This is a genomic window from Parageobacillus sp. VR-IP (genome assembly GCF_013357975.1).
GTDB lineage: Bacteria > Bacillota > Bacilli > Bacillales > Anoxybacillaceae > Saccharococcus > Saccharococcus caldoxylosilyticus.
The window spans coordinates 113641-228983 of record NZ_JABVYQ010000005.1 but is presented as its reverse complement, the minus strand read 5'-3'; the positions used below and the strand labels follow the sequence as shown (position 1 = coordinate 228983).

Annotated in this window: 125 protein-coding genes, 1 pseudogene and 2 riboswitches (2 of these 128 only partly in view); of the genes and pseudogenes, 16 read left to right on the top strand and 110 right to left on the bottom strand. The window is 46.6% G+C overall.

What is annotated here, in order from left to right:
• The 20 genes from cbiB to HT574_RS14120 all read right to left on the bottom strand — a co-directional run.
• Positions 1–802, bottom strand: partial view of an adenosylcobinamide-phosphate synthase CbiB gene (gene cbiB, locus HT574_RS14215; RefSeq protein WP_175245094.1) — the 5' portion only. Its footprint begins 170 nt before the window's first position; the window shows 802 of its 972 coding nt (coding positions 1–802); its start codon is at positions 800–802; its stop codon lies beyond the left edge, outside the window.
• Positions 799–2283, bottom strand: a complete 1485-nt coding sequence (locus HT574_RS14210) for an adenosylcobinamide amidohydrolase (protein WP_175245180.1) — start codon at positions 2281–2283, stop codon at positions 799–801. The genes cbiB and HT574_RS14210 overlap by 4 nt, the downstream gene beginning before the upstream one ends.
• A complete protein-coding gene (locus HT574_RS14205; protein WP_175245093.1) occupies positions 2283–3338 on the bottom strand; it encodes a FecCD family ABC transporter permease in 1056 nt (351 codons plus the stop codon). The genes HT574_RS14210 and HT574_RS14205 overlap by 1 nt, the downstream gene beginning before the upstream one ends.
• Positions 3304–4266 (bottom strand): ABC transporter substrate-binding protein, encoded by a 963-nt coding sequence (locus tag HT574_RS14200; RefSeq protein WP_175245092.1) that lies wholly within the window; start codon positions 4264–4266, stop codon positions 3304–3306. The genes HT574_RS14205 and HT574_RS14200 overlap by 35 nt, the downstream gene beginning before the upstream one ends.
• Positions 4267–4393: 127 nt before the next feature.
• Positions 4394–4607: riboswitch (cobalamin riboswitch) on the bottom strand.
• Between the two features lie 126 nt (positions 4608–4733).
• Positions 4734–5348 carry a PH domain-containing protein gene (locus HT574_RS14195; RefSeq protein WP_042410975.1) on the bottom strand — a complete coding sequence of 205 codons (615 nt, stop codon included), beginning with the start codon at positions 5346–5348 and terminating at the stop codon, positions 4734–4736.
• A 296-nt stretch (positions 5349–5644) separates the two neighbouring features.
• Positions 5645–6562 (bottom strand): DUF7916 family protein, encoded by a 918-nt coding sequence (locus HT574_RS14190; protein ID WP_175245091.1) that lies wholly within the window; start codon positions 6560–6562, stop codon positions 5645–5647.
• Between the two features lie 93 nt (positions 6563–6655).
• The gene (gene nagE, locus HT574_RS14185) at positions 6656–8017 is read right to left on the bottom strand and encodes an N-acetylglucosamine-specific PTS transporter subunit IIBC (protein WP_175245090.1); all 1362 of its coding nucleotides are present in this window, start codon (positions 8015–8017) and stop codon (positions 6656–6658) included.
• 17 nt (positions 8018–8034) lie between these two features.
• A complete protein-coding gene (locus HT574_RS14180; RefSeq protein ID WP_175245089.1) occupies positions 8035–8763 on the bottom strand; it encodes a GntR family transcriptional regulator in 729 nt (242 codons plus the stop codon).
• The gene (gene nagB, locus HT574_RS14175; protein ID WP_175245179.1) at positions 8760–9515 is read right to left on the bottom strand and encodes a glucosamine-6-phosphate deaminase; all 756 of its coding nucleotides are present in this window, start codon (positions 9513–9515) and stop codon (positions 8760–8762) included. Before nagB ends, HT574_RS14180 begins: the two co-directional genes overlap by 4 nt.
• Positions 9516–9532: 17 nt before the next feature.
• Positions 9533–10705 carry an N-acetylglucosamine-6-phosphate deacetylase gene (gene nagA, locus HT574_RS14170; protein WP_175245088.1) on the bottom strand — a complete coding sequence of 391 codons (1173 nt, stop codon included), beginning with the start codon at positions 10703–10705 and terminating at the stop codon, positions 9533–9535.
• 388 nt (positions 10706–11093) lie between these two features.
• On the bottom strand, positions 11094–12899 hold the full coding sequence (locus HT574_RS14165; protein WP_175245087.1) for an ATP-binding protein: 1806 nt from the start codon (positions 12897–12899) through the stop codon (positions 11094–11096).
• The gene (locus HT574_RS14160; RefSeq protein WP_017435312.1) at positions 12899–13615 is read right to left on the bottom strand and encodes a response regulator transcription factor; all 717 of its coding nucleotides are present in this window, start codon (positions 13613–13615) and stop codon (positions 12899–12901) included. The genes HT574_RS14165 and HT574_RS14160 overlap by 1 nt, the downstream gene beginning before the upstream one ends.
• 117 nt (positions 13616–13732) lie before the next feature.
• On the bottom strand, positions 13733–14920 hold the full coding sequence (gene ccsB / locus HT574_RS14155) for a c-type cytochrome biogenesis protein CcsB (RefSeq protein WP_175245086.1): 1188 nt from the start codon (positions 14918–14920) through the stop codon (positions 13733–13735).
• Entirely contained in the window at positions 14904–16571 is a 1668-nt protein-coding gene (resB, locus tag HT574_RS14150; protein WP_175245085.1) for a cytochrome c biogenesis protein ResB, read from the bottom strand. The genes ccsB and resB overlap by 17 nt, the downstream gene beginning before the upstream one ends.
• Positions 16572–16584: 13 nt before the next feature.
• The gene (gene resA / locus HT574_RS14145) at positions 16585–17109 is read right to left on the bottom strand and encodes a thiol-disulfide oxidoreductase ResA (protein WP_175245084.1); all 525 of its coding nucleotides are present in this window, start codon (positions 17107–17109) and stop codon (positions 16585–16587) included.
• Positions 17110–17206: 97 nt separating this feature from the next.
• Entirely contained in the window at positions 17207–17938 is a 732-nt protein-coding gene (gene rluB, locus HT574_RS14140) for a 23S rRNA pseudouridine(2605) synthase RluB (RefSeq protein ID WP_175245083.1), read from the bottom strand.
• 157 nt (positions 17939–18095) lie between these two features.
• Positions 18096–18629: a spore maturation protein gene (locus tag HT574_RS14135; protein WP_042408399.1), complete on the bottom strand. Its 534-nt coding sequence runs from the start codon at positions 18627–18629 to the stop codon at positions 18096–18098.
• Positions 18629–19225, bottom strand: coding sequence for a nucleoside recognition domain-containing protein (locus tag HT574_RS14130; RefSeq protein WP_017435306.1), 597 nt, complete (start codon positions 19223–19225; stop codon positions 18629–18631). Before HT574_RS14130 ends, HT574_RS14135 begins: the two co-directional genes overlap by 1 nt.
• Positions 19218–20381, bottom strand: a complete 1164-nt coding sequence (locus tag HT574_RS14125; RefSeq protein ID WP_175245082.1) for a D-alanyl-D-alanine carboxypeptidase family protein — start codon at positions 20379–20381, stop codon at positions 19218–19220. Before HT574_RS14125 ends, HT574_RS14130 begins: the two co-directional genes overlap by 8 nt.
• A 180-nt stretch (positions 20382–20561) precedes the next feature.
• Complete coding sequence (locus HT574_RS14120; RefSeq protein ID WP_175245081.1) at positions 20562–21650, bottom strand: superoxide dismutase; 1089 nt, start codon at positions 21648–21650, stop codon at positions 20562–20564.
• 117 nt (positions 21651–21767) lie between these two features.
• On the opposite strand from HT574_RS14120, the gene HT574_RS14115 reads away from it, so the two are divergent.
• The gene (locus tag HT574_RS14115) at positions 21768–22574 is read left to right on the top strand and encodes a DUF2935 domain-containing protein (RefSeq protein WP_175245080.1); all 807 of its coding nucleotides are present in this window, start codon (positions 21768–21770) and stop codon (positions 22572–22574) included.
• Positions 22575–22611: 37 nt separating this feature from the next.
• Here the strand turns inward: HT574_RS14115 and HT574_RS14110 are convergent, their stop codons facing one another.
• From HT574_RS14110 to HT574_RS14095, 4 genes are all read right to left on the bottom strand, one after another.
• Positions 22612–23103 (bottom strand): YpuI family protein, encoded by a 492-nt coding sequence (locus HT574_RS14110; protein ID WP_175245079.1) that lies wholly within the window; start codon positions 23101–23103, stop codon positions 22612–22614.
• A 24-nt stretch (positions 23104–23127) separates the two neighbouring features.
• Entirely contained in the window at positions 23128–23547 is a 420-nt protein-coding gene (locus HT574_RS14105) for a hypothetical protein (protein WP_042408413.1), read from the bottom strand.
• Between the two features lie 61 nt (positions 23548–23608).
• Positions 23609–24199: an SMC-Scp complex subunit ScpB gene (gene scpB / locus HT574_RS14100; protein ID WP_017435301.1), complete on the bottom strand. Its 591-nt coding sequence runs from the start codon at positions 24197–24199 to the stop codon at positions 23609–23611.
• A gap of 1 nt (position 24200) precedes the next feature.
• Positions 24201–24956 (bottom strand): segregation/condensation protein A, encoded by a 756-nt coding sequence (locus tag HT574_RS14095; RefSeq protein WP_026078473.1) that lies wholly within the window; start codon positions 24954–24956, stop codon positions 24201–24203.
• Between the two features lie 93 nt (positions 24957–25049).
• On the opposite strand from HT574_RS14095, the gene HT574_RS14090 reads away from it, so the two are divergent.
• The gene (locus tag HT574_RS14090) at positions 25050–25598 is read left to right on the top strand and encodes a DUF309 domain-containing protein (protein ID WP_175245078.1); all 549 of its coding nucleotides are present in this window, start codon (positions 25050–25052) and stop codon (positions 25596–25598) included.
• A 23-nt stretch (positions 25599–25621) separates the two neighbouring features.
• Here the strand turns inward: HT574_RS14090 and HT574_RS14085 are convergent, their stop codons facing one another.
• The 6 genes from HT574_RS14085 to HT574_RS14060 all read right to left on the bottom strand — a co-directional run bounded on the left by HT574_RS14085 (position 25622) and on the right by HT574_RS14060 (position 31465).
• A complete protein-coding gene (locus tag HT574_RS14085) occupies positions 25622–25969 on the bottom strand; it encodes a GNAT family N-acetyltransferase (protein ID WP_175245077.1) in 348 nt (115 codons plus the stop codon).
• A 122-nt stretch (positions 25970–26091) separates the two neighbouring features.
• Positions 26092–26556 carry a 6,7-dimethyl-8-ribityllumazine synthase gene (gene ribH / locus HT574_RS14080; protein WP_042408421.1) on the bottom strand — a complete coding sequence of 155 codons (465 nt, stop codon included), beginning with the start codon at positions 26554–26556 and terminating at the stop codon, positions 26092–26094.
• 776 nt (positions 26557–27332) lie between these two features.
• Complete coding sequence (locus HT574_RS14075; RefSeq protein ID WP_175245076.1) at positions 27333–28526, bottom strand: bifunctional 3,4-dihydroxy-2-butanone-4-phosphate synthase/GTP cyclohydrolase II; 1194 nt, start codon at positions 28524–28526, stop codon at positions 27333–27335.
• Between the two features lie 23 nt (positions 28527–28549).
• On the bottom strand, positions 28550–29197 hold the full coding sequence (gene ribE, locus HT574_RS14070; RefSeq protein ID WP_175245075.1) for a riboflavin synthase: 648 nt from the start codon (positions 29195–29197) through the stop codon (positions 28550–28552).
• Positions 29198–29211: 14 nt separating this feature from the next.
• Positions 29212–30303: a bifunctional diaminohydroxyphosphoribosylaminopyrimidine deaminase/5-amino-6-(5-phosphoribosylamino)uracil reductase RibD gene (gene ribD, locus HT574_RS14065; protein ID WP_175245074.1), complete on the bottom strand. Its 1092-nt coding sequence runs from the start codon at positions 30301–30303 to the stop codon at positions 29212–29214.
• A 331-nt stretch (positions 30304–30634) separates the two neighbouring features.
• Positions 30635–30768, bottom strand: a riboswitch (FMN riboswitch).
• 256 nt (positions 30769–31024) lie between these two features.
• Positions 31025–31465 carry a peptidylprolyl isomerase gene (locus HT574_RS14060; protein ID WP_175245073.1) on the bottom strand — a complete coding sequence of 147 codons (441 nt, stop codon included), beginning with the start codon at positions 31463–31465 and terminating at the stop codon, positions 31025–31027.
• A 336-nt stretch (positions 31466–31801) separates the two neighbouring features.
• On the opposite strand from HT574_RS14060, the gene HT574_RS14055 reads away from it, so the two are divergent.
• On the top strand, positions 31802–32692 hold the full coding sequence (locus HT574_RS14055; RefSeq protein ID WP_017435290.1) for a DUF1002 domain-containing protein: 891 nt from the start codon (positions 31802–31804) through the stop codon (positions 32690–32692).
• Between the two features lie 42 nt (positions 32693–32734).
• Here the strand turns inward: HT574_RS14055 and lysA are convergent, their stop codons facing one another.
• The 21 genes from lysA to HT574_RS13950 form a co-directional block, all read right to left on the bottom strand.
• Positions 32735–34054, bottom strand: coding sequence for a diaminopimelate decarboxylase (lysA, locus tag HT574_RS14050; protein WP_175245072.1), 1320 nt, complete (start codon positions 34052–34054; stop codon positions 32735–32737).
• Between the two features lie 274 nt (positions 34055–34328).
• Positions 34329–35801 carry a spore germination protein gene (locus tag HT574_RS14045; RefSeq protein WP_017435288.1) on the bottom strand — a complete coding sequence of 491 codons (1473 nt, stop codon included), beginning with the start codon at positions 35799–35801 and terminating at the stop codon, positions 34329–34331.
• On the bottom strand, positions 35782–36360 hold the full coding sequence (spoVAEA, locus tag HT574_RS14040; protein WP_175245071.1) for a stage V sporulation protein SpoVABEA: 579 nt from the start codon (positions 36358–36360) through the stop codon (positions 35782–35784). Before spoVAEA ends, HT574_RS14045 begins: the two co-directional genes overlap by 20 nt.
• Before the next feature lie 5 nt (positions 36361–36365).
• A complete protein-coding gene (locus HT574_RS14035; protein WP_042408438.1) occupies positions 36366–36716 on the bottom strand; it encodes a SpoVA/SpoVAEb family sporulation membrane protein in 351 nt (116 codons plus the stop codon).
• A 3-nt stretch (positions 36717–36719) separates the two neighbouring features.
• Entirely contained in the window at positions 36720–37733 is a 1014-nt protein-coding gene (gene spoVAD / locus HT574_RS14030; protein ID WP_017435285.1) for a stage V sporulation protein AD, read from the bottom strand.
• A 19-nt stretch (positions 37734–37752) separates the two neighbouring features.
• Entirely contained in the window at positions 37753–38190 is a 438-nt protein-coding gene (locus HT574_RS14025) for a SpoVA/SpoVAEb family sporulation membrane protein (protein WP_042408442.1), read from the bottom strand.
• A gap of 14 nt (positions 38191–38204) precedes the next feature.
• Positions 38205–38633 carry a stage V sporulation protein AB gene (locus tag HT574_RS14020; protein WP_175245070.1) on the bottom strand — a complete coding sequence of 143 codons (429 nt, stop codon included), beginning with the start codon at positions 38631–38633 and terminating at the stop codon, positions 38205–38207.
• Entirely contained in the window at positions 38623–39246 is a 624-nt protein-coding gene (locus HT574_RS14015) for a stage V sporulation protein AA (protein WP_175245069.1), read from the bottom strand. Before HT574_RS14015 ends, HT574_RS14020 begins: the two co-directional genes overlap by 11 nt.
• A 141-nt stretch (positions 39247–39387) precedes the next feature.
• The gene (gene sigF / locus HT574_RS14010) at positions 39388–40140 is read right to left on the bottom strand and encodes an RNA polymerase sporulation sigma factor SigF (RefSeq protein ID WP_017435281.1); all 753 of its coding nucleotides are present in this window, start codon (positions 40138–40140) and stop codon (positions 39388–39390) included.
• Between the two features lie 13 nt (positions 40141–40153).
• A complete protein-coding gene (gene spoIIAB, locus HT574_RS14005) occupies positions 40154–40594 on the bottom strand; it encodes an anti-sigma F factor (RefSeq protein ID WP_015864379.1) in 441 nt (146 codons plus the stop codon).
• Positions 40595–40966, bottom strand: coding sequence for an anti-sigma F factor antagonist (gene spoIIAA, locus HT574_RS14000; protein WP_217499557.1), 372 nt, complete (start codon positions 40964–40966; stop codon positions 40595–40597).
• A gap of 107 nt (positions 40967–41073) precedes the next feature.
• Positions 41074–42255, bottom strand: coding sequence for a D-alanyl-D-alanine carboxypeptidase family protein (locus HT574_RS13995; RefSeq protein WP_175245067.1), 1182 nt, complete (start codon positions 42253–42255; stop codon positions 41074–41076).
• Positions 42256–42377: 122 nt separating this feature from the next.
• Positions 42378–43679: a pyrimidine-nucleoside phosphorylase gene (locus HT574_RS13990; RefSeq protein WP_026078470.1), complete on the bottom strand. Its 1302-nt coding sequence runs from the start codon at positions 43677–43679 to the stop codon at positions 42378–42380.
• A 31-nt stretch (positions 43680–43710) separates the two neighbouring features.
• A complete protein-coding gene (locus HT574_RS13985; RefSeq protein ID WP_175245066.1) occupies positions 43711–44535 on the bottom strand; it encodes a purine-nucleoside phosphorylase in 825 nt (274 codons plus the stop codon).
• A 12-nt stretch (positions 44536–44547) separates the two neighbouring features.
• Positions 44548–45729 carry a phosphopentomutase gene (gene deoB, locus HT574_RS13980; protein WP_175245065.1) on the bottom strand — a complete coding sequence of 394 codons (1182 nt, stop codon included), beginning with the start codon at positions 45727–45729 and terminating at the stop codon, positions 44548–44550.
• Positions 45730–45978: 249 nt separating this feature from the next.
• Entirely contained in the window at positions 45979–46875 is an 897-nt protein-coding gene (xerD, locus tag HT574_RS13975; protein WP_017435275.1) for a site-specific tyrosine recombinase XerD, read from the bottom strand.
• Between the two features lie 6 nt (positions 46876–46881).
• Positions 46882–47094 (bottom strand): YqzK family protein, encoded by a 213-nt coding sequence (locus HT574_RS13970; protein ID WP_017435274.1) that lies wholly within the window; start codon positions 47092–47094, stop codon positions 46882–46884.
• Between the two features lie 98 nt (positions 47095–47192).
• A complete protein-coding gene (gene fur / locus HT574_RS13965) occupies positions 47193–47657 on the bottom strand; it encodes a ferric iron uptake transcriptional regulator (protein ID WP_017435273.1) in 465 nt (154 codons plus the stop codon).
• Between the two features lie 114 nt (positions 47658–47771).
• Complete coding sequence (gene spoIIM / locus HT574_RS13960) at positions 47772–48416, bottom strand: stage II sporulation protein M (RefSeq protein ID WP_017435272.1); 645 nt, start codon at positions 48414–48416, stop codon at positions 47772–47774.
• 128 nt (positions 48417–48544) lie between these two features.
• Positions 48545–49708 carry an endonuclease Q family protein gene (locus HT574_RS13955; RefSeq protein ID WP_175245064.1) on the bottom strand — a complete coding sequence of 388 codons (1164 nt, stop codon included), beginning with the start codon at positions 49706–49708 and terminating at the stop codon, positions 48545–48547.
• Positions 49701–50261 (bottom strand): NUDIX domain-containing protein, encoded by a 561-nt coding sequence (locus tag HT574_RS13950; protein ID WP_175245063.1) that lies wholly within the window; start codon positions 50259–50261, stop codon positions 49701–49703. Before HT574_RS13950 ends, HT574_RS13955 begins: the two co-directional genes overlap by 8 nt.
• A 115-nt stretch (positions 50262–50376) precedes the next feature.
• Between HT574_RS13950 and HT574_RS13945 the strand changes: the two genes are divergently transcribed.
• Positions 50377–51297, top strand: coding sequence for an aldo/keto reductase (locus HT574_RS13945; RefSeq protein ID WP_175245062.1), 921 nt, complete (start codon positions 50377–50379; stop codon positions 51295–51297).
• Positions 51298–51346: 49 nt separating this feature from the next.
• On the opposite strand, the gene HT574_RS13940 is transcribed toward HT574_RS13945, so the two are convergent.
• The 4 genes from HT574_RS13940 to HT574_RS13925 form a co-directional block, all read right to left on the bottom strand.
• Positions 51347–52552 (bottom strand): CynX/NimT family MFS transporter, encoded by a 1206-nt coding sequence (locus HT574_RS13940; protein ID WP_254698681.1) that lies wholly within the window; start codon positions 52550–52552, stop codon positions 51347–51349.
• 26 nt (positions 52553–52578) lie between these two features.
• A complete protein-coding gene (locus tag HT574_RS13935) occupies positions 52579–52821 on the bottom strand; it encodes a DUF3886 domain-containing protein (protein ID WP_061579923.1) in 243 nt (80 codons plus the stop codon).
• A 373-nt stretch (positions 52822–53194) separates the two neighbouring features.
• Positions 53195–53434 (bottom strand): YqkC family protein, encoded by a 240-nt coding sequence (locus tag HT574_RS13930; RefSeq protein WP_017435265.1) that lies wholly within the window; start codon positions 53432–53434, stop codon positions 53195–53197.
• Positions 53424–53762 carry an iron-sulfur cluster biosynthesis family protein gene (locus tag HT574_RS13925; protein ID WP_017435264.1) on the bottom strand — a complete coding sequence of 113 codons (339 nt, stop codon included), beginning with the start codon at positions 53760–53762 and terminating at the stop codon, positions 53424–53426. The genes HT574_RS13930 and HT574_RS13925 overlap by 11 nt, the downstream gene beginning before the upstream one ends.
• Before the next feature lie 89 nt (positions 53763–53851).
• Between HT574_RS13925 and HT574_RS13920 the strand changes: the two genes are divergently transcribed.
• Complete coding sequence (locus tag HT574_RS13920; protein WP_017435263.1) at positions 53852–54070, top strand: CDGSH iron-sulfur domain-containing protein; 219 nt, start codon at positions 53852–53854, stop codon at positions 54068–54070.
• Between the two features lie 18 nt (positions 54071–54088).
• Positions 54089–54283: a YqzH family protein gene (locus tag HT574_RS13915; protein WP_017435262.1), complete on the top strand. Its 195-nt coding sequence runs from the start codon at positions 54089–54091 to the stop codon at positions 54281–54283.
• A 26-nt stretch (positions 54284–54309) separates the two neighbouring features.
• On the opposite strand, the gene HT574_RS13910 is transcribed toward HT574_RS13915, so the two are convergent.
• Both HT574_RS13910 and HT574_RS13905 read right to left on the bottom strand, forming a co-directional pair.
• Positions 54310–55098, bottom strand: a complete 789-nt coding sequence (locus HT574_RS13910; RefSeq protein WP_175245061.1) for an SDR family NAD(P)-dependent oxidoreductase — start codon at positions 55096–55098, stop codon at positions 54310–54312.
• Positions 55095–56060, bottom strand: coding sequence for an MBL fold metallo-hydrolase (locus HT574_RS13905; protein ID WP_175245060.1), 966 nt, complete (start codon positions 56058–56060; stop codon positions 55095–55097). Before HT574_RS13905 ends, HT574_RS13910 begins: the two co-directional genes overlap by 4 nt.
• Positions 56061–56525: 465 nt before the next feature.
• Between HT574_RS13905 and proI the strand changes: the two genes are divergently transcribed.
• Positions 56526–57368: a pyrroline-5-carboxylate reductase ProI gene (gene proI / locus HT574_RS13900; RefSeq protein ID WP_175245059.1), complete on the top strand. Its 843-nt coding sequence runs from the start codon at positions 56526–56528 to the stop codon at positions 57366–57368.
• A 90-nt stretch (positions 57369–57458) separates the two neighbouring features.
• Positions 57459–58481: an NADPH dehydrogenase NamA gene (gene namA / locus HT574_RS13895; protein WP_175245058.1), complete on the top strand. Its 1023-nt coding sequence runs from the start codon at positions 57459–57461 to the stop codon at positions 58479–58481.
• A gap of 21 nt (positions 58482–58502) precedes the next feature.
• Here namA and rnz read toward each other — a convergent pair whose 3' ends face one another.
• On the bottom strand, positions 58503–59429 hold the full coding sequence (rnz, locus tag HT574_RS13890; RefSeq protein ID WP_175245057.1) for a ribonuclease Z: 927 nt from the start codon (positions 59427–59429) through the stop codon (positions 58503–58505).
• 188 nt (positions 59430–59617) lie between these two features.
• Between rnz and zwf the strand changes: the two genes are divergently transcribed.
• Both zwf and HT574_RS13880 read left to right on the top strand, forming a co-directional pair.
• Entirely contained in the window at positions 59618–61096 is a 1479-nt protein-coding gene (gene zwf / locus HT574_RS13885; protein ID WP_217499556.1) for a glucose-6-phosphate dehydrogenase, read from the top strand.
• A gap of 20 nt (positions 61097–61116) precedes the next feature.
• A complete protein-coding gene (locus HT574_RS13880; protein ID WP_175245177.1) occupies positions 61117–61734 on the top strand; it encodes a cyclase family protein in 618 nt (205 codons plus the stop codon).
• A gap of 47 nt (positions 61735–61781) precedes the next feature.
• On the opposite strand, the gene HT574_RS13875 is transcribed toward HT574_RS13880, so the two are convergent.
• The 7 genes from HT574_RS13875 to mce form a co-directional block, all read right to left on the bottom strand.
• On the bottom strand, positions 61782–61892 hold the full coding sequence (locus HT574_RS13875; protein ID WP_254698680.1) for a family 1 glycosylhydrolase: 111 nt from the start codon (positions 61890–61892) through the stop codon (positions 61782–61784).
• Between the two features lie 142 nt (positions 61893–62034).
• Positions 62035–63447, bottom strand: coding sequence for an NADP-dependent phosphogluconate dehydrogenase (gene gndA, locus HT574_RS13870; RefSeq protein WP_017435253.1), 1413 nt, complete (start codon positions 63445–63447; stop codon positions 62035–62037).
• Positions 63448–63613: 166 nt separating this feature from the next.
• The gene (locus HT574_RS13865) at positions 63614–63793 is read right to left on the bottom strand and encodes a hypothetical protein (protein ID WP_175245055.1); all 180 of its coding nucleotides are present in this window, start codon (positions 63791–63793) and stop codon (positions 63614–63616) included.
• 296 nt (positions 63794–64089) lie between these two features.
• Positions 64090–64548: a chemotaxis protein CheW gene (locus HT574_RS13860; protein WP_175245054.1), complete on the bottom strand. Its 459-nt coding sequence runs from the start codon at positions 64546–64548 to the stop codon at positions 64090–64092.
• A 70-nt stretch (positions 64549–64618) separates the two neighbouring features.
• Positions 64619–65737, bottom strand: a complete 1119-nt coding sequence (locus HT574_RS13855) for a tripeptidase T (protein ID WP_175245176.1) — start codon at positions 65735–65737, stop codon at positions 64619–64621.
• Between the two features lie 141 nt (positions 65738–65878).
• A complete protein-coding gene (locus HT574_RS13850; RefSeq protein ID WP_175245053.1) occupies positions 65879–67429 on the bottom strand; it encodes an acyl-CoA carboxylase subunit beta in 1551 nt (516 codons plus the stop codon).
• Positions 67430–67432: 3 nt separating this feature from the next.
• A complete protein-coding gene (gene mce, locus HT574_RS13845) occupies positions 67433–67849 on the bottom strand; it encodes a methylmalonyl-CoA epimerase (RefSeq protein WP_175245052.1) in 417 nt (138 codons plus the stop codon).
• Between the two features lie 391 nt (positions 67850–68240).
• Here mce and prli42 point away from each other — a divergent pair, with 391 nt between their 5' ends.
• Positions 68241–68333: a stressosome-associated protein Prli42 gene (prli42, locus tag HT574_RS20245; RefSeq protein ID WP_017435246.1), complete on the top strand. Its 93-nt coding sequence runs from the start codon at positions 68241–68243 to the stop codon at positions 68331–68333.
• A 97-nt stretch (positions 68334–68430) separates the two neighbouring features.
• On the opposite strand, the gene HT574_RS13835 is transcribed toward prli42, so the two are convergent.
• The 17 genes from HT574_RS13835 to HT574_RS13755 all read right to left on the bottom strand — a co-directional run bounded on the left by HT574_RS13835 (position 68431) and on the right by HT574_RS13755 (position 88915).
• Complete coding sequence (locus tag HT574_RS13835) at positions 68431–68937, bottom strand: L,D-transpeptidase (RefSeq protein ID WP_175245051.1); 507 nt, start codon at positions 68935–68937, stop codon at positions 68431–68433.
• Between the two features lie 86 nt (positions 68938–69023).
• Complete coding sequence (locus tag HT574_RS13830; protein ID WP_175245050.1) at positions 69024–69983, bottom strand: aromatic acid exporter family protein; 960 nt, start codon at positions 69981–69983, stop codon at positions 69024–69026.
• A 64-nt stretch (positions 69984–70047) separates the two neighbouring features.
• Positions 70048–70770, bottom strand: coding sequence for an amino acid ABC transporter ATP-binding protein (locus HT574_RS13825; RefSeq protein WP_175245049.1), 723 nt, complete (start codon positions 70768–70770; stop codon positions 70048–70050).
• Positions 70763–71422, bottom strand: a complete 660-nt coding sequence (locus tag HT574_RS13820) for an amino acid ABC transporter permease (RefSeq protein WP_017435242.1) — start codon at positions 71420–71422, stop codon at positions 70763–70765. The genes HT574_RS13825 and HT574_RS13820 overlap by 8 nt, the downstream gene beginning before the upstream one ends.
• A 75-nt stretch (positions 71423–71497) precedes the next feature.
• Entirely contained in the window at positions 71498–72277 is a 780-nt protein-coding gene (locus tag HT574_RS13815) for a transporter substrate-binding domain-containing protein (RefSeq protein ID WP_175245048.1), read from the bottom strand.
• Between the two features lie 228 nt (positions 72278–72505).
• On the bottom strand, positions 72506–72937 hold the full coding sequence (locus HT574_RS13810) for a BrxA/BrxB family bacilliredoxin (RefSeq protein ID WP_175245047.1): 432 nt from the start codon (positions 72935–72937) through the stop codon (positions 72506–72508).
• A 39-nt stretch (positions 72938–72976) separates the two neighbouring features.
• Positions 72977–74077 (bottom strand): methylmalonyl Co-A mutase-associated GTPase MeaB, encoded by a 1101-nt coding sequence (gene meaB, locus HT574_RS13805; RefSeq protein WP_175245046.1) that lies wholly within the window; start codon positions 74075–74077, stop codon positions 72977–72979.
• Complete coding sequence (scpA, locus tag HT574_RS13800) at positions 74074–76269, bottom strand: methylmalonyl-CoA mutase (protein WP_175245045.1); 2196 nt, start codon at positions 76267–76269, stop codon at positions 74074–74076. Before scpA ends, meaB begins: the two co-directional genes overlap by 4 nt.
• Complete coding sequence (locus HT574_RS13795) at positions 76262–78307, bottom strand: methylmalonyl-CoA mutase family protein (protein ID WP_175245044.1); 2046 nt, start codon at positions 78305–78307, stop codon at positions 76262–76264. Before HT574_RS13795 ends, scpA begins: the two co-directional genes overlap by 8 nt.
• 369 nt (positions 78308–78676) lie before the next feature.
• Positions 78677–79984 carry a dihydrolipoamide acetyltransferase family protein gene (locus HT574_RS13790; protein WP_175245043.1) on the bottom strand — a complete coding sequence of 436 codons (1308 nt, stop codon included), beginning with the start codon at positions 79982–79984 and terminating at the stop codon, positions 78677–78679.
• Between the two features lie 58 nt (positions 79985–80042).
• Positions 80043–81026 (bottom strand): alpha-ketoacid dehydrogenase subunit beta, encoded by a 984-nt coding sequence (locus HT574_RS13785; RefSeq protein ID WP_017435234.1) that lies wholly within the window; start codon positions 81024–81026, stop codon positions 80043–80045.
• A 13-nt stretch (positions 81027–81039) separates the two neighbouring features.
• The gene (locus tag HT574_RS13780) at positions 81040–82035 is read right to left on the bottom strand and encodes a thiamine pyrophosphate-dependent dehydrogenase E1 component subunit alpha (protein WP_017435233.1); all 996 of its coding nucleotides are present in this window, start codon (positions 82033–82035) and stop codon (positions 81040–81042) included.
• Between the two features lie 23 nt (positions 82036–82058).
• Positions 82059–83480: a dihydrolipoyl dehydrogenase gene (gene lpdA / locus HT574_RS13775; protein WP_175245042.1), complete on the bottom strand. Its 1422-nt coding sequence runs from the start codon at positions 83478–83480 to the stop codon at positions 82059–82061.
• A 15-nt stretch (positions 83481–83495) separates the two neighbouring features.
• Complete coding sequence (gene buk, locus HT574_RS13770) at positions 83496–84608, bottom strand: butyrate kinase (protein ID WP_175245041.1); 1113 nt, start codon at positions 84606–84608, stop codon at positions 83496–83498.
• Between the two features lie 73 nt (positions 84609–84681).
• Positions 84682–85785, bottom strand: coding sequence for a leucine dehydrogenase (locus HT574_RS13765; RefSeq protein WP_175245040.1), 1104 nt, complete (start codon positions 85783–85785; stop codon positions 84682–84684).
• Positions 85786–85806: 21 nt separating this feature from the next.
• Positions 85807–86871 carry a phosphate butyryltransferase gene (gene yqiS / locus HT574_RS13760; protein ID WP_256411003.1) on the bottom strand — a complete coding sequence of 355 codons (1065 nt, stop codon included), beginning with the start codon at positions 86869–86871 and terminating at the stop codon, positions 85807–85809.
• Positions 86849–88915: a sigma-54 interaction domain-containing protein gene (locus tag HT574_RS13755; protein WP_175245039.1), complete on the bottom strand. Its 2067-nt coding sequence runs from the start codon at positions 88913–88915 to the stop codon at positions 86849–86851. Before HT574_RS13755 ends, yqiS begins: the two co-directional genes overlap by 23 nt.
• Before the next feature lie 138 nt (positions 88916–89053).
• Between HT574_RS13755 and HT574_RS13750 the strand changes: the two genes are divergently transcribed.
• The gene (locus tag HT574_RS13750) at positions 89054–89302 is read left to right on the top strand and encodes a DUF2627 domain-containing protein (RefSeq protein ID WP_175245174.1); all 249 of its coding nucleotides are present in this window, start codon (positions 89054–89056) and stop codon (positions 89300–89302) included.
• A 10-nt stretch (positions 89303–89312) separates the two neighbouring features.
• On the opposite strand, the gene HT574_RS13745 is transcribed toward HT574_RS13750, so the two are convergent.
• Positions 89313–90041 (bottom strand): glycerophosphodiester phosphodiesterase, encoded by a 729-nt coding sequence (locus tag HT574_RS13745; protein WP_175245038.1) that lies wholly within the window; start codon positions 90039–90041, stop codon positions 89313–89315.
• A 103-nt stretch (positions 90042–90144) separates the two neighbouring features.
• Here HT574_RS13745 and HT574_RS13740 point away from each other — a divergent pair, with 103 nt between their 5' ends.
• Positions 90145–90291 carry a YycC family protein gene (locus HT574_RS13740; protein WP_017435223.1) on the top strand — a complete coding sequence of 49 codons (147 nt, stop codon included), beginning with the start codon at positions 90145–90147 and terminating at the stop codon, positions 90289–90291.
• Positions 90292–91213: 922 nt separating this feature from the next.
• Here HT574_RS13740 and spo0A read toward each other — a convergent pair.
• The 23 genes from spo0A to HT574_RS13625 form a co-directional block, all read right to left on the bottom strand.
• Entirely contained in the window at positions 91214–91993 is a 780-nt protein-coding gene (gene spo0A, locus HT574_RS13735; protein WP_175245037.1) for a sporulation transcription factor Spo0A, read from the bottom strand.
• Positions 91994–92299: 306 nt separating this feature from the next.
• Positions 92300–93592 (bottom strand): SpoIVB peptidase, encoded by a 1293-nt coding sequence (gene spoIVB / locus HT574_RS13730; protein ID WP_175245036.1) that lies wholly within the window; start codon positions 93590–93592, stop codon positions 92300–92302.
• Positions 93593–93717: 125 nt separating this feature from the next.
• Complete coding sequence (gene recN / locus HT574_RS13725; RefSeq protein ID WP_175245035.1) at positions 93718–95439, bottom strand: DNA repair protein RecN; 1722 nt, start codon at positions 95437–95439, stop codon at positions 93718–93720.
• A 19-nt stretch (positions 95440–95458) separates the two neighbouring features.
• On the bottom strand, positions 95459–95908 hold the full coding sequence (ahrC, locus tag HT574_RS13720; protein WP_175245034.1) for a transcriptional regulator AhrC/ArgR: 450 nt from the start codon (positions 95906–95908) through the stop codon (positions 95459–95461).
• 67 nt (positions 95909–95975) lie between these two features.
• Positions 95976–96809 (bottom strand): TlyA family RNA methyltransferase, encoded by an 834-nt coding sequence (locus HT574_RS13715; protein ID WP_017435218.1) that lies wholly within the window; start codon positions 96807–96809, stop codon positions 95976–95978.
• A 3-nt stretch (positions 96810–96812) separates the two neighbouring features.
• The gene (gene dxs / locus HT574_RS13710) at positions 96813–98705 is read right to left on the bottom strand and encodes a 1-deoxy-D-xylulose-5-phosphate synthase (RefSeq protein ID WP_175245033.1); all 1893 of its coding nucleotides are present in this window, start codon (positions 98703–98705) and stop codon (positions 96813–96815) included.
• A 213-nt stretch (positions 98706–98918) separates the two neighbouring features.
• Positions 98919–99803, bottom strand: coding sequence for a polyprenyl synthetase family protein (locus HT574_RS13705; protein WP_174407481.1), 885 nt, complete (start codon positions 99801–99803; stop codon positions 98919–98921).
• A 12-nt stretch (positions 99804–99815) separates the two neighbouring features.
• A complete protein-coding gene (locus HT574_RS13700) occupies positions 99816–100049 on the bottom strand; it encodes an exodeoxyribonuclease VII small subunit (protein WP_017435215.1) in 234 nt (77 codons plus the stop codon).
• Complete coding sequence (xseA, locus tag HT574_RS13695; protein ID WP_175245032.1) at positions 100042–101397, bottom strand: exodeoxyribonuclease VII large subunit; 1356 nt, start codon at positions 101395–101397, stop codon at positions 100042–100044. Before xseA ends, HT574_RS13700 begins: the two co-directional genes overlap by 8 nt.
• Positions 101398–101426: 29 nt before the next feature.
• A complete protein-coding gene (gene folD, locus HT574_RS13690; protein ID WP_175245031.1) occupies positions 101427–102281 on the bottom strand; it encodes a bifunctional methylenetetrahydrofolate dehydrogenase/methenyltetrahydrofolate cyclohydrolase FolD in 855 nt (284 codons plus the stop codon).
• Between the two features lie 18 nt (positions 102282–102299).
• Positions 102300–102698 carry a transcription antitermination factor NusB gene (nusB, locus tag HT574_RS13685; protein WP_175245030.1) on the bottom strand — a complete coding sequence of 133 codons (399 nt, stop codon included), beginning with the start codon at positions 102696–102698 and terminating at the stop codon, positions 102300–102302.
• 244 nt (positions 102699–102942) lie between these two features.
• Complete coding sequence (locus HT574_RS13680) at positions 102943–103344, bottom strand: Asp23/Gls24 family envelope stress response protein (RefSeq protein WP_166910179.1); 402 nt, start codon at positions 103342–103344, stop codon at positions 102943–102945.
• A gap of 14 nt (positions 103345–103358) precedes the next feature.
• Positions 103359–104711 (bottom strand): acetyl-CoA carboxylase biotin carboxylase subunit, encoded by a 1353-nt coding sequence (gene accC / locus HT574_RS13675; RefSeq protein WP_042408522.1) that lies wholly within the window; start codon positions 104709–104711, stop codon positions 103359–103361.
• A 15-nt stretch (positions 104712–104726) separates the two neighbouring features.
• Complete coding sequence (accB, locus tag HT574_RS13670; protein WP_175245029.1) at positions 104727–105245, bottom strand: acetyl-CoA carboxylase biotin carboxyl carrier protein; 519 nt, start codon at positions 105243–105245, stop codon at positions 104727–104729.
• A gap of 150 nt (positions 105246–105395) precedes the next feature.
• A complete protein-coding gene (locus tag HT574_RS13665; protein ID WP_175245173.1) occupies positions 105396–105968 on the bottom strand; it encodes a SpoIIIAH-like family protein in 573 nt (190 codons plus the stop codon).
• Positions 105969–105993: 25 nt separating this feature from the next.
• Positions 105994–106626: a stage III sporulation protein AG gene (spoIIIAG, locus tag HT574_RS13660; protein WP_175245028.1), complete on the bottom strand. Its 633-nt coding sequence runs from the start codon at positions 106624–106626 to the stop codon at positions 105994–105996.
• On the bottom strand, positions 106610–107245 hold the full coding sequence (gene spoIIIAF, locus HT574_RS13655; protein ID WP_017435206.1) for a stage III sporulation protein AF: 636 nt from the start codon (positions 107243–107245) through the stop codon (positions 106610–106612). The genes spoIIIAG and spoIIIAF overlap by 17 nt, the downstream gene beginning before the upstream one ends.
• A gap of 10 nt (positions 107246–107255) precedes the next feature.
• Positions 107256–108422, bottom strand: a complete 1167-nt coding sequence (gene spoIIIAE, locus HT574_RS13650; protein WP_175245027.1) for a stage III sporulation protein AE — start codon at positions 108420–108422, stop codon at positions 107256–107258.
• Positions 108423–108443: 21 nt separating this feature from the next.
• On the bottom strand, positions 108444–108830 hold the full coding sequence (gene spoIIIAD / locus HT574_RS13645; protein WP_026078462.1) for a stage III sporulation protein AD: 387 nt from the start codon (positions 108828–108830) through the stop codon (positions 108444–108446).
• Positions 108831–108848: 18 nt separating this feature from the next.
• Positions 108849–109055 (bottom strand): stage III sporulation protein AC, encoded by a 207-nt coding sequence (spoIIIAC, locus tag HT574_RS13640; protein ID WP_017435203.1) that lies wholly within the window; start codon positions 109053–109055, stop codon positions 108849–108851.
• A gap of 17 nt (positions 109056–109072) precedes the next feature.
• Positions 109073–109585, bottom strand: a complete 513-nt coding sequence (gene spoIIIAB / locus HT574_RS13635; RefSeq protein WP_175245026.1) for a stage III sporulation protein SpoIIIAB — start codon at positions 109583–109585, stop codon at positions 109073–109075.
• A complete protein-coding gene (gene spoIIIAA / locus HT574_RS13630) occupies positions 109582–110508 on the bottom strand; it encodes a stage III sporulation protein AA (RefSeq protein WP_175245025.1) in 927 nt (308 codons plus the stop codon). The genes spoIIIAB and spoIIIAA overlap by 4 nt, the downstream gene beginning before the upstream one ends.
• A gap of 59 nt (positions 110509–110567) precedes the next feature.
• Positions 110568–110849, bottom strand: a complete 282-nt coding sequence (locus tag HT574_RS13625) for a YqhV family protein (protein ID WP_017435200.1) — start codon at positions 110847–110849, stop codon at positions 110568–110570.
• A gap of 169 nt (positions 110850–111018) precedes the next feature.
• Here HT574_RS13625 and HT574_RS13620 point away from each other — a divergent pair, with 169 nt between their 5' ends.
• Positions 111019–111216, top strand: a complete 198-nt coding sequence (locus HT574_RS13620; RefSeq protein ID WP_175245024.1) for a hypothetical protein — start codon at positions 111019–111021, stop codon at positions 111214–111216.
• A 61-nt stretch (positions 111217–111277) separates the two neighbouring features.
• Here HT574_RS13620 and efp read toward each other — a convergent pair whose 3' ends face one another.
• The 4 genes and pseudogenes from efp to HT574_RS13600 all read right to left on the bottom strand — a co-directional run bounded on the left by efp (position 111278) and on the right by HT574_RS13600 (position 113973).
• Entirely contained in the window at positions 111278–111835 is a 558-nt protein-coding gene (efp, locus tag HT574_RS13615; RefSeq protein WP_175245023.1) for an elongation factor P, read from the bottom strand.
• 27 nt (positions 111836–111862) lie between these two features.
• A complete protein-coding gene (locus HT574_RS13610) occupies positions 111863–112924 on the bottom strand; it encodes a M24 family metallopeptidase (RefSeq protein ID WP_175245022.1) in 1062 nt (353 codons plus the stop codon).
• Between the two features lie 78 nt (positions 112925–113002).
• Positions 113003–113371 (bottom strand): annotated as a pseudogene (locus HT574_RS13605) (type II 3-dehydroquinate dehydratase).
• Positions 113372–113445: 74 nt separating this feature from the next.
• Complete coding sequence (locus tag HT574_RS13600; protein ID WP_175245021.1) at positions 113446–113973, bottom strand: YqhR family membrane protein; 528 nt, start codon at positions 113971–113973, stop codon at positions 113446–113448.
• A 194-nt stretch (positions 113974–114167) separates the two neighbouring features.
• Here HT574_RS13600 and HT574_RS13595 point away from each other — a divergent pair, with 194 nt between their 5' ends.
• Complete coding sequence (locus tag HT574_RS13595) at positions 114168–115112, top strand: DUF1385 domain-containing protein (RefSeq protein ID WP_175245020.1); 945 nt, start codon at positions 114168–114170, stop codon at positions 115110–115112.
• Positions 115113–115132: 20 nt separating this feature from the next.
• Positions 115133–115343 carry the 5' portion of an SA1362 family protein gene (locus HT574_RS13590; RefSeq protein WP_017435193.1) on the top strand. Its footprint extends 155 nt past the window's final position, so the window shows 211 of its 366 coding nt (coding positions 1–211); it begins with the start codon at positions 115133–115135; the stop codon falls past the right edge of the window.

Sequence of the window (115343 nt, the reverse complement as noted above, 5' to 3'; positions counted from 1 at the left end):
AAACGACGCCGTGATACGTATTCGTTCCGCCAAGCCGCACGCCTAAAAGCGCCGCCATCGCCGCTTCCGGCCAGCCGCTGTTTGGGCTTGGATGCTTGCGGGCATCGCGAAGCAGCACGCGCCAGCAGTAGCGGAACCGCTTGCCGCTATGAGCGAACACCATGACGGCCGCTGTCAGACGCGCTGGTATATAATTCATGACATCATCCAGTCTTGCCGACGCCCAGCCGAACGCGCGGTATGTATCATTTTTATAGCCGAGCATCGAATCGCACGTATTGACAGCGCGATAAAAAAGCGCCAATGGTGCGCCGCCGATCCATGCGTAAAACAGCGGCGCGGTAATGCCGTCGCTTGTATTTTCCGCCACCGTTTCCACGCAGGCACGCACGATTTCCGGTTCATCCAAGTTTTCCGTATCGCGGCCGACAATCATGCTTAACTCGCGGCGCGCCTGCTCCATATCTCCCCGCTCGAGCGGCAGCAGCACATTCCATGCCGCCTCTTGTAGGCTTTTCGTTGCAATCGTGGTAAAAATCAGGATCGCTTCTACGACAACCCCAAAGAGCCAAGAAAGCGAATAACTAATTTTGACGGCAAGCAACGAAATGATATACACCGTTCCTGTTACTGCCGTTACCGTCACAATTCCTTTTACGCGCCGATATGCTCCTTTGTTTAATCGTCGGTCAAAAAAAGAGATAAGCGCTCCCATGCCCCGCACCGGATGCGGCAGCCAACGCGGATCACCGAGCCAAAAATCAAGCATCAATGCCAGTGCAATCGCCAGCAGATGGCTCATGAAAAATCCCTTCGCTTTCGATATCGACGCAGCGCTTCCTTTGTTGCTTCATAAACGACGCGTCCGATTGCTTGGCCAATCGGGGTGATCGTTCCCGCATACGAAAAAGCGGTGCCCGTCTGCGTCGCGGCAATGACGATGCAATCGGTCGAAGTACCCGTCGCATACGTGTTCGTCTCGGGATCAAGGACGTTTTCTTCATACAATGCCTTCACCTTTGCTTCCGTCGCTGTCATCACCGCTTGCACATAGGCAGCATCGGTTAACGTCCCATCGATAAAAATCATCATATTAATGGTTCCGATTTTTTGCTCGAATTGCGCCCGTTTCCACGCATGCGCGGCATCGACGGCATTTCCTACTCCCGCCGTCACCACCGCCCAGAGCGAAAACTCGTCTTGTTTTTCATATATGCAAACGGCATCATGTATGTCGACTGCCGTCATCATTCCAATCGTACTGGAAACAGGAAGCCCTCGTTTCCGTAAATATTGCTTCATCTCTAATTCCGCATCTTCACGGTTATAGTCTTTGGAAACTTGCCGGTTGACAAAATGGGTCGCCCATTGAAACCCAGAGCCAACAAGCGCGGAAGACAGCACTTTGAGCGGCTCCGCCGCAGTGATGGCGATGCAGTCGTCCATCGTTGTCCATGTAAGGAGTTCAGGCAGCCCCCGCTGTTCGATGGCCGACAATCCTCTTTCTGGCAAAAAGGCCAGCAGTGGCTTGGAAACGGTCGGATGTGCCTGTTTGTTTACCGGAGATTGAAACACGGAATGGAGAAGCGCCGGCTCCATCAGCTCTTCCGGCGTGCCAAGCGCAACCGCCTTCCCCTCTTTTAGCATTAAAAGCCTGTCGCAATATAAACTGGCGATATTCATATCATGAAAAATGGCAATCACGGTCAGTTTTTTCTCTTTTGCCGAACGAACAAGCTGATTTAATAGATGGAGCTGCTGGGTAATATCCATATGATTCGTCGGCTCATCGAGCAGCAGCAGTTCAGGATTTTGCGCCAGCGCCCGCGCTAAATAGGCGCGCTGGCGCTCTCCTCCGCTTAAGCGCTCGATGCTCTCTTCCGCTTTTTCGGCGAGGCCGACTTCATGAATCGCCGCATCGACCGCCTGCTCATCTTCCTCCGTCCACATCGGAAATAAACGATGCTGATGGGCGTACCGCCCGAGCTCCACCGTTTCTTTGACCGTATAGCCAAACGCCACATCGATCGTTTGCGGAAGCACCGCGGCAAAACGAGCCCACTCTTTATGCGAAAAAGAAGGGAGCGGCCGCCCGTTCACGGTGATACTGCCGCTTTGCACAGACAGCTCTTTGCTTAATAGCTTTAACAATGTCGTTTTCCCGCTGCCATTTGGCCCTAAAATGCCAAATATTTCCCCTTTTTCTACCGTAAAGGTGATATCATGAAGCACTTGTTTACGCTGATAGCGGTAAGACACGTTGTTTACTTCCAGCACATCGATCACATCTTTCTTTTCATTCTTCGGAAAAATAACAACGCAAACAGCGGAGCGCCAATCAAGGAAGTAATGACACCAATCGGCAATTCGCGCGGCGAAATGATCGTGCGCGCCAGCAAATCGGCAAGCACGAGAAATGCCCCGCCGTATAGCAAAGACAACGGCAACAACAAACGGTGGTTCGGACCACAGACAAGGCGGACCATATGGGGAACGACGAGCCCGACAAATCCGATCGTCCCCGACACCGATACAGCCGCCCCTGTCAATAACGAAGCCCCCGTTAAAATCATGATTTTGCGGCGCATCACGTTCACCCCGACATGGAGCGCCGCCGCTTCGCCAAAGGCAAACGCATTAAGCTCGCGCGCATTCAGAAGAAGCAAGACGACTCCGAGCAGAAAAAATGGAAGGAGAAGCACCGTATATTTCCAGCCCCGCATCGCGACGCTTCCCATCAGCCAGGCAATAATTTGCCGCAATTCTTCCCCGGTCAGCGCAATCATCAAAGAGATAAGGGCGCTGAAAAACGCTCCAAATATAATCCCGGCCAAAATGATCGTCTCCACCGACATTTGCCGTTCCACGGCCCTTGTAAATAAAAGCACAAGCGCGAGCGTCGCCAGACCAAATAAAATGCTGACGATCGGCAAAGTAAACGTACCAAAGAGCGGCAGTTGAATACCGAAAAAAATGACGAGCACCGCACCGACGGAAGCGCCGGATGACACGCCGAGCGTATACGGATCGGCAAGCGCATTTTTTAACAGCCCTTGAAACGCCGCGCCCGCGACCGCCAACGACGCACCAACGAGAAACGCGAGCACCACGCGCGGAAGGCGGATCATCATCACGATTTGCACAAGATCATCGGGAGCATCGCCGCCGGACAGCGGCAATCCAAGCCAGGCCGAAAAAAGAATCTTGATAATAGTAGAAAAGGGAATCGATAACGAACCTATCGATATCCCTAATAAAAGCGAGACCGCCGCAACCGTTACAGCAATGATATACATCGATACATTACTTAAAGATTTCCGGGTAAATGACTTTTGCAAGTTCCTCTACTCCTTCAACAAGACGCGGGCCCGGACGGCTGACTAAATCGGTATTGACATCATATACCCGCTTATTTTTCACCGCTGGAACATCTTTCCACGACGCGCGTTCTAACACCTGTTTCGCTCCGCCGTAGGTAGTAACAATCACATCCGGTTTGTATGCCACCACTTTTTCTTCCGTCACCATCGGCCATCCTTCCAGGCCGCCGGCAACGTTTTTCGCCGAAATGTCCTGAATCATCTCATCTATAAACGTTCCTTTTCCAGCCGTATAAATTTGCGGCGGCGGCGATACTTCCACCCATACTTTCATTTGCTCTTCCGGTTTAATTTGTTTTGCCTTTTCTTTTATTTCTTCCAGTTTCGTTTTCATATTGTTGATAATTTCTTGCGCTTTGCCGGCAGTTCCAGTTGCCTTGCCAATCAATTCGATCGAATGGTATACATCAGCAAACGATTTCGCATCATTGACTACTAGCACCGTAATGCCTGCATCTTTCAGCTGCTTGAGTCCGTCTTTTGAGTTGTGCGCGCCTGACGCATGAGCGAGAACTAAATCCGGTTTCAACGAAATAATTTTTTCAATGTTGAAATCCATGCCGCCGATTTTTTCTTTCTTTTTCACATCTTCCGGATAGTTGTCAAAATCGCTGACACCAACGATTTTGTCGCCTAATCCCAACGCATAGGCAATTTCCGTGTTGCTTGGAATTAAGGAAACGATTTTTTTCGGTTCTGACTTAATCGTCACTTCTTCCCCTAATCCATCTTTCACCGTTACCGGAAACGCGGCTTGTGATTGTTCCGTTTTTGTTGCTTCTTTGTTCGCAGGCGCTTTGCTTTCGTTCGCCCCGCTGCATCCGAACAATAGGCCGAATGTCAGGACGACGACAAGCAGCGCGATGTACTGTTTCCACTTTCTCATTGCTGTTCCCCCTTTTTACAGAAATAAAAAAACTCATTCCGAATGGGAATGAGCAAGAAACGGCAATATGTATGCATAAAGGCAGCCACCGTTGCCGTTTCCTACTCTCACCCCCCGAAGATTAGGAAACGCATAAGCAGGCAAGGCAGGTCTACTGACTCATGCTTCATCCTACTCTGAACCTTCCCATACGGCAAACGGCGCATGCCATCATACCGTACAGTGGCGATTTCATTTCGTCCGCATTTACAGTTGCGGGGACAGTTCTGGACTTTCACCAGATTCCCTATTAAGCCGTGCGGAGCGAATCGCTCCATTGGCACCTTGCTGCGAATGTATAAAATTGTCGAACAATTGACAGTTATAATATTAAAGGATAAGAAAAACTTTGGCAATAAAAAAATGAAAGTTTCATGGAATTCAAGGTATGTAAAAATCCCGCCGATGGCGGGGGACAAAGAAACCATTCAATGATTAATATACCGTTCAAACACAAAACCGAAGTCTTTTACCGTATATTTTGTCTTCGCGTCAACGAGCCATTGAAACGCGAGTTCATTCACTGCTTTGAAATCAGCCAGGAAATTATTTGTGTCACTTTTTACGCGCCCGAATACATTCGCGGTCAATTCCAAACTTTTGTGCGCGTACTCCAGCTTCGTTTCGTTTTCATGACAAAGCTCGGCGATGGCGAGCAGCGATTTATATAAATCTTTTAGTTCTTCTAAATACTTTTTATGAACGTCAATCGAATAGACATGGGCACCGATTTTAAATTTAATCTCCACGTCTAGATCAACGGTTCCCGCTGTTTCGAGCGACACGTCGGAAATCGGATGCTTGTAATAATCATAGCGGCGCAATACGCGTTTCTTGCTGGTTGCGCTCGTGCCATCCAAATGAATAAGCGCTTTATTCGTAAAACAATACTCATCTGATTTCGATTTAATTAAGAAATAAATCTTTTCCCCATCTTCATGCATTACGTAATCATCGGCATCAACTTTATCGTAGTTTTCCGGCTTAATGACCGAGCCGATATCACTTAATCCAAGCACATCAGCGGCGACTTTTCCAAACATAGCGCAACTCCTCTCGTTTTTTACGATTATTCTTTTTTATTTTTTGCGGGAAACATCCCTCGCAAATAATGGCCCCTTCTTGCTGAAGGAAAGCCTTAATTTCTATCATCCCTCTGTACGACGGGTAACCTCATGCGCACATAGATCGGTTCATTTTTCTCAATCGGCTTCCCACACACGGAACAAGTTGAGGGCTGGGAAAACATGTGATTCTCCCTTTTCTATCTCCTTCAGTTAAAATATACGTAACCACAGGACAGCAAGTTTCAATTTATGGCATAAAAATGTCGTTCATTTTACCGCAGCGGCGATCTCGCCATACGAATATATGTATGACGCTTGCCGCGGATGGCAATCGAATATGTCATAATGTTTTCCGGAATGGCGATACCGTGGTAGCCAGCGTCGCCGATATGGTACAGATCAGCGCCGGCCATTTTGCTTGCGAGCGCGATTTGACGGATTGTATCCTCGTCAGCCCCTTCCTGACTCGTGCCGATCGTCAGCATCGCCAGCGCCCCATGTTCATGGGCAGCGCGGACGAGGCTCGCTATTTTTTCGGGAGTTACACCAGGCACGGTGCCCGGCGCCGGCATAAGGACAACATCGGCCCCCGCTTGAACGAAGCGCAGCACCACGTCTTCCGATATAATGCCGCTTACTGTTTCGCCGGCCACGCCAGCTGCGTGCATTTTCCCGGCGATAATGAGACCGTCTTGGCCAAAAACAGCACGGGCTGTTTCGATCGCGCGGATAATTTCATTATTTGTCACGCCTGTTTTCGGATTTCCGGTTAGGCAGATAAAATCAAAACCTAGACGTTTTGCTTCTTGCAGTGATTCTTCTGTTGCCATCCTTCCTTTTGGAAGAGAAGCAAGACTCTCTAGCTGCCTCGCGTTCGGGTCAACAGGCTCCAAATTGACGCCAATTGGACGCCCCGTTAACTGCTTCAGACGCTTCACCATTTGATGCGGCTCCTTCGTATCCGACCCGTTTACCAGCGGCCGGAATACATCAAACATGTTCAATAGAATTAAATCCGCGCCAAACGCCGCGGCCAATTCCGCATTCGTCACCGCCGGATAAAGCGGGGCAACGGAGCCGATTACTTCCGCGACGATCGTTCTTCCTTCCGCTGCCTGAATCGATTGTTTCAGCTCTTTTCCGTTCATACGGCAAAAATCCGATGCGCTGCAGTCTAGCAACCGCTTCATTAGCAAACTCCTCCTTGATCTATATATATCTATAAAAATAGACATTCCAGCCCTCCTCCGCTAACGAAAAGAGCTGGAACGCTTTCCTCTCGGTTATAGCTTTTTCAGCTCGCTGGCGACAAACTCGACATCCGTGCCGACAACGACCTGCACATCTGTTTGATTGAGACGGATGACGCCTTTTGCTCCTAAACGTTTCAGTTCGTCCTCATTGACTTTCGACATGTCTTTTACTTTTAAGCGCAGGCGGGTCACACAGTTGTCGATCTGGATGAGGTTATCTTTACCGCCCAGCGCTTCCATATACTTCACCGCAACATCTTTGTAGCCGCCCCATGCCGCTGCGCCGCTTTCCGTGAATTCGCCTTCAATTTCCTCACGGCCAGGCGTTTTTAAATCTAATTTGACAATCAAGAAATAGAACACAACGAAATAAACAGCGGCATAGATAATTCCTTGCACGATTAATAGATACGGTTTTTGCGCAATTCCATAGTTTAAGAAAAAGTCAATCGCACCGGCAGAAAACGTAAATCCGTGGTGGACGCCCAGCATCGTCGCGATCGCCAACGAAAGACCTGTTAATACAGCGTGAACGACATAAAGCAATGGCGATAAAAACATAAACAAAAACTCAATCGGTTCGGTAATTCCCGTTAAAAAGGCAGTCAGCGCCACGCTGATGAGCGCACCGGATACTTCTTTGCGCCGCTCTTTTTTTGCTGCGGCAATCATTGCGAATGCTGCGGCTGGAAGACCAAACATCATAATCGGGAAAAATCCCGCCATGAAAATTCCGGCATCTGGATCCCCCGCGAAGAACCGCCATAAATCCCCTGTTTTTCCATTGTACTCGCCAAACACAAACCATACGAAGCTATTTAAGACGTGATGCAAGCCAACCGGAATGAGCAATCGGTTCAAGAAGCCGAAAACGCCTACCCCAAGCGCTCCGGCACCGACGATCCATTTGCCGATCGCGTTAATGCCGTCCTGAATTGGCGGCCATACATATCCAAAGATCAGTGCCAATATGAGCATGACAAACGAGGTCACAATTGGGACGAACCGCTTGCCCCCAAAAAATCCAAGCCAATCCGGTAACTTAATATTATGGTAGCGGTTATACAGCAATCCGGCAATCACACCGGAAATGATTCCGCCTAATACGGACATATTAATATCTTTGTCAATGGCAGTGGCCCCTTTTGTCAACACAAAGTAGCCGATCGCCCCGGCCAGCGCCGCCGCGCCGTTTCCGTCTCTGGCAAAGCCAACGGCAACCCCGATCGCAAAAATAAGAGGCAAGTTCGAAAAAACAGCATCCCCCGTCGCGGCGATAAACGGAATATCCAATAAATCCGGCTGTCCTAAACGAAGCAATAACCCCGCTGCCGGCAGGACGGCAACCGGAAGCATAAACGCTTTTCCAAGCCTCTGTAAAAATCCCAACATTGAAAATCCCCCTCTTTTTATTTTGAACGTTCCATCTCAATCGTCAATTTGTAGCGGTCACCGCGGTAAACCGATTTGACGACTTCTAGCGGCCGGCCGTTATTTAAATAACTTCTGCGCTGCATAAGAAGCACCGGCGCTCCTTCTTTCACTTGCAACAGCTCCGCCTCCATCTTGCGGGCGACAGAAGCCTCAATTACCTGCACGCCCGATTGAATGGTTAACCCCAATTCTTTTTCAATAAAATCATAAACGGAACCATTTACAATTTCGCGGGTTAAATGAGGAACGAGCGTACATGGAATATATAATGTTTCGAGCGCCATTGGCAGCTGATCAGCAAGACGGATGCGGCGAATTTCGTAAAGATCCGCTCCTTCGCGAACATCGAGCAGCTGCGCTAACGACGTGCTGGCAGGAACAATGTTGAAGGCCAACACGGTTGTTCCCGGTTCCATGCCGCGTGCGCGCATATCTTCGGAAAAGCTCGTCAATCCTTTCAGCGGCTGTTCGATTTTCATCGCGGCGACAAACGTTCCTTTGCCCCGTTTTCTGACTAAATATCCATCATTCACTAAGTTATTGATCGCTTGGCGGACGGTCATTCGGCTAATGTTGTAGGTTTCTGCCAGTTCGCGCTCGGATGGAATCATTTCCCCCGGCTTAAGCTGCCCTTTTTCGATCATTTCTTTAATTCCTTGTTCCAGCTGGTAATAGATCGGAAGTGGCGAGCTTTTGTTAATCATTTTGCATGCACCTTTCGTTTTTCATCCGGCACAAGCGACAATGCTTCTTGATCGGCAATCACCGTGACGTTCGGATGGATATGAAGCACTGATGCCGGCACATCTATAGTCACGGTTCCTTCGAACAACTTCGCCATAATTGGCGCCTTCGCCGTTCCGGCCGCTAATAGCAATATATGCCGGCTTTTTAAAATCGTTGCAATGCCCATCGTAATCGCCTGGTGAGGTACATCTTCTAAGGATGGGAAAAAGCGGGCGTTCGCTTGCCGTGTTGACGGCGCCAGCTCGACGACATGTGTTGGTGTCGAAAACGATGTCCCCGGTTCGTTAAAACCGATATGCCCGTTTCTTCCAATTCCTAATAGCTGTAAATCAATTCCTCCCAAGTTTTCAATGAGCTGTTCATAGCGCTGACATTCCGCTTCTACATCATCGCTCGCCCCATTTGGAAGATAGGTTTGCGAAAGCGGAATATCGATATGGGAAAATAAATGTTGATTCATATAGTAACGATAGCTGTTCGGATGATCGGGCGACAAACCAATATATTCATCTAAATTAACCGTGCGAACGTGTCGATAAGATGTTCCGTTTTGGCGATGATCCTCGACTAATTGCTTATATGTGCCAAGCATGGTCGATCCCGTAGCAAGGCCAAGAACGGCATCGGGTTTTTCCTTTACTTGGGCAATGATGATGTCAGCCGCTTTTTGACTCATCTCTTCATAGTTGGCTGCCTCGATCAGTTTCATCATCCGACCCCCTCTTTTTATTTTGAATAGGCAAGTTTACCACGGCATATCGTCATCACGACATCATGCCGCTCATTTAATACGACGAGATCAGCATCTTTGCCGGCGCGGATGCTTCCTTTTCTGTCTAAGACGCCTAATTGCTTTGCTGGATTCCAGCTCGTCATGCGGATGATATCTTCTAAAGTGCAGCCGGTATACACCATCGCATTTTTCACCGCGTCTCCTAATTTTAAAATGCTTCCCGCCAACGTGCCGTCACGCAATGTTGCCTTTTCCCCTTGCACCGTCACTTCCTGTCCACCGAGCTCATATGTTCCCGCTCCAAGACATTTGGCGCGCATTGCGTCCGTAATTAATATGAGCCCATCGCTTCCTTTATTCTGATAAGCGAAGCGAATCATCTCTGGCGCCACATGAACGCCATCAGCGATTAGTTCACATATTACTTCCTCGTGCATCAGCACCGCCCCGGCAACTCCCGGCTCACGGTGGTGAATGCCGCGCATGCCGTTAAATAGGTGAGTCGCATGCTTTACCCCTGCGTCAATCGCTGCTTTTACTTGTTTGTACACCGCATCAGAATGGCCGATTGAGGCGACAACACCATGTTCTTTTAAGTAAGCGGTGAGCGCCAAGCCATTCTTTTCTTCCGGCGCCAGCGTGACAAGGCGAATATGCCCATTTGCGATGTTCTGCCACTTTTGAAATAGTTCGATATTCGGTTCGATGATATTTTTTGGATGTTGCGCCCCTGCACGTTTTTGAGAAATAAATGGACCTTCTAAATGAATGCCAAGTACCTCTGCTTCTCCAGATGGATTGCTGCTATCTATATATTGCGCAACATTTTGTAAAGCACGTTCAATCTGCTCAATAGGTGCGGTCATCGTCGTCGCTAAAAAACTTGTTGTTCCTTCCTTTGGCAATGTTTTTGCCATTGTGCGCAACGCTTCGTCTGTCGCATCCATTACATCAGCTCCAGATGCGCCATGGATATGGACATCAATAAATCCCGGCACAACGGAGAAGCTTGGATCGAGCTCCACCACCTCCGCTTCACTCGAAGCCGGGCATGATGACATCGGGCCTACTTCTACAATTTTGTCCCCTTCTGTCAGAACATACCCTTGCTCGATTTTCCCTGTTTCCGCATAGATAACCGCTTTTTTCAGCAACCACCGTTTCACTAATATTACACCCTCTTTCTATTATTATATTAACATTATATTATCTAGTTATCTATACCACTATATGTTTTCTTCATAAAGAAAAGAGGCTGTTCTTTTACCATTTTTGATTATGTTTCCGCTCATCCAAACTGGCGGCTCGTTTCCTTGCTCTGTCATGATGGTAATCGCCTGAACGAAAAATCGCATGCAAGATGGCCTCCCCTACAATGGTCGACGTTGGCGCAAACGGCCCGCGGACGTTCGGATGTGCTAATCGAGCATCTCTTTTTACTGCCTAATTGCCGATAACAAAGTCAACACACTCCAATAAATGTTTTTTGCTTGGATGAAGTGGTGTCATTGCCTTCGCACAGGCTATTTTCGCCGCCTAAAAAACTGCCCTCGTTTAACGCAAGGGCATATTAGTTTTCATGTGGCCGTTTGGCAAATAAAACGTAAACGTCGTGCCTTCATGAAGCTTGCTATGAACGGAAATCATCCCTTTATGCGCCTCAACGATGTTTTTCGCGATCGCAAGGCCTAATCCCGTTCCCGAACGGCCGCGCGTACGCGCCTTATCCGCTTTGTAGAAGCGTTCGAACACAAATGGCAAATCTTCTTCTGGGATGCCGGAGCCGGAATCCCGCACATGAATCGTGACGCCGTCTCCGCTGCGTTCGACGATGATTTTGACCATTCCGTTTCGGTCGGTATGGCGAATCGCATTATCAATTAAATTCGTCAGCACTTGCTCGATTCGATCCGGGTCGATCGTGATGTCGATATCCCCGTCTTTAAACTCAGCCGACAAATCAATATTCTTTTCTCTCGCCAAACCTTGAAATTTGCGGATAATCCGACCGATATAAGGTACAAGCTGAACGTTTTCATAGTTTAGCGCAATATGTCCCGCTTCCATGCGGGCCAAATCTAATAAGTCATTGACAAGGCGGCCCATGCGCAGCGACTCGTCGTAAATCACTTTCGCCATCTCTTTCTTTTCTTCATCGGTGGCGGCAATATCATCGATAATCGCTTCACTATAGCCTTGAAGCATGGCGATCGGCGTGCGCAGTTCGTGGGAAACGTTGGCGATGAAGTCTTTGCGCAACTTGTCTAAACGGCGCTCCTCCGTCATATCGCGAAGCACTGCCACCGCACCGCGCACGGTTGTTTTGCCGTAGAGCGGGGTCATTAAAATGACCCACGTCCGCCCTTGGATCGTCAATTCGATCGACTGCTCTTTTTCCTCGCGGACGACACGGACAAACAGTTCTTTTACTTGCGGCGGCAGCGGCGCAATTGTTTCGGAGCCGTTTCCTTGCTCGAAATACCACGCTTGCAAAAACCGCTCTGCCGGTGGGTTTGTAATCAATATTTCGCCGTCGCGGTTAAAGGTGATGACCCCGTCAGCCATGCTGCTTAAAATGCTTGCCAACTGCTCTTTTTCCTGATTTAGGGCATTGATATTAAACTGCAGCCGTCTCCCCATCTGGTTGAACGCCATTGCCAGTTCACCGATTTCATCGTGCGTCAAAATCGGAACTTTTGTATCAAACTTGCCGCGCGCCACTTCAAACGCCGCCTGCCGCATTTTCCGCAACGGCGCGGTAATGCGGGTGGACAGGAAAAAAGCAAAAAAGGTTGTTAACACAATCGCGATAAATGCGGCAAGAAAAATTAACTTTTTCGTTTGCTCTGTCGTATCTTCAATTGCCCGCAATGATTGGTAAATAAATACCGCGCCCTGTTTTCCCTCTGCCACCTCAAACGGCACGCCAACAATAATAACATCACTATATTGACTTTTACCAGTTTGTACGTTTGGCAAATATGTTTTCTTTTTTACGCTTTTTCCTTCCGTCCATACTTTTCGCAAATCTTTATCTTGCTTAATTAATGATAACGGTAAATCGCGCAATTCATCGTTTGTTGGCGAATACCAGTAATGTGATGAATCAACGATAATAACAGCTTTGGACATATTACCGACAAGCGTCCAGGCAATGGAACGAGCCAGTTTTTCATCTTCGTAATCATGCATCACTTCCGACACTTTCGTCGCCAGCCGCGTTAGCTCCTTTTCTGCTTCCTGTACATAATAGTTTTCAAAAAACTTTAAAAGGAGGATCGTTAGAATGAACAATACACACGACACCAGTAAGAGAATGGTAAACCATAATTTTCCGACAACACTGCGAAACAGCCACATCAGTCGTTCACTACCTCAAATTTATAACCGACTCCCCACACCGTAACAATCATTTTTGCCGCGGTCGGGGATACTTTATTTAACTTTTCCCGCAATCGTTTAATATGGGTATCAACGGTGCGTAAATCGCCGAAAAATTCATAATGCCATACTTCTTTTAACAGCTGCTCGCGGTCAAATACTTTATCCGGCGACTTTGCTAAAAACAGAAGCAGCTCGTATTCTTTCGGCGTTAAATTCACTTCTTTTCCATCGGCGGTGACACGGTGGGCGTCGTTATCAATCGTTAAATGTGGAAACACAAGCACATCTTTTGCCGTCGTATCTGTGAGAACGTACGCGGTATTGGCCGCGCGCCGCAACAGTGCTTTCACGCGCAATACGACCTCGCGCGGACTAAATGGCTTTACAATATAATCGTCTGTTCCCGCTTCAAACCCTTGAACACGGTTCGATTCTTCTCCCTTTGCCGTCAGCATAATAATTGGTGTTGCTTTCTTTTCGCGGATTTCTTTACAAACCTCGATGCCGTCCCTCCCCGGCAGCATCAAGTCAAGCAAAATGACGTCGTAGTCATTTTCGAGCGCTTTCGTTAGCGCATCATCCCCGTTGTCTGCCTCATCAATGACATAATTTTCCCGCTCTAAATACATTTTCAACAAGCGGCGAATTCGTTCTTCATCGTCTACCACCAAAATCTTCACTTGTTTATCCATAGAACATCCTCCCCAGTTCGCTATTGTACAAAAAATCCCCCATATATATTTTACTGTAAAAAAGGATGCCCGCGCCAATATTGGGGCATCCTTTCATAAAACAAATCATCCTCCCCATTATGTTCCAGCATAAGAATGCAGTCCCGCGATCACTAAATTCACTGCTACGAGGTTAAACATAATGATCGCAAAACCAATCACGGCAAGCCATGCCGATTTTTCGCCATGCCAGCCTTTTGATAAACGAAGATGCAAAAATGCGGCGTAAAACAGCCATGTAATGAGTGCCCATACTTCTTTCGGGTCCCAGCCCCAAAAACGCGTCCAGGCAATTTGCGCCCAAATCATCGCGAAAATAAGTGCCCCGAGTGTGAATACTGGAAAGCCGATCGCCACCGCGCGATAGCTGATTTCATCCGTTAAATCTAAACTGACGTTTTTCACGAGCGGCTGCAACGCCGCAGCAATGCGCTTCCGCAGCACGAGGCGGAATAGTACGTATAACACGATTCCCCCAATCAACGACCAAATGACTGTATTTAATTTTTTCGCATTGATGATTGCCGGCATATAAACAAGCGGCTCGAAACGGCCAGCGCTTTCTTTTGTCAATTTTCCTTCGTGCGGGCCGACTAATGCAGGCATATCGTAAACGACTTCCGCCTGTTGTTTGTTTTTATCAATCCACGTAAATTTTGCTTCATAATCCGCAAGGCCAAATGACGTGGATACAAGCACAAAGCCAAGCGTTGTGATCAAACAGAACATCACCACTTCGAGCCAGAACGTGCGCTTGCTTGGCTTCGATTGGTCGACGACACGGATTAAATAAATGAGGCCGGCAACAAAACTAACGGCCAAAATTGCTTCCCCCGTCGCCGCTGTTGTGACATGGATCTGCAGCCAATCGCTTTGCAGCGCAGGGATAAGTGGCGTAATCTCGCGCGGAAACATGCTGGCATAAGCAATCACCAATAACGCGACTGGCAGTGCGAATAAGCCGAGAATGCTTATTTTATAAATAAAATAAATAATGATAAAGGCGGCGACAAGCATCATTCCGAAAAAGGTGGTAAACTCAAACAAATTGCTGACCGGAGCATGTCCCGCTGCAATCCACCGTGTAATAAAGTAGCCTAATTGAGAAAGAAAACCGATAATCGCCGTGGTAATTCCAAGTTGTGACCAGCGATTTTTTCCCGTTCGTTCTTTTCTTTTATCGCGAATCGCGCCGCCGAAAAAAAACGTCCCGATTAAGTAAAGAATAAAAGCAATATATAGTAACGTGCTACTGAGCTGCACCATGCGCTTGCCCTCCTTGTCCCGCGTTTTTCTCCCGATCCGCCTGATCCACCGGCATCGCTAATCCGGTTCCATCAAGGATGCGGCGAATTTCATTTTTTAAACCGAACCAGTTTTTATTCGTATGCGCGGCAAGCCATACTTCGCCATTGATGCGCTGCACCCATATGCGGCGGTGGTTCCAGTACATGCCTTGGATAAGGCCAATCATGAAAACCGCGCCGCCCAATCCCAAAATCCAAAGCGTAAAATCACGGCGCACTGTAAGGCCAGATACGTTCCGCGTTTCCAATCCAGCAAACGCCATTTTATACTTGTTGTTTCCAAACGGTTCAATCGTTTGCTGAATCGCTACAAAACTCACTTCCCCTTTTGGCTTGTCCGGGGCAAACATTTTAAACACAAACGCCGGATTGTTTGGAATTTTCGACTTCGTCGCTGGATTTCCGTCTTCATCGAAATAAAAATCAGGAAAATAGCTTAATAGTTCGACGCGGTAACCATGACCAAGGTTATAGGAAGCTTCCGGATTGTGTAAATTAATATCGACCGTGCCAAACGTTTTTCCCGATGTTTTATCCATTAACTGAAACGCCATTTTATATGGCTCATTTTGTTTAAAATCGACTTGATATAGTGCATAATGGTCATATTTTAATGGTTCATTGACGCGAATCTTATACTCTTTGATTTTTTTCAGCTTTGGCTCTTCGCCGGCAATCACCGGCCCGACGCGTTTGTAAAGCACGACGTTCGTTTGGTAGTTTTTCGCCACCATACCGTTGCCGACCCGGTCGATGGCCTCGTTGAACACTTCATTGTCTTTTCCTTTTTGGTATGTTTCAAAAATAAATTTTTCGCTCTTTAAGAAGTATTTCCCATGGGTTCCCGGGATTTCCTTCGTTTCCCCCTCGCGAATCCACATCACTTCATCAACATACATCCCAGGGACAAAACGAAGCATCGCTCCGATTAAAAAAATAATTAATCCGATATGGTTAACATACGGTCCCCAGCGGGAAAAACGACCTTTTTCCGCTAAAATATTGCCATTCTCTTCACGAATATGATAACGACGCTCCGCCAAATTCTCTTTTACCCGCTTTAGCACGCCGTCCATATCGGCAACTCGTGAAACGCTAAACAACCGCTGCCGCCGTAAGAAGTTTGGATGTCGAGTAACCCCCTGCTGTTTTAAAGCACGATAAAGCGGAATGACGCGGTCTAAACTGCAAATGACGAGCGATACGCCGATCGACGCGATTAAAAGCATATACCACCATGAACCGTACAAATTATTAAAACCAAGCTGATAATATAACTTTCCTAGCCAGCCGTATTGGTCCGCGTAATATTCAGCGGGACTGACATTTGGCGGAAGATACATTTCCTGCGGAAAAATCGTTCCGATCGCCGAAGCAATGAGCGTAATGACAATAAGCGTCACTCCGACCTTCACCGAAGAGAAAAACGCCCAAATTTTATCGATAATGGTCTTATTGTACGTTTGGGAACGGCGCGCGCTTCCTTCATAGCGCATATCTAACAGTTGCTTTTTCGTTTCCGAGTGTTCTTCGAGCGGCTTTCCGCACGATTCGCAAAAAGCAGTCCCATGCGGATTAACATGGCCGCATTCGCATTTTACATGTTCCATTTGGCAAAACTCCTTACGGTTTAATGCTTTCCATATACTGCTTTACCATTTCTTCTGTCATCGTTCCAGTAATAATTTTTTTCACCTTGCCGTCTTTGTCAATCAAAAACGTAGCCGGCAATTGATTGACATCATAGGCGTTCATCACTTGATCTTCGCGGTCGATCATAATCGGAAACGTCAGGCCAAAACGATCGGCAAATTTTTGCACGCTCAGTTTCGTCTCGCCGACATTGACTGCGAGCACTTCAACCCCTTCGTTTTTATAGGTGCCATATTGCGCGTTAATGTACGGCATTTCTTTCTCACATGGCTTGCACCACGTTCCCCAGAAGTTTAAAAATACGCCTTTGCCGCGATAGTCAGACAGACGGTGTTCTTTTCCGTTTAAATCGGTCAAAACAAAATCAGGTGCCGTCGAACCGACGGTGACACGCGCCTTTTCCGTAAAAAAGTTCGCGTAAATCGTATATCCCACCGCCGCCAATAACAGTAATAAAATCACCGTTCTCATGATAAGCCGCTGCTGTTTTTTCATCTTTCAAACCCCTTGAAATCGTAATATCCCATTTTTCATTATAACAGTGTTGTTTACCATCCTAACCGTCATTGTATGAACGTTATGTGACAATGTTTTACTTTCCGCCGCCTGATAACGCGAGCGCGCGCAGCTGTTTTACTTCATGCGGCTTCAGTTCGCGGTAATCCCCGGGATTCAGCCCCTTTAGATCAAGAAACGCGTAACGTTCCCTCTTCAATTTCATCACTTTGCAGCCGATCGCTTCAAACATGCGGCGCACTTGACGGTTCCGCCCTTCATGAATGCGGATTTCAATAATCGCTGTCTGCTTTTGTTTATTGATAGAAAGCATTTTTACTTTCGCCGGCGCCGTCATGCCATCTTCCAGCATAATCCCTTTTTCAAGCTGTTTCAATTGCTCCCGCGTCGGAATTCCTTTCACTTTTGCGATATATACTTTCTCGATTTCATAGCGCGGATGCATTAATAAATTGGCAAAATCGCCATCGTTCGTCAGCAAAAGAATTCCCGACGTATCGTAATCAAGACGTCCAATCGGATAAATACGTTTATCAACATCTTTGAAAAAATCGGTCACCACTTTGCGGCCTTTGTCGTCTTTCACGCTCGAAATTACTCCGCGCGGTTTATAAAGAAGATAATATACCGGCTCCTCCCGTTCAACTGGTATTCCGTTTACTTCGACTTTATCTTGCGGGCCTACTTTCACGCCAAGTTCGGTAACGACTTTCCCATTTACTTTTACTTTCCCTTGCAGGATAAGTTGTTCCGCCTTCCGCCTTGATGCGATTCCTGCATGGGCAATCACTTTTTGCAAGCGTTCCATCGCTGTTTCACCTCTTTCATCATCTTACTCTTTCCGTAAAAAAGATACAAGCGTGCCCTCTCATTATTTTTATCATACTCGCTTTTTTTCGACAAATACAAAAGCTATGCCGACAGAAAAACAGCAAAAGCAAAAAAGCCGCCTCAATAAAGGCGGCCTATTTGCCAAAGACAAGCAAAACAATAAAGAAGGAAACAATAAAACTGAGAATATCAGCTAAAATTCCGACTTTCAGCGCATCTCCCATCTTTTTAATCCCAACGGCTCCGAAATATACCGTTAGCACATACAGCGTTGTTTCCGTGCTTCCCTGGATCGTGGAAGCCAATCGTCCGATAAACGAATCCGGGCCATAGGTAGCAATTAAATCGGTTGTCATTCCAAGCGCGGCGGTGCCGGAAATGGTGCGAATCATCGCTAGCGGCACCACTTCAGCCGGAAGACCGAGCGCATCGGCAAGCGGCTTAATCCCGTTCATCATATAATCAAGCGCGCCGGACGCTCGAAAAATGGAAATGGACACCAGCATGCCGACTAAATACGGAATAAGCGAAAACGCAATCTGTATTCCTTCTTTTCCACCTTCGACAAACGCTTCATAAGTCGGCACTTTTTTTATTGTTCCATATAAAAGGATAAATGCGATCGTTACCGGAATAAGCCAAGTAGAAATAATTTGAATAAATGTCATTACCGCTTCCCGCCCTTCCGCGTGCGCTTCCAGTAATAATAACGATCAATCAGCACGGCCCCGACGGTTGAAATCGTCGAAGCGACAAGCGTCGTGCCGATGATTTCTCCCGGCGATGCCGAGCCGTATGTCATGCGGATCGAAATGACTGTGGCCGGAATCAAGGTAATACTTGAAGTATTAATCGCCAAAAACGTCACCATCGAGCGGCTTGCTACATCTTTATGGCCATTGAGCTTTTTTAATTCTTCCATCGCCTTAATTCCCATTGGAGTAGCGGCGTTGCCAAGCCCAAACATATTGGCAATCATGTTGGAGACGATATAGCCGAGCGCGGGATGGTTGGGCGGCACTTCCGGAAAAAGGCGGCGGACGAGCGGCTTGCAAAAACGCGAGAGCCTCTCAAGCAGCCCTGCTTCTTCTGCGATTCTCATCAAGCCAAGCCAAAACACCAGGATACTGATCATGCCGATAGCGATCGTGACTGCTTCTTTCGCGCTTTTAAAAATTGCTTCGTTTACTTCATTCATCGTGCCATGAAACATCGCAAACACAATTCCGATTATAGCCATCGCTACCCAAATAAGATTAACCATCGCTTCCCACACCTAAAAAATGAAATACGTTCCAAATGGAATGGTCTGTTTCCTTGCTCATGCTTTTTTTATACAAAAGCGGAACTTCATCAACTGCTTTATCTCCTAAGTAAAGCACTGCTTTCCCAACGATGGTTGGGATGCTGCTTTCGTCTTTTTTCCACTCCTTTTGCGGACGCAAAAGATAAACTTTTACATGCAGTTCTTTTATTTCTTCTTCCGTCACAGGATATCGTAGGTCACGGCTTGCCTGTATGTTTTTTCGGTAAAATGAATCTCGAACCTTTTTCACCATTCGCTTTCGATTTACTTTTGCCATCATATAATGGTTAAAACCATATTCATACATGGCGATATGGTCGTTCCAATCATCCGGCGCGTTCAATGTTACCGCAATTAAATCCAGTCCACCTTTGGAAGCGGTAGTCACAAGCGTTCGCTTTGCCCGTTTTGTATAGCCGGTTTTTCCTCCCGTACAATACTCATACAAACTGGTGAGCAGCTTATTTTTATTTCTCCATACACGATCCCAATCTTCTCCGGGAGCAGCAGGAGCCCGGTATACTTCTGTTCCGGAAATCTTGCGAAACTCCTTATTTTTCATCGCATATTGCATAAGGAGCGCCATGTCATAGGCAGTGGAATAGTGATTTTCCGAATCATCTAATCCGTGCGGATTGGCAAAATGGGTATTACGCATACCAATTTCTGCCGCTTTTTGGTTCATTAAAAAAACAAATCCTTCGACACTGCCCCCAACATGTTCGGCAATCGCTACCGCTGCGTCATTTCCCGAACGAAGCATCAGCCCATAGACAAGATGGCGAAGCTTTATTTTTTCTCCTTCCTTTAAATAAATCGACGACCCTTCTGTATGGACAGCGCGGGCGCTTACCGTTACCGTGTCATTCATTTTTCCTGATTCAATCGCTAAAATCGCCGTCATAATTTTTGTAATGCTGGCAATGCGCCGCTTCGTATGGGCGTCTTTTTCAAACAACACGCGTCCCGAACGCTGTTCCATCAAAATCGCGCTTTGCGCACTTATTCCGTTCATTTCCTTTTCTTGGCCTATTGCCTTTGCTCGATCCGGAATACATGAAAAAAGCACCATCATCGCTGCGATGAACAGTACAATTTGTTTCCGTATCTTCATGTAATCCCCATCCCTTTTGCTGTTTTGTACAAGTTTATGCGCAAAACAAATAGATATGAATGTAAAATGTACAAGTTCACTAACGTAAGCGTCATTGTTAGTATACACTCGGCTTGTTAACGAACGAAATCGCTTGTCCGTGATACTAACACAAAAAAAGACGAAGGAGCTACTCCCTCGTCAAAACGGTTTCCACCGCAGCTTTCGTGCCTGCTCAAACCGTTCTTCCACATCACGCCAATTGACGACGTTCCACCAGCTCTTAATATATGCGGCACGGTCATTTTTATATTGTAAATAATAAGCATGTTCCCAAACGTCCAGCACCAACAGCGGGATCGTATCCCATTGCGTCATGAATTGATGCTTTTCCGTCTGTAAAATTTCCAAACGGTGCGACCGCGGCGACCAAACGAGCAGCGCCCAGCCGACTCCTTCGACGCTCTTTGCCGCCTCGGTAAAATGACGCTTAAATCTTTCAAAACTTCCAAAATCACGTTTTATTTGTTCTAGCAACTCACCGCGCGGTTCCCCGCCGCCTTCTGGATGCATATTATTCCAAAAAATCGTGTGCAAATAATGGCCAGAACCGTGAAACGCCGCTTCCCGCTCCCAGTGCTTCAACAGTTCATAGTCATTCGTTTCGCGCGCTTTTTTCATCATTTTTTCCGCTTTATTTAAGCCGTCCACATAGCTTTGATGATGCTTTGTATGATGCAGCTGCATAATTTCTCTGGAAATATGCGGCTCAAGCGCATCGTAGCTGTATGGCAGCGGCGGGAGAACATGCCTGCCTGCTGCCACATATGTTTCTTGTCTTTCTTCTGCCTCGCTTTCTTCCTGGCCAATGGCTGTTTGTTGTCTTTCTTCTATCCCGCTTTCTTCCTGTCCGATAGCCGTTTGTTGCCTTTCTTCTATCCCGCTTTCTTCCTGTCTGATAGCCGTTTGTCGCCTTTCTTCTATCCCGCTTTCTTCCTGTCTGATAGCCGTTTGTTGCCTTTCTTCTATTCTGCTTTCCTCCTGTCCGATGGCCGACTGTCCATTTTGCTGAAGCGCCAGCGCTTTTTCATATACTTCGTCCACCATGCGCTGAAGTTCATAAATGGCGTCTTCCGCCCATTCGTTGCCATGATTTTCAATGTAGGAAAGCAAGGAATCAACGCGGCAATCGTCGTTGCCCTCTCCCCGTTGCAGCAAAATTTGTTCCACCTGTTTTCCCCATTCTTTTACTTCCGCCACATATTGTTGAAATAGTTCTTGTTCGTTCATCTCGAAACCCTCCTTTTTTTATCACCCATATCGTATGCCAACAGCCTAAAACTCGTTCTTGTCCGCATTCACCCATTTCCTTTACGTTCATACATATAAAATCGAGGTGAGGAACAAATGAACAAAACATTGGAACAAGAAGCATTATGGGAAATGCGCTTTTGGATGCAAATTCTTGGCGATCATTGTCGATTTATTCTTGAATCTTTAGCAGAAAAAGAAAAAGCGGAAATCGATCAAGCGAAACGATTCATGCATGTATTTGATGAACTGTTAGAAGAAGCGCGCCGACCGCCAGCAGAATCTTGGACTGCGCTTATTCAGCGCGGAAAAGAGGCGAGTGAACAGCTGCGGGCATTTAAACTTCATTTGTTGAAACGACTTTTGACAGAAAAAATCAGCTTTTCCCTTCCTCCCACTTTCGTCAATCATATGGTAAATGAATTGGAAGAATGGCTGCGACTTGCCGGCTATTACGCGCAAGGAAAGCGTCCGCCTAGCGTCCATCCGCTTCATCATGATTTGTTATGGCTGCTTGACGCTGCTGGTCATGCCGATGCGATCCATGACCGCCTTGACCATGCGGAAAAAAATTTGAAACGACAGAGCCATGTATTTGCAAAAGAATGGGAAGAGCTTTACTTAAAAGCGATCGAAATGGCCGGGTATTTACGGGCCCATATTTATCAGTTTCCAGCACTGCATCGCTTCCATCACGACATTGAATTGGAAATGGTTATTTTTCAGTGCTTTTTACGTGAATTGGAAGAAATGGAGCTGAACAAAGAAGTGCTTGGCGTCCTGACGCCGCTGATGGCGGACCATATGGCAAGGGAAGAATGTTATTATTTGCAAAAATTAGCGGAAACGACGGCGGAAGTAAAGCCGCCTGTCTGCGATCCAACGAAACCACGGGTAGAATAACGAAAAAAAAGCTGCCCCGCCTATGGGGACAGCCTGCCTATTTGGATTGAATCGCCTTCGTGCGATAGTCTGTTTCATAAAATTCCAACTCTTCGCGAATCGTCTGAAATTCGCTTTCCAGCGACAGCAACAGCTTCTTGAACGAAGGAGGAGGAGTTTGGCGAAATTTCAGCGAGTTGCGCCCCGTGTATGCAGAACGACTGTCTTCATACCAGGCATCGCTTTTCGGCGTAAAATATTCCGCGACACATAAATGATAAACGCGATACAGCGTCTTTTCCGCCGCCGTTTTGCGAAACGGCTCTTCACTCAATACGATGCGGCACGCATCAAGCCCCTCTTCACAATAGACAACAAGGCGGCGCAAATTGGAAAGCAGCAATTGATAATATGCTTTATCCCCATCTCTTTGTTCTTCCAATAGTTTGGACAGCGTCGTCTCGTTTAAATAATCGGTAAGCGTCTGCACCATGTTTTGCAAAAAAGCTTCAACTTGTTTCGTTTGCTGGAAAACGATTGAGTTTGCCATACAGAAAAACCCCCGTTGCTTAGTTTAAGATGGCTGACGGACAAAAAGGAGCGGCGACGATAATGAATATTGCCCTTTTGTCTCCAGCTCCGTAAATAGTTCCGGCAGTTTCGTAAAGTCCATGTGCGCAAAATAGCGGCGGAATTCTTCTTCCTCATTGATATATACGCGTTTGCGGTGGCGAAAGCTCGGGTTTTGCAATAAGCAGACAAAGGCAACAATGTCGCGGAAATAAACGTCACGCCCTGGAACAGCAAAAATCGGATCTCCCTCATATGGCGTATACGCGGAAATGGATTGCTCAAAATAACGCAAATATAAGACATGAAGCGTCTTTTCCACTCCGTCTTCACGAAACGTTACTTCTGAACGGTTGAAATAATCCTCAAACGTATTCGATTGCGATTTTTCCAGTTCATGCCCTTGCAAGCGGCAAATTTGCATAAAACGGCCCCCTTATTCACATCCGAAACGATATGCCCCCTTTACTCTTATCTTATCATACTCACGTTGACTCGTTAAAATTTTCTTCAAATTTTTCAAAAAATAAATCCGCTTCCTTCTCCATTTCGCCGTCCGCCTGTAATTCCGGAAGCGGGGGCAGTTCCTCTAACGTTTTGAGCCCAAAGTAGTCCAAAAATTCTTTTGTCGTGCCATATAAAATCGGGCGTCCTGTTCCTTCCGCACGCCCGACTTCTTTGATCAGCGCTCTCGCCATTAACGTTTGGATCGGCTTGTCGCTTTTCACCCCGCGGATTTCTTCGATTTCCGCCCTGGTGATCGGCTGGCGGTACGCAATAATTGCCAGCGTTTCGAGCGCCGCTTGCGACAATGAAGTAGAGCTAGGCGATTCGACAAGCTTTTTTAAATAAGGGGCATGTTCTTTTTTCGTCGCCAGCTGAAACACCCCCGCCAACTCCACAAGCTGAATGCCGCGCTGCCCGCGTTCATACTCTTCTTTTAAAGCAGAAATAATCTCTTTCGCCTGCTCCTCTTTGATTTCTAATACGGAAGCGATTTGCTGAAGGGACAGCCCCTCGTCGCCGGCCGCAAACAACAGCCCTTCGACAATCGCTTTATATTCGCTCATCTCCATGTTATTCCATCCTTTCATTGCTAGAGATGAAAATGTCGGCAAAATTCCGTTCTTGTTCAATAATGATTGCGTTTTTTTTCATCAGCTCTAAAATCGCTAAAAACGTGACGACAATATATCCACGGTCATAATACGGAAATAAATCATAAAAATTTTTGCGCGTTTTCGTGCGCTTTAGCTCTTGTAAAATTTCTTCCATGCGCTTTTCAATGGAAATGTCTTGCCGGGCGATTTTTGTCCGCAGCGGCTTTTGCAATTTTTTACGGCGCAACAGCTTGGAGAGCGCGCCAAGCATGTCGTACACATTGACTTGAAGCGGCCGCTGCATCAGTTCCTTTTCGTCCGCGTATATGCTTAAATCACTCGGCGGCTTCGTAAATAAAAGCGCCCGTTCTTCTTCCTTCTTTTTTAACTCCTGCGCCGCTTCTTTATATTTTTTATATTCTAACAGCCGCTGCATCAGTTCTTCACGCGGGTCACTTTCCGGCAGCTCCATTCCTTCGTCCAATATTTCTTCCTCATGTTTCGGCAGCAGCATTTTGCTTTTGATCGCCAACAGCGTTGCCGCCATCACTAAATATTCACTGGCGATATCCAACTGCAATTCTTGCATCGTATGAATATACTCCATATACTGCTCGGTAATTTGCGCGACTGGAATATCATAAATATCAATTTCATAGCGATTAATTAAATGCAGTAAAAGGTCAAGCGGACCTTCAAACGCATCAATTTTCACGTTATATTGCACGTTCATCCCACCATTTTATGACACTATCGATAAGTATAGACGATAATCTGGCATTGTCCAAGCAATTTTTTACGACTAATATGATACAATGGATACCATATGGATACAACAATAGGAAAGGTCGTGAAGTCATGTATCCCTGAAGCCTATATCCGTTATTTAGTTCATTTTCATACCGACCGCGATTATTTCGAGTGTCATGAAATATTAGAAGAACATTGGAAAAAAGATGGTTACAAAAAAGTATGGGTGGTGCTTATTCAAATTGCCGTCGCGCTGTACCATCATCGCCGCGGCAACAATCAAGGGGCGCTGCGCATGATGCAAAAAGCGCGATCGCTTTTAGAAAAAGAAGAGCGAGCCATCCATGGACTGGGTCTGGATGAACAGCTGCTTGCCGAACAGCTCGAACGCTATATGGAACGGATTATGCAAAATAAAGAATATGAAAGCATCAAACTGCCAATTCGCGATGAAACATTGCGGAAAATATGTCAAACGATATGTGAAAAACAGGGGCTTACTTGGGGACAAGCAAGCGACTTAAACAATGTTTATTTAATGCACAAGCATAAATTGCGCGACCGCACGGAAGTGATCGCGGCTCGAGAAAGAAAAAGAAAGAATAAAGAGCTGCCGGACCGTTAAGCGGCAGCTCTTTTGCATTGGTGTTAACACTCGCATTTATCGAAAAAGGCCGAGGTAAATTCATTTCCCTGCAATCGATGGTTTGGATACATATCTTTTAGAGCTTTGACCATTTGCTTTCCAATCCCCTGATGGCGGTGCGAAGGGTTGACGCTGATATGCTGGATTTCGACAACGTCTTGATCGCGCAACAGTACTCCGATAATGCCGACAATGTCATCGTCTTCTTTCCATAAAAACAGTTGCCAGTCGTCGTTTGTTTCATACTGTTTGATCGTTTGCTGCAGCTTTTTTAGATCTTTTTCTGTCGGCATGAACGACAGAAGCCCCATGGCAATCTTTTCATAGTTTTTCCGATAACGAATCAGCATAAAAAATCCCTCATTATCGACAAAGACTTTTCCAAAACAGAAAAGTTTTTGTCATTTTTCTCATTACGTATTATAAACGTTCTTAATGATATTGTGAACTATTTCGCGCATTTTTACACAACTTATGCAAGCGTCCGCAGCAAGTTCGCCATTTCAATGGCGCTTACTGCTGCTTCCCAACCTTTGTTTCCCGCTTTCGTGCCAGCCCGTTCAATCGCTTGTTCAATCGTATCAGTCGTTAACACGCCAAATATAACCGGTGTTCCGGTCGATAGCGCTGCGTGCGAAACTCCTTTTGCCACTTCATTGCATACGTAATCATAATGGCTTGTCGCGCCGCGGATGACAGCGCCAAGCGCAATCACCGCATCATATTGCTTCGATTCTGCTAATTTTTTCGCCAACAGCGGAATTTCAAACGCCCCAGGCACCCATGCGACCGTCACCTCGTCTTCGTTGACCCCGTGCCGCTTCAGGCCATCAAGCGCTCCAGACAACAATTTGCTTGTAATAAATTCATTAAAGCGGGAAACGACGATCGCGATTTTCAATCCTGTGCCAACTAAATTGCCTTCCATTACTCTCATTGCTAGTCCTGGTTACTAAAATCTGTAAAAATCGACTCCTCGCGGTGGAACCAGCAAAACTGCTTGCCGCTCAGGAAACACCTGAGTTCCATCAGAAAGGGAATCCCTCATGTCTCACCTGCCGTGAAAGACACCCCGTGGCTCGCTGTCAGCGGCGGCACTTGTCGTGCACCATTCCTTCCATCGGTCAGCACACGACAACGATTTTAGCAACCAGGTCTACACCTCCTTTAGTTGAATTTGATACTGACTTAGCCAACAACATTTGTGCAGAATGTTCCATAATGGCCATTCATGTTCCTCTTTGAAGTTCTCGATCTTTTTCAGCGTCATACCTAGATATTGTCGTTGTTTCATTCCGCTTTTTGAGTGCTTGTAGGATTCTTCCATCGATCCTAACACAGCAACCAAATGGCGTTTCACTTTCGTTTTTATATGAACGAAGTTGTGATTCATCATCGGAAACGATTTTCATCACCCGAACGTTTTCATCCCCTTGTCGTCCCCCTTGTTTGGATTCCTTAGAACATATATTCGCCAACTCTTCTTCCTTTCCTTTTTACATGCGGAAGGGAGAGAGGATTTTTTATCCTAAGACAGGAGACGATGGAAAAGATGGAGAACATCCGCCTCTTTGCGTTCAATAACAAATAACAGGAGATATTTACATGATTTTATACCTTTTTATAGATGTTTAACAAACTGCTTATACCTCCTATCTTTTCCACCCATCGATTTTATCATAATCCAAAACAGCAAAAGACACGAACTATTGCTTATAAATGGAGCATATGCCCTAACTTTTCATACTTGGTGCGCAAATATTTTTCATTTTCTTTTTTCATCGGCATTTGCAGCGGAACGCGTTCGACTACCTCAAGGCCGTGTCCTTTTAAGCCGGCGATTTTGCGCGGATTGTTCGTCAATAAACGTATTTTTGTCACACCGAGGTCTTTTAAAATTTGCGCGCCGATGCCATAATCGCGCAAATCGGCAGGAAACCCGAGCTTTTCATTGGCTTCTACCGTATCATAGCCTTGCTCTTGCAGCTTATACGCGCGCAGTTTATTCATTAATCCAATGCCGCGCCCTTCTTGGCGCATATATAAGAGAACGCCGCGCCCTTCTTCTTCAATTTGGCGGAGTGCTGCATGAAGCTGCGGTCCGCAATCGCAGCGATACGAGCCAAACACATCTCCTGTTAAACATTCAGAATGCACGCGGACAAGAATCGGTTCGTCCGGAACAATTTCGCCTTTTACGAGCGCCACATGTTCTTTTCCATCAACTACATTTGTATAGCCGACCGCTTTAAACCGACCGAATTCTGTCGGCAGCATCACTTCCACTTCGCGCTTTACAAGCTTTTCTCTCTGGCTGCGATATTGAATTAAATCTTTAATCGTAATCATTTTCAATCCAAACTCATCCGCGATCTTGCGCAAATCCGGAACGCGTGCCATCGTGCCGTCTTCTTTAATAATCTCGCAAATCACTCCGGCCGGCTTTGCTCCGCATAACCGAGCTAAATCCACCGCCGCTTCCGTATGGCCGGCGCGCCGCAATACACCACCTTTTTTCGCGACGAGCGGAAACACATGTCCCGGCCGTTTAAAATCGCTTGCTTTGGCGTTAGGATCGAGCAGCGCCTGAATTGTCATCGAACGTTCATAGGCGCTGATTCCCGTCGTCGTCGATTTATAATCGATGCTGACGGTAAACGCCGTGCCATGGGAATCGGTATTATGGTTTACCATTGGGGCAAGGTCCATCTTGTCCGCCAATTCTTCGGTAATCGGCACGCAAACAAGCCCGCGCCCATATTTAATCATAAAATTGATCACTTCCGGCGTCGCTTTTTCGGCCAGTGCCACAAAATCCCCTTCATTTTCCCGGTCTTCGTCATCGCATACGATAATTACTTCTCCTTGCTTCAATGCCTCAAGTGCTGCTTCAATCGTATCAAACATCTGTTTGTGCCCCCTTTTTAGCTTTACTTATAGCCATGCCGTTCCAAAAATTCGAGCGTAATGGCCGATTGCGTTGCTTCCTTTTTTTCTTTCATAAATTGGGCAACATATTTCCCGATCATATCGCACTCAATGTTGACAATATCCCCTGGATGTTTTTCCCCTAAAATCGTTTCCGCACGCGTATGGGGGATGAGGGAAATCGTAAATGTATGATCCGTCATTCCAAAAATCGTTAAACTTGTGCCGTCGACTGCGACCGATCCTTTTAAAATCATATATTTGCGCAGTTCTTTTGGAATTTCAATTTCGTAGTATACCGCATTGGCCGACGGCCATTTGCGGACAATCCGGCCGATGCCGTCCACATGCCCGGAAACGAAATGGCCGCCGAAACGTCCATTCGCCGCCATCGCCCGTTCCAGATTGACTTTGGACCCTTTTGTTAATGTGCGGAGCGACGTCGCTTTGACTGTTTCCGGCATCACATCGACCGTAAACGTACGGTCGGTAAAGGACGTGACCGTCAAACAAACCCCGTTGACCGCGATGCTGTCTCCAAGATGGACATCCGTCAAAATTTTTTTTGCACCGATCGTCATCACAATCGCTTCACCCGACTGCTGTATTTGTTCGATCGTGCCGATTTCTTCCACAATTCCGGTAAACATCCTTCATTCACCCTTTATATGTTCGGTATGGCAACGATTTTTATATCGGAACCGATCCTTTCCACTTGGCGGATTTGAAGCTCCATCACCTCCGCCATATTGGCAAAACCGACCCCGCCGATTGGCGTCGGCGCCTGTTTTCCGCCGATGATTTTCGGGGCAAAATAGGCGACAATTTCATTTACTGCCCCCGCGCGGATAAAGCTGTCATGCACATGCGATCCACCTTCGACAAAAAGCGAAGTAATTCGTTTTCTGCCAAGCACGTGCAATAATTCTTTGATATCGATGTAAGGTTTATCCATGGAAATCACTTTTACATCTTCTTTCTCATACTGTCTCTTTTTTTCCTCACTGGCCTCACTGCCGACAACGATCCACGTTTCCGCCGCGCCGTCACGGATCACGTTGGCATCGAGCGGGGTGCGCAAATGCGTATCCAAGACGATGCGGATCGGGTTTTTTCCGCCCTCCACAAGCCTTACTGTCAAGCTCGGATTGTCGGCAATCACCGTATTGACCCCGACAAGAATCGCATCGTGCAGCGCCCGGTAACGATGCACGTCTTCCCGGGCCGCTTCCGATGTAATCCATTTGCTTTCCCCGGTCGACGTCGCGATTTTTCCATCCAGGCTGCTTGCATATTTGAGCGTCACAAACGGCGTTTTCGTTGCAATATAGTGGAAAAATACGCGGTTTAATTCATCTGCTTCTTCTTTCAGCACGCCAAGCTGTACCTCAATTCCCGCCTTTTGTAGCTTTTCGATTCCCTTTCCGGCCACAAGTGGATTCGGATCCGTCGTAGCGATGACGACGCGGCGGACGCCCGTTTCGATCAACAAATCGGCGCAGGGCGGCGTCTGCCCGTAATGGCTGCACGGCTCTAATGTGACATAGACCGTCGCACCCTTCGCCTTTTCGCCGGCCATGCGGACGGCATGTACTTCCGCATGCGGCTCCCCTGCTTTTAAATGGGCGCCCAATCCGACCACTTCTCCATCTTTCACGACCACCGCCCCGACAACCGGATTAGGAGACGTCTGTCCGATCCCTGCTTTGGCGATTTCAAGGGCCATGCGCATATATTGTTCATCGCTTCGCACCATGTTTGCCTCCTTTTTCCCATAAAGAAAAGCCCCAGGTGCAACATCCTGGGGCAAAGTTATGTAGAATCATCAGCAACGTATGTAAAAAACGCAAAGCGGGGCTCGTTTCCTTTTTAGATAAACCGACCGACATAAAAACAAATATCGCCTATGGATATTTTTAACAAAATGGTTGCCGTCTATCTGTAAAAAAACGAAAAAGGAACTGCGAAAAGTGATGCTTCCCCGCTTAAACAGCTGCCGTTCGAAATGCCTTGACATCCTGCAGCAAAGGCAGAAACCGCGCAGGGGAAATGCCTACGCAACACGAACAGGCAATCATTTATACGTTGTGATCCTTCTCCCATCCAGACTATACTGTCGGCTCCGGAATCGCACCGGATCGTGCCTGTACGGCTCGCGGGCTGAGAAGCGCATCGCTTCATCACCGCCGGTCGGGAATTTCACCCTGCCCCGAAGGATACACCGGTATGAAATTGAAATTTTTTAATTTTTAATTATTATATCACATGATAACCATTTGTCCATTCTTCCATAGCATTGTCGTTATTTGGCAATGAATATCCAGTAAATCGCTCCCCACAGCAGGCTTGCTCCAAACAGGAGAAAAAATAAAAGCCAATTTCTTCGCTTCATTTTTTCACCTCTTGCTATGATCTGAATACGACGTGGAAAAAAGACTTAACAGCTCCGCCGTCTGCCAAGTCTTTTTTCCGTCTGTTTATTCCTCATCAAACACTTTAACTTCTTTCATGACATCCCCGTTTTTCATGGATTTTACTACATCCATTCCCGATGTCACTTGGCCAAACACCGTGTGGATGCCATCAAGGTGCGGCTGCGGTTCATGCACAATAAAAAACTGGCAGCTTCCTGTATCGCGTCCACGGTGCGCCATCGAAATCGCACCAGTCACATGCTTATGTGGATTGTTGTCCGTTTCGCACGGAATCGTATAGCCTGCATCCCCCGTGCCGTTGCCATACGGACATCCGCCTTGGCTGACGAACCCAGGAATGACGCGATGGAACGTTAATCCATTATAAAAACCTTCATTCGCTAATTTTTCAAAGTTAGCAACCGTAATCGGCGCTTCATTTGGAAACAGTTCAAACTCGATTTTTCCTCCATTTTCCATTAAAATATATCCTTTTTTCGCCATACATTCCAACTCCTTTTTTGACTTACGCATCATTATCATACTATTATAGTTGATATAAAAAAAGCAAGAAACTTCACATAGCACATCGATATTGGCAGATCCAGCAAGCAATATAGCCAAACGCATATGATACAATAAAATGATAGCACTAAAAACGCATATATTTTAAAAATGATGGAAGCTATGGTATTCTCGCTTACATACCCCTCCTGCTCCTATAAGTGTTAAACTTACAAAATGGATGGTGAGGGAAATGCAAGAGACGGCATTTTAGTAGAAAAAAATGGCGGAAAACGTTATAATCAATTTACCTTTACTAAAGGGGGATATGTCGTTATGAAACGAATATTGGCAAGTTGCTTGCTTGCAGCGCTGTTCTTTACATTCCCGGCGATGGCGGCTGCCGATGCCGCGGAAGGTGATGTGATTATTACGTTGGGCGAGAACTTGACCGAGCCGCAAAAGCAAAAAGTATTAGAAGAAATGAACGCGCCGGATAACGCGCAAATCATCACCGTTTCCAACGCTGAAGAACATAAATATCTCGATGGGCTAATCCCGAAAGCGCAAATTGGAACGCGTGCGATTTCATCAGCGATGATCACAATCGGCGCCCAAGGTTCCGGATTGGACGTGGAAACACATAACATTACATGGGTAACAAAAGAGATGTATACAAACGCGCTGATTACAGCCGGGGTAAAAGACGCGAAAATTTATGTCACCGCTCCGTCTCCGGTATCCGGCACAGCTGCATTGACCGGGTTGATGAAAGCGTATGAAGTTTCTTCCGATAAAGTGATTCCTGATGAGGTGAAAAAAGTAGCAACGGAAGAAATGGTAAAAACCGCAAAGCTTGGAGATTCCATCGGACAGGATAAAGCAGTGGCTCTCCTTGCCAAAATAAAAGAGGAAATCGCCAACAATCCGCCGCAAACGGATGCTGATTTACGAGCGCTTATTGAAAAAGTAGCAAAGGACCTTGGAATTACGTTAACGGAAGATGAAATAAACAGTTTAATTTCATTATTCAATAAAATGAAAAACGCTAATATTGATTGGAATCAAGTAAATGATCAATTAAGCAAGGCGAAAGACAAACTATCCGCTTTTCTGCAATCAGACGAGGGAAAAACGTTTATCCAAAACATTATCGACATTTTAAAGGAAATTTGGAACGCCATTAAATCAGCCTTTTCTTCTTCCGAGCCGCAAAACAATCAATAGCGAAAAAGGCGCCCAAGGAAACAGGGCGCCTTTTTCGTCTGCTTACTTATTCACTTTTGTCTTTAGCGGTAAATCCAGCCGCACTAAATCTTCATACGTTTCCCGCTTCACTACGAGCTGCGCTTCGCCGTTTTCGACAAACACAACAGCCGGGCGCGGAATGCGGTTATAGTTGTTTGCCATCGAATAGCCGTATGCACCCGTACAAAAAACGGCTAAATAGTCCCCTGGCTTGGCTTTTGGAAGCGGCAAATCCCAAATCAGCATATCTCCTGATTCGCAGCACTTCCCTGCGATGGAGACAATTTCATTTTTTTCATCGAGCACCCGATTCGCCAGCACCGCTTCATACTTCGCTTCATACAGAGCTGGACGGATATTGTCGCTCATGCCGCCGTCGACGGCCACATAATGCCGGACGTTCGGTACGTCTTTGCGCGAACCGATCGAATAAATCGTCGTCCCGGCATCACCGACAAGGGAACGGCCCGGCTCAATCCAAATTTCTGGCATCGCGATACCTTGTTCGCTCACTTGTTTTTTCACTTCACTGACGATTTGGTCCACATATTCGGAAACCGGAATCGGATCATCTTCCTCGGTGTAACGGATGCCAAAGCCGCCGCCGAGGTTGACAACGGCAGGGACAAACCCGTATGCTTCTTTCCAATAAGCAATTTTTTGGAAAATTTTCTGCGCTGCCAACACAAACCCCGTTGTTTCAAAAATTTGCGAACCGATATGGCAGTGAATGCCTAATACAGAAAAAGAGGAAGAAGATAATGTTCTCACAAGCGCCTGCTCCGCTTGACCGTTGTTTAAATCAAAACCAAATTTCGAATCTTCTTGACCGGTTAAAATATAATCGTGTGTATGGGCTTCAACTCCAGGAGTAACGCGTATCAAAATGGCAATCGTTTTTCCGTATTGTTTTCCGAGCTGTTCTAGCAATTCCAGTTCGTAAAAATTATCGACAACGATGCAGCCAACTCCATGGTCCAGCGCCATCATTAACTCTTCGCGGCTTTTATTGTTTCCATGGAAATGGATGCGCTTGGGCGGAAATCCTGCTTGTATCGCTGTATACAATTCCCCGCCTGATACGACATCGAGCGACAGCCCTTCTTCTTCGGCTAACTGAACCATTGCAATCGAAGAAAATGCTTTACTTGCGTAAGCGACTTGCGCTGCGACGCCTTGTTTACGAAATGCTTCTTTAAACGCGCGCGCCCGCGCACGGATTAAAGCCACATCATAAATATACAGCGGCGTCCCGTATTCTTTCGCTAGCTCGACCGCATCGACACCGCCGATTTCCAAATGCCCTTTGTCATTGACTCGGCTTGTCCCATGAAAGAACATACAAATCCCTCATTCCCTAAAAATAAAATTATTCAATATAAGAAATTTTTACGCATATCGAAAGCAAAAAAGACAGTTAACATCCAGGATAACTGCCTTTTTGCAGAGAAAAGATTACGTATAACTTATCATAATTATAAAAAAGTTGCAACATGTGTGTGGATGAACTAATAAAAACCAGTTATGCATCGATCATGCTAAAGCCCGCCAGCTTTGCGCTTTGCCGGCGGGACAGCTGCAATATGGATCATTCACACGCGTCATTTTCGCAAATTTAGGACGGCTGCTTGCGTTGGTTTTGTGGATGAACAATGCTTGGCCTTACTTTAGCGCCTGCAACAGAACGACGGACGATAATTTGCATAAACGCCGCCGGGTTAAACGGAATAAACGGCCATAAATACGGCGTGTTTAAGGAACGAATATGAGCGAGCCAAAGCAAGTAGACCGTTGTGCCGATCACAAGTCCCGGCACTTTAAACATCTCCACTAGAATGACAAGAATTAGGCGGGATATTTTATTCGCAATGCTCAATTCGTAACTTGGTGTCGCAAACGAGCCGATGGCGGAGACAGAAACATATAAAATTACTTCCGGAACGAACAGTCCGACTTCAATCGCAATTTCCCCAATTAACACAGCAGCAATTAACCCCATCGCGGTAGAAAGCGGCGTTGGCGTATGAATCGCGGCCATGCGCAAAAACTCAATCCCAAAATCCGCTAATAAAACTTGAATAAAAACTGGGATATTCGTGTGTTTGTTGGGCCCGATAAATGCCCACGAATCCGGCAATAAAGATGGTTCAAGGACAAACAATACCCAAAGCGGAAGCAAAAACAGCGATGTCAGGATTCCTAAAAAACGCACCCAGCGCACGAATGTTCCGACTGCAGGAGACTGTCGGTATTCTTCGGCATGCTGCACATGGTGGAAAAATGTCGTCGGAGTAATAATGACGCTTGGCGATGTATCGACCATGATCAAAACGTGTCCCTCAAGCAAATGGGTGGCAGCCACGTCCGGCCGTTCCGTATACCGAACGAGCGGATACGGATTATATCCTTGTTTTACTAAAAACTCTTCTATCGTTTTATCCCCCATTGTCAGTCCGTCAACACTCATTTGCTGCAGCTCCTGTTTTACTAGCTCCACCAGTCCCGGGTCAGCCACATCTTTAATATAAGCGATGCAAACATCGGTTTTTGAACGCTCGCCAACCTGCAGGATTTCAAAACGAAGCCGCTCATCACGGATGCGACGCCGCGTCAACGCAGTATTGACGATAATATTTTCGACATAGCCGTCCCGCGCCCCGCGCACCACTTTTTCTGTATCTGGTTCTTCCGGCTGCCGCCCCGGATAGCTGCGCACGTCAACGACGAACCCTGTTGATTCCCCTTCAATTAAAATGACAATTAAACCAGACAGAAGCTTATCCACTGCTTCATCTAAATTAGTGACCGGGCTTACCTGCTGATGAACAAGGCGATTTTCAATAATTTGCTTTGCCCGCTCCGTCTGCCGTTCATTGTCATTAATGCGGACAATTTGTTTGAGCAGCTCCATTAAATATTGCGTGTCACATAAACCGTTGCAATAGTAAATATGTACTTCGCGGTTTAATACATGAACCTTCCGTACTCCTAAATCAAAACTTGTCCCAATACCAATTTTTTCTCTAAAAAATTTTTCATTGTCGACTAGTTTTTCGAAAATAGGAATGTTATTCGTTTTGGTCGGCATGATAACCACTCCTTTCCAGGATCAGCTCCACTGCTTTTCGCGTAATCGGTGAACCGTATTTAATATGGTCGCGGTATCCCATTTTGCCAATATCGCCGATTCCGACGATGATCGGAATCTTTAATTGATCCAAACAATAGACGGTATCTCCGTTAATCCGTCCGACTTCCAGCTCGCAAATTCCTTCTTTATCTACCCCATACTCTGTTACATTTCCGTCACGGTCGATGCTGACATGCACTTTTGCCCATTCATGCTTACGCGTATTGGAAGCGACGGCAAGCGCTCCTAACACTTCTATTTGCTCATGGGTTGCCACATATTTGAGCGCCTGTTCCCCCGCTCCTTCACCAATGGCACCACAATCATCAAACATGACGAATACAGGATCATATGGGGTTTGTAAAATCAGCTGCACCAGCTCTTTGCCGGCTAGTCTGGTGGGATTGCCATGAGAGCGAGAAATACAGCGTCCGCCGATTTGCCCAGCAATATATTGAATTGTTCGATAGGCGAACTCATCCCCATCGGTTACTAATATGACCCGTCTTTTTTTCATAGCGATTATCCTTTCGGCTTGCATATAAGCGCAGTGAAAAAGGAAAGGACAATAGCAAAGGAAAGAATGGCGCCGGTAAATTGAAACATCGCCGCGCCGATCGTCAGCCATCCGTCCAGCTCTTTTTGCGACAATATACCTTTGGTGAGAAAATAGCCAAAACCGCTAAGCGGCAGCGTCGCACCTGCCCCGGCAAACGCAACAATTCGATCATAAATCCCGCTGATTCCCAAAATGACGCCAACGGCCACAAGCAAGCTCATGACATGCAGTTGTGGCAGTTTGCCCACATCCATGGCCAACTGTGCCAGCGCGCAAATCCCCCCTCCAGCCATAAACGCCACTACATAATCCATTCCTCATTCCTCCTTCGCTGCTTCAATGACCACACCATGGGCGATCGCTGGAATCGACTGTTTTTGCTGTACCATCGTCTGGCTTAATAGCGCCCCGGTTGCGACAACGAAAATTTTGCGAAACGCCCCGCGTTCCATTTCTTTCAACAAATGCCCATAAGTGACGACCGCACAGCAAGCACAGCCGCTTCCACCGGCAAATATTTTTTGATCGGGATGGTAAATCATTAAACCGCAGTCATTATAGTTGTTTGTGACATCATATCCTGATTCGGCAAGCAGCTGTCTGACGATCACGCTTCCGACCCTGGATAAATCACCGGTGACAATCAAGTCATAATCACTAGGAGAAATGCCCAAATCGTTAAAATGCTGCTCGATCGTGCTTGCCGCAGCGGGGGCCATCGCCGAGCCCATATCTAAAGGATTCGTCATTCCAGCGTCCACGACTTTGCCGATCGTCGCCGCGGCGATGCGCCATCGCCCCGGCTTGCGTCCAAGCACCACCGCTCCTGCGCCGGTCACCGTAAACGTCGCCGTCTTCGGCTTTTGAATACCCAGCTCGGTCGGATAACGGAACTGCCGCTCCGCAGTAGCATTATGGCTGCTTGTTGCCGCCAGCACCGATCGGGCGAAACCTCCATCAATAAAAGCAGCAGCAGCCGCTATGGTTTGCATGGAAGTCGAACAAGCACCGAACATACACAAAAACGGGACAGGAATCTCCCGAGCCACGTAGTTGGCAGTTACGTTTTGATTCAGCAAGTCCCCAGCGAGAAACAAATCAATATCAGCGAAAGAAAGGCGCCCTTTTTCTAGGCAAATTTGGATCGCTTCCTGCATTAAACGCCGCTCAGCCAACTCCCATGTTTTCTCCCCACAATACAAGTCATCGTGCACGATATCAAAACTGTCGCGCAGCGGCCCTTCTGCTTCTAACGGCCCGACTGCCGTTCCCGCCTCTTGAATATAAATGCCATGTTCAAACACCCATGTTTGTTTTCCAACCAGCTTCATGAGAAATCCCTCTTTCTCCTCAAGACACGATGTAATAGAAAAGACCGAGCAAATAGGCAGCAACAATGCCATAGACAATCGCCGCACCGCCTGATTTAAACATTTGGCTAGCAATTCCTGCCGTCCATCCTTCACTGCGATGCTCGATCGCCGCGCTTGCCAGCGCATTCGCCAACCCTGTCATCAGCATCGTGGCCCCCGCACCGGCAAACTGGCTGAAATCGTCATACTTTCCTGCTCCCGTGAGGACAATCGCGAAAAACATCATCGTCATCACCGCCAGCTGCTGTGCGGAAATAGCGGAAATAGAGAAGAAACTGCTGTACCATTTTGCCAGCCATTCCGCCAGTGCACAAAGTAAACCGCCGACAACAAATGCTTTCACGCTGTTGAAAAAATACGGGGGAGCAGGCTGAAACGCTTTTACTGCCTGACGATAATTTGTTTTTAAGCTCATCTCTCCTTCCCCCCTTATTGAAAGTAATCGACAAAATAAATCCAGTGAAACAGCGAGCCGACGACCTTGCCAAAAGCAATCGCCATCAATAAAATGACAATTTTATCCTCCACCCCGATTCGTTTCGCTAAAATCGGCCATACGTTCAGCACTTCCGTTAACGCAGCAGCAAGCATTCCGATAAATACTCCATGGAGCAAGCCGACCGGAATCAGCCAATATTTGGATACATATAAAATAGAGTGACGCAAACTCATCCACCCGCCTACAACCGCGCCGACTACTGCGCTCCATTCATAAGCATGAATTCGTTTCATTGTTTTCGTTAATTGCGTTAAGCGGGGAATGACGCCAAGAACGACTAAAAAAGCAACAAACCCTGTTCCAACAGCCAGCCCTCCTGCGAAGCCGACAAAGATCACCGTTAAAATCTCAATTGTCATCAATTTTTCTCATACTTTCTTTGTTTTCATGTAAAATGACATATTGATCAATCGATTGCTGATAATTAAACATCTCGACTTCCAAAGGGCTAGGCTCCTCATTAATTCGTTTACGAAACACATAATTAAAGAATAAAATCATGCCGATCCCCAATCCAAGCGAATATGGAATTTGCAGCAACAACGGCTTATCGACTTTTTTTCCCGTTATTATTTCGTAAAGATGCTGATGCACTTGCTGCATGCTGACATCTTCATGGAAGTTCATAATAGCCATAGCCGAGCCAACAAAAAGCAACAACCATATCAAAAGGAAATAAGCAGTGGAAAAACGTCTCTTTTCGTAGACGACCTCGATAATCGTCTGCGATGGTCCGACCGTTTGCACGTCAAGAGAACGATCTGCTTGCAACACAGCTCTCACTACTTTCATGACATCGATAATGACGATATTTTTATCGCTCGGCTGAATTTGATACAGCGGGATTGTCTGCAATTGCTTCACCATACCGCTATCCGTTGCCATGACTTGCGCAACATCGCCGACAGTGATAGCGGAGTTGGGTTTTACTTGGACACGATGCCGCAACTTGATAAAGACAGTTTCTCCCATCTGCCTCACACCTTAATTTGTAATTTTTTTGTATATTAAAGTTGCCCCTTCGCTTTTCTTTAGTATGTTTGGCCAAAAAAGGGATCATGCGGCCGTGCAGCTCTTACCACCAATTTCATAAAAATAAAAAAGAATGGATGGCTATCCATCCATTCTCTCTTTTATTTGCTGCAATATTTTTTTTTCAAGCCGGGATACTTGCACTTGAGAGATGCCTAATCTAGATGCCACTTCTGATTGGGTCTGGTCTTTGTAATAGCGCAAATAGACAATGAGCCGCTCTCGTTCATCAAGTTCCTCAATCGCTTTTTTTAGCGCGATTTTATCAAACCATGAAACTTCGTCGGAATCAGCGATTTGGTCAAGAAGCGTAATCGGATCGCCGTCGTTTTCATATACGGTCTCATGAATCGAAGCGGGAGAACGGACCGCCTCTTGGGCGAGCACAACATCTTCCGGGGAAATTTCCAAATAACCGGCGATTTCTGTCACTGTCGGCGCCCGCCCATGCTTTTTTGCAAGCTCGTCTTTCGCCTTGCGGATTTTATTCCCCATCTCTTTTAAGGAACGGCTCACCTTTACCGTTCCGTCATCGCGAATAAAACGCTGAATTTCACCGATGATCATCGGCACCGCATAGGTGGAAAACTTCACATCATACGACAAATCAAACTTATCAACAGACTTGAGCAAGCCGATGCAGCCAATCTGAAATAAATCGTCCGGCTCATAACCACGGTTTAAAAAACGCTGGACGACGGACCAAACGAGGCGCATGTTTTTTTCAATAATTTCATCGCGCGCCTCTTGGTCCCCTTGTTGGCTGCGACGAATCAGCTCCTTCATTTCATGATCTTTGATTTGCGATTGATCTTGCTTGACATCGACATCCATAGGCATGTCTCCCTTAGTTACACAAGGCTTTGCTCTTCGTTATATACTTCTTTAGGTAAACAGTTGTGCCTTTGTTGACTTCCGACTGAACAACGACTTCGTCCATAAAATTTTCCATGATGGTAAATCCCATTCCGGACCGTTCCAACTCCGGCTTTGTCGTAAACAATGGCTGGCGCGCCTCTTCAATATTGGCAATGCCAACCCCTTCATCTTTAATCGTCAAATGGACAACTCCGTCTTCAATGACGACGGAAATATAGACAATTCCGTTCGGGTCGTTATTGTAGCCATGAATAATTGCGTTTGTCACCGCTTCGGAAACAACCGTTTTAATTTCCGTTAATTCATCCATCGTCGGATCCAGCTGCGCGACAAACGCGGCAACTGTAACGCGGGCAAATGACTCATTTTGACTGAGGGCGGAGAATTGGAGGTGCATTTCGTTGCGCATTTATGCCACCCCCAATGTCCGTAATGCGAACTGTTCATCGTTTTCTAAGCGGATAATTTTAAACAACCCCGACATATCAAACAGACGCTTTACCGTCGGAGAAACAGCACATACGATCATTTCCCCGCCAAGGTTTTTTATTTGTTTGTAGCGTCCTAAAATGACGCCAAGCCCCGAGCTATCCATGAACGTCAGACCCTCTAAATTCAACACAATGTGGCGGATCGCTTCCCTTTCCAGCGTGTCCGTTACTTTTTCGCGGAGCTCTTCCGCTGTATGATGGTCCAGCTCGCCTGACAGTCGAATGATTAGCACATCTCGTTTTACTTCAAAGTCCATCATTAGACTCACAGCGTTTTCCTCCTTATTCATTTCAGATAAGGAGAAGTTTCGCTGCATCCCGCTAGAAATCCTGCTTTACGACAAAACTAGTGGCGATTCGCTAAATGTAGAACGCTTGCTGCAAAAACTGACAGCACTTATGCGGATTTCGTAAAATTTTGCAATGTCCGCTTAAACAAATCCCACCAGCTAGCTTCCGCGACACTTTCCTTAGCAACAATCGGGCTACGCAATATCTCTTTTCCATCCTGTTTCAAAATAAGGACCCCAAGCTCATCACCTTTTTGAATTGGCGCTTTTACGCCGTCCTTGACTTTAATCTCTTTTTCAATTTGATCGATCGACTGCCCCTTTTTCGTTAATACAGAAATCGGTTCGGAAGTAACGAGCGCGACCGTTCTTTTCTTCCCTTTATTGATGTGGACACGGGTTAATACTTCATTCCGTTTATAAACAGGATGGGTTTTATACTGGCTAAACGCATAATCAAGCATTTTTGTAATTTGCGCGTTTCGTGATTTTGGCGTCGATGCGCCGAAGACAACGGCAATAACGCGCATGCCGTTCTTTTTCGCCGTTGCGGTTAAGCAGTATTTCGCTTGGCTTGTGAATCCGGTTTTTAACCCATCCACTCCTGGATAAAATTTCACAAGCCGGTTTGTATTGACAAGCCAAAACTTTTTATCCGTGTTTTCGCGCAAATAATCTTCATACATTCTGGTATACTTCGTAATATCTTCATATTTCAGCAATTCGCGCGCCAGCATTGCCATATCATAGGCACTGCTGTAATGCTTTTCGGCAGGCAATCCTGTCGCATTTTGAAACATCGTATCTTTCAGGCCGAGCTCTTTTGCTTTTTCATTCATCATTTTTACAAAAGCTTCTTCTGACCCCGCAATTCGTTCCGCCATGGCGACGGAAGCGTCATTCGCAGAACCGATGGCAATGCCGCGCAGCAGCTCATCTACCGTCATTTCTTCGCCGGGCTCTAAAAAGATTTGTGATCCGCCCATCGACGCGGCATATTCGCTCGCCCGCACTTTTTCCTTATAAGAAAGCTCTCCTTTATCAATCGCTTCCATAATCAAAAGCATGGTCATAATTTTTGTCATACTAGCCGGCGGCAGTTTTTCATGGGCGTTTTTTTGATACAATATAGCTCCTGTATCACGTTCAATTAAAATGGCAGATTTCGCATCATCAGCTAGCTCAAGGCCTTTTGCTTCTGTTTTCTTTTCTTCCGCATGGACGTTTGCGGAAAAAGGAACGAGAAAAACAAGGATAAATATTAGTAAGCGAGTCAGTGTCTTGTTCATCTCCCAAACCTCCATTCTTTATACATGCCATTTTTTCCAAAAGAGATATTTTTATACAAGGGAGGCAGTGAAATTCAACCATTTTTAGCATAAAAAAAAGAGGCTGGGATTCAGCCTCTCTACTAAGAAATCGTTTCGTAAATCAGCGTCGGTTTACGGACAGGAGTTGGCGAGATGCGGATATTTTTTTGCAGCTTTTCTTTTACTTCTTCAATATTTTCCGTATTGCTGTGGATCGTCGCAAGCGATTCCCCTTTTTTCACTGGATCGCCAACTTTTTTGCGCAAGACAAGCCCAACGGAAAGATCGATCGTCGATTCTTTTGTCGCCCGTCCGGCTCCAAGCAGCATCGCGGCCGTTCCGACTTCGTCGGCGACAATTTCCGCGACATATCCATCTTCCGCCGCTTCCAACTCCCATTGATATTTCGCCTGCGGCAGTTTCTCCGGATTATCGACAACGGTGGCATCGCCGCCTTGTGCCTCGAGAAACACTTTGAACGTTTCTAGCGCCTTTCCTGCTTGAATCGAATTCTCTAATAACGCTCTCGCTTCCTCTAATGAAGACGCTTTTTCCGCTAGATATACCATATAGCTTCCAAGCGTCAAGCACAGCTCTTGTAAATCTTCCGGCCCTTTTCCTTTGAGCGTATCAATCGCTTCTTTCACTTCAAGCGCATTGCCGATGGCAAAGCCAAGCGGTTGGCTCATATCAGAAATGACCGCCATCGTTTTCCGGCCGACACGCTTGCCGATATCCACCATCGCTTTTGCCAGCTGTTTCGCTCCCTCTAAATCTTTCATAAACGCGCCGGTACCCGTTTTAACATCTAAGACAATCGCGTCGGCGCCAGCCGCGATTTTTTTGCTCATAATCGACGAAGCAATAAGCGGAATGCTGTTAACCGTCGCAGTCACATCGCGAAGCGCATACAGTTTTTTATCGGCTGGGGTTAAATTGCCAGTCTGCCCGATAATGGCGATTTTGTTTTTATTGACCAGTTCAATGAATTGCTCGTTATCAATTTCCACGTGAAACCCAGGAACAGATTCCAGCTTATCGATCGTCCCGCCTGTATGCCCGAGGCCGCGGCCGGACATTTTCGCGACCGGCACGCCGACAGACGCAACAAGCGGGCCTAACACAAGCGTCGTTGTATCGCCGACGCCGCCAGTCGAGTGCTTATCGACTTTAATTCCGTCAATTTTCGATAAATCAATGACATCTCCGGAATGAACCATCGCCATCGTCAGCGCGGCCGTTTCTTCTTCGGTCATGCCGCGGAAAAACACCGCCATTGCCAGTGCACTCATTTGATAATCAGGAATGTCGCCGTTGGTGTAGCCGCGGATGATAAAATCAATTTCTTCTTTTGAAAGCGCGTGGCCATCTCGTTTTTTCGCAATTAAATCGACCATTCTCATCTTTATCACCTTTTTCTATTGTTTCGCCTTTCTATTGTTTCGCCATTTCCGCGATAATTCCCTTGACAAGCCGCAAAAAGTTGGCTTTCACTCGTTCCGTCGTTTCCATAACTTCATCGTGGGTAAGCGGCTGATCTAAAATCCCGGCCGCCATATTCGATATGCACGAAATCCCTAACACTTCGATTTGCGCATGACGCGCAACAGTTACTTCGGGAACGGTCGACATCCCGACCGCATCGCCGCCAAGCGCGCGAATCATACGGATTTCCGCCGGCGTTTCATAAGAAGGACCTGTGTTGGCAACATACACCCCTTCTTGAATCGGAATGCCAAGATTTGCTGCTACTTCTTTTGCAATGTTGCGCAGCCGCTTGCTGTACGCTTCCGTCATATCCGGGAAGCGGACGCCAAGCTCCGGATCGTTCGGGCCAATTAACGGATTGTTCCCCATATTGTTGATATGATCAGTAATAATCATTAAATCCCCCGGCTGAAAGCGCTCATTCACTCCGCCGGCCGCGTTGGTGACAATCAGTTCTTTGACGCCAAGCGCTTTCATGACCCGAACCGGGAATGTCACTTGATCCATGCGGTACCCTTCATAGTAGTGAAAACGGCCTTGCATGGCGACAACCGTCGCACCTTCAAGCCGGCCATAAACAAGCTGGCCGGCATGCCCTTCCACAGTGGAAACAGGAAACCCAGGAATCTGCTCGTACGGAATTTTCACTGCTTCTTCGATTTCATCGGCAAGTACGCCGAGACCAGAGCCAAGAATCAAGCCGATGCGCGGCGGTGTCGAAATTTTGTCTCGCAAATAGCTCGCTGCTTTTTCAATCACTTGTTTATTCATCGCTTCTTCCCCCTACTTTAGATCGGCTAAAAAGCTTGTTCCGTGGAGCGGCATCTTGACTTGGAAATTATCTGCAATCGTTGCGCCGACATCGGCAAACGTTTTGCGGACCGGCAGTTCTTTGCCGCCGTTCATGCTTGGACTGTAAACAAGAAGCGGGACGTATTCGCGCGTATGATCGGTCCCGTGGTGAACCGGATCGTTTCCATGATCCGCCGTAATGATCAACAAATCATCGTCTTCTAAAAGCGGAAACACGTCGGAAAGGCGGGCGTCAAACTCCTCGAGTGCATCCCCGTATCCTTTTGGGTCGCGGCGATGGCCGTATAGCGCGTCAAAATCAACGAGATTGACGAAACTGAGTCCGGTGAAATCCATTTTCAACGTATCCACTAACTTATCCATGCCGTCCATATTCGATTTGGTGCGGAGCGACTGCGTTACCCCTTCATTATCGTAAATATCAGAAATTTTCCCGATCGCAATCACTTCATAGCCCGCGTCTTTCAGCTCATTCATGACCGTGCGGCCGAACGGCTTTAACGCATAATCATGGCGGTTCGCCGTACGTTTAAAGTTGCCCGGCGTACCGATAAACGGGCGCGCGATGACGCGGCCGACCATATATTTTTCATCAAGCGTCAATTCACGGGCGATTTTACAAATATGGTACAGCTCCTCAAGCGGCACAATTTCTTCATGAGCGGCAATTTGCAATACGGAGTCCGCCGAAGTATAAACGATGATCGCTCCTGTTTCCATATGCTCTTTGCCAAGCTCTTCAATAATCGCCGTACCGCTTGCCGGTTTGTTGCCGATCACTTTGCGTCCTGTCCGTTTTTCTAGTTCATCAATCAGCTCTTTTGGGAACCCGTTTGGAAACACTTGAAACGGTTTGTCAATACGAAGGCCCATAATTTCCCAATGGCCCGTCATTGTATCTTTTCCGGCAGATGCTTCTTGCATTTTTGTATAATAAGCAAGTGGCTTTTCTGCTTTCGGTACTCCTTTAATCTCGCGGATGTTGCTTAAACCGAGCTTTGCCATGTTCGGCATGTATAGACCGCCGCGATGCTCGGCGATATGACCGAGCGTATCCGCGCCTTTATCGTTATATTTTTCGGCGTCGGGCGCCTCGCCAATCCCGACCGAATCCATGACAATTAAAAATACGCGTTTATATGTATGAACCATCCACTATGCCTCCTAGCATCATAAAACTATTTTTCCTTATCATTCCCGAAACAGCAATAAGAAACACATCCATGTTATATTGGTCAGAAGTCTGACAACTATATTATAAAACGTTTTCAACAATACACGCAATAAAAAAATCGGCAAAGAATGCAGAAGCTGCCGCATTCTCCAACTGATTAGCCTGTTTATCGCCAAACTAAAAAACCCGCTCGTACTAAGCGGGCGTTTCTTGCAGGCGACGGAAAGCTATGCGCGTGGATGGTACTGCTTATATACATCTTTTAAGCGTGTTTTTGTGACATGCGTATAAATTTGGGTTGTGGAAATATCAGCATGTCCTAACAGCTCTTGCACGGCGCGCAAATCGGCGCCGTTTTCAAGGAGATGCGTGGCAAATGAATGCCTTAGCGTATGCGGCGTCAGTTCTTTTTCAATGTTTGCTTCTTTCGCAAGTTTCTTCAAAATTTTCCAAAACCCTTGCCGTGTCAAGCGCTGCCCATGATGGTTTAAAAACAAGGCATCGGTTGTCCGTTTTTTTGGATCGATGAGCTGCGGGCGCGCGTGTTCCAAATATTCTTTTAAGGCTTTAATCGCCATGCTGCCGATCGGCACGATGCGCTCTTTATTTCCTTTTCCGTAGCAGCGGACAAATCCCATCGTCAAATGCACATCGGAAAGATTTAAGTTTACGAGCTCGCTGACGCGCATGCCGGTCGCATACAATAGCTCAAGCATCGCCTTGTCGCGAATGCCAAACGGTGTATTCGTCTTCGGCGCCTCGAGCAGCGCCTCTACTTCCTCCATGGACAGCACCTTTGGCAGCGTCCGTTCCATCTGCGGCGATTCAATATGTACCGACGGATCTTGCTCCGCTATTTTTTCGCGCAGAAGAAACTGATGGAACGAACGGATGGAAGCGATATGGCGGGCAATCGTTTTCGCCGAGCTCCCCTTTTCTTTTAAAAACTTTAAAAATTGCATAATATGCAGACGCGATACATCGTTCCACGAATGAATTTGCTCGACGTGGCGCAAATAGTGCGCATACTTCTTTAAATCTCTTTCATAGGAAACAATGGTATTGTTCGCCAAATTCCGCTCCACTGTTAAATAATGAAGGAAATCTTTCATTTCATGTTCCAACGCTCTCTACTCCCCATCGCGATAAAAAAATAGTAGCCGACTAAGCCAGTCGAATGACGGGCTTTCAACGGTCGAAACTTTTATGGCCGATCCCTGCGGTTCATCGTAACGGTGGTAATTGTCGTATTCGTGGTTAAACCATACAAGACTATAATAAAATAAAATTGTACACCCCGTAAATAAAAGAAATACTTTCACCATCTGCCATAACGTTCTCATGGCGCTCCTCCTCATTTTCAAATATATGCTTACTATGAGGATATGCCATGATTTTCCCTGTTTATACATAAAAAACCTTTCCCGTTGGAAAAGGTCTTTTATTTTTCATTTTGTTCTTCCATGTGTTTTTGCTGGCAGCGATAACAAATGCCGTGGAATGTTAAGCGGTGATCTTTAATTTTAAACTTCCAATCTCGCTCCACAATCGCTTCTACTTCCTCTAATAAATCCTCTTCAATTTCCGCTACCGAACCGCATTCGATGCACACCAAGTGATGATGAAAATGCGCTGCCCCTTCTTTGCGAAGGTCGTAGCGGGACACCCCATCTCCAAAATTAATTTTATCGACAATTTTCAGCTCGGTTAATAGCTCAAGCGTCCGATACACAGTAGCTAACCCGATTTCCGGGGATTTCTCTTTAACGAGGAGGTAGACGTCTTCTGCACTTAAATGATCTTCCTCATGCTCTAATAAAACACGCACCGTCGCTTCCCGCTGCGGTGTTAACTTGTAGCCAGCCGTATGCAACTGCTTCTTAATTCGTTCAACTCGATCTTCCATGTTTTATTCCCTCCCTCGCCATTCAACTACCATTATAACAAAAGAAAGAGGGAAGTATCAAAATAAAGTTATTATTACAAGAGAATAAAAACGGTTATTATATAAAAATAATTATTAATTGCCAATAAGTTGAATAATTTGCTTCATAAAAAATGGGGAAACATACGCCTCTAACGAAGAGGAAACAAACAAACTGACGCTAATGACGAGCATTGCCATCGTATAGCGCATAATCATTGGGAAAATCGGTTCATGCGTCCGCTTCATAAACTGGTTGCGCACCATCTGCAGGGAGAACGACACAGAAATGACTCCCATGACAATAAAAGCAGGAATGATAATTAAATTTTGCGGCATGACCGAGACAAAGGACAATAGAAAGCCTTGCCACCCCATTTGATTTACTAAAAATCCAACCGTAAACCCGACGACAATCCCTTTTAAAAATAGCAAAATTAAAATGATCGGAAGACCGATAATAGAAATGCCCAACACCCACATTAAACCGATATATTTTAAATTATGAAAATAGCTTTGTTGAAACATATCCTGCGCGCTGGCAAGGTTTCCTTTCGACACTTGTCCAAAAAATTGCGTCAAATAATAGTACAAATCTTGCTTTTGGCTGAAATTAAGGCTGTTAACAACAATTGAACCGAAAATAACTCCCATTAAAAATAGGACGATAACAAATAAATACATGGACGCATGCTCGCGCATATGTACAGCAACGATTGATTTCAGCGGATGTCTTCTCATCTTTTTCCGTCCTCCTATTTTTCTCTTAGTAGATTGTATGTGCAAGTCTTGTATGTATGACACATTTTCGGCAAAAAGAAAAGCCCGTCTGACAAAAGACGAGCCTTGTAGAAAATGCGTAGCTTGTACTATTCGGAAAAAACTTTTCCATATTTTCCGCCACCCCCGGCTTGAATCGAGAGATCTCCCCGGCGCGCGAGAATAATAACTTTCGCTAGCTTTTCCCCGACGGCCTGTTCCAGCTCTTCCTCTGTCGCTTGATGCAGCACGTACATTTCCGTGCCGAAGCGATCGAGCAGTTTTTTATACGTTTTCGGACCAAGACCAGGGATAAACTCAAGCGGCACTTGATAAATATATGGCGGGCGCTTTGGCGGAACGCCGCCTGTTTTCAGCTCTTGCAGCCGGTCAAATACCCCTTTCACTTTCCGATGATGGCCGCAGGCTGGGCAGCGTTCATCATCGGGATTCATCGGCTGAAAGCATCGTTCGCATGTCGTTTGGTGGTATTTGCCGAGTTTTGGATTTAAACCATAATTGGCGGCGACGCCTCGCCCATCCTGTTGTTGCAGCGCTTTTTTCAGCTCGGCAAATGTCGGGGCGTTCATGCGCACCTCTTGGTACTCTCGCGCGATTTTCCGCAGCGAATGAGCATCGGAATTGGAAATATATGGATAGCGGTGCAATTCGGCGATTTGATCTGCCATCTCTGTATCCGCACTTAACCCCAATTCGATGGCGTCAATCCAATCAGGTGCAAACACTTCCGTTAAGCTTTTCTTTACTCCTTTGCCGTACAAGCTTTTAAACGGCGTAAACGCATGGGCGGGAATAAACAATCCGCCTAATTGTTTAACGACGCCTTGCAGCTCGCGACCCGTGCCGTACATGCGCTGCGAGCTGAGTGAAATGTTTTTCACCCGCTCCTTCAGCCACCCGGAAAATGCGCGCATCGCCAGAACCGTCGGCAAAAAAGCAAGCACATGAATCGGTCCTTGACAATGTTCGTCATAAACTTCGATTTCGCTTCCTAATAAAAGCGTCACCTCTCCGGCGATGACACCACCGTCCTTATGCTCGTACCAGCCTTTTGTGTTCATCCCTTGTTCTAATTCATCGAGCACTTCAGGAACGTGGCAGTCAATGATGCCGACCATATTCAGTCCTTTGACATGCGCCGCCTCGTACAAAATGTTCGTCAGCGTTAATGATTTCGCGCCGGTAATTTTGACCGGCCGGCCGGAAGCAGTACGGCCGATGTGAATATGTAAATCGACATAATAGTTATACATGTTTTTCCCCCGTGACACGGCGCAGTTGCAAATATTGCAAGGCGTACACCGTTTTCGCATCATAAATTTCTTGCTTCTCCAGCATTTTCAACGCCTCCTCCAACGTCACTTCTAAAACATCAACGAATTCATCTTCATCGAGCGATGCGGCATCTTCCAATTTCTCCAGTCCTTCCGCCACATATAAATGAATCAGTTCATCGGCAAATCCCGGCGACGTATAAAATGATACGATATGGCGCATCGACTGGGCGCGGTAGCCTGTTTCCTCTTCTAATTCACGCTGTGCTGAGGCAAACGGCTCTTCCCCTTTTTCTAACTTGCCCGCCGGAATTTCCACTAATACTCGTTCAAGCGCTTTACGGTATTGGCGGACAAGCACGAGCTTCCCGTCTTTGGTAATCGGAATCACCGCCACCGCTCCTGGATGTTTAATGACTTCCCGCTTGCTCGTTTTTCCGTTTGGCAGTTGTACGTCTTCCACATATAGTTGAACAACTTTGCCGCTAAATATTTTTTCTTTGCGAATCGTTTTTTCTACTAAATGGTCCATGTTCTTCTCTCCCGTCAAAATAATTATTTTCCCATTTATTGTACTACATCATTTGAGAAAGTTTTACTTTACAGTATACTAATGAAAAAACCATCATTAAGGGAGGATGCCTATCATGAAAAAACGCCGCATCGGCTTATCCGATTTATATGTGAGCGAAATCGGGCTTGGCTGCATGTCGCTTGGCACAGATGAGAAAAAAGCAATCCGCATTATTCACGAGGCGCTCGAACGGGGCATTAACTATTTGGATACGGCAGATTTGTATGACCGCGGACTAAATGAAGAATTCGTCGGCAAGGCGGTCAAAGGGAAACGCGACCAAGTCATCATCGCAACAAAAGTTGGCAACCGCTGGGAAGAAGGAAAAAACGGCTGGTTTTGGGATCCATCGAAACAATACATTAAAGCGGAAGTAAAAGAAAGCTTGCGCCGCCTGCAAACGGATTACATTGATTTATACCAGCTCCATGGCGGCACGATCGACGATCCGATCGATGAAACGATTGAAGCATTTGAAGAATTAAAACAAGAAGGAGTAATCCGCTACTACGGCATTTCCTCGATTCGTCCCAATGTCATCCGCGAATACGTCAAGCGCTCAAACATCGTCAGCGTCATGATGCAATACAGCTTGCTTGATCGCCGTCCGGAAGAGTGGTTTCCGCTACTAAGCGAGCATCATATCAGCGTCATCGCCCGCGGACCTGTGGCCAAAGGGCTGCTGACGGAGCGGCCATTAGAGGCGGCAAGCGATTCCGTCAAAGAAAACGGCTATCTTGATTATACATATGAGGAATTGAAGACACTGCTCCCAAAACTGAAGGAGAAAACGGGCGAACGCCGCTCACTTACGGCAACGGCGCTGCAGTTTTGCTTGTATGACCCGGTTGTCGCCGCCGTCATTCCAGGAGCAAGCAGCGTTGAACAGCTTATCGAAAATGTCCATGCCGCTTCTGCACCGCCTTTGAGTGAAGAGGAATACGAATGGTTGCGCCAGCAAACAAAAGCGTCCACCTATCAAGCGCATCGATAAGTTAACGGCCAAAAAGCGGAAAGAGCAGCGTTCTTTCCGCTTTCGTTTTTTATGAGATATATTTGTTTCGCGCCGCACCGAGGCCGGAGAAAAGCAAACAGCCAGAAGCGAAGAGCAGCAAGCCCAGCGGAGCGGTCCATCCTTTCGTGATGTCGTAAAGCCACCCAAACGCCGGCGGCCCAAACGCGGCCAGCAAATAGCCGAACGATTGTGCCATCGCCGATAAATCAGCCGCCTGCATGGCATGACGCGTACGAAGCGTAAAAAACATCATCGCTAGCGAAAAAGCAAATCCTGCTCCTATCCCTAATAAAACCGCCGACAGCCACATGAACGATGCGCTTTGGAACAAACAGCCGACTATTCCCGCTGCCATTAACAAAAAAGTAAGGAACACAAGCAGCTTTTGATTTTCCATTTTCTCTGCCATCACCGGAACGATAAACATAAATGGCAGCTGGGCGAATTGAAACAAAAACAGCATCCATCCCGCCATTTCCTCATTCATTCCTTTGCTCTGCAGCAGAACAGGAAGCCATGTGATCAACGAATAAAACAAAAATGACTGCACTCCCATAAATATCGTCACTTGCCAGGCCAATAGCGACTTCCAGAGCGGCGCTCTTCCTGTATGTGCCGCCGGCAGCAGCGGAACTTTTTTGCGATAGCGGACTTGCGGCGCCCATAATAGGAAGGCGGCAATCGTCAGCACCGCCCAAAAGCGAAGCGAACCTCTCCAGCCAAGCCCCCATGTTTCCGCCAGCGGAATGCTGAATCCAGAAGCGAGCGCCGCGCTAAGATTCATCGCCACCGTATACGTTCCCATCATCGCGCCAAGCTGGTTTGCAAACTTTTCTTTTATTAGCGCCGGCATCAATACATTATCTACCGCAATCGCAGTGCCAATGAAAATCGTCCCGGCAAACAGGAAAAAGGCGCTGTCCAGCGGGCGCATGATATGCCCAATCAGCAGGAAAAGAAGTGAATATAACAAAACAGCCTCCATGCCGAACCTTCGCGCCAGCCGCGAAGCAAACGGAGACAGAACCGCAAATGCCAGCAGCGGAATGGTTGTCAATATGCCGGCCTCCGCATTGGAAAGATGCAGGCTTTGCTGAATGGATGGAACAAGCGGCCCGACCGCGGTAATCGGGGCGCGCAAGTTGGTGGCAAGAAAAACGACGCCGACCGCTAAAAAGATCCATGCGGCTTTACGACGCGACTCACCCGTTCTTTCCATCGAATGAGCGTCCATGGCAATCTCCTTCCTTTTTTCGACTTTTACTTAAATTGGCGCCAATCTAAGTCGCTCTCATCTAGCAGCTGGGCAAACGTTTTCTGTTGCTCCTTCCTCCGCGCCTCCTCCCGCTTCCGCGCTTCTTCTTCCGCTTTCCGCCGCTCTTCTTGCTGCATGAGCTCCTCTTTTTTCTTCTTTAGCCTCATAAATAATTCGTCATTCAAACGATCCTTTAGCAAAAGCAGCTCTTCTTCTTGCTTGCCCCGATCTTTTTTCCGTTTATTCATATCCATCCCCCTATGAATAAAACATTATTTCTTCCTGCATGATAAAAACGAACCAATTTCACGCAAAGGAGCGAAAGAAAATGGCAGAAAAGCGCGCCCAAAAAGGAAAACCGACCGCAGATACTGTCAAACCAACAATCGCCAAAGAAGAACTAGAAAAAGCGGTCCATCCGACCAAGCGGCAAAACACCCCACAATAACGAAAAGCGGAAGCGTCGTTTTTAGCTTTCGAAGCCAAATGTTCTTCGACCGCAGGGGTGCTTGCCCCCCCCGAAGGCGAAGGTTATTTGGCAGAAAAAGGCTAGGCGCTGTAGCTAGACAATCGGAAAAGCGGAGGCGAGCAGAAAAACCGTAACCGGAATGGTTACGGTTTTTATAAAATTTCTGTAATATGCGGCATATGTTCATCTATCCACGACACCGCTTCGTCGAGCGTGGCAAATTCTTTCGTTTCAAACGTCATTTCATTCTGCAAAAGCCAAACGTCTTTTGGCTCGTGATAAGGGCCGGCGATCGACCAATGCAGCAAACTGTACGGGTCGCTTCCATGCAAAAACGACACCCACGTTTTCTGCTTTGCTACATCTTTTAGTTGCTTTAATTTATCGTTCATGCTGTTCACTCGCTTCGACAAGCGCCATGCGCGGATTTAAAATTTGCCCAGGACTTTTCAGCTGAAATACGTTCGCCCCTTGCCCGGCGTCAATCGTCATTACATCATCATAAAAGACAAGACGGGACTTTTCGATGAGAATAGGAACAAAGTTCGTTTCGATGACAAGATCGTCCTCATCCGTTTCATCGACGAGCCATAAGGCAATGACGCCGTCAACAAGGCAGCCACATCCATCTGTGTCATATTTTAGCTTTAACATTCGCTTTGATTGCGTTAAAATAGGAGTAAGTTGCTGGATTGCTTTCTCGGTAAATGTGATGTTCACGCCGAATGATGCTCCTTTTCCTTCTCGTTTTTGCTTTTATTGTACCTACTTAAGCCAGATGCTGTCAAAATAAAAAGGAGGAACGGATCATGGCCAAAGTGCAAATTAAAGTCAATGACAACGGATCGTATCGGGTGACAGGCGATGTCGAGCTGATTGATGCGGAAGGGAATAAATTCGTAACAAAACAGACGTTTTCCCTCTGCCGTTGTGGATTGTCGAATAACAAACCATTTTGCGACGGCGCGCATAAAGGAAAATTCCATTCCGTTGTCCGCGCTACCCCTTCTGAATCCGAATCGCAATAAGCTCAGGAAGTGGCACAATTGGAGGAAAAATGGCTGCGTAAACTCATTCGCAATTGTTTTTTGCAATATGGATATGACAACGAATCACTGCCTCTAAATAACGAAGAATGGAAACAGTTATGTGCGAAAATTTTAGCGAAAAAAACGGACGATGGCGACATGGATCTGTACGAAATCGTCCACGATGTCATTTACGACTATATTACGAAATAGCACTCCTTGCTTTTTGGCAAGGAGTGCTATTTTTTAAAAAACGCCCGTTTAGCCACTTTTTCGAAGAGTGATGGAAATAATCGATGCAGCTGGCTGCCTGCGTTCATCCAGCGCGGCATATTGACTTCTCGTGTCGGCGTCATCATGACGGACACCACCCGTTTCGCTACTTTCTCCGGTGCAAGCATCCAGCGCTCCACATTTTTCACATATTCCCCTGATTGGTCGGCTATTTGAAAAAAATTGGTGCGGATCGGCCCAGGATTGACTGCCGTTACAAAAATCCCATATCGTTCCGCTTCCATACGCAGACTGTCCGTAAACCCAAGTACGGCATGCTTGGTGGCGGCATATACGCTTGATTTTGGCGTGGCTAATTTTCCCGCCTGCGAAGCGATATTGATAATATGGCCGCTGCGTCGCGCCTTCATATGGGAATATACCGCTTTCGTACAGGCGATTAAGCCAAACACATTGACGGCAAACATCGCCTTCATTTCCTCAACATCGACATCCTCCACATAGCGGAACACGCCAAAACCGGCATTGTTCACCAATACATCGACGGCGCCGAGCTGATCGAACAACTGTTGAAATACATCTTCCACCGCGGCTATGTCGCTTACGTCCAGACGAAAATAATGGCATGGCACGCGATATGTACGTTCAATTTGTTGTGCGATCGCTTGCAGCTTTTCTACATTTCTGGCCAAGAGGATCGGAACCGCTTTTTGCCGCGCCGCTTCATAGGCTATTTGCTCACCGATGCCGCCCGACGCTCCAGTGATGACAATATATTTCCCCTCTAGTTTCAAACAGACACCTCCACCGCTTCATACACGTAATAATCCCCTGTCTGTCTCTTTTTCACTGCACCGTTTGCTTCCAAGTAATCCAGCTGCCCGATCGTTTCCGACATCGTCAGCATAAACTCTTGCCGGTAGACAGCAGGAAATAGCTTTTGGCAAACTTGGAATACGGTATGCGGACCTTGCTTGATCATTTCGAGCACTTGCTCGGCGCGCTCCCGCTGTTTGCGGAGCCGCTTTTCCACTAAAGCAGGCACGTCGGTCACGTCTTCCCCATGCCCTGTCATGCAATAAGCAATATCATAATGGAGCATTTTCCGCAAGGAGTCGTTATACTGCAATAGCGGCTTCGGCCGCTCCGTCTCCCCGACAAAAGGCGGCTCCATCATCGGATTCGGCGAAATGTGGAGCAATAAATGATCGCCGCCGATCATCACCCCATCCGTTTCCCGATAAAATACAATATGGCTTTGCGCATGCCCCGGCGTTTCGATTACTTTCCAATGCGGCAGCCCCGGTAAAGAATCCCCTTCTTGGACCGTACCAGCAAGTGGACGGCGGCATGCGTAGCGAAGAGATCGGCGCAACTGAGGCAACTGAGCAATAAATGACTGGTCAACGCCGCACTCGACTAAAAACTGCGCAAAAAACTGCTGTTGCTGCTGAAAAAACGTCTCGTCTTGGCGAACCCAGCGGTCCGCTTTTTTATGCCCGATGACCGGAATTTCCTCAGACAAATAATCAATCAGTCCGACATGATCAGGATGATGATGCGTAATCACGACTTGATCAATGTCTCGAGGAGTGTAGCCTAATTCGCGAAGTTGCTGTTGAAACGACTGCCACGCCTCCTCCGTTTTCACCCCGGCATCAATCAGCGTCAAGTTGTCGCCTTCAATAACATACATGTTTACATTTCCGACCGGAAACGGTGTTGGCACAGTAATGCGGTAAACGCGTTCCTTCATGATTGCATTCCCCTTCTTTCCAGCAATAAAAAATGAATCGTTATTCATTATTTTACAGTTTACACTGATTTTCGCTGTTTGTCATTTTTTTTAAACAATTCGCAAAAAAATATAAAAAATTTTGTCTCTTTTCTATTGACAACACCCTTTATTTCATTGCATAATTGCAAAAAAATTAATATTTGCAAATGGGCGATGAGTAGGGCCAGTAAACCATGAATGGTAGCCAGAGAGTGAAACCCAGGGGCTGGAAGGTTTCATTACCCTCTTCATGGTTGAACCTACCCTATGAGCTGTTAGGAAAACCTAAACGCATCACCGGCGTTATCGGTGCAGAGGTGGGCTCTTTTTCGGGATAGTTGCCGGCAGAGCCAAAAAAGGTGGTACCGCGGAATAAAAGACCTTCCGTCCTTTTTGGGGATGAAGGTCTTTTTTATTTTCTAAACAAGAAGGAGGAATGCAGCGATGAAAAACAGACCAACCATTACGTTTATCGGAGCTGGCTCCATGGCGGAATCGCTTATTTCCGGGATGACAAAGACGCTGTACGTGCCTGAACAAATTATCGTAACCAACCGCTGCGACCGAACACGGCTTGAATACATGAACAAAACATACGGGGTTCGCAGCGAAACGGATAAAAGAAAAGCAGTCAAAGAGGCGGATATTATTATTTTAGCGATGAAACCAAAAGATGTAGCGGAGGCAATGGGAGCTGTCGCCTCAACAATCCACGGGCATCAGTTGATCATTTCCTTGTTAGCCGGCGTCACCACCGACACGATTGTTTCTTTAGTCGGCAAAAATGTGGCTGTCATTCGGGCAATGCCGAATACATCGGCCGCCATCGGCCAATCCGCTACGGCCATTTCCCAAGGCCGCTTTGCAACAGCCGCCCATGTAGCGATTGCCAAAAAACTGTTTGAGACCGTCGGCATCGTTGCGATCGTTCCCGAACAGGATTTGCATGCCGTCACCGGCCTTTCCGGGAGCGGTCCTGCCTACGTATATTATTTAGTCGAAGCGATGGAAAAAGCAGCCGAAGAAATTGGCCTTGACCGCTCTGTAGCAAAACCATTAATTTTGCAAACGATTATCGGCGCCGCGCACATGCTGCAGTCAACCAACAAACATCCATCCATCTTGCGCAAAGAAGTCACAAGCCCGGGCGGAACGACGGAAGCCGGCATCGAAGTGCTGGAACAATACCGTTTTCAAGAGGCGGTCGCTGCTTGCATTAAACGGGCGACGGAACGGTCGGAGGAATTAGGAAAAGCGTTACTTTCTTCCGCGGCTATGCAATCATGACATAATAAGGCGTTTGACTTTGTTTCCCTCAAAAAACGTGCTATCATTCAATTGGAAGAATGATACAAGACTTGGAGGGAGAATAGCCAAATGGAAACGATGCTTTTTTCACCGTATACGATCCGCGACGTGACGCTGAAAAACCGGATTGTCATGTCCCCGATGTGCATGTATTCGTGCGACACGGAGGACGGGAAAGTACGAACTTGGCATAAAATCCACTATCCGACACGTGCGGTTGGCCAAGTCGGGCTGATTATCGTCGAAGCGACGGCCGTTACAGCGCAAGGAAGAATTTCTGCCCGCGATTTAGGCATTTGGAGCGATGAACATGTAGATGGCTTGCGCGAATTAGTTTCGCTAGTGAAAGAACACGGCGCGAAAATCGGCATTCAGCTTGCCCACGCCGGGCGCAAAGCGGAGGTGGAAGGAGAAATTATCGCTCCTTCGGCGATTCCGTTTAATGAAAAAACACGGACGCCAAAAGAAATGACGAAAACGGACATTGAAGAAACGATTCAAGCGTTTCAAAACGGAGCGCGCCGCGCGAAGGAGGCCGGCTTTGACGTCATTGAAATTCACGGCGCCCACGGCTATTTGATTAATGAATTTTTATCGCCGCTTGCCAACAAACGGCAAGATGAATACGGCGGTTCCTCGGAAAACCGCTACCGCTTTTTAGGGGAAGTGATCGACGCGGTAAGGCAAGTATGGGACGGACCGCTCTTTGTCCGCATTTCCGCTTCCGATTATCATCCGGAGGGATTAACGGCGAAAGATTACATTCCATACGCCAAGCGCATGAAAGAACAAGGCGTCGATTTGATCGACGTCAGCTCCGGTGCGGTCGTTCCGGCAACGATTAACGCGTATCCGGGGTACCAAGTTCCGTTTGCCGAATTGATTCGCCGCGAAGCAGAAATCGCTACTGGAGCGGTCGGCTTGATTACTTCCGGATGGCAGGCGGAAGAAATTTTGCGCAACGGACGCGCCGATTTAGTGTTTCTCGCACGCGAATTGCTGCGCAATCCATATTGGCCATACGCCGCCGCCAAAGAGTTGGGAACGACGATCCCTGCGCCGGTGCAATACGAACGAGGATGGCGTTTTTAAGGCTGCCGATGTTCGGCAGCCTTATTTTTTGCGGGCAATAGCAAAGGAAGAAAAATCGGCAGCCAATTCTGTGTTTGGAAACACGTTTCTTGCCTCTACGAGCAATTGTTCGCTTAGCATTCCTTGATAACGTGAACTGATATGCGTTAAAATCAGTTTTTTGGCGCCGGCTCGCACTGCCACTTCCGCTGCCTGCACGGCGGTGGAATGAAAATAATCGTGCGCCAATTCGCTTTCTTCCGCGGCAAATGTCGCTTCATGCACCAGCACGTCCGCCTCTTTGGCCAGCTCGATGCTTGCTTCGCAATAGCGCGTATCGCCAAGGACCGCAACTATTCTTCCTTTTTGCGGCGGACCGACAAACTCGCGGCCGTCAATGACCGTCCCATCTTCTAGCTTCACCGTTTTCCCAAGCTTAATTTCCTGATAAATCGGACCTGGACGAATGCCGAGCGCCTTTAATTTATCAACTAAAAGCGTGCCAGGCAAATCTTTTTCCACAACGCGAAAACCATAGGAAGGAACGCCGTGATCAAGCTGTTTGGCGATGACCGCAAACCGTTCATCTTCAAACACCGTTCCTTCGTCGATTTCTACCACTTGCAAATCATATTTCAGCCGGGTGAAGCTAACGGAAATCGCCGTTTCTATAAACGCGCGAATTCCTTTCGGTCCGTACACCGTTAACGGCGTTTCCCCGCCTTGAAAAGAACGGCTGCCAAGCAGCCCCGGCAATCCGAAAATATGATCGCCGTGAAGATGAGTAATAAAAATATTTTCAATGCGACGCGGACGAATGGATGTGCGCAAGATTTGATGCTGTGTCGCCTCACCGCAGTCAAACAGCCATGTCGCCCCGCGTTCTTCCAACAGCTGCAGCGCAATCGCTGTAACATTTCGTTCCTTTGCCGGCACTCCCGCCCCTGTACCTAAAAACAATAGCTCCAAAACACCCACTCCTTATGCAAAACGATCTATGATGGTCGTCTGTTGTTAGCGTACCAATGGTTGCCGGATGATTTCAACACTCTTTTATAACAAAACGCTAAAATGTTTGCGTTCACCGCCATAAATCTCTACAATTATTTACTTGAAGGGACAAATTTGGCTAAAGCGAGGTACATACCGTGAACAACATGAATCCGAAATCATTAATCGTGATTTTTGGCGCTACGGGAGATTTGGCAAAGCGCAAACTGTTCCCCTCCATTTACCGTTTATATGAAAAAGGAAATTTGTCTGAGGAGTTTGCCGTTGTCGGAGTCGCACGCCGACCGCTGTCAAACGATGAATTTCGCAACTATGTCCGCGAATCGGTAGAAAACGCGCTCCGGCAAGAGCTAAACAATGAACAATTCGTATCCCATTTTTATTATCATCCATTTGATGTGACCGATACCGCCTCCTATCGGCAGCTAAAGTCGCTGCTTGAGGAGCTTGATGACACATACCATAGCAATGGCAACCGCATTTTTTATTTGGCGATGGCGCCGGAATTTTTCGGTACGGTTACATCGCGCCTAAAATCGGAAGGTCTTACGGCAACCAACGGCTGGAAGCGCCTCGTCATTGAAAAACCATTTGGCCATGATTTTGAAAGCGCCCGAAAACTGAATGAAGAAATTCGCCAAGTGTTTTCGGAGAACGAAATTTACCGGATCGACCATTATCTTGGCAAGGAAATGGTGCAAAACATCGAGGTGATCCGCTTTTCGAATGCGATTTTCGAACCGCTTTGGAACAACCGCTTTATTTCCAACATTCAAATTACCTCCAGCGAAACGCTTGGCGTGGAGGACCGTGGCCGCTATTACGACCATTCAGGGGCGCTGCGCGATATGGTGCAAAACCATATGCTGCAGATGGTTGCGCTCTTGGCGATGGAGCCGCCGATTAAACTGACGACCGACGAAATCCGCAGCGAAAAAGTAAAAGTGCTGCGCGCGCTTCGGCCAATTTCCCATGAGGAAGTAGATCAATATTTTGTACGCGGACAATACGGCAGAGGCGTTGTGAATGGAAAAGAAGTTGTCGGCTATCGAGAGGAGAACAACGTTGATCCGAATTCTAACACGGAAACGTTTGTCGCCGGAAAGCTGATGATCGACAATTTCCGCTGGGCCGGCGTGCCGTTTTACATTCGCACCGGCAAGCGGATGACGGAAAAATCAACGAAAATTGTCGTTCAATTTAAAGATGTACCAATGAACTTGTATTATCGAACAAATGAAAAAATCGAACCAAACTTGTTAATCATCCACATTCAGCCGGATGAAGGCATCACCCTTCATTTAAACGGCAAAAAAAGCGGCGAAAGCATGAAAACGACTCCGATCGAACTAGATTACTGCAACAACTGCATCGACGGCATTAACACGCCCGAAGCGTATGAAAAGCTGTTGTATGACTGCATGCACGGCGACGCCACCAACTTTACGCACTGGGATGAAGTAGCCGCGTCATGGCAATTTGTCGACCCTATTTCAGAAGTATGGGAAAACACAAAAGCAGCCGACTTTCCAAACTATGAAGCCGGATCGATGGGACCGAAAGCTTCTGATGCATTACTGAAAAAAGATGGATTCCATTGGTGGCCCATTCATTATCACCAATAAAGAAGGGAGAACGCTTAGTGATGAAGTTTTATGATGTTACTGCGCCCATTTTTGAAGGAATGCCTGTATATAAAAATAAGCCGGAAAAACAGCCGAAACTAACAAGCGTGACAAACGACTACGTCACGGAATCGCGCATCGACATGGACGTGCATACCGGCACGCATATTGATGCGCCGCTTCATATGGTCAAAGGCGGCGAAACGTTTGAAACGATTTCTCTCGACCGCCTCGTCGGCCCATGCAAATTGTTTGATCTAACGCATGTCAGCGACAAAATTTCGAAAGACGACATCGCCGCTTTAGACATTCAAGAAAACGATTTTGTCTTGTTCAAGACGAAAAACTCGCTTGAAGACGCGTTTAACTTTGAGTTTATTTATGTAGCCGAAGATACGGCGCGATACCTCGCCGATAAAAAGATCCGCGGCGTCGGCATCGATGCTCTGGGCATTGAGCGAAGCCAGCCGGGGCATCCGACGCATAAAACGCTATTTTCCGCAGGTGTGATCGTCATTGAAGGGCTGCGGCTAAAAGAGGTGCCAGAGGGTTCATATTTTATGGTCGCCGCACCGCTCAAACTCGTCGGCACGGACGCCGCACCGGCGCGTGTGCTATTATTTACGGAAAGTTTATAAGAGAATCATTAAGCACCCTTAGCCTGGGCCAAGGGTGCTTTCTCTTTTTACAGCTCTTCTCCATCTTCATTCCATGCTCCTTCCATTTGGAAAGAGGTAACCGCGCCTCCCCAAAGAAACCCATCTGGAATAATATTTCGACATGATTGATCCATCATTTTTATACCCCTCTTCTGTCATATAAATTTATATATTATTTTATTTAAATATGTATATACCTATTTAAAATAATAACAAGATAAAACGTCTATATAATAAAAAAACAAAACCCCAACCGTAAACGGTTGGGGTTTTTATCTATTACTTTTTCAGCCATTCTGTGTGGAAAATACCTTCTTTATCGACGCGCTCATACGTATGCGCACCAAAATAATCGCGCTGCGCCTGAATTAAGTTTGCTGGCAATGTTTCCGTCCGGTAGCTGTCGTAATAAGCTAATGCACTCGAGAACGCCGGAACCGGGATACCGCGCATGACGGCAATCGCAATAATTTCACGCAGCGCTTCCTGATAATTTTCGACGATGTCTTTGAAATACGGATCCAACAATAAGTTTGGCAACTGTGGATCACGATCGTATGCTTCTTTAATTTTTTGCAAAAATTGGGCGCGAATGATGCAGCCGCCGCGGAAAATCATCGCGATATTGCCGTATTGCAAATTCCAATTATACTCTTCAGACGCTGCTCTCATTTGTGCGAAACCTTGGGCATACGAGCAAATTTTGCTCATGTAAAGCGCTCGGCGCACCGCTTCGATAAAGTGGGCGCGATCGCCTTCAAACGGTTTCACCGCCGGACCGGAAAGAAGCTTGCTCGCTTTCACGCGCTCATCTTTCATTGCAGAAATAAAGCGGGCAAACACCGATTCCGTGATGATTGGAAGCGGCACTCCTAAATCAAGCGCATTTTGGCTTGTCCATTTCCCTGTTCCTTTTTGACCGGCTTTATCTAAAATCAGATCGACAAGCGGCTTGCCTGTTTCTTCATCGATTTTCGTGAAAATATCGGCCGTAATTTCAATTAAATAGCTGTTTAATTCGCCTTTATTCCATTCAGCAAATACTTCGTGCAATTCTTGGGCGTTTAAGCCAAGCACATGCTTCAGCAAGAAGTACGCTTCGGCAATGAGCTGCATATCGCCGTATTCAATGCCGTTATGCACCATTTTTACATAATGGCCGGCGCCGTCCGGACCGATGTACGTCGTGCACGGCTCGCCGTCCACTTTCGCGGCGATCGCTTCGAAAATCGGGCGCACAAGCTCATGCGCCTCTTTTTGACCGCCCGGCATGATCGACGGGCCTTTTAATGCGCCTTCCTCTCCGCCGGAAACGCCCGTGCCGATAAAATGAATGCCAAGTTCGGCTAATTCTTTGTTGCGGCGCTGTGTATCTTTGAAATACGTGTTGCCGCCATCGATTAAAATATCGCCTTTTTCTAGATATGGCTTTAATTGTTCAATGGTTGCGTCCGTCGGTGCGCCCGCTTTCACCATCAACAAAATTTTCCGCGGTTTTTCAAGCGCATTGACAAATTCTTCAATGCTATATGTACCAACAATATTTTTTCCTTGCGCTTCTTGTAAAAATTGATCCGTCTTTTCGCGGGAACGGTTATACACGGCAACTGAATATCCCTTGCTTTCAATATTTAACGCAAGGTTTTTTCCCATTACTGCTAACCCAATGACGCCAATTTGTTGTTTTGCCATCGTCAAACGTTCCTTTCTATAACTTTTTATTTGTTCATGAAAGAACATACCATAGTTCATTTTATCATATCAAGTTTTGAATTACATTTAGAGCGATTTAGAAAAGCTTGCCGCGTACTTCTTAAATAAAAAAAGAGTCCCGAACCCAGGACTCTTTAAGATAATCTTAATATCCGCCATATCCGCCGTATTGATGGCCGTATGGATAGTGCGGGAAGTGATGATAATACGGATAGTGCGGGAAGTGATGGTAATACGGATAGTGAGGATGATACGGATAATGATGATGTGGGTAATGCGGGTAGTATCCGCCACCCGGATACATTCCAAATTGTCTTTCGTCCATTTAAGATCCCCCTTTGGCACTTCACGTGGTAATGACAAGAAAACGAGTGGAGTTCGTTCTCTCCTTTTCTAGGATATGTGCGGAATACAAAAATGTATGGGCAAACACCTAAAAATAAAAAGGCTGCGTACAGCAACCCCTCATCATTATTCCTTATCTTCTTGTGCCAACACTTGCTTTGCATACTCGCGAAAATCCTCGAGATGCTTTTCGACAATCATTTGAACGATCTGCAAATTGATCGCCTGATCATCATGAACCACAATATCATCACTGTCTAAGGAAAAAGCCACCAATCATTGGTGACTATGGATATGCTCCTTAATCTCGTCTGCTTCTTCCAAATGGGCAAATAATCGGTTTGGGTCCATTAATATAATCAACCGCTCCGGCAGGCTGGCGACCCCGACAAGATAAGGTGTTTGCTGATAGGCAAGCATATTGACTTGCTTTACCGCTTCTTCCGGAATATCGAGAATCTCTTTCGCCTCATCGACAATAAAGGCAACGGAAATATCTTCAGCCGTGGTGACGACCAGTCGCGTCTTGTCCGTTTCTTCAAATGAACGCTCGTACAGCAGTTTGCGTGTATCAAGCACCGGCACCAACTCGCCGCGAATGCGAACGACCCCGATCATATACTCAGGCATTTGCGGAATAATGGTCGGCTCCACCATTTTTTCAATGGAAATGACATATTCGATCGGAACCGCGTATTGCTCACGTTCGATCTGAAAAATAACAAACTTGTTCATTCCACCGTCTCCCCTCATTGCTCACAACTCTTCTTATATAAAAGGAGCATCCAAACATGGATGCCCGTTATTATTTCGCTACTTCTTCAACGATTGCGACAACCATTTCCGTTAATTTGACAAGCTCTTCAATCGGCATGCGTTCGTTCGTCGTATGAATATCTTCGTAGCCGACCGCTAAGTTGACCGTCGGAATGCCGAAACCGGCAATAACGTTCGCATCGCTGCCGCCGCCACTGCGCAATAATTCACAAGGACGCCCGATTTTTGCCGCGGCACGTTTCGCAATTTCGACAACATGGTCGCCGTCGCCGAACTTAAAGCCTGGATACATGACTTCAACCTCTACTTCCGCACGTCCGCCCATTTCTTCCGCAACCGTTTCAAATGCCTCCTTCATTTTCGTGACTTGCGCTTCCATTTTTTCAGGCACTAAGGAGCGCGCTTCTGCTAAAATATCGACGCGGTCGCAAACGATATTTGTTTGTGTTCCGCCTTCAAAGCGGCCGATGTTTGCCGTCGTTTCTTCATCGATACGTCCAAGCGGCATTTTTGCAATCGCTTTTGCGGCAATCGTAATCGCTGATACTCCTTTTTCTGGAGCGACACCGGCATGCGCCGTTTTGCCGTGCACGACGACTTTCAATTTCGCCTGTGTCGGAGCGGCAACGACAATGTTGCCAACTTTGCCGTCGCTGTCTAGCGCATAGCCAAATTTTGCTTGAATCAATGACGAATCGAGTGCTTTCGCCCCGACAAGCCCAGATTCTTCCCCTACAGTAATAATAAATTGAATCACGCCGTGCGGAATGTTTTGCTCTTTTAAGACGCGAATCGCCTCAAACATCGCCGCCAAGCCCGCTTTATCGTCCGCTCCTAAAATCGTTGTTCCATCGGTGACGACATATCCGTCTTGAATCGACGGCTTGACGCCTTTTCCCGGCACGACTGTATCCATGTGCGACGTGAAATAAATCGGATCAACACCTTCTTTTGTCGCCTCTAACGTACAAATTAAATTGCCGGCGCCGTGTCCGGTTTTTGCCGCGGCATCATCTTCGATGACATGCAGTCCAAGCGCTTCGAATTTTTGCTTTAATACTTTGGCGATTTCTCCTTCATGCTTTGTTTCCGAATCGATTTGCACGAGTTCCAAAAATTCGTCGACCAAACGTTGCTGATTGATCATCTTCATTCTTCCTCCTGCTTATGTATGTACTCACTTAAAAGTATAACCGATTTTGCCAATGATTGCGAAAAATTGTTTTTGAAGAATAAGAAGCGAATAAATCAACCCCGTTGCCACGAATGGACAGCGGGGTTTACTATTTTATAGCGGAATATTGCCATGCTTTTTCTGAGGGCGTTCCTCGTGTTTATGTCGGAGCATCTCCAGCGCCTGAATAAGCCTGATTCTCGTGTCACGCGGGTCGATGACGTCATCGATCATGCCGTATTTGGCGGCGACATATGGGTTGGCAAACTTTTGCCGATATTCTTCAATCTTTTGCGCCCGAGTTTCTTCCGGATTCGGGCTGTTTTCGATTTCGCTGGCAAAAATAATGTTCGCCGCTCCTTGCGGCCCCATCACGGCGATTTCGGCGTTCGGCCACGCATAGACGACGTCGGCACCGATCGACTTGCTGTTAAGCGCCACATACGCGCCGCCGTATGCTTTCCGCAAAATGACAGTAATTTTTGGAACCGTCGCTTCAGAATACGCATACAAAATTTTCGCGCCGTGGCGGATGATGCCGCCGTGCTCCTGCTTGACGCCCGGGAAAAAGCCGGTGACATCTTCAAACGTAATAAGCGGGATGTTAAAGGAATCGCAGAAGCGGATAAAGCGCGCTGCTTTGTCAGACGAATCGATGTCAAGCCCGCCGGCCATAAATTTCGGCTGATTGCACACCAGCCCGACGACTTCGCCTTTGATGCGGGCAAAGCCAACAACGATGTTTTTCGCGAAATCTTTTTGTACTTCCATAAACGAGCCTTCATCGACAACCTGCAAAATGACGTTGCGCACGTCATACGGCCGGACCGCATCAATCGGCACGACATCGGCTAAATCGGGACGATAGTCGTCTTCGTTTGGAATCGGGCCAAACGGCGGTTTTTCTTGACTGTTTTGCGGCAAATAGCTTAATAGCTGCCGTACTTGATGGAGCACTTCTTCCTCGGTTGCTCCGGAAAAATGGGCGTTGCCGCTGATCGTGTTATGGACGCGGGCACCGCCTAAATCTTCAGCGCTAATTTTTTCTCCCGTCACCGCTTCGATCACTTTCGGGCCTGTAATAAACATTTGGCTCGTCTTTTCGACCATGAATACAAAATCGGTGATCGCTGGCGAATAGACAGCGCCGCCCGCGCATGGTCCCATAATGACGGAAATTTGCGGAATGACGCCGGAATAAATGGCGTTGCGGTAAAAGATATGCCCATATCCGTCTAACGACAATACCCCTTCTTGAATGCGCGCGCCGCCGGAATCATTCAGACCGATGACTGGCGCTCCCGTTTTAGCCGCTAAATCCATAATGTTGGCGATTTTTTTCGCGTGCATTTCTCCAAGCGCGCCGCCAAATACCGTGAAATCTTGTGAAAAGACAAATACGGTGCGGCCGTTGATTTTCCCGTATCCGGTCACAACGCCGTCTCCAGGGCCCTTTTTTCCATCAAGACCAAAATCGGTGCAGCGATGTTCAATAAACGGGTTCAACTCGACAAACGTCCCTTCGTCGAGAAGCAAATCAATTCGTTCGCGCGCGGTCAGTTTTCCTTTGGCGTGCTGCTTTTCAATTTTATCATCGCCGCCGCCAAGCTCGATTTCGCGACGCCGATCATACAGCTCATTAATTTTGTCATACATATCAGCCATCGCTTACACCTCCGCATCCTTTCTCTCGCAAAGTTCGTACAAAACTCCTCCGGTTGACTTCGGATGCATAAAGGCGACAAGCGCCCCTCCGGCGCCGCGCTTTGGCGTCTCTTGAATCATGCGAATTCCTTTTTCTTTCAACTCGTTGATCCGTTCTTGTATATCGTCCACTCCAAGCGCGATGTGATGAATCCCTTCACCGCGCTTTTCGATAAATTTTGCAATCGCGCTTTCCGGCGATGTGGGTTCTAACAGTTCGATTTTCGTTTCTCCCGCTTTCAAAAAGGCGACTTTTACTTTTTCCGATTCCACTTCCTCCACGCCGAGAAATTTTAGCTGCAGTATATCGACATAAAATGGCAGCGTTTTCTCAAGCGATTTAACGGCGATGCCGACATGATCAACCTTTTTTACGTTCATCGTCAATCCCCTTTGCTGTTAAAATAATGTGAACATTATGTATGTTCGCTCTTTCGACAAAAAATCCTGCTTTTTCATGACAATCATGGACAAGTTTTTTCCCTTGTCCTTATTTTTCCGCCACTGTACAATGGTAAACAGAAACGCCCGTCTTGCAGAAGGAGGTGTAGACCTGGTTGCTAAAATCGTTGTCGTGTACGGACCAAGGGAAGGAATGGTACGCGACAGGCACCGTCGCTGACAGCGGGCCACGGGGTGTCTTTCACGGCAGGTGAATAACAAGGGGATTCCCTTCCTGATGGAACTCAGGTGTTTCCTGAGCGGCAAGCGGTGTTTCCCGGTTCCATCACGAGAAGTCGATTTTTATAGATTTTAGTAACCAGGAAATACAATGTCCCGGAAAACACAAAAGTTCGTCGTTTATTTAATGTTGATTTCCATGCTTATTACCACGATTTTAGCCGGCATTAGCATGTGGTTTTAATTAGAAAAGCGGAGGTGGAGGGGTTAACCGTTTTTCAGCAGGTCGCTTTGTCTGCACGAAAAAGGCAGGCTCCGTGATCAGGAAGCTTGCCTTTTCGTCAAAGCGCCCCATATCGCTTGGCAATCGAATAAAACGATTCATTGCTGCGGATAATCAGCACTTTTGTGCCGATCGGCACTTTTTCGTATACCTGTTCGACGTCTTGATTATACATGCGCACACAGCCTAGCGAGACATATTTTCCGATGGAGGCCGGGTTGTTGGTGCCGTGAATTCCATATATGCGGCCGCCCGTTCCTCGCGCATCAAAACCGATCCATCGCGTTCCAAGCGGATTGTTTGGCGCACCGCCTGGGATGTTTTTTTTGCGGTAATACGGATTTTTCGCTTTCACCGTCACGGTAAACAGCCCTTCCGGCGTTAATGACGCATTGAATCCCGTCGCCACTGGATATACCGATTCAATTTTTCCGTTACGGATAAAGGCCATTTTATTGGTTGTCTTATTGATAATGATCAACGGAGTTATCTCCGCCGCGGAAAAGTCAAGAAACGGCAAGTACGAAGAAACGAACAACATGGCTGCTAGCAGAAAGCGTACCATTTTGTTTCACCCTTTTTCCGTTGTTTTGTTATAGTGTGAAACAAACGCAGGGCAAGCATGCATCGTTCGCCCATCAAAGCGGAAGTTTATTTTTTCCTTTCCGATATACCAAACTGACTTTTAATAATTAGATATTGCTCCAACTCTTTTACTAAATGCAATAGCGCGGCGCGTTCTTCAAATTCTTCGCGTGTTTTTGGAAGCGGCATCGTTTCAAACCGTTTTCGCATATCATAAAGCTCGCGGAGAAAACGGTCGGCCGTATTGCCCGGATGAATGGCATCGCTTAATTTGTCGATAAAATCGGCGATCATCATGCGTTGCTCCACCGTATACGTCAGCGAAGTAACAAGCGGCAGCACTCTTTCTATAATTTCCAGCTGTCTTTCCCGCATGCGAAAATAATGAACATATTCGTCCTCGTACCGCAGCATGCGATTTTCGACATTGCGCAGCGCCAATTGCTTTGCCTGCTGCAGTATCTCGGCCGCAAGCGGCAATTCTTTTCCGTCCCAATCCGTTTCATTTGTGCGCAAATAGCGGACAATCTCTTTTAAAATAATGCGGAATAAATCTTCGACAATGCGCTGATATTCCTTAAGCTTCTTTTCTACGCTTGGCATATACATATTCATCAACAGCGCCACGCTCATGCCGATGACAATCAGCAGCAGCTCATTGAAAATAATGGACCATGCAAACTGCCTTGCTGCATACAAATGGAGAATAATAACCGAGCTGGTGACGATCCCCTCATTTACCTTCAGCCATACGGTCGTCGGAATAAAAAAGAGAAGCAATAGTCCGACCGTAAACGGATAATAGCCGATCCCTCGGAAAAAGATATAAGAAAACAACATCGCTACGACACAGGCGACAAAGCGAGCCCATGCCGTTTGCAGTGATCGTTTTTTTGTGACTTGAATGCATAAAATCGTAATGATGCCAGCAGAGGCAAAATTATGTAACCCTGCTAGCTGGGCGATGCTAATCGAAAGCGCGGTGCCTATTGCTGTTTTCGCTGTGCGGTATCCGATTTTCACCATTTCTTCATTCCCCTGACCAAAATTAAAAAAGATGATCCAAGGACCATCTTTTTATTGTACTTCATTATAACATCTTTTCAAGAAATTCTTGAGCCCGCTTGCTTTTCGGAGATGCAAAAAATTCATGTGGCGGTGCGTCCTCGATAAGCTGACCGCCGTCTAAAAACAATACACGGTCGGCGACTTCACGGGCAAAGCCCATTTCATGAGTAACAATCGCCATCGTCATTCCCGTATGGGCAAGCGACTTCATTACTTCAAGCACTTCTTTGACCATTTCCGGGTCAAGCGCTGACGTTGGTTCGTCAAACAGCATCACATCCGGCGACATGGCAAGCGCCCTTGCAATCGCCACGCGCTGCTTTTGCCCGCCCGACAGCCGGCTTGGATATTCGTTTGCCTTTTGTTCCAATCCGACCTTTTTCAACAACTCGATGCCTTTTGCCTCCGCTTCGGCTTTCGTCATTCCTTTTACTTTAATCGGGGCATACGTGACATTTTCAAGCACGGTCATATGTGGAAACAAATGAAAATGTTGAAACACCATGCCGACATGCTGGCGCACTTTCATAATATTTGTCTTTTTATCCGTAATTTCCTGGTCACCAATCCAAATTCTCCCCCGCGTCGGTTCCTCCAACAAGTTTAAGCAGCGTAAAAACGTCGATTTTCCCGACCCGGATGGACCGATCACCGCCACTACCTCGCCTTGCTTAATCGTTGTCGTAATTCCTTTTAACACTTCTAATTTCCCAAACGATTTATGCAAATCCTCGACTTTAATCACTTTTTCTCAATCTCCCTTCTAACGCTTTGCCAAGTAGCGTAAGAAGCATGACTAAAACATAGTAAATACATCCAGCAATCAATAGCGGCTCAATATACCGATAAACTTGTCCGCCAACGATGTAAGCACGCCGCATGACATCCATCGCTCCAATTACCGTTACAACCGCAGATTCTTTCGTCAATGTAATCAATTCATTCATCAATGCTGGCAAAATATTTTTCAGCGCTTGCGGCAAAATAATGTCTCGCATCATTAGCTTATATGGAACACCAAGTGCCAGCGCCGCTTCCCGCTGTCCTTTATCAACGGCTAAAATGCCGGCACGGATAATTTCAGAGACATAGGCGGCAGAGTTTAACCCAAACGCGATGACCGCTGCGGGAAACGCGTCAATTTCAAAACCGGTAAGCTGCGGTATTCCAAAATAAATAAGAACAAGCTGTAATACAAGCGGCGTGCCGCGAAACACGGATGTATAGGCATCGGCAAACCATGTCAAAACCTTCATTCCGCCAATCTTCATTAACGCTAAAATAACTCCAAACACAAACCCTAACAACGCCGCAAAAACGACAATTTTTAACGTAACCGCGATTCCTTGCAATATATACGGAATTGATGGAACAATTTGCGAAAAATCTAAATTCACGCGACCCTTCATCCTTCCTTGCAACATAGTGAAAACGTTCAAAAAGGAGATCAGATCCTTTTTGAACGCATAACTTTACTGGTCAAACCATTTTTTTATCAACTTGTCCACTTCGCCGTTTTTCATTTTTTCTTGCAATACTTTGTTAAACTCATCGCGCAGCTTGCTACCTTTCGGGAAGGCGATAGCGGAGCCTGCTTCTTGTTCGCTTGTTGGCATCGTGTGCCCTTCTAATTTGCCATTGCTATTTTTCAAATACCCTTTTGCGACTGTATCTTCGATAATCGCTGCATCAAAGCGCCCTGCTTGAATCTCTTGAATTAACTCCGGAATGCGGTTTCGGCTTTCAATTTTCATGTCAACTGTCTTTGCAATTTTATTTGCTTCTCCTTCTTGAATCGAGCCAGTTTGAACACCAACCGTTTTTCCTTTTAAATCTTCGACCGTTTTAATGCCGCTTCCTTTTTTGGAAACGATCATGTTTCGCGCTACATAATACACATCCGAGAAATCAACGCTTTTCTTGCGTTTTTCCGTCGGTGTCATTCCCGCCAACACAAAATCGACTTTTCCCGACTGCAGTGCTGGGATAAGACCAGTAAAATCCATATCCACGATTTGAATTTCATATCCCAATTCTTTCGCAATCATTTTCGCCAAATCGACATCAAAGCCAATAATGTCATTCCCTTTCGCCGTATCAATATATTCAAATGGCGCATAGTCGGCGGAAGTGCCCATTTTTAATACTTTCTTTTGCTCCCCGCTTCCGTTTTTCTGCCCCCCTGTGCCACACGCCGAGAGCAAACCAATTAATAGAATGCTAGAAATAAGAACCAATAACGATTTTTTCATACGGTGTCTCTCCCTCTCTGCTCAAAAAAACTAAATAATTTTTATAATATTATGAATAAGTTTTAAAGATTAATAATACACACTTTGTTTTTGAATATATATTCTACGTTTTGTATATTAACACATTGAGTAATAATTATGCAATTCATTTTTTTATTATAAATAAATCATTTTTACTTTTTGAAAATAACAAGCAAATAAATAACGGAGCTGAATTTTTCAGCTCCGTTATACTTCATCACAATATTGATCAAATGCCGCCTGCAGCTTTTGAACGACTTCAATCGGCTCATGCCCTTCGATTTCATGGCGATGAATTATCATACAAAGCTTGCCATCCTTTAATAAAGCGAAAGATGGAGAAGAAGGCGGCTGTCCTTCAAAATATTCCCTTGCCCGCGCCGTTGCCTCTTTATCTTGTCCGGCAAATACGGTTACAAGATGGTCTGGACGTTTGTCATAATGAATCGCGTGTGCCGCCGCAGGACGAGCAATGCCCCCCGCACAACCGCATACCGAGTTAATCATCACAAGCGTTGTGCCTGGACGCTTGAATGCCGCATCAACTTCTTCAGGAGTACGCAACTCTTCAAAGCCAGCTTCCACGATTTCGCGGCGTGATTGTTCCACAATATCATTAAATAGTGGAAATTGAAACATGCTAAACACCTCCTTCTCCTATCGTATCACATTTTTCCATTATGACCTACTTTCATATATCTTAATGAGTTCCCGTACCGCGGAAGTAACGGATTGTGTTCCAGAAATAACCTTATTTTCAATGACCGGCAGCTTCTCTTTTACCGCAGGATGGGAAAAGAAACTTGTTTCTAAATAATCTTTAATCATCGAGTAAATCCAATCTTTTTGTTGATGGCGCCGGCGCATATCAAACACGCCCGACTGTTTCGTCGTTTCCACAAACTTCTCAATCACGTTCCAAATCTCTTCGATGCCTTCTCCTAAAAGCGCCGAGCACGTATACGCTTTTGTTTCCCAGCCCGGCGTTGCTGGACGCAAATAGTGGAGAAATTGATTGTATTCTTTTTGGGCCGCCAACGCTTTCAGCTTATTGTCGCCATCCGCTTTGTTAATCACAATCGCATCGGTTAATTCCATAATCCCGCGCTTCATTCCTTGCAATTCGTCACCTGCTCCGGTCAACACCAGCATTAAAAAGAAATCGACCATGCCGCGAACGACAAACTCGCTTTGCCCGACGCCGACCGTTTCGACTAAAATGATGTCATAGCCCGCCGCTTCGCAAAGCATCATCGTTTCCCGCGTTTTGCGGTGCACGCCGCCAAGCGCTCCGCCTGACGGGGACGGACGAATAAAAGCGTGTGGATGGCGGGCCAGCGTTTCCATCCGCGTTTTATCGCCGAGGATGCTGCCGCCGGTAATGGAACTGCTCGGATCGACCGCCAGCACAGCGACGCGATGGCCTTTTTCGCATAAAAACGTGCCAAACGCTTCGATGAACGTGCTTTTCCCCGCTCCCGGCACACCGGTGATGCCGATGCGGATCGACTTGCCGACGTGCGGCAAAAGTTTATTTAGCACTTGCTGGGCGATGTCCATATGCTTCGCGGCATTGCTTTCCACCAAGGTGATCGCCTGCGCCAAAATCGTGCGGTCATTGTTTAGCACGCCGGCGACATACTCCTCCACGGACCGTTCTTTTCGTTTCACCCACCGCTTTGGGGCAGACGGAGGAGCCGTTTTCACATACGTAGTGGCAAATTCGTCTCCCCTGTCCTCTTCCACCCATTCGGGGCGCTGTGTTCGTTCGTCGCTCATTGGCTCACTTCCTCGTAACCGAGACGTTTATAAATTTCTTCGATCACTTTTTCGGCGGCAACTGGAATAACTGTTCCCGGCCCGAAAATGGCAGATGCGCCGTGTTGATATAAAAACTCATAATCTTGCGGCGGAATGACGCCGCCGACAACAACGATAATATCTTCGCGGCCAAGCTTGCGCAGTTCTTCCACCAATTGCGGCAGCAGCGTTTTATGACCGCCGGCGAGCGAGCTGATGCCAACGACATGGACATCGTTTTCAACCGCTTGACGCGCTGTTTCTTCCGGCGTCTGGAACAGCGGGCCGATGTCGACGTCAAATCCTAAATCGGCAAACGCCGTCGCGATCACTTTCGCTCCGCGGTCATGGCCGTCCTGCCCCATTTTCGCAATCATAATCCGCGGGCGGCGCCCTTCCAGTTCATAAAATTCAGCGGTCATTTTTTTGACGCGTTCAAATTGCTCTTCATTTTGGAATTCGGAGCTGTACACGCCGCTAATCGAGCGGATCACCGCTTTATGGCGTTTCGCTACTTTTTCAATCGCATACGAAATTTCGCCCAATGTCGCACGGACGCGCGCCGCCTGCACGGCCAATTCAAGCAAATTTCCTTCTCCTGTTTCCGTCGCTTTCGTAATCGCGTCAAGCGCCTCTTGTACTTTTTGCTCATCGCGGGAGGCGCGCAGCTGTTTTAATCTTTCAATCTGGCGCATCCGCACCGCCGTATTGTCGACTTCTAAAATTTCAATCGGTTCTTCTTTTTCCGGACGGTATTTGTTGACGCCGATGATCGTTTCCGCCCCGGAGTCAATGCGTGCTTGGCGTCTTGCCGCCGCTTCTTCAATGCGCATTTTCGGAATCCCCGTTTCAATTGCTTTGGCCATGCCGCCAAGGCTTTCGATTTCTTCAATATGCTTCCACGCCCGTTTCATCAATTCGTTCGTTAACGTTTCTACATAATAAGAACCTGCCCATGGGTCAATGACATTGCAAATCCCCGTTTCATCTTGCAAGTAAAGCTGTGTATTACGGGCGATGCGCGCCGAGAAATCGGTCGGAAGCGCGATCGCTTCATCGAGCGCGTTCGTATGGAGCGACTGCGTATGGCCAAGCGCCGCCGCATGCGCTTCGATCAATGTGCGCACGACATTGTTAAACGGATCTTGTTCGGTCAAGCTCCATCCCGATGTTTGCGAGTGCGTCCGCAATGCGAGCGATTTCGGGTTTTTCGGGTTGAACGTTTTCATCATTTTCGCCCACATGATGCGCGCCGCGCGCATTTTCGCAACTTCCATGAAATAATTCATGCCGATCGCCCAGAAGAAGGAAAGCCGTGGCGCGAAAGAGTCGATATCAATTCCTGCTTTTAAGCCAGTGCGCACGTACTCCAATCCGTCAGCGAGCGTATACGCCAATTCAATATCAGCCGGCGCCCCCGCTTCTTGCATATGGTAGCCGGAAATGCTGATGCTGTTAAACTTTGGCATGTATTTTGAAGTGTACTCAAAAATATCCGCAATGATGCGCATCGACGTTTCCGGAGGATAAATGTAAGTGTTGCGCACCATATATTCTTTTAAAATATCGTTTTGAATCGTCCCGGAAAGCTTGTCTTGCGTGACGCCTTGCTCTTCGGCCGTAACAATATAAAACGCCATAATCGGCAGCACTGCGCCGTTCATTGTCATCGACACCGACATTTGGTCAAGCGGAATGCCGTCAAACAAAATCTTCATATCCAAAACCGAATCGATCGCCACCCCTGCTTTGCCGACGTCGCCGACGACGCGTGGATGGTCGGAGTCATAGCCGCGGTGGGTGGCAAGGTCAAAGGCAACGGACAGCCCTTTTTGCCCCATCGCCAAATTGCGGCGGTAAAAGGCATTGCTTTCTTCCGCTGTCGAAAACCCCGCATATTGCCGGATCGTCCACGGCCGATTCACGTACATCGACGGATACGGCCCGCGCAAATACGGTGGGATTCCCGGCATATAATCAAGAAAATCATAATCTTCGATATCTTTTTTCGTATAAAGCGGCTTAATGGCGATATGCTCATTCGTCTGAAACAGCAGGTCATCGATGGATGCCCGCACCTTGCCTTCAATCTCCCGCTTCCATTGTCGCTCATCTGCCGTTTGTTTTGTGATTTCTAGCGAAAGATTGGTAAAATCAACTTGTTTATTCATTGAGGGCCACCCCCATCTCTTTCATAAACGATACAATCATTTCATAACAGTTCGAACCGATATGGATAAAGCCATCGACCCCAGCCTCGATGAAAGTCTGTTCGATATCGGCCGGCTGTTTTCCGGCGACATATAGCTTCGCGTTTGGCTTTGCCTGCTTGAACGCTTTGGCGATCGCCGGAACAATATCAGTGTAGCTTTCATCCGAGCCGCAAATAACATAATGCGTCCCGTTTGCATTGATTGCTTCTGACACCGCTTCCTCAGCGCTATGAATGCCTTCGCTTTTTTCAACAGCCATCCCGCCGGCTTCAAAAAAGCCGGTAATAAAATCGGCGCGCGCTTTATAGTTTGGAATATTTCCGATATTGATGAGATGAACGGCAGGGCGAGAACCGTATTTTTTCATATAGGCTTCCGAAGCTTTGCGCAGCCGTTCGAACGGTTCGGCAAGGCGCCATTGTGTAATCGGCTTGACATGGATGGACGCTTCCTCTGTTTTCAATGCTGCTTCGATTTCCCGAGCGGTTGCTCGGCGCAAAGCCATGTCAACTGCCGTTTTGATCCATTGCTGATTGGCAAAGCCCGCCTGCAGCGCGGCAGCATGCTCTTTGTTGATGACGGATGAAGACCGCTGATGTTCGTTGCTTATATTCGTTTTTTCAACCGGTGCTTCCGCCAAGTTCGCGTAAAAATTGGTGCCGACAATTTTTTCTTTTCTCGTTTCGACGTTTTTCTTGCGCTGCCTTGCAACTGCTTCCACTTGCTCCTGCACAAAGCCGTCCGCGAGCGCCTGAACGATGCCGCCTCTTGCTTCAACTTGCTGGAACAGCTTCCACGCTTCTTCCGCCACTTGAGCCGTCAACGTTTCCACATAGTACGAACCGCCAGCCGGGTCAATGACATTGGCGATATGCGCTTCTTCCAACAAAATCAGCTGCGTGTTGCGGGCAATTCTCCGCGAAAATCTATCAGCTGGGCCGATCGCTTCGTCAAACGGAGAAACATGAAGGCTGTCTGTGCCGCCAACCGTTGCCGCAAACGCCTCGGCCGCCGCGCGAAGCATGTTGACATACGGATCGTACACTGTTTTCGTAAAATAGGACGTGCGTGCATGCATCGCGATTTTTTGCGATGACTCACTGCCGCCAAACGCTTTGACAATATTGGACCAAATGAGCCTTGCCGCGCGAAGCTTGGCGATTTCCATAAAAAAGTTGGAACCGACAGAGAACGAAAACTGGATTCGCGGCGCAATGGCATCAACCGCCACTCCTCTATCTAAGCAAGCACGGATATATTCCACTGCTGTTGCAAAGGCGAAAGCCAGCTCTTGCACCGCGTTCGCTCCGCCATTATGATACGGCTCGCCGCGGACGATCACCGTTTTTACGTTTGGCATATGTTCTTGCGCCCACTTCGTTACATCCACCATGACATCATATAAAGCCGCAACCGATGGAGAGAGCTTTCCTGTTTCCGCCAGCGCGCCGATGGGATCCATGCCAATCGTTCCACGCACCGTATTAAACGGTATTTGCCGTTGTTGCAAATAAGCGGCGAACAGCGCTAAAAATGAAAGCGACTGTGCTCCCGCATCGACGCGAAGCGAATACGTATCCAATGAAATACCAGAAAACATAGCTTCGATATCGTCAAGCGATGTAACTGGAAATCCTAACCGCTCCAATACGATATGGATTTCCGTTTGCCCTTTTTCCAAATCATGTTTGACGATCTCGTTCCACTCGGTTGGACTACTTGCGGAAATTTCCTGGCTTACTTTCCAAGGTTCTTTGATATATCCATTTGGCCTGGTGCCGCGGATATAATTAGCAAAACCGGGATACTGTTCGATATAGGCAAGCTTCTCTACATCATGGCGCGTATAAATAGGCTGAATCGTGATATTCTCATATGTAGTCGAATACAATTTTTCGAACGGTTTCCCTTTTAATGACTTTTCCACTTCCTGCTTCCACTCCGCAAAGCTTGGAGCGGGAAACGTCACATTTTTCATCGTTGAAATATCGCTCACTATGTTTTCCCCCTTTTCAGTGCTTTCTCCCATCCATAGAAACCGCTTTCTTTTTCACTTTTAAAAATATTACTGATATTTTTTATTGTAGTACATGTGCGTCGTTCTAGCAACGAACAAAAAACGTTTGCGAAAAGACAAAGCCTAAAATCGATCAAATTCCATTTGCTTTTTCATAGACGCTAAAACAAAAACAATGCCATGGGCCGTATATTCTTGCAATGCATACCAACAATTATCGGCTTTCATTTTTCCTGTTCCATCACTTCCGTAATAATAAATCATTTTTTCTAAGAGAAATTTCTATTAAAGAGTATTATAACACGAAAAACCTCACCACAAACGAATTTGCGGTGAGGTTCTCCTATATTAATAAATCGGCGTATTGTCTTTCGATACGTTTTCCAAAATCTCTTTGACACGCGCCAGGAAGCGGCCGCAAATGAGACCGTCTAAAACGCGGTGGTCAAGCGATAAACATAAGTTCACCATGTCGCGGATCGCGATCATGCCGTCTTTGACAACCGGGCGTTTGACAATCGATTCGACCTGCAAAATCGCTGCTTGCGGATAGTTGATGATGCCCATCGATTGCACCGAACCGAAAGAGCCGGTGTTGTTCACTGTAAACGTGCCGCCTTGCATGTCTTCCGGGCGGAGTTTGCCGGCGCGCACTTTGGCGGCGAGCTCGGCGATTTCACGGGCGATGCCTTTGATTGATTTTTCGTCGGCGTGCTTAATGACTGGCACGAATAACGCATCATCTGTTGCAACGGCGATTGAGATATTGATATCTTTTTTCTGCACGATTTTGTCGCCCGCCCACATCGAGTTGAGCTGCGGGAATTCTTTGAGCGCCTGGGCGACCGCTTTGACGAAGAAGGCAAAATACGTTAAATTGAAGCCTTCGCGTTTTTTGAATTCGTCTTTGATTGAGTCGCGATATGCAACCAAGTTTGTGACATCGACTTCGACCATCGTCCAGGCGTGCGGAGCTTCGTGCTTGCTGCGAAGCATGTTCGCGGCGATCGCTTTGCGCACCGGTGTGACCGGAATTTCGATGTCTCCTGCTTGAACAGGGACGTTTGGAGCCGTCGGTTGTTTTGGAGCAGCTGCTGGTTCTGCTTTTGGCGCTTCCTGCGCTGGTGTCGGCTGCGGTGCAGGCTGGGCCGAAGCGGCTGGCTGCCCACCGGCTTTCGGGATATTTCCGGATTCAATGAGTTTTAACAAATCTTTGCGCGTAATCCGTCCGCCCAGCCCCGTTCCTTGCACTTGCTCCAAATCAATATTATGTTCTTGAGCGAGGCGAAGAACGGCTGGCGAATAGCGCCCTTTATTGGCCCGATCCGCTTTTTTCGGAGCTTGGGCAGCTTCTTCCTTTGTTTCTTCTGCTTTCGGTGCTTCCTCTTGTTTCGTTTCCGCTGCTGTTCCTTCTCCTTCCACTTCCATTGTACAAATCACGGCGCCAACCGACAGCGTTTCTCCTTCCTTCGCGATAATTTCTTTGATCACGCCCGTAAATGACGAAGGAATTTCCGCGTTTACTTTATCGGTCATGACTTCGGCGATCGGATCGTATTTATTGACTTTGTCGCCGACGGAAACGAGCCATTTGCTGATCGTGCCTTCGGTGACGCTTTCCCCAAGCTGGGGCATGGTAAGTTGTTCAATTGCCACGTAGATGACCTCCTATCTCCGTTCAAATCTGCATTTTGAATCGCAAAAATCCGCCTGCTTAAAACGCTGCTAGCTTGCGCATCGCTTTTTCCACTTTATCCGGGTTGACCATAAAGAATTTTTCCATCGTTGGCGCGTATGGCATCGCCGGAACGTCTGGGCCGGCAAGGCGCATAATTGGCGCATCTAAATCAAACAAGCAATGTTCAGCGATAATGGCGGCCACTTCGCTCATGACGCTTCCTTCTTTGTTATCTTCCGTAATCAGAAGCACTTTTCCTGTTTTGCTTGCTGCTTCAATAATCGCTTCTTTATCTAACGGATATACCGTACGCAAATCAAGAATATGAACGGAAATGCCATCTTGCGCTACCCGTTCTGCCGCTTGCAGCGCAAAATGAACGCATAACCCATACGTAATAACGGTAATATCGTCGCCCTCGCGTTTAACGTCGGCTTTGCCGATTGGCAATACGTAATCGTCTTCCGGCACTTCGCCTTTAATCAGACGATACGCGCGCTTATGTTCAAAGAAAAGAACCGGATCTTCATCGCGAATCGCTGCCTTCAAAAGCCCCTTCACATCATATGGAGTCGATGGCATGACAATTTTTAAACCTGGCTGGTTCGCAAAAATCGCTTCCACCGATTGTGAATGATATAATGCGCCGTGAACGCCGCCGCCGTACGGGGCGCGGATGACGATCGGGCAGTTCCAGTCGTTGTTTGAACGGTAGCGAATGCGGGCCGCTTCAGAAATAATTTGGTTGACCGCCGGCATGATGAAATCGGCAAATTGAATTTCGGCAATCGGGCGCAGTCCGTACATCGCCGCGCCAATGCCGACGCCAACGATCGCGGATTCAGCCAGCGGAGTGTCAATGACTCGCTCTTCGCCGAACTGTTCATACAATCCTTGCGTCGCTTTAAATACTCCGCCTTTTTTGCCCACGTCTTCCCCTAATACGAAAACGCGCGGGTCGCGTTCCATTTCCTCACGAATCGCCATCGTCACAGCATCAATATAGGAAATCACTGGCATCGTCCATTCCCCCTTACTTCTCTGCGTATACGTACTTTAAGGCATGTTCTGGTTCTGCATACGGCGCTTTTTCTGCATAATCCGTCGCTTCGTTCACCTGCTTCATGACGCGGTCGTGAATTTCTTTCTCCAGTTCATCTGTCAATACACCGACTTCTTTCAAATATTTCGCAAACGAAATAATCGGATCTTTGGCGCGCGCTTCTTCCAACTCTTCTTCGGAACGGTATGCGCGTTGGTCGTCGTCGGAAGAATGCGAGGTTAAACGATAGGAAACCGTTTCAATCAATGTCGGTCCTTCGCCGCGGCGGGCGCGGTCCGCTGCTTCTTTGACAACTCTGTACACTTCAAGCGGATCGTTTCCGTCTACCGTATAGCCCGGCATGCCGTAGCCGATGGCGCGGTCCGATACTTTTTCGCATGCCAATTGTTTTGAAATGGGCACGGAAATCGCGTATTTGTTGTTTTCGCACATGAAAATGACAGGCAATTTATGCACGCCGGCAAAGTTGGCGCCTTCATGGAAATCGCCTTGGTTCGATGATCCTTCCCCGAACGTCACAAAAGCGACAAAATCTTTCTTTTCCATTTTCGCCGCCAGCGCGATGCCAACTGCATGCGGCACTTGCGTCGTTACTGGAGATGAGCCGGTGACGATGCGATTTTTCTTTTTCCCGAAGTGACCCGGCATTTGCCGACCGCCGGAGTTCGGATCTTCGGCTTTTGCAAACGCGGAAAGCATTAATTCCGTCGGTGTCATTCCAAATGTTAAAACAACGCCCATATCACGATAATAAGGCAAAACGTAATCTTTCGTGCGGTCAAGGGCAAATGCCGCGCCGACTTGCGCCGCTTCTTGTCCTTGGCAAGAGATAACGAACGGAATTTTTCCAGCACGGTTTAATAACCACATGCGCTCGTCGATTTTGCGAGCCAACAACATCGTTTCATACATTTGCAATACCGTTTCATCACTTAAGCCTAGCGCTTGGTGACGATTTTCTGCCATCGAAACAACCTCCCTTTATTCGCTTAAAAATGAATCGCTTTTCCATCCACAGCAAGCGCCGCTTCTGCCATCGCCTCTGATAACGTCGGATGCGGATGAATCGTATGCGCGACCTCCCATGGCGTCGCGTCGAGGACGCGGGCAAGTCCCGCTTCGGAAATCATATCGGTTACGTGAGGACCGACCATATGAACGCCAAGCAAGTCGTTCGTTTTTTGATCGGCTATGATTTTCACAAACCCTTCCGCTTCGCCAAACACGAGCGCTTTGCCGATCGCTTTAAACGGGAATTTGCCGACTTTTACTTCATATCCTTTTGCTTTCGCTTCTTCTTCCGTCAAGCCGACACTTGCGACTTCCGGACGGCTGTAGACGCATTTCGAAATCATGGTATAGTCGATTGGTGATGGATTTTGGCCAGCGATATGCTCTACAGCAACGATCCCTTCATGAGACGCTACGTGCGCTAGCTGCAAACCGCCAATGACATCGCCAATCGCATAAATATGCGACTCTTTCGTTTGATAAAACTCGTTTGTTTGAATAAATCCCTTTTCTACGACAATATCTGTATTTTCGATGCCGATTCCTTCAATGTTTGCCTGCCGGCCGACGGAAACGAGCATTTTTTCGGCGGCAAATGTTTTTTGTTCGCCTTTATATTCCGCTTTAATCGTGACCCCGTTTCCTTTTTCCAGTGTTTCTGAAAGCACTTTCGCCTCTGTCACAATCGTAACGCCGCGGCGTTTTAAGAGCTTTTCCACTTCTTTGGAGACGTCGTGATCTTCCGTCGGCAAAATACGGTCGGCGTATTCTAGCACCGTCACGTCAACGCCGAAATCATTCAGCATTGATGCCCATTCAATGCCAATGACACCGCCGCCGACGATAATAATCGAAGAAGGAAGCGTTTCCATTTGCAACGCTTCATCGGATGTCATGACCAATTTGCCGTCAATGTCAAGACCCGGCAGCGTCCGCGGGCGCGAACCCGTGGCGATAATGACATTTTTGGGCACGAGCATCTCATTTTCCGAACCATCATTCATTTCCACGGAAATCGTTCCCGGCATTGGCGAGAAAATCGATGGCCCTAAAATGCGACCAGTGCCGGCATAGACGTCAATTTTTCCTTTTTTCATCAGGTGTTGGACGCCTTTATGGAGCTGTTCGATAATGGCTGCTTTGCGCGCCTGCGCTTTGGCGAAGTCAAGGCACACATCGTTTACCACGACGCCGAACGTTTCGCCGTTTTTCGTTTGCGCATATACTTCCGCACTCCGCAGCAGCGCCTTGCTTGGAATGCATCCCGCATGCAGACATGTTCCGCCCAGCTTTCCTTTTTCGACAACGGCTGTTTTTAACCCTAACTGGGAAGCACGAATCGCCGCCACATATCCTCCAGTTCCGCCGCCAAGGATGACGAGATCATATTCTTTTGCCATATCCTTTTCCCCTTTCTATCGCAAAACGGTTGTGTGTACCACATTTCCGCTTGGATATACTTTTTCTTTTTCTTCGCCGTTCAACACGCGTAACGCTCCTTCCGCAAGCGCTTGTAATTCGTTTTCGCCGGGATGGACAATGACATCGGCAATCCAGTAAACGCGATCGCTAATTTCCTTCACAAACTGTTTTCCATAAGCAAGACCGCCTGTTAAAATAATCGCGTCGACTTGTCCCTCCAATACAGCACTTGCCGCTCCGATTTCTTTTGCGACTTGATAGGCCATGGCACTATATACGAGCTTCGCCTTCTCATCGCCCGCTTCAATTATTTTTTCGACTTTTACCGCGTCGTTGGTGCCGAGATAACCGACTAATCCGCCTTTGCCGACGAGCATACTCATCACTTCATCACGGAAGTATTCGCCGGAAAAGCATAAAGAAACGAGGTCGCCTGCTGGTACAGTTCCGGCGCGTTCCGGGCTAAATGGGCCTTCGCCATCCAATCCGTTATTGACATCGACTACCCGGCCTTTTTTATGAGCGCCGACGGTAATTCCGCCGCCCATATGAGCGACAATGAGGTTGAGCTCTTCATACGATTTGCCGAGCTGCTTGGCGACGCGGCGCGCTACCGCCTTTTGATTGAGCGCGTGAAAAATACTTCTCCGTTCAATGAGCGCAAATCCAGAAATGCGGGCGATTGGCTCAAGTTCATCGACGACAACAGGATCAACGATAAAGGCAGGAATATTTAATGCCGAAGCAATTTCATGAGCTAAAATGCCGCCAAGATTCGAAGCATGCTGGCCGGAATAGCCTTTGCGCAAATCTTCAAGCATCTGTTCATTGACGCGGTACGTGCCGCCCTCAATTGGGCGCAAAAGCCCGCCGCGGCCGCAAACAGCACTTAATTTGGAAAGATTAATTCCCTCTTCATCGAGCGCGTCTAGAATCGTTTGTTTGCGAAATTCATATTGATCAATAATCGATGGATAGCGCTGCAGCGTTTCTGCGTCATGGCGAATCGTTTTTTCAAAAATGGAGCATTCATTTTCAAACACGCCAATTTTTGTCGAGGTCGATCCGGGATTAATGGTTAAGATGCGAAACTTCTGCTCTTGCAACGGTTGCTACCTCCATTCTAGGGGCGGAAGCAGAAAATATTTTCATGCTTTTCCGCTTCCGCTTATATTGTCCTTAACGACCGCGACGACGGCTTAAAATATGATGACCGTTTTGCAAAAATTGGCTGCGGGACTTGCGCATCGTTTCAATGCGTTCCTCCGCAAGACGGTCTGCCGCTTGATACGTCGGAATGCCGTCGCGTTTCGCAATGGCAAATACTTTTTCGATGTTGTCGTAAATTTGCTCAATTTTTTTCATCGCCCGTTCCCGGTTGTAGCCATACAACTCATCCGCGACGTTAATGACACCGCCGGCATTGATGACATAATCCGGTGCATACACGATGCCCATTTCATGAATGATATCGCCGTGTTTCGGCTCTTTTAGCTGGTTGTTCGCCGAACCGGCAATGACTTTCGCTTTTAATTGCGGAATCGTTTGATCGTTAATGATGCCTCCAAGCGCACATGGGGCAAAAATATCGCAATCGACGCCGTAAATATCGTTCGGGTCCACCGCTTTGGCGCCAAACTCTTCAACGGCGCGCTGCACCGCTTCTTTGTTAATGTCAGTGACAATAAGTTGCGCCCCTTCTTCATGAAGATGACGGCATAAATGATAGGCGACATTGCCAACCCCTTGCACGGCAATGACTTTTCCTTCCAATGAATCGCTTCCAAACGCTTCTTTTGCCGCTGCCTTCATGCCGCGGTACACCCCATATGCCGTTGCTGGAGACGGATTGCCTGATGAGCCGAATTCCGGTGAAATGCCTGTCACATAATCTGTTTCTTGGTAGATGATATCCATATCGGCAACGGTGGTGCCGACATCTTCCGCGGTGATATAGCGGCCGTTTAATCCCTGAATAAAGCGGCCGAACGCGCGGAACATTGCTTCATTTTTATCTTTGCGCGGATCGCCGATAATGACCGTTTTCCCGCCGCCAAGATTGAGCCCTGCCGCAGCGTTTTTATACGTCATGCCGCGCGCTAAGCGGAGCGCGTCTTCAATCGCTTCTTCTTCCGAGTTATACATCCACATGCGCGTACCGCCTAATGCTGGGCCGAGCGTTGTATCGTGAATAGCGATAATCGCTTTCAATCCCGATTCTTTATCTTGGCAAAACAACAATTGTTCATAATCGTATTTTTCCATGTATTTAAACAATTCCATGATGACTTCCTCCCTAATGGTTTATTTGGACGCGGAACAAACCGCGAGTGCTAACGAATACAGTTTGCTTTCCGCCGAATCGGCGCGTGATGTAAGGACAATCGGCGCCTTCGCTCCAGCGATGACGGCCCCGACTTTGGCATTGGCAAAATAAACAAGCGATTTATATAGCATGTTTCCCGCTTCAATGTCAGGAACGAGCAAAATATCCGCCCTGCCTGCCACTTCACTGTCAATGCGCTTATGTTCCGCCGCTATAGCCGAAACAGCATTATCGAGGGCAAGCGGTCCATCAATGATGCAATCTTTTATTTGTCCGCGTTTTTGCATCATGGTTAGCGCTGCCGCATCAACAGTAGCCGGCATCGCCGGGTTGACTACTTCCACCGCCGCCAGCGGCGCCACTTTCGGCATGTCAATGCCAATCGACCGGGCTACAGCAACGGCATTTGCCACAATCTGCGCTTTTTGTTCCAAATCCGGCGAAATGTTCATCGCCGCATCCGTCACCATGATGAAACGGTCATAGCCGGGAACTTCAAATACAGCCACATGGGAAAGCACCTTTCCCGTCCGCAAGCCGTACTCCTTGTTTAACACTGCTTTTAACAACGCAGCGGTTGGGATGTTCCCTTTCATCAGGACATTTGCCTCATTGAAGTGAACAGCTTTTACCGCCAGCTCAGCGGCTTGCACAGCAGAATTGGCATGGACGACTTCAATATGTTCGGAATTCGCATAGCCTTTTCGCCTTAACAGTTGCACAATTTGTTCATGGTCTCCATACAACACAAACTTTCCGAAATGGCGATCGAGCGCCATCGTCACGGCATCAATCACTTCTTCATCTTCCGCTGCCGCGACAGCTACCGTCATATCGGCATATTTGGTTGCATGATCGATCAACGATTGCAGCTTCATCTTATGCACCAACCTCTTCATTAAAATTTGCGGTGGCATTTTATTAACATGCAAAAATCGTGCCAACACAAAAATTTGAAAGCGCTTTATTTTTCGGATTTTATTTTGCTGGTTATACGCAATAATTTGCATACCGTGCAAATTATTGCGTGCTATTTTTGTCAATGCCATATTTCTCCAGCTTGTAATATAAATTACGAATAGAAATGCCAAGCGCCCGCGCTGTCGCCGTTTTATTGTTGTTGTATTTTCGCAGCGCTTGCTCGATAATGCCCGCTTCGTATTGCTCTACCATCTCTTCAAGCGGACGAATTTCCAGCTCCTTTTCATTTTTGCGGAAAGGGGAATCGGCCCGCGAAATATCAAGGGGCGGAATATGATGAACATCGATCATCACTTCATTAAACTTCATAAAAATCATCGCCCGGCCTAATACGTTTTCCAATTCACGCACATTCCCCGGCCAATCGTAAGCGAGCAAGCGATCAAGAGCAGCCGGTGTGACTCCTTCGACGTTGCGCCCGTAATCTTGGTTCAGCTTCTGAATTAAATGCTGGCACAACGCCGGGATATCTTCCTTCCTTGCCCGCAGTGGCGGAATGTAAATCGGCATGCGGTTTAAGCGGTAATATAAATCTTCGCGGAATGTCCCTTCAGCAATCGCTTTCTCTAAGTTGACATTCGTGGCGGCAATGACGCGGACATTAATCGGTATTGGCTTTGTGCCGCCAACACGGACGATTTCCCCTTCTTGCAGAACGCGAAGCAATTTCGCCTGTGTATTCGCGGAAAGCTCGCCGATTTCATCAAGGAAAATGCTGCCGTTGTTTGCCTCTTCAAATAAACCGCGTTTGCCGCCGCGTTTTGCCCCGGAAAATGCTCCTTCTTCATAACCAAATAGCTCGCTCTCCAACAGTGTTTCAGAAATGGCCGCACAATTGACACGGATAAATTTGTTGTATTTTCTATCACTTGCATTATGAATCGCATGGGCGAACAATTCTTTTCCCGTGCCGGATTCACCGCGCAGCAATATCGTCGCCGGCGTTTTTGCGGCCACTTTCGCTTGTTCAATTGCTACCTTTATTTCCTCCGACGTGCCGATAATATCGGCAAACGAATATTTCGCTTCAAGCGTGCGGATAATTTGCCTTGCCCGATTGAGCTCCGCTGTCAGCCGCTGGATCTCGGATACGTCATGAATCACCCCGACGCTGCCTTTCAGCACTCCGTCGACAATAATCGGCGCCACATTCACGACCACATCGCGGTTTTTCGGGCCGACCTTCATGCGCACCCCGCGGACAGGCCGTCGCGTTTTTAGCACTTGCATATGCATGCTTTCCCCTTCGGCGATATCGGCTGTCGCCGGCTTGCCGATTACCTCTTCTTCTGACAGGCCGGTAATGCGCGTATACGCCGGGTTAATTAAAATGCCGTTTCCATGCTCATCGACAACGGAAATCGCTTCTTCTGATGAATGAATAATCGCTTCGAGCATCATGCGCATTTCTTTTAAATCGGTAATTTCCTCGGCCAGTTTCACCAATTCGGTAATATCTTTAAAAATCGCCAGAGCGCCGAACAGTTTCCCGGTCTCATCGATCATCGGAATTCTTGTCGTGATAACTTTTTTCCCGTTGGCTAGCTTTACTTCTTGGTGAAATTCCGTCTGTTTCGTTTTTAATACCCGCGGCAGCCCGCTTGTCGGCAGAACTTCTAAAATGTGTTTCCCGATTACTTTTTCCTTGTCCACTTCAATCATTTCGGCAGCGCTGTTATTAATATCGGTAATGTAAGCATATTCATCCACGACAATCATGCCATCATGCGAAGCGTTAAAAATTAAGCCGCGTCTCGTCGTTTCGCTTTTCAACTTTGCAATCAACATTTCCTTTTCTTTCACCAGTTCTGCCATCATATGGGCAACGGCTCCTGGTACGACAGTGATGTTAGGAGCGCACTCCCTGCGAATGTCATCCAATACTTCCTGCTTCCCTGTTGCTTCAATCACGAGATCAATTTCTTTATTAATAAAAACACGCCAATCCGTGCCGACAGCGATATCCATCTCTCGTGCCAGTTTGATTCCTGGAGCCATCTCATCGATATCTACTACGGCTGTTACTTGAAACACCGCCGTTTTATGCAGCAGTTTTAGCAGCGCCGTTCCCCCAGTTCCAGCGCCAACAATTAATACTTTTTTCATCGTTCTTCACCACGCTTTGGCATATGCAATTTTTTGCAGGCATTTTTATCATAACGGTTTTTTCCTTGCTTGACAAACGCAGAGGAACAGTTAAGATGGTTCATGAAACTACCTTTTTGCGAAAGGATCACGATGACGATGGTACGAATGATCGCTCTTCTTATTTTAGTGATTCCCGGCTTATTGGCAGCGCTTGGAATTAAATGGATGCGCGACACCTTATTCGGTGTTTTGCATTCACCATTTCCATTTCTTTCCCTGCAGTTTTTAGCAGGTTTCCTTTTGTTCGCAGGCGGTCTGGCATTTATCGGTGGATTTATTTTACATCGCGACCGCAAGCGCAATAAAGTGCAGCCGCGGTTTCAAAACAAGAAAAAAACACCTTAAACATTTTTGTTTAAGGCGTTTTTTTTAATACTTCCCTTGCCTGGCGCGGATAATCGGTAAAAATGGCATCGACTTTGTATTGGAACATTTTTTTCATTAAAGATTCTCCGTTAATGGTAAAAGGACGAACAGCAATTTGGTGATGGCGGGCTTGGCGGATAAACGCCTCTGTCACCGTGCGATGATAAGGGTGCAACCCCTTTGCCTGCATAACGCGGACATAGTGCCACGGTTCATATAACGGCTCGATATACAACAAAGCCGTTTCGATCGCGGGAGCAAGGCGGTGGCACAACGCCATGCTGTTATGGTTAAAGGACGAGAGAACGGTCCTATCCTCAAGATGGTAGTGACGGATCATGTCAATCACTTTTTGTTCCAACTTTTCGTAAGCAATCAGGCTGTTTTTTAATTCGATATTCAATAGGAGGGGTTTCGAACAAATCCAGGCAAGCACTTCCTCTAACAACGGAATGCGGCAGACGCCATATTGATCAGCAAATTTATATGCTGCATTAAACTGCTGCAGTTCATGGTACGTAAAGTCTTTGACCCATCCTGTTCCATCGGTCGTGCGATCGATCGTTTCATCATGAATGACGACAATTTGTCCGTCTTTTGTCAGTTGCACATCTAATTCAATGCCGTCTGCTCCTACCCTCTCTGCTTCATAAAAAGCAATCATCGTATTTTCCGGATGCGTGCCGGCGGAACCGCGGTGCGCGAAAATTTTCGTCATCTGTTTGTTACTCCTTTCCGTTCCCGATGCAAAAGTGATCATAAAAATATATGCAATAAAACAAAAAGTTGCTATACTTTTTATAGGCAAGCGAGGTGATACGATGCAGCCGCTGAAAATTTCTTTGGAAACAGCGCAAAAGCTGGCCAAAGCGTTAGGAATGCCGATCGAGCAAATTATGCACATGCCGCAGCATATTTTAGTGCAAAAATTGCTCGAACTAGAAAAAAAGCAAAACGAGCAATCATAAAAAGGCAGTCCGATGTGGACTGCCTTTTTTATTAGGAAGCCTTATGTCCCCATCTTAACCCCGAGTTCGACACTCACTAGGCAAACCAATCATTCCTCACGGGGGTTTTACTCTTTTTTGTTCTTTTCCCGCCAGACAAAAAAATTTGACTACTACTCATCATATCACGTCAGTAACGTATTCAAACAAGAGGGATTCGCAAAGCGGCTAAGTCAAGAGATGCGGAAGGCTCACCGCACATTAACACCATTTTTTTGTGGTTCATCGGGAAAATAATGGGAAATAGTCGCTTTTTTACCTAATTTGGGGTAATATTAACTTAGGGTCAATCGTGCGAGCAGGGTGGGCGATTGAGCCTCCAATAAGGAGGGGAAATCCGATGGACATGCCGACAGCAATGTTTATGATCTCGTTGGTAACGTTGGTCGTGTTGCTGATCGATAAAATAAAAAAGTAACCCACCCTGTGTTTGGCGGACGGAGGGTGGATTACTTTTCCTAAAAATCCCATGAAATTTGCCAATCGCTCATCTTGTGACGTGCGATTGACGTAAACTGTGGTGTTGACACACACATATCATATTATAGCATGCTTCCGAAGGTTAAAAAATATAAATCGATAAATTATTTTTACAAAGCGTTGAATTTCGCATCAGACGACGTATAAAAACATCTCTCGTTTGCTTCTGCGAGAGATGTTTTTTTATTTTACGGCAATGATAAACTTAACAAATCCGCCAGTTGTCTCACCACCATCTGTCTAATTCCATATCAAAATCGGACAAAATCAAAACACCTCCTACTTACCGTTGTTTTGCCGGCAATAAGAGGTGTTTTCCTTTCGTATGCGTACGTATAAATATTTATGGCTTCATTCCGATATTGATCACTCGAAGCCATAAAACCTTTGATAATTAGCGCCTTTAAGAAGCCTTATGTTCCAATCTTAACTTATCCGCCACCATCGCGATAAATTCCGAGTTCGTCGGTTTTGCTTTTGACATGCTTACAGTGTAGCCGAATAAGGAAGAAATGGATTCAAGATTGCCGCGGCTCCAGGCAACTTCAATCGCATGGCGGATCGCCCGTTCGACACGGCTAGCAGTGGTGTTGTATTTTTTCGCGATATCCGGATAGAGCACTTTTGTAATCGAGCCGAGCAATTCAATATCATGATACACCATGGCAATTGCTTCGCGTAAATATAAATACCCTTTAATATGAGCGGGAACGCCGATTTCATGGATGATGCTCGTAATGCTGGCATCCAAGTTTTTCGGCTTGTTGTCGCGCGCCTGGTAAGATGGAGCTGTCTTTTTCATGAGCGGCGTTGTTTTTCCATGAATTTGTCGGATATGATGCACCAAATTTTCCATATCAAACGGTTTTAAAATAAAGTAAGAAGCGCCAAGTTCAACTGCTTTTTTTGTTACATCCTCCTGGCCAAATGCCGTTAGCATAATGACGTTCGGCTGCTGCTTCAGCTTCGTGCGGATTTTTTCCAACACCGCCAACCCGTCTAAATGTGGCATAATAATATCTAACAGCAAAATATCCGGTTGCTTTTCTTCGAGCATATATAAGCAATCTTGGCCATTATAAGCCGTGCCGATTACTTCCATATCGCTTTGGCCGGAAATATATTCCTCGAGCAGGCTAACTAATTCGCGATTATCGTCGGCGATACATACTTTGATTTTCAAGAATATCTTCCTCCCCACTCCCTATTTTTCATGCTGTGTAGAAAAATTCCATTTAGGTACATTCGACAATAGGATAACAAAATCCTTTTATTTTTTACAAAATATCAAAAAACAAATGATCACAAAATTATAACAAAAATTGAGTGAATTTGACAATTGTAAATGGAAATCCTTACATTTTTGTCGAAAAATCTTTATACATTCATTTTATATAATGTTTCACCAAATATCTATGCAAAAAAAATGAATTTATTGACGTTTTTTATAAAATTTTTTACTGAATTGGAAAAAGGCAAGCTGAATCGATCAGCTTGCCTTTTTGTTCTGCTTGCCATATATATCAATTCCCGCTTCGTTCAGCATCCATTCAATATGAACGCCATATCCTGAAGTTGGGTCATTCACAAATACGTGTGTAACAGCGCCAACTAATTTCCCGTCTTGAATGATCGGGCTTCCGCTCATTCCTTGAACGATTCCACCCGTCTTTTTCAATAGCCGCGGGTCGGTAACGCGGATGACCAAACCTTTAGTGGCCGGAAACTTTTGCGGAATGGTGCTGACAATTTCAATATCAAATTGCTCGACTTTGTTGTCTTCCACCACCGTCAATATTTTCGCTGGGCCTTCTTTTACTTGGTTCGCTAAAGCAATGGGGATCGGTTTGGTAAAAATTCCGTTTTCCACTGGTTTCGTCAGCGTCCCAAAAATACCGAACGGGCTGTTTTCTGTAATATTTCCAATGACTTCTTCACTCTCAGAAAATCGTGCTAATTTCTCCCCAGGATTGCCGCTGCTTCCTTTTTCAATCGACGTAACCGTTGATTTCATAATTTGCCCATTTTGCACGACAATCGGCTTTTTCGTATCCATGTCAGAAATGACATGGCCGAGTGCTCCGTATTTTTTCGAAATAGGATCATAAAAGGTCATCGTGCCAATTCCCGCTGCGGAATCGCGGATATATAGACCAATACGATAAGCGTGATCATGTTTATCCTTGAGCGGAATCAATTTAGTCGTAAAGGAGTGTTGGTCACGCAGAACTTGGAGATGAAGCGGTTTTCCTGTTTTTCCTGCTTCCTCAATGAAAGGGGAGAGATCGCTCATCTTTTCAATTTTTTTGCCATTAATACCTGTAATTATATCTCCTACTTTAATTCCGGCTATTTCTCCCGGCGATTTTTTGCCGTTTTCGGTTTCGACGAGATGGTAGCCGACAACCAGAACCCCTACCGTATTTAACTTAACGCCAATCGATTGACCGCCAGGAATGACCTTTAACGTCGGCAGTACTTTTACATCCACTTGTTTGATCGGCACTCCGGCAACTTCTAATACCATTTTCTTTTCTCCACTTTGTTTTGCCTTTATAGAAAGCGAATGAGTCTGTCGCTGAACTTCTATTGATTTGGGAGCGTTTTTTACCGTTGCCTGAACTGGAAGTGCTGCGGTAGGAAATCGTACCGCTTCTCCTTCAAACAGAACGATTTGTTTTGGAATTTGTAAATATTCTTTCATCGGTTTAGACATGCCAATAATCATTAATAAAATAAGGAGAAACACTCCAACGATTTTTCGGATGGTTTCTGTATTCAATCTTGTTCACTCTCCTCGCTCCCACCTACACCTTTTAAAAGGCGGCTACAGTTTTAATTTTGCCTTAAACAGTGGAAATATAATCGATGGGGCTATAAAAAAAGCTACCCATAATGGATAGCCCTTCATTGTTTGATTTTTGTTGCTAGCTCAAGCAGTTCTTTTGCATGTTTTTTTGTCAGCTCCGTAATTTCCACACCGGAAATCATCCGCCCTATTTCTTTTACTTTTTCTTCCTCTGTCAATGCTTTCACAAGCGTTTTCGTTCGGGTTCCATCCGTTTCTTTTGCGATAAACAGATGCGTATCTGCCATTGCTGCTACTTGCGGCAAGTGGGAAATGCAGAGCACTTGCGAATCGATGGAAATGCGGTAAATCTTTTCAGCAATCGCTTGAGCCACACGGCCGCTGACGCCTGTATCCACTTCATCAAAAATGATCGATGTAACCCCCTGGTGTTTCGAGAAAATGCTTTTTAGCGCCAGCATGATGCGCGACAGCTCACCGCCGGAAGCAATTTTGGCAAGCGGTTTAAGTGGTTCGCCGACATTGGTGGAAATATAAAATTCGACCACATCCACGCCGTCTTCATGGAACTTGATGGGCACCCCGTCCAAAAGCGGCGCATCGAGCGGCCCTTCTCGCTTGGCAAATACAATGTCAAACTGCGTTTTTTCCATATATAGATCTTTTAGTTCCTGATGGATACGGTCGATTAACATTTTTGCATATTTTTTGCGGACATTGGTTACGTTTTTTGCTTCAATTAATAAATCTTCCGTCACCGATTTTAGTTCCTTCTGCAACTCATCAACATGGATTTCCCGGTTTCGAATCGTATCAATTTCTTCGCTAATTTTTTCCGCGTATTGCAAAATTTCTTCAATCGTCGAGCCGTATTTTCGTTTTAATTGATTAATCTCGCCTAGGCGGCTTTCGATGAGGTCGAGACGGTATGGATCATATTCTAATTGTTCAAGTTGATCGCGCAATTTATACGTGATGTCTTCTAATAAATAATAGCTATTGGCGATTGTTTCATACGCTTCCTTTAGCTCCGGATCAATGGAAGCAACATCGTCTAAATGGCTCATCGCCAGCCCTATCCAATCGAGGCCGCGCTGCTCGCCAGACAGCGCTTCATAGCTATGTTTCAAGGCTTCGTAAATTTTTTGGAAATTAACGATTTTTACTTTTTCCTCCATCAATTGTTCGTCTTCATTTGGCTGCAAATTCGCCTGCTGAATTTCATTAAGCTGGAACGTCAACAAATCAAGGCGATGGGCCATTTGCTGTTCATTTTCATTTAATTTTTTCAGCTTCTTCCGCAATTGTTCATATTTCTCATAAACCGAGCGGTATTCGGCAAGCGCTTCTGCAATTTCCGCTCCTCCGAATTCATCCAGTAGCGGAAGATGCCGGGCCGGATCCATCAATTCTTGATGTTCATGCTGCCCGTGAATATCAACGAGCGTCGAACCAATCTCCCGCAATACCGCTGTCGTTACTAATTTTCCGTTCACGCGGCATACGCTTTTTCCGGTCGCGAAAATTTCGCGGCGTAGCACGACCATTCCCTCGCTAATATCGATGCCGACTTCGGCGCATTTGCCATAACACGGATGAGTTTCATCGTTTAATAAAAAAAGTCCCTCTATTTCCGCCTTTTCTTCTCCATAACGGACAAATTCTGCGGAACCGCGGCCGCCAATCAGCAAATAAATGGCATCAATAATAATCGATTTTCCTGCTCCCGTTTCCCCTGTTAATACTGTTAGCCCTTTCTCAAACGAAATCGACAGCGATTCGATAATGGCGAAATTTTTTATGGATAATTCCGCAAGCAAAGGGAATCACCACCTCTATTTAAAGCATTTCCATCAACTGTTTTGACACCTTTTTTGCATCTTTTTCCGTGCGGCAAATAATGAGGCATGTATCATCGCCGCAAATCGTGCCGACGATTTCGTCCCAATCCAAATTATCCAATAAAACACCGATGGCATGCGCATTCCCCGGCAACGTTTTTAAAACAAGCAAGTTTCCGGCCCCATCCAATTTGACAAACACATCTACTAAAACGCGTTTGAGTTTTTGCACCGGATTGAAGCGCTGATCAGAAGGCAGGCTGTATTTATAGCGCCCGTTGGCCATCGGCACCTTGACAAGCTGCATTTCTTTGATATCCCTTGATACCGTCGCCTGCGTTACGTTAAACCCTGCTTTCTTCAGCATATCGACTAATTCATCTTGCGTTTCGATGTCGTGAGTCATAATAATTTCGCGAATTTTAATGTGCCTTTGTCCTTTGTTCAAATCCGCCACCTCACCAAAATAATGTCACGGTAAAAACGGGAATAACAACAACCGTTATTCCCTTTTCTTAAGCAGAACTGTTTTTTAGCTGTACATGGGCTTCTTTTACCACTTCAGCGACCGTCTCTACCAAATGATTCTCTCCTTCTTCATGATTTCCCGGAAAGCGAAGGTGGAGCAAAAATTCAATATTGCCATCGCCGCCGGTAATCGGAGAATAAGATATATTCATGACATCAAATCCTTCACGAAGGGCAAACGCTATGATCGACTCCAACACTTCCTCGTGCACGGCCGGATCGCGAACGATCCCCTTTTTGCCGACTTTTTCCCGCCCCGCTTCAAACTGAGGCTTTACCAGCGCGATGACGTCGCTGCCGGGTACCAGTACCGTTTTTAATACCGGCAATATTAATTTCAAAGAAATAAAGGAAACATCGATCGTCGCAAATTGTGGAAGCCCTTTCGTAAAATAATCCGGCGTAACGTAGCGGAAATTGGTCCGCTCCATCACGACGACGCGCTCGTCTTGGCGCAGTTTCCACGCCAATTGATTATAGCCGACATCAAGCGCGTAAGATAGTTTCGCGCCGTGTTGCAAGGCGCAATCGGTAAACCCACCGGTAGATGCCCCAATATCTAAAACAATTTTATCTTTGACGCTGACGTCAAACGTACGCAGCGCTTTTTCCAATTTTAAGCCGCCGCGGCTGACATACGGAATAGCGTTTCCTTTCACCGTTAGCGGGATGTCTACGGGCACCTTTTCTCCGGGCTTGTCTAAGCGGACTTCATTCGAATAAACAAGTCCAGCCATAATCGCACGTTTTGCTTTTTCCCGTGTTTCCATTAAGCCACGTTCTACCAATAGCACATCTAGACGTTCTTTTTTCGCTTTCATCTCTCATGCCCTTTTTTGCTTTTTTGGTATGATCGTTTTGACTCGATCAATAATATGAGAAGTGGTTAAGCCGATTTCATTGAGCAGCTCTTTGACGCTGCCATGTTCAATAAAACGATCAGGAATGCCCATGCGATTAATCACTGCTTGATGGTAGCCATGATCATGGGCAAACTCCAAAACAGCGCTGCCAAATCCGCCCTGTAGTACCGCTTCTTCAATTGTTAAAATCGGTACATTGCTTTCCAGCAAATCGTGCAGCATTTTTTCATCCATTGGCTTAATGAAGCGGGCATTGACGACCTTTACAGAAACATTTTCTTTCGCCAACTTCTCCGCTGCCTCAAGCGCCATGGAAATCGTCGTACCGAACGTTAAAATCGCCAGATCGCTGCCTTCACGCAATACTTCCCATGTGCCGATCGGAATTTCCTTGAGTTCCTCATCCAATTTCACGCCAAGCCCATTGCCGCGCGGAAAGCGAAGTGCGATCGGCCCGTCGTCATATTGGATGGCCGTATATACCATGTGCTGGCCTTCGTTTTCGTCTTTTGGCATCATAATGACAAGGTTCGGAATGTGTCGCAAAAAGGCGATATCAAACACTCCTTGATGCGTTTCCCCGTCCGCACCGACAAGCCCGGCACGGTCAATCGCAAAAAAGACGTTTAAGTTTTGCCGGCACACATCATGAACAACTTGGTCATACGCCCGCTGCAAAAATGTCGAATAAATCGCCAAAAACGGCTTCATTCCTTGCGTCGCCAGACCTGCCGCGAGCGTTGTCGCATGCTGTTCGGCAATTCCGACATCAAACATCCGATCCGGGAATTCGCTTGCAAACCCTTCTAATTTCGAGCCGACCGGCATCGCCGGTGTAATCGCGACAATTCGCTTATCGGTGCGCGCCAGCTTCCGCACCGTTTCGCTGACAAGTTCGCTCCACGACGGGGCCGTCTCCACCGGTTTTAGAAAATCGCCAGTTTCGATTTTATACGGGCCGGTGCCGTGCCAAGTTCCTACTTTATCATTTTCCGCCGGACTATACCCTTTTCCTTTTTTCGTAATCACATGGAGAAGCACCGGGCCTTTTGTCTTTTTGGCGTAACGCAAATTTCCGAGCAAATCATCGAAATTATGGCCGTCAACAGGGCCAAGATACGTAAATCCTAATTCCTCAAAAAAAACACCGGAAACAAGCAAATATTTCAGGCTGTCTTTAATGCGCTCCGCCGTTGCCGCCAATTTGCCGCCGACAGCCGGAATTCGTTTTAATAACAACTCTAATTCATCTTTGACCCATTGATATTTCCCTGCTGTCCGCAGACGCCCAAGCACATTGTGAAGCGCGCCAACATTCGGAGCGATCGACATCTCATTATCGTTTAAAACGACAATAATATCTTTTTTCTCATGCCCGATATGATTGAGCGCCTCAAGCGCCATGCCGCCCGTCAGCGCCCCATCGCCGATAATCGGAACGATATATTCATCCGTTCCCTTCAAATCGCGGGCAATGGCCATTCCCATCGCTGCGGATAGCGATGTGGAACTATGACCCGTTTCCCATACGTCGTGTTCGCTTTCGCTTCGTTTTGGAAATCCGGACAGCCCCTTGTACTGCCGCAATGTATCAAATTCGGCGGCACGTCCCGTTAAAATTTTATGAACATATGCCTGATGGCCGACGTCCCAAATTAGCTTGTCCGTTGGACTGTCAAACTCTTTATGAAGCGCAATCGTCAGCTCGACGACGCCTAGGTTTGGGCCGATATGCCCGCCTGTTTTCGACAGCTTTTCAATTAAAAATTTGCGAATATCAGCGCTTAGCTCAATGAGTTGCTTTGTCGACATATTTTTTAAAAAGCGCGGATTTTCGATTTTTGTAACATCCAAACGAGATCACTCGCTTTCGTTTTTATCCTTCCCTCTAACCACGTTGCTATAATACAGAAGTTAGTTATTATTATACATGATTGGACATAAAAAATCGATTTTTGTTAGTAAGAGAAAAAGAGCCGCTAACACGAATGTGATAACGGCATACAAGGAAAAACTCTCATTATTTCACTATAACATATTAGTTTGCAATCAGCAATGAACACTGCGTTAATGGTCGCGTGTAGCAACTAAATCACAAATATATTGCAATACGTCATCCTTCACTCCTGCTTTTTGCAAACAGCGCTTTGCCTCGGCAATGTGCAAAGCTAACTTCCCTTTCGCTCCCTCCATCGTCAATAACGACGGATATGTCACTTTTTTCTTTTCCACATCGCTGCCGACCCGTTTGCCAATCTTATCTTCCGAACCTTCAATATCGAGAATATCATCGCGAATTTGAAAAGCAAGGCCAAGATGGGAGGCAAATTCATATAAATCACGTTGCTGTCTTTCGCTAGCCCCAGCAAGCAATGCGCCTGCCAATACACTGTATTGCAGCATTTTTCCGGTTTTATGGCGATGGATATATTCGAGCTGTGCAAGCGACAGTTCCCGACCTTCTCCTTCGATATCAGCAACTTGTCCCGCGACCATTCCTTCCGGCCCCGCCGCTTTCGCCAGCTCTTCGATTAAACGAATTTGGACTTCCGGTGCGATGCGGTCATCCTTCATCTCTGCGATAACCTGAAACGCGTATGTCAGCAATCCGTCTCCAGCCAAAATCGCCATCGCCTCGCCAAACACTTTATGGTTTGTCGGTTTGCCGCGTCGCAAATCGTCGTCATCCATGCTCGGCAAGTCATCATGAATTAATGAGTATGTATGGAGCATCTCAATCGCACAGGCGACGGGAAGGCCAATATCCGGATCTTTTTCAAACGAATGCAAAGTGGCAAACAGAAGCAGCGGCCGAATCCGCTTCCCGCCTGCTTCCAGCGAGTACGCCATCGCCTGTTTCAGCGTATCAGGCGCTTGCAGCCTTGCAATATAGCGCGGCAGCGTTGCTTCCAAACGCTGTTTTTGCTGCTGCAAAAATTGTTCTACTGCCATCCGGTTCAAGCGTTATTCCTCCTCCTGCATCGAGAAAGGAGCGAGCTGTCCATCCTCTCGCAAAATATATTCCATCTGCTTTTCGACATGCTGCAGTTTATCGTGACAAAGCTTGGAAAGTCTCATTCCTTCTTGAAAAAAAGAAATCGCCTGTTCCAGCGGCACGTTTCCTTCTTCTAATTTTTCGACGATCTCTTCTAACTTTTGTATTGCTTCTTCAAACGTCAGTTCTTTTTCCTCACTCATGTAGCTGCTTCTCCTCCATTCCCCATACGTGGCAGTCAATTTGTCCATCTTGCAAGCGTACTTGAATCATATCTCCGATCTGAAGCTGGCGAATGCTTTTTACAAGTTCCTTTTTTTCATTATAAACTAAGCTATACCCTCGCTCCATAATTTTCAGCGGACTAAGCGCATGCAAATGGGAAACAAGCGATGCAAAACGAAGCTCGTGTTGATGCATAATCGTACGCATCTCTTTCTCCAGTGTTTTCGCCAATGCTTGCTGTTTTTCTTTCATTCTCGAAAGCTGTTCAGCCGGATGGTAGCGCAACAAAGTCAAGCGCAGCTGTTCAAGCCGTTCGCGCTGTTTATCGAACATCCGCTCGGTATGACGCTGCAATCGTTCCAGCAAAGCGTCTAGCTGCTGTTCTTTTTGTTCATACAGTTTTTCCGGGTATCGAAAGGCGTAGGACTTTTGCACACGTGACAGCCGTTCTGATTCCATCGCTATTTTTTCTTTCATGGCACGTATAAGCCGAACTCTTCTCTGGGAAATACGTTCAATCAGCTCGGTTATATGCGGTACGGCCAATTCCGCCGCACCCGTTGGGGTTGGTGCGCGCAAGTCGGCAACAAAATCAGCGATCGTAAAGTCAGTCTCATGGCCAACCGCAGAAATAATCGGCACTTCGGAGGCAAAAATGGCGCGGGCGACGATTTCCTCATTAAACGCCCATAATTCTTCAATCGAGCCGCCTCCGCGACCGACAATCAGAACATCAATATAGCCAAGTTCATTCGCTTTTTCGATGGAACGGACGATTGATTCTGCCGCATGTTCCCCTTGAACGAGCGTCGGAAATAAAATGATCGTGGCAATCGGATAACGGCGCCGAATCGTTGTGATAATATCGCGGATCGCCGCTCCGGTCGGCGAAGTGGCGACTCCGATATAGCGTGGGAAGGCGGGAAGCGGCTTTTTATGCTGCGGCGAAAACAATCCTTCCGCCTCAAGCCGCTTTTTTAGCTGTTCATACGCCAAATATAAATTTCCGATTCCTTCCGGCTGCATTTCTTTTACGTAAATTTGATAGTTTCCGCTCGGCTCGTAAACGGAAATCTCGCCGCGAACGAGCACTTTCATGCCATCTTCCGGACGAAAATGCAAATATTGATTATATCCGGCAAACATGACCGCCTGAATGCGGGCTTGTTCATCTTTCAGCGTAAAATACATATGGCCGCGAGAATGATATTTAAAATTGGAAATTTCCCCTTTAATCCACAAATCGCGCAAATGCGGATCCACATCAAACTTGCGTTTAATGTATTTCGTCAGCGCTCCGACGGTTACATATTTTATCTCTGCCACCGCTTTAACCCTCTCTTATAGAATGAACTTTACCGGTGCATAAGCTCCTTTGCCGCTTCAATCGTATTATGAAGCAGCATCGTAATCGTCATCGGCCCGACCCCTTTTGGAACCGGTGTAATGTAACTTGCTACTTCCTTTACTTCATCGAAATTGACATCTCCGCACAGCTTTCCATTTTCCAGCCGGTTTACACCGACATCAATGACCACCGCCCCTGGTTTGACATAATCGGCGCCAATCAACCGTGCTTTGCCGACAGCAACGATTAAAATATCGGCCTGACGCGTAATGGCAGCTAAATTGTTTGTTTTCGAATGGCAATACGTCACCGTCGCATGCTCGCGCAAAAACAGCTGTCCAACCGGCTTACCGACAATGTTGCTACGGCCGACAACAACCACGTGTTTCCCTGCAATATCCACGCCGATCGATTTCACCATTACTAAAATACCATATGGCGTACAAGGGAGAAACGCTTTTTGTCCGACCATCATTCTGCCGACGTTAATAGGATGAAACCCATCCACATCTTTTTCTGGAGAGATTGTTTCAATCACTTTTAGCTCGTTAATATGGCTAGGAAGCGGAAGCTGCACTAAAATGCCGTGCACGGATGGATCGGTGTTCAATTCTTGAATTTTTTCTAATAAAAACTGTTCCGTAATCGTCGCCGGAAACGTCAACAGTGTTGAACGAATGCCGACTTCCGCACACGCTTTTTGCTTTCCTTTTACGTAAGAATGGGAAGCGGGATCATCGCCGACAAGAATGACCGCAAGCCCCGGCTCGATTCCTTTTTGCTTTAGCACCTCTACTTCTTTTGCCAATTGTCCTCTTATTTCCTTTGCCAGCTCGGCGCCGCTAATGATTTGTGCTGTCATGGGCAACCTTTCTCCTTTCTATTCTTGAATATGCAATGCATCTTTTACTTTCGAAAGCACACCGTTGACAAAACTCCCTGATTTCGTATCGCCAAATTTTTTGGCTAATTCAACAGCCTCATCTAGGCTCACTTTGACAGGAACATCATCGACATATTTCATTTCATAAGTGGCCATGCGCAAAATCGAGCGGTCGACATTCGCTACCCGCTCTAACGTCCATTTTTCCAGGTTGGCGCGCAGCAATTCGTCAATTTCTTGCTGATGTTCCACCACGCCATACACAAGCTGCTGCAAAAACGGATCCGCTTCTTTTCCTCCTGTCACGTTTTGCAGCGCCTCCTCCGGAGGGATGTGGCCTACATCGACTTGAAATAATGCCTGCAGCGCTTTTTCCCGAGCTTCATGCCTCTTCATTTTGCTCCTCCTTTCCAAACACGAACATTTATATCAGAATCATACCATATTTTTCGGATAAAAGGCACTCCCCTACGCACAAATCATTAGCCTTGATTTTTTATTTATTTTGGAACATCCATTCGTCTCCTTATGCTTCGAGGCCTCTTTGCAAAAAGGCTCGTTCATTACAATAACAAACTTTCAGCAAAAATACAAAAACAAAAGGGCACGATCGCCTCAAGCGAATGCGCCCTTTTTCGATTTATCCCTGCTCCACTTCCTGTTCCTGCTTTGCCGTTTCAAACTGAATACCGACAATATGAACGTTGATTTCGCTCGTTTCCAGCCCTGTCATGTTAAACAATGCTTGGCGGACGTTTTCCTGCACTTTTTTTGCTACATTCGGAATCGATGCGCCAAATTGAACAAGACAGTAAATATCAATGGCCACGCCGTCATCCCGTAAATCGACTTTGACGCCTTTGCCATGATTTTTCTTGCCAAACCGCTCGACAACACCAGCGGCAAAGTTGCCTCGCATTTGCGCGATTCCTTCCACCTCGCTGGCGGCGATTCCCGCGATCACTTCAATCACTTCCGGGGCGATTTCCACTTTTCCTAATGTGCCATGATCTTGCTCCATCTCAAAAATATGTTCTGACATGATACCACCTCCCGTCATGACTTCATAATATCATATAACTCCAAAAACTTTGTATTAAACTCGCCACTCACAAATTTTTCGTGTTCAAATAATTTTATGTGAAACGGAATCGTTGTATGAATGCCATCGATAATAAACTCGCTTAACGCCCGTTTCATACGGGCAATCGCTTCCTCACGCGTAGGGGCGTGCACAATCAGTTTCGCGATCATCGAGTCGTAATAAGGCGGGATCGTATAGCCAGGGTACGCAGCGGAATCGACCCGTACTCCCAGACCTCCCGGCGGCAAATACATTTCTATTTTTCCCGGTGATGGCATAAAGTTTTTCGCTGGATTTTCCGCATTAATCCGGCATTCGATCGCCCAGCCGTTAAAGGTGACTTCCTCTTGGGTCAGCGACAGTTTTTCGCCGGAGGCGATGCGGATTTGTTCTTTTACTAAATCCACCCCCGTAATTAATTCCGTCACTGGGTGTTCTACTTGAATGCGTGTGTTCATTTCCATAAAGTAAAATTTTTTCGCATTATGGTCAAAAATAAATTCTACCGTGCCGGCGCCGGTGTAGTTCACCGCGCGAGCCGCCTGTACCGCCGCTTCCCCCATCTGCTTGCGAGTTTCTTCATCAAGCGCCGGCGACGGCGCCTCTTCGACCAGCTTTTGCAGGCGGCGTTGAATCGAGCAATCCCGCTCGCCAAGATGAATCACATTTCCGTAGGAGTCAGCCAGCACTTGAATTTCCACATGGCGGAAGTCTTCAATATATTTTTCAATATATACGCCTGGATTGCCAAATGCGGTAGCCGCTTCCTGCTGTGTAATGTTAATACCTTTAATGAGTTCTTGCTCATTTCTGGCTACGCGAATGCCTTTGCCGCCGCCGCCTGCCGTCGCTTTAATAATGACCGGATAGCCAATCTCATTGGCAATGGCAAGCGCTTCGTCGATATTTTCAATAACTCCCTTTGATCCAGGAACGACCGGCACTCCTGCTTCCCGCATCGTCTCGCGGGCAATATCTTTAATCCCCATTTTTGTAATCGCTTCCGGACTCGGACCGATAAACGTGATATTGCATTCACGGCAAAGTTCGGCAAACGCCGCGTTTTCTGCCAAAAACCCGTATCCCGGATGAATCGCATCACATCCTGTTAATGTAGCGACGCTCATGATGTTGGTGAAATTTAAATAGCTGTCCTTGGAAGCGGTCGGTCCGATGCAGTACGCTTCATCGGCGAGCTGGACGTGCAGCGCCTCGCGGTCTGCTTCAGAGAAAACAGCCACCGTTTCAATTCCCAGCTCTTTGCAGGCGCGAATAATGCGAACGGCGATTTCCCCGCGGTTGGCAATTAATACTTTTTTGATCATCGCTCGTTCTCTCCCTTATTCAGGCTTTACCAAAAATAGAGGTTGTCCATACTCAACAAGCTGTCCATTTTGGACAAGCACTTCGACAATCTCCCCGTTTACCTCTGCCTCAATTTCATTAAATAGCTTCATCGCTTCAATAATGCAGACGACCGTATCTTTTTGCACTTTATCTCCCACTTTGACGTATGGAGGTGCATCTGGGGACGGCGCAGCGTAAAACGTACCGACCATCGGCGAAGTGATTTTATGTAAGTTTTCTGTATTTTCCGTCTTTGGCTTCGGCGCTTCTTGTGGTATTGTTTCCACTTGCACATTAGCCGCTTGCACTGGCGCCTGCACCTGTGGTTTTGCTTCTTCTGCTTCCGGCTTCGCTATCGGCTCTGCCGGCGGTGCCGCAACCACTGCCTGGACTGGTGCTTCTGCCGCGGCTTTTTTCATATGTACTTTCGTTCCATCTTGTTCATAAACAAATTCGTCAATGCTTGATTGATCAATTAAACGGATCAATTCGCGGATTTCTTGGATTTTCATTTTCCTCACACCTTTCTACGATACAAAGTGTTAAGTTTTTTGTCTGCTAGTTATAAAATCTACTTATAATGATTATACACATAATAATCACACAATAAAAAGGTTTTTTATCATAAAAAAGAAGCTGCCCTTGATAAGAGCAGCTTTTCATTATCCAGCCGGCTGAAATTCAACCGCTACGTCATTGGCTTCCGGAATTTCACTTTTTACCATATGGATCACTTCGTTGGCCGATTTCTTGGAATGTTCTTTTGCTTTAATCGTTACTCGCACTTGGTCATCTTCCGCGCGCACCAATACATCCTCATAGCCGCCTTTCGATTTGATTAATGTTTCTAACGTTGCCTCTTTTTCCGCTAACGCCTGAAGCTTTTCAATTTTATCCATCGCTTCGCTTTTTTGTTGTGCGGTGGCATTGGCGGAAGCAACAATAGCATTTAATTGGTCGCGCAGACGGCTGCGCTCATCCTCAATTTGCATGCGGAGCGCAGTAAACATATCATCACTGGAAGTGCTGGAAGTGACTTTTCCATCTGCCGTTTCCATTTCTTCTACCGCCACATCGGCTTGATCTTTATTGCTTTCTTTTTGTTTCGTTGCATCTTCCTGGCTCGTAAAAGCGATATTGTCATTCATATCTTTTGGCGCTGTTACATAATACACCGACAAAACAACAACTAAACTTAACATCGTTAATAGCCAAACCGTCTGTCTTTTTAACATCATAACCATCCTCCCCCAAATCCTATTATTTTTTCGGCAATACGGCAACGCGGTAGCTTGGAACGTTTAACACGCGCGTCACTGCCTCGACAATCCATTTCTTTATTTGTAAGTTATCCGCACCTTTCGCGACTACTAACACTCCGCGAATTTCCGGCTTTTTCGTTGTCAAGACGATCGGTGTTTCGTTATCGCCATCACGGACAATGACAACTTCGTCATTCGTAGAGTTGTTTTCAATCTTCCGTTTTCCTCCTTCACGGTCCGTTTCTTCGGTCGTTTGTTGCTGAGAAACGCGGTTTTTCTCTAATATTTTCGTTTCTGTTGTATCGAGATTGACGACAACGGTGACATCTTCTACTCCCTCAATCGCTTCGAGCGCTGTTTTTAGCTCTTTTTCATAGCGTTCTTCATAAGCGGCGATCGCTTTCGATTTTGCCTCTTGTTTGATTCCAAAAGCAGGTTCTGCTTGCTGCGTTGATGGCGCGGCTGTTTCTTTATGAACGGATGCCACTTCCTCTTCCTTCGAAAAATGGCTCATCACCATAAGCCCAATCCCTACTAATAACAGCAAGACGATATACGAAAAAGGCGTTTTCTTCTGTTCGTCTGCTTCTTTTTTTGGCGATGAGAAAAAACGTTTAATGAGCTCGCGCATCCCCCCATTCCCTCCCTTTGACTACCACCGCAATTTTATTTTCATCGACTTCCCATTTGCCTGCTAAAAAAGTGCGTAGTTCTTTTTCTAGTTGAAGATTGCTATCTGGTGAATGGACCGGCCTTGATGTGTCAATTACCACAGGCTGAATCCTTTCCGGCGTCTCCTGTTTGGAAAGCACTACTTCAATCGTTTCAATGTCCCTCGGAATTTGTAAATCCTCTTTTTCTTTTACTTGCAGAGAGACGTCTTCCACGCTTAATCCATATTCCTTCATCAACTCCCCATCTACCTGTTTTTTCATCTGGACAGCCATTTGTTCTAAAATATATGCACGTTGTGAGGCTTGTATTTCTTTTTTCTTCATTTCCATTTCATTTTTTATCATTCCTTGTTCATTCCCCTTTTCCGATAGACTGGATATGGCAGAGGCGACGAGACGGTCAGGATGGATGGACATAAGCTGCAAAATTGGTGATAGCATGAGCAACAGCAAAATGAGTCCCACTACCATTTTTACGTACTTCTGCATGTTGCTAGAGGGAAGCAGAAAATCAATGATGGTCGCAAATAAAATAAAAATAAGAATATTGGTGATCCATTCCGTTACAAATTGCATCGTTTTCCCCCTATCGAACCATCATTGTAATATTTCCGGCCGTAATAATAATAGTCAAACTGAGGAAAAACATCAGCGAGACGATGGCCAGCGCCGCAAATACATAGGCAATGCTTTTGCTCATAATGCTGAGGCAAGAAATGACTGGCCCTCCCCCTAAGGGCTGCATGATCGCTGCGGAAATTTTGTACACCAACGCAATGGCAAAAATTTTCAGCGCTGGGAACACGGCGATCATCAATAAAATGGCAACTCCGACTATGCCGACCGTATTTTTCAATAACATCGAGGCAGCCACGACGGTATCAGCCGCATCGGTAAACATTTTGCCGACAACAGGAATGAAGTTTCCCGTCACAAACTTCGCCGTCCGCAGCGCAATCCCGTCGGCAATCGCCGATGTCGTTCCTTTTACCGACATGACTCCAAGAAAAACCGTCAAAATGACTCCGAGTATCCCGATGCCGACTTTCGTCAGCAGCCCCGCTAGCTGTGTGACTTTATAATGATCCGTGAGCGTGCTGACAATGCTTAAAAGTGCGGCCAAAAACAAAAGCGGCAACGTTACATATTCAACAATCGTTCCTGTCATATTCATCAGAAATAGAATAATCGGATGAAAAAACGCCGCCGATATCACTCCTCCGGAAGACGCGAGCAGCGCCAACAACAGAGGAATCATCGCGATCATAAAATGGCTCATCGTCCTTACAGCGTCGAGCGCATAGTCCATTGCGAGGCGAAAACTGTTTAACGCAATAATCAGCAACACCATGTAAACAACGGCATAGGCGACTTTGCTGACAGTTTGTTGCGCAAACGCGTTTTGCAATGATTGCAGCACCATGCTAAACACCGTTAATACAATTAACGTTCCTAGCAATTTTCCGTTTACTTGCAATTCGTAAAAGAGAAATTTCATCAACGCGACAAGCCATTCTTTTAACGACAATTCCTTTTCGCCCCTTAAAAAATCCATAAGTGATCCTTTTTGGCTTTCCGGCAAAAGGCCGCCGTATTTCGTCACAATATCTTCCCAAAATTGACGAATTTCGCTGACATCCAGCTGTTCAATTTGCTTTTGCACCAACTGCTCATTAGAAGTGGCAGCTTGTACATCAAACGGTAATAAAAAGAAGAAAAAGAAACTTGCCGCTGTTATGATTTTTCGGATCAATTCATCACCCCCATTCTCCCGTCACGACGCAGGAATCAAGCCGATGACCGTTTCAATAATCGCTGTTAAAATCGGGATCGCCAGCGCCAAAATAATAATTTTCCCCCCCAATTCAATTTTCGAGGCAATCGCTCCTTGACCGGCGTCTTTGGAAATTTGCGCAGCAAATTCTGCAATATAGGCAATGCCAATAATTTTCAAAATCGTTTCCAAATAAACCATATTGATTTTGGTGCTAGCCGCCATTTTTTGCAGCATATTTAAAATCGCGCTGATTTTGTCGACAAGAAACAGGAAAATGAGACAGCCGACAAATACCGTTAGCAAAAAGGCAACACTCGACTTATGTTCTTTCAGAAGCACGACTAAAAACGTCGCAATCAAACCAAGACCGACAATTTGTAAAATTTCAATCGCCCATCCCTCCTAACCGCGAAATAAAAATACGTCTTTAATTTTTTGAAACAAGTCGCTCACAATCGAGGCGACCATAAACAAAATATAAATAAAGCCAAGCAGCGTAACCCATTGGGCATACTCCTTTTTCCCCATTTGGTCAAGCACCGTATGCAAAAAGGCCACCACGATTCCAACGCCAGCAATTTTAAAAATAATATCGACATCAATGCCCATTTCGTTCTGCCTCCTGTTCAAATCAGTAAAATCACAAGCAACAATCCTGTAAGAATTCCTAGGCTTTTCGCCATTTTTTCATAGCGTGCCTGCCGTTCGAGTGCCTCAGCCTCTTGCCGCTCCAAATGAACGAGCGCCAGCGTGATTTGTTTCTGCTGTGTCAAGCGGTCGTACTGCCCAAGCGTATCTCCGAATTGCCTCATAATCTCTAATTCCCCTTGCTTGAGCGCCGTCGAACCCCATACCGTTTGCAGGCTTTCTTCCCACGCTTGTTGAACGCTCGTTTCTCCTTTTTGCAGCTTGGCGGCGAATTGCTCGAACAGTTTGGAAAGCGGCAGCGATATTTGCTTACTAATATGCAACGCGGCTTCAGATAGCGGAGTGTGCGCATACATAATTTCTGCTTCTAGCACCTTGAGCGCCGCTTTCAACTGGCGCAGCTGTCTTGGACGCTCCTTTAGCATTCGCGCCGCTTCAAATCCAAACCACGTTGTCGTAAGGAGAATCAACATTGCGCCGATCAGCTTCATCTGCTTTTCACCATCCGCTCATACAACGCCGTTCCATACGCATCTGTAATGCGTCTTACCGTGCCCGGACCGAACTCGTTCGTCAGTTCAACAAACCGTTCAAATACCCCTTGCTCAATGATGGGGCGCAATGTCGGGCGCTGCAGCACATCCTTCCAACTTCTTCCGTGGACTGTCGTCCATATGCATACCCCAGCGTTCACCGCTTCTAAAATTGCTTCGCTATCTTCGGCGCGGCCAATTTCATCAACGATCAACACATCCGGGCTCATCGAGCGGATCATCATCATCATTCCCTCTGCTTTCGGGCATGCATCGAGCACATCGATGCGGTCGCCTAATTCAAATTGCGGAATGCCTTTCACACACCCGGCAATTTCTGAACGTTCATCGACAATCCCTACTTTTTGTGATGGAATATGTTTCGCGCGAACCCCAGTGCTGATCATTCGCGCCGCGTCGCGCAGCAGCGTCGTTTTCCCTGTCTGCGGTGAACCGATGATCATCGTATTATGCCAGCGCCCGTCATACACATACGGCACAAGCGGTTCAGCGATGCCGATTTTCTGTTTCGCGATACGGATATTGAAAGAAGTCACATGACGAATCGCTTTCACGCTTCCGTCCTCGGTTACGACTTTTCCTGCTAGCCCAACACGATGGCCTCCCTGTACGGTAATAAACCCTCGCTTCAATTCTTCTTCTATTGCATAAATCGAATATTGACTCAATTTATTAAGCAAATGCATTCCATCTTCGCAAGTCACTTTATATGGGAGAAATTGAGACTTTCCTTTCACAATAATTTCTAATGGCCGAAGAACCCTTATGCGAATTTCTTCCATCTGTTCATGCCATGAAGGAGGCTGTTGCTGCAGTATGGCGGCAATCGTTTTCGGAAGTATATCCCATATCGCTTGCATTTTATTCCCCTCCCTGCTGGACTAGTTCATATGTATGGGATGGAAAACGAATTTATGACTTACTTATAAATGCCAATGAGAATAAGAATGACTCCTAAAGCAATCAAACCTAATTTCGTATAAGAAAGCTCGTCCGCTAAAGAAAGCAGCCCAATCGTCATCGTGACGATAAAAATAGTCGGTCCAATCACCGCAAGAAGCGCATTGACGGCCAACGCTTTTTTAACATCATTGAACAGCAGCATGGCAAGCGCAGCGATCATCTCCAGAGTCGCTGACAGCAACCGCATTCCTGCCATTGACAAAACGGCTGGTTCAATGAATGGTAGCCACCGTTTCATATATTCCTCCTAAAAAATGAGATGGTTAGTACAAACGTATGCCGGAACAGGGAATTTCAGAAGGGGTTTTTTCTTTTGTGACAAAGAACCCTTAAGAGGAAATATATGGCCATGTTTGCGGAAATAGTTTCATAATGGAAATAGAGGCAGATTGTAAAGGGGGAAAATCATGAGAAAACTCTCTACGTTCGGGAAAATGACATTTTGGGTTGGATGTATATTTGCGGTTCTCGGAATTCTTGGTCTGTTCCATGTTTTTTTGCTATCGGGAGATACACCGGCATCGATTAGTTATGCCTTGATTGGCATCATGCTCATCAGTACATCATTTTTATACGAAAAGAAAAAAGGTTCAGAAAAACCTTAGCTGAAAAAGGCTTCATCGCAGCAAAAAAGCCCCTTGCGTCAAGCGCAAGGGGCAAACAACGTTACGCACGGGACACGTATGTGCCGTCTGACGTATTGATAATAAGCGTATCGCCTTCGTTGACAAAGAACGGAACTTGTACAACAAGACCGGTTTCCAGCTTCGCTGGCTTCGATCCGCCAGAAGCGGTATCGCCTTTAATGCCCGGTTCTGTTTCTACTACTTTTAATTCGACGGTGTTCGGAAGTTCTATCCCAATCGTTTCGCCTTGGTACATCATGATGTAAACTTCCATGTTTTCTTTTAAAAATTTCAATTCATGTTCGATTTGTTTCGCCGAAAGTTCGATTTGCTCATATGTTTCCATATCCATAAATACGTGCTGATCGCCGTTGGCATATAAATACTGCATTTTGCGCGTATCGATTTGGGCGCGGTTTACTTTTTCGCCGGCGCGGAACGTTTTTTCTTGAATCGCACCTGTGCGAAGGTTGCGAAGCTTCGAGCGGACGAACGCTGCCCCTTTCCCTGGTTTGACGTGCTGGAATTCGATGACGCGCCAAATGTCGCCATCTACTTCAATCGTTAATCCTGTACGAAAATCGTTCACTGAAATCATCCGTTAAAATCCTCCCACACGATAAATTTATAAAACGATCAGTTCTTTTGGCGAATGAGTCAGCGATTCATTGCCGTTTTCCGTGACAACCGTATCGTCTTCAATGCGCACGCCGCCAAGTCCTGGGATATAAATCCCCGGCTCCACGGTGACTACCATGCCCGGCGCCAGCACGACATCGGAACGGACGGATAACGCCGGTCCCTCGTGAATCTCAAGGCCGATTCCATGGCCGGTGGAATGTCCGAAATATTCGCCATAGCCTTTTTCGCTAATGTAATCGCGCGTCAGCGCATCCGCTTCTTTTCCGGTCATTCCCGGCTTGATTCCTTCCATGCCGCGCAATTGCGCTTGAAGCACAATGTCATAAATCGTTTTTAGCTCCTCGCTAATGGCACCGACGGCAATCGTTCTTGTAATGTCGGAACAATATCCTTTGTAATAGGCGCCAAAATCCAAGGTGACGAGTTCGCCTTTTTCGATGGATTTCTCCGTCGCCACTCCGTGCGGCAATGCAGAGCGGTAGCCAGATGCGACAATGATATCAAACGAAGAGGAAGTCGCACCCTGTTTACGCATAAAAAATTCCAGCTCATTCGCCACGTCAATTTCTTTTACACCTGGACGAATAAAGGAAAGAATGTGTTCAAATGCCGCATCGGCAATTTCCGCTGCTTCCTTTAATATCTTAATCTCTGATTCCGACTTAATCAAGCGCAACTTTTCAATGACATGCGAAGTTGGGACGAGTTCCGCCTTTACGGCGCTTTCATACGCCTTAAACGTCGCATACGAAACATCTTCCTGCTCGAAGCCGAGCTTTTGAATGCCAAGGCGGGCGACTTGCTTCGCAGCCTCGTCGACAATCGGGCCGGTATGTTGGACAATTTCAAAGCCTTTCACTTGCTGGGATGCTTGCTCGACATAGCGGAAATCGGTAATAAACACAGCTTTGTCCCGGCTAATAACCGCGACGCCGGCCGTTCCCGTAAAACCGGTAATATAGCGGCGGTTGTACGGATTGGTGACAAGCAGGCCGTCAATATCATGTTCGTCAAACAATGCGCGTAATTTTTCAAGTTTTTCCATCTTTCAATCTCCTCTTCCCTGTATTTGTAATAATGCTAAAATGGTTAGCCGATAGCCCATTAATCCAAAACCGACAATTTATCCGGCAACAACCGGAGCAATTACAGACTGATGGCGAAAGGGCTCGCGCGCATGAATATTGGAAATATGTACTTCCACCACTGGGATACTGACACTGGCAATCGCGTCGCGAATCGCATAACTATAAATGCGTAAGCGCGCCGGCATTTAAAACGATGCCGTCGTATTTTCCTTTCACCTCATGAATTCGGTCATAATCGCGCCTTCATGATTGCTTTGAAAACAAGTCAGTTCCGCTCCTTGTTCGCCTGCAAACGACATCAGTTCTTGCTCAAGCTCATGAAACGTTGTGCTTCCGTAAATATGCGGCTCCCGCTTGCCGAAAAGATTCAAGTTCGGACCGTTAATGAGAAGAAGATGCACCATATTCTTAACTCCTTTAACCCAGCGAAAGAAATATTGAAACATTCTTTATTTTACCATAAAGCCGGCGCTTCCCACTACTTATTTGATGTTGTTGATGGTGTTGATGTTGATTGCATTTGCCGATTCATTTCCTCCGTTTCAAATGAAATCGAGTACCCGATGAAAACGCCATATAAAATGTACAAGCAAAGCGTCGTAATGATGGTATTCCGCTGTAAATGGGAAACAGTTTCTAAATTAGGGAAGAGAGGATTCAATACGTAAAATACAAGCAGCCACCAGGCAACGCCATACAATATGCCCGCCCACATTCCTTTTATTCGCCTTAGTGCAGCATAATAAATGAGGGCGACTAATATGGATAATAATCCAATGAGCAAAATGGCGATATAATTGCCAAGCTTTCCATATTTCCAATCACCGGCAACCCATGGGATCAAAATCATATTCGGGCTTATTTCGCTGAAATGGAAAAAATACGCTAAATATCCAATTAAGCTCCAAAACACACCGCCAACAAATCCTGTAATGACTGTTTTCAACAAAAGAGACATCGGCTGTTCTTTCTTATTTTGTTCGAGCTGCTCTTGATTTTCCGCCATTTTGTTTTGCACCTCCTTGTACGTAGTATGACCGGTTATTTGCAAAGTCATGAATAAAGCGGCAAAAAAGTTCAACAGCCGCAGGTGTAAACGTTGAAATTTTTGGAAATGATAATAATAACATCAACCTAGAGGTTTCTAGACGTTTTTTGTAGAATAAAATAATAAAGATAAAGAATAGGTTGGTGTCAGCAATGGAAAAAACCGCAAAACCAATGTACGGCGGTCAAGCAGTAATCGAAGGGGTCATGTTTGCTGGAAAAACCCATTCTGTCACTGCCGTTCGCCGCAAAGATCATACCATTGAATACTTTCGTTTGCCGCGCCAGGCAAATCCGACGCTCGCGTTTCTCAAAAAAATTCCGTTTGTTCGTGGCATCGTCGCGATTATTGAAGCGAGCGCAAATGGGGCAAAACATTTGCAGTTTGCTGGCGAACGCTATGATCTCGATCCAGGTGAAGAGGAAGCATTGCAAACAGCGAAAGCGGATTCGTCCAAACTTTCTCTCGTTCTTGGTGTGACGGTCGTCGGCGTGTTGTCCTTTCTATTTGCCAAAACGATTTTTACGCTCGTTCCCGTCTTTTTAGCAGCATGCTTTAAGCCGCTGTTTCCGGGGAAAATGGCACAAATTTTAATCGAGGGAGCATTTAAGCTCGCTTTGCTTCTCGCGTACATTTACTTTATTTCGATGACGCCGCTTATTAAACGCGTTTTCCAATATCATGGCGCAGAACATAAAGTCATCAACGCCTATGAAGCGGGACTGCCGCTTACGGTGGAAAATGTTCAGCGTTCATCACGGCTTCACTACCGTTGCGGCAGCAGCTTTATTCTATTCACCGTCATCGTCGGCATCTTTGTCTATATGTTTGTGCCGACAGATCCGCTTTGGCTAAGAGTCGTTAACCGGATCGCCCTCATTCCGGTCGTGCTTGGTGTTTCATTTGAGGTGTTACAGTTTACAAATAAATTGAGGGATATCCCCGTTTTACGCTGGCTCGGCTATCCGGGGTTATGGCTGCAGCTTTTGACTACCAAAGAGCCGACCGATGACCAAGTGGAAGTGGCAATTGCTTCCTTCCAAGAGCTGCTCCGCTTAGAAGAAAACATCGAAATGGAAACAAAAGCTGTCCAGTAACATGTAAGGGGGTGGACTCATTGCGGCGCGGTACCATTCATCCGCTTGTCGGGATTACCCTTTTTCTCGGAGTGTTCGGCATCCTATACACGCTTTTCGCACATCCAACTGCTCTATTTCGCAAAATCGTGTTCGTCATGCTTGTCATCGCGGCAATATCCGTTTTCTATCACTTTATCTATAAACGCCGTACAAACAAAGACCATCTTGCCTATTTAAAAGCGGTACGTC

Excerpts from the sequence above, each read along its gene's own strand:
- HT574_RS14200 (WP_175245092.1), bottom strand. The coding sequence starts at position 4,266 with ATGAGAAAGTGGAAACAGTACATCGCGCTGCTTGTCGTCGTCCTGACA.
- HT574_RS14195 (WP_042410975.1), bottom strand. The coding sequence starts at position 5,348 with ATGTTTGGAAAAGTCGCCGCTGATGTGCTTGGATTAAGTGATATCGGC.
- HT574_RS14190 (WP_175245091.1), bottom strand. The coding sequence starts at position 6,562 with ATGAAGCGGTTGCTAGACTGCAGCGCATCGGATTTTTGCCGTATGAAC.
- nagE (WP_175245090.1), bottom strand. The coding sequence starts at position 8,017 with ATGTTGGGATTTTTACAGAGGCTTGGAAAAGCGTTTATGCTTCCGGTT.
- HT574_RS14180 (WP_175245089.1), bottom strand. The coding sequence starts at position 8,763 with ATGATTAACAAAAGCTCGCCACTTCCGATCTATTACCAGCTGGAACAA.
- nagB (WP_175245179.1), bottom strand. The coding sequence starts at position 9,515 with ATGAAACTGATCGAGGCAGCCAACTATGAAGAGATGAGTCAAAAAGCG.
- HT574_RS14165 (WP_175245087.1), bottom strand. The coding sequence starts at position 12,899 with ATGTGGCTGTTTCGCAGTGTTGTCGGAAAATTATGGTTTACCATTCTC.
- HT574_RS14160 (WP_017435312.1), bottom strand. The coding sequence starts at position 13,615 with ATGGATAAACAAGTGAAGATTTTGGTGGTAGACGATGAAGAACGAATT.
- ccsB (WP_175245086.1), bottom strand. The coding sequence starts at position 14,920 with ATGGTGCAGCTCAGTAGCACGTTACTATATATTGCTTTTATTCTTTAC.
- resB (WP_175245085.1), bottom strand. The coding sequence starts at position 16,571 with ATGGAACATGTAAAATGCGAATGCGGCCATGTTAATCCGCATGGGACT.
- resA (WP_175245084.1), bottom strand. The coding sequence starts at position 17,109 with ATGAAAAAACAGCAGCGGCTTATCATGAGAACGGTGATTTTATTACTG.
- rluB (WP_175245083.1), bottom strand. The coding sequence starts at position 17,938 with ATGGAACGCTTGCAAAAAGTGATTGCCCATGCAGGAATCGCATCAAGG.
- HT574_RS14135 (WP_042408399.1), bottom strand. The coding sequence starts at position 18,629 with ATGACATTTATTCAAATTATTTCTACTTGGCTTATTCCGGTAACGATC.
- HT574_RS14130 (WP_017435306.1), bottom strand. The coding sequence starts at position 19,225 with ATGGTTAATCTTATTTGGGTAGCGATGGCTATAATCGGAATTGTGTTT.
- HT574_RS14125 (WP_175245082.1), bottom strand. The coding sequence starts at position 20,381 with ATGAAGATACGGAAACAAATTGTACTGTTCATCGCAGCGATGATGGTG.
- HT574_RS14120 (WP_175245081.1), bottom strand. The coding sequence starts at position 21,650 with ATGAACGAACAAGAACTATTTCAACAATATGTGGCGGAAGTAAAAGAA.
- HT574_RS14115 (WP_175245080.1), top strand. The coding sequence starts at position 21,768 with ATGAACAAAACATTGGAACAAGAAGCATTATGGGAAATGCGCTTTTGG.
- HT574_RS14110 (WP_175245079.1), bottom strand. The coding sequence starts at position 23,103 with ATGGCAAACTCAATCGTTTTCCAGCAAACGAAACAAGTTGAAGCTTTT.
- HT574_RS14105 (WP_042408413.1), bottom strand. The coding sequence starts at position 23,547 with ATGCAAATTTGCCGCTTGCAAGGGCATGAACTGGAAAAATCGCAATCG.
- scpB (WP_017435301.1), bottom strand. The coding sequence starts at position 24,199 with ATGGAGATGAGCGAATATAAAGCGATTGTCGAAGGGCTGTTGTTTGCG.
- HT574_RS14095 (WP_026078473.1), bottom strand. The coding sequence starts at position 24,956 with ATGAACGTGCAATATAACGTGAAAATTGATGCGTTTGAAGGTCCGCTT.
- HT574_RS14090 (WP_175245078.1), top strand. The coding sequence starts at position 25,050 with ATGGATACAACAATAGGAAAGGTCGTGAAGTCATGTATCCCTGAAGCC.
- HT574_RS14085 (WP_175245077.1), bottom strand. The coding sequence starts at position 25,969 with ATGCTGATTCGTTATCGGAAAAACTATGAAAAGATTGCCATGGGGCTT.
- ribH (WP_042408421.1), bottom strand. The coding sequence starts at position 26,556 with ATGAGAGTAATGGAAGGCAATTTAGTTGGCACAGGATTGAAAATCGCG.
- HT574_RS14075 (WP_175245076.1), bottom strand. The coding sequence starts at position 28,526 with ATGTTTGATACGATTGAAGCAGCACTTGAGGCATTGAAGCAAGGAGAA.
- ribE (WP_175245075.1), bottom strand. The coding sequence starts at position 29,197 with ATGTTTACCGGAATTGTGGAAGAAATCGGCACGATCGAACAAATACAG.
- ribD (WP_175245074.1), bottom strand. The coding sequence starts at position 30,303 with ATGGTGCGAAGCGATGAACAATATATGCGCATGGCCCTTGAAATCGCC.
- HT574_RS14060 (WP_175245073.1), bottom strand. The coding sequence starts at position 31,465 with ATGGCGAAAAAAGGATATATTTTAATGGAAAATGGAGGAAAAATCGAG.
- HT574_RS14055 (WP_017435290.1), top strand. The coding sequence starts at position 31,802 with ATGAAACGAATATTGGCAAGTTGCTTGCTTGCAGCGCTGTTCTTTACA.
- lysA (WP_175245072.1), bottom strand. The coding sequence starts at position 34,054 with ATGTTCTTTCATGGGACAAGCCGAGTCAATGACAAAGGGCATTTGGAA.
- HT574_RS14045 (WP_017435288.1), bottom strand. The coding sequence starts at position 35,801 with ATGCCGACCAAAACGAATAACATTCCTATTTTCGAAAAACTAGTCGAC.
- spoVAEA (WP_175245071.1), bottom strand. The coding sequence starts at position 36,360 with ATGAAAAAAAGACGGGTCATATTAGTAACCGATGGGGATGAGTTCGCC.
- HT574_RS14035 (WP_042408438.1), bottom strand. The coding sequence starts at position 36,716 with ATGGATTATGTAGTGGCGTTTATGGCTGGAGGGGGGATTTGCGCGCTG.
- spoVAD (WP_017435285.1), bottom strand. The coding sequence starts at position 37,733 with ATGAAGCTGGTTGGAAAACAAACATGGGTGTTTGAACATGGCATTTAT.
- HT574_RS14025 (WP_042408442.1), bottom strand. The coding sequence starts at position 38,190 with ATGAGCTTAAAAACAAATTATCGTCAGGCAGTAAAAGCGTTTCAGCCT.
- HT574_RS14020 (WP_175245070.1), bottom strand. The coding sequence starts at position 38,633 with ATGACAATTGAGATTTTAACGGTGATCTTTGTCGGCTTCGCAGGAGGG.
- HT574_RS14015 (WP_175245069.1), bottom strand. The coding sequence starts at position 39,246 with ATGGGAGAAACTGTCTTTATCAAGTTGCGGCATCGTGTCCAAGTAAAA.
- sigF (WP_017435281.1), bottom strand. The coding sequence starts at position 40,140 with ATGGATGTCGATGTCAAGCAAGATCAATCGCAAATCAAAGATCATGAA.
- spoIIAB (WP_015864379.1), bottom strand. The coding sequence starts at position 40,594 with ATGCGCAACGAAATGCACCTCCAATTCTCCGCCCTCAGTCAAAATGAG.
- spoIIAA (WP_217499557.1), bottom strand. The coding sequence starts at position 40,966 with ATGAATAAGGAGGAAAACGCTGTGAGTCTAATGATGGACTTTGAAGTA.
- HT574_RS13995 (WP_175245067.1), bottom strand. The coding sequence starts at position 42,255 with ATGAACAAGACACTGACTCGCTTACTAATATTTATCCTTGTTTTTCTC.
- HT574_RS13990 (WP_026078470.1), bottom strand. The coding sequence starts at position 43,679 with ATGAGAATGGTCGATTTAATTGCGAAAAAACGAGATGGCCACGCGCTT.
- HT574_RS13985 (WP_175245066.1), bottom strand. The coding sequence starts at position 44,535 with ATGAATAAACAAGTGATTGAAAAAGCAGCGAGCTATTTGCGAGACAAA.
- deoB (WP_175245065.1), bottom strand. The coding sequence starts at position 45,729 with ATGGTTCATACATATAAACGCGTATTTTTAATTGTCATGGATTCGGTC.
- HT574_RS13970 (WP_017435274.1), bottom strand. The coding sequence starts at position 47,094 with ATGAGAACGTTATGGCAGATGGTGAAAGTATTTCTTTTATTTACGGGG.
- fur (WP_017435273.1), bottom strand. The coding sequence starts at position 47,657 with ATGGAAGATCGAGTTGAACGAATTAAGAAGCAGTTGCATACGGCTGGC.
- spoIIM (WP_017435272.1), bottom strand. The coding sequence starts at position 48,416 with ATGAGAAGACATCCGCTGAAATCAATCGTTGCTGTACATATGCGCGAG.
- HT574_RS13955 (WP_175245064.1), bottom strand. The coding sequence starts at position 49,708 with ATGTATAACTATTATGTCGATTTACATATTCACATCGGCCGTACTGCT.
- HT574_RS13950 (WP_175245063.1), bottom strand. The coding sequence starts at position 50,261 with ATGGACCATTTAGTAGAAAAAACGATTCGCAAAGAAAAAATATTTAGC.
- HT574_RS13945 (WP_175245062.1), top strand. The coding sequence starts at position 50,377 with ATGAAAAAACGCCGCATCGGCTTATCCGATTTATATGTGAGCGAAATC.
- HT574_RS13940 (WP_254698681.1), bottom strand. The coding sequence starts at position 52,552 with ATGGACGCTCATTCGATGGAAAGAACGGGTGAGTCGCGTCGTAAAGCC.
- HT574_RS13935 (WP_061579923.1), bottom strand. The coding sequence starts at position 52,821 with ATGAATAAACGGAAAAAAGATCGGGGCAAGCAAGAAGAAGAGCTGCTT.
- HT574_RS13930 (WP_017435265.1), bottom strand. The coding sequence starts at position 53,434 with ATGAACGATAAATTAAAGCAACTAAAAGATGTAGCAAAGCAGAAAACG.
- HT574_RS13920 (WP_017435263.1), top strand. The coding sequence starts at position 53,852 with ATGGCCAAAGTGCAAATTAAAGTCAATGACAACGGATCGTATCGGGTG.
- HT574_RS13905 (WP_175245060.1), bottom strand. The coding sequence starts at position 56,060 with ATGAAGGAACGCGTTTACCGCATTACTGTGCCAACACCGTTTCCGGTC.
- proI (WP_175245059.1), top strand. The coding sequence starts at position 56,526 with ATGAAAAACAGACCAACCATTACGTTTATCGGAGCTGGCTCCATGGCG.
- namA (WP_175245058.1), top strand. The coding sequence starts at position 57,459 with ATGGAAACGATGCTTTTTTCACCGTATACGATCCGCGACGTGACGCTG.
- zwf (WP_217499556.1), top strand. The coding sequence starts at position 59,618 with ATGAATCCGAAATCATTAATCGTGATTTTTGGCGCTACGGGAGATTTG.
- HT574_RS13880 (WP_175245177.1), top strand. The coding sequence starts at position 61,117 with ATGAAGTTTTATGATGTTACTGCGCCCATTTTTGAAGGAATGCCTGTA.
- HT574_RS13875 (WP_254698680.1), bottom strand. The coding sequence starts at position 61,892 with ATGATGGATCAATCATGTCGAAATATTATTCCAGATGGGTTTCTTTGG.
- gndA (WP_017435253.1), bottom strand. The coding sequence starts at position 63,447 with ATGGCAAAACAACAAATTGGCGTCATTGGGTTAGCAGTAATGGGAAAA.
- HT574_RS13865 (WP_175245055.1), bottom strand. The coding sequence starts at position 63,793 with ATGGACGAAAGACAATTTGGAATGTATCCGGGTGGCGGATACTACCCG.
- HT574_RS13860 (WP_175245054.1), bottom strand. The coding sequence starts at position 64,548 with ATGAACAAGTTTGTTATTTTTCAGATCGAACGTGAGCAATACGCGGTT.
- HT574_RS13855 (WP_175245176.1), bottom strand. The coding sequence starts at position 65,737 with ATGATCAATCAGCAACGTTTGGTCGACGAATTTTTGGAACTCGTGCAA.
- HT574_RS13850 (WP_175245053.1), bottom strand. The coding sequence starts at position 67,429 with ATGGCTGATATGTATGACAAAATTAATGAGCTGTATGATCGGCGTCGC.
- mce (WP_175245052.1), bottom strand. The coding sequence starts at position 67,849 with ATGAACGTAAAAAAGGTTGATCATGTCGGCATCGCCGTTAAATCGCTT.
- prli42 (WP_017435246.1), top strand. The coding sequence starts at position 68,241 with ATGTCCCGGAAAACACAAAAGTTCGTCGTTTATTTAATGTTGATTTCC.
- HT574_RS13835 (WP_175245051.1), bottom strand. The coding sequence starts at position 68,937 with ATGGTACGCTTTCTGCTAGCAGCCATGTTGTTCGTTTCTTCGTACTTG.
- HT574_RS13830 (WP_175245050.1), bottom strand. The coding sequence starts at position 69,983 with ATGGTGAAAATCGGATACCGCACAGCGAAAACAGCAATAGGCACCGCG.
- HT574_RS13815 (WP_175245048.1), bottom strand. The coding sequence starts at position 72,277 with ATGAAAAAATCGTTATTGGTTCTTATTTCTAGCATTCTATTAATTGGT.
- HT574_RS13810 (WP_175245047.1), bottom strand. The coding sequence starts at position 72,937 with ATGTTTCAATTTCCACTATTTAATGATATTGTGGAACAATCACGCCGC.
- meaB (WP_175245046.1), bottom strand. The coding sequence starts at position 74,077 with ATGAGCGACGAACGAACACAGCGCCCCGAATGGGTGGAAGAGGACAGG.
- scpA (WP_175245045.1), bottom strand. The coding sequence starts at position 76,269 with ATGAATAAACAAGTTGATTTTACCAATCTTTCGCTAGAAATCACAAAA.
- HT574_RS13785 (WP_017435234.1), bottom strand. The coding sequence starts at position 81,026 with ATGCCAGTGATTTCCTATATTGATGCTGTGACGATGGCGATTCGTGAG.
- HT574_RS13780 (WP_017435233.1), bottom strand. The coding sequence starts at position 82,035 with ATGGCAGAAAATCGTCACCAAGCGCTAGGCTTAAGTGATGAAACGGTA.
- lpdA (WP_175245042.1), bottom strand. The coding sequence starts at position 83,480 with ATGGCAAAAGAATATGATCTCGTCATCCTTGGCGGCGGAACTGGAGGA.
- HT574_RS13765 (WP_175245040.1), bottom strand. The coding sequence starts at position 85,785 with ATGGAATTGTTTAAATACATGGAAAAATACGATTATGAACAATTGTTG.
- HT574_RS13755 (WP_175245039.1), bottom strand. The coding sequence starts at position 88,915 with ATGAAAAAAGTATTAATTGTTGGCGCTGGAACTGGGGGAACGGCGCTG.
- HT574_RS13750 (WP_175245174.1), top strand. The coding sequence starts at position 89,054 with ATGGTACGAATGATCGCTCTTCTTATTTTAGTGATTCCCGGCTTATTG.
- HT574_RS13745 (WP_175245038.1), bottom strand. The coding sequence starts at position 90,041 with ATGACGAAAATTTTCGCGCACCGCGGTTCCGCCGGCACGCATCCGGAA.
- HT574_RS13740 (WP_017435223.1), top strand. The coding sequence starts at position 90,145 with ATGCAGCCGCTGAAAATTTCTTTGGAAACAGCGCAAAAGCTGGCCAAA.
- HT574_RS13715 (WP_017435218.1), bottom strand. The coding sequence starts at position 96,809 with ATGAAAGCGAAAAAAGAACGTCTAGATGTGCTATTGGTAGAACGTGGC.
- HT574_RS13705 (WP_174407481.1), bottom strand. The coding sequence starts at position 99,803 with ATGGCAGTAGAACAATTTTTGCAGCAGCAAAAACAGCGTTTGGAAGCA.
- HT574_RS13700 (WP_017435215.1), bottom strand. The coding sequence starts at position 100,049 with ATGAGTGAGGAAAAAGAACTGACGTTTGAAGAAGCAATACAAAAGTTA.
- folD (WP_175245031.1), bottom strand. The coding sequence starts at position 102,281 with ATGACAGCACAAATCATTAGCGGCGCCGAGCTGGCAAAGGAAATAAGA.
- nusB (WP_175245030.1), bottom strand. The coding sequence starts at position 102,698 with ATGAAGAGGCATGAAGCTCGGGAAAAAGCGCTGCAGGCATTATTTCAA.
- HT574_RS13680 (WP_166910179.1), bottom strand. The coding sequence starts at position 103,344 with ATGTCAGAACATATTTTTGAGATGGAGCAAGATCATGGCACATTAGGA.
- accC (WP_042408522.1), bottom strand. The coding sequence starts at position 104,711 with ATGATCAAAAAAGTATTAATTGCCAACCGCGGGGAAATCGCCGTTCGC.
- accB (WP_175245029.1), bottom strand. The coding sequence starts at position 105,245 with ATGAAAATCCAAGAAATCCGCGAATTGATCCGTTTAATTGATCAATCA.
- HT574_RS13665 (WP_175245173.1), bottom strand. The coding sequence starts at position 105,968 with ATGTTAAAAAGACAGACGGTTTGGCTATTAACGATGTTAAGTTTAGTT.
- spoIIIAG (WP_175245028.1), bottom strand. The coding sequence starts at position 106,626 with ATGCGCGAGCTCATTAAACGTTTTTTCTCATCGCCAAAAAAAGAAGCA.
- spoIIIAF (WP_017435206.1), bottom strand. The coding sequence starts at position 107,245 with ATGCAATTTGTAACGGAATGGATCACCAATATTCTTATTTTTATTTTA.
- spoIIIAC (WP_017435203.1), bottom strand. The coding sequence starts at position 109,055 with ATGGGCATTGATGTCGATATTATTTTTAAAATTGCTGGCGTTGGAATC.
- spoIIIAB (WP_175245026.1), bottom strand. The coding sequence starts at position 109,585 with ATGAAGCTGATCGGCGCAATGTTGATTCTCCTTACGACAACGTGGTTT.
- spoIIIAA (WP_175245025.1), bottom strand. The coding sequence starts at position 110,508 with ATGCAAGCGATATGGGATATACTTCCGAAAACGATTGCCGCCATACTG.
- HT574_RS13625 (WP_017435200.1), bottom strand. The coding sequence starts at position 110,849 with ATGAAACGGTGGCTACCATTCATTGAACCAGCCGTTTTGTCAATGGCA.
- HT574_RS13620 (WP_175245024.1), top strand. The coding sequence starts at position 111,019 with ATGAGAAAACTCTCTACGTTCGGGAAAATGACATTTTGGGTTGGATGT.
- efp (WP_175245023.1), bottom strand. The coding sequence starts at position 111,835 with ATGATTTCAGTGAACGATTTTCGTACAGGATTAACGATTGAAGTAGAT.
- HT574_RS13610 (WP_175245022.1), bottom strand. The coding sequence starts at position 112,924 with ATGGAAAAACTTGAAAAATTACGCGCATTGTTTGACGAACATGATATT.
- HT574_RS13600 (WP_175245021.1), bottom strand. The coding sequence starts at position 113,973 with ATGGCGGAAAATCAAGAGCAGCTCGAACAAAATAAGAAAGAACAGCCG.
- HT574_RS13595 (WP_175245020.1), top strand. The coding sequence starts at position 114,168 with ATGGAAAAAACCGCAAAACCAATGTACGGCGGTCAAGCAGTAATCGAA.